We start from the raw sequence: 93,690 nt of genomic DNA, 5'->3' as shown, positions 1-93,690 counted from the left end.
GTTTGATTAGCCATTAAAATCACCTTTCTTTATTTACAATAGACTTGAACAATCTTATTGTATATCGATTGGTGATTTTTTTGTATAACTTTTTATGCACACCCGCATAGCGGGTGGTTGTTTGTTCAACGCACGGCGTTGAACTGGGTAAACCCATTAATTAAAAAATCGGATAAGCAATCAATGGAAAATTGACTGCCTATCCGATTACTTTTTGCAAATTTTACTCAATACAAATTATATTCAATGCTTCCTCCTTGGAAGTTTTATCCTCAAGATAATTATCTCTCACAGTTCTCGCTTTTTCAAGCCAATCATAATATTCTTCAAAACTCAAAGGCTTTTCCACAGTATCGGGTGTGTTCAGTGTTCTTTCATAACGCTTATACATTTTGCCTCGCTGTGTGTCAAAAGCTTTCAGCACCTCATTTCTGTTTGCCAGTATGCGGTGCTTTAATCTCGGCGCAAATTCCTTACAAGTTTTACCGTTTTTCAGAACTCTGTCACAGTACAGAGTTTTCTTTTTTGTCTTTGGCACAAAGTATCTGCCGCAGAGCTGACAGCGGCATAGGCGGTATTCGTTCTCAACAAATAAATGCAACAGCAGAAAATAATACTCTGTAAGGTTACGGACATGGTACATCTGTCTGGATTTGTTGTCCTCGAAATAAAATACAGTGGAAATCTGTACGCTGTTGTAATTGAAATCTTCATTAATATCTATTTCTTTTTGACTTGATAAATCGCTGAAAAAGCGCAAAACAAAAAACTGAATGGTTTTTATCTGGTCAAGATAGCTTGCGTATTCTCGCAGATAGTTTTCAGTTACGTCGTCCTCTCCTAAAAAATCCTCAATCATAAGTCTGTTCAACAGACCGTAAAACGATCTGTATGTCGCTAATGCCTTTTCTGCTTTTGCTGTTAAATTTTTAATCAGAGCAAGTCTTTCTTCGCTTTCGTCAGGATAGGTTCTGTAAACTTTTCTTATTTCATTTTGCAGTTCAGAATAATCCTCAAAATCTTCTTCTGAAAAACTAATCAACTCATCTTTGATAGTCGTATTTTCAATTGGAATCTTATTGTCGTTTTCCTGCATATATCCGGAAATATTTCCTTTGGAATCAATTTTTAATAATAAACCTTCGTGCTTTGCCATATATACCTCTGTCCTGAAGTGAAAATTATAAAAATCACTTCAATTCACTTTGTCATATATTTTTCTTGAAAAATATGAGATTATTGTATCACACCGGTGAAAAAATTCCAATAGCTTTTGGATTACAACTGTATAACCATACCGGAGCTAAAATATTTATAAATCATATAAGGTATGAGTAACAGGGAAAGGAGAAAAATGATTCAGAATTTAAATTTGGAGTTGAGCAGTAAGGCAAGATTCGATTCAATTGACGGTGCAAGTCTTATGGAAAAAGATTTGCCGAGAAAGAAGTTTATAATCAATTCACTTCTCGCAAGCGGTCTTTCGATTATAGCTGGCTCGCCAAAGGTAGGTAAGTCGTGGCTTGTTCTTGACTGGTGCGTTCGGATTGCAAAAAGCGAAGATGTATGGAATCTGCATACCGACGGCGGTACAACTCTGTATCTGTCGCTTGAAGATGATGAAAGCAGATTGCAGGACAGGCTGACAGCGATAACCGATGAAGCGCCGAGTAATGTTCATTTTGTTACAGATTGTTCAAAACTTGATGAAAAGTTGGAAGAACAGATTCGAACATTTATTGATGAGCACAAGGATACCGTCTTGATTATCATTGATACATTTCAGCTTATCCGTTCTGCAAATTGGGATTCGAGCTATTCAAATGATTATCAGGAAGTGCAGCAGCTTAAGAAACTTGCTGATGAATTAAAAATTGCAATTCTCCTCGTTCATCATTTAAGAAAGCAAGGCGACTCTGACCCAATCAATGAGATTTCAGGCACAAACGGTATAGCAGGCTGTGCAGACGCGCTTTTTGTTTTGAAGAAAAGCAAGCGGACACAAGGCAATGCAACTTTATTTTGTACGGGAAGAGATATTGAGGACAGAGAAATTGAACTTTTATTTTCAAGGGATGACTGTACATGGCAAATGGTCTCGGACAGCACTGAAAATCCTAATATGCTTTTGCCTGATGAAATGAATTTGCTTATTGAGATGATGAAAGCAGAAAAACATTTCAACGGCAGTAACGCAGAATTTCTTGAACGCTACAATGCTTTTTCAGGCAAAAGTCTTTCGGCTCGTATTCTGAAAAGGATGATGAACAAGTGGAAGTATAATCTGAATGACAACCATGTTTATTTCAAATCGTATAAGGAAAATAACATCAGAAAGGTTGAAATCAAATATGATTTTGAGATTGATGATTCGGACAGTGAGTACGTCAGGTACGATAAGTACGATGAAAACATAGCCGTCTGATTTATCGTTTTTATCGTCCTTATTGTCCGCAAAGCAGATATTGGGCAGAATTTGCGAGTTTGTCCGACTTTCAAGAGAAAACGGATAAAGTACCCGAATGCAAGTAAAAATCGAAATTTGGGCGGGTTGTGGCCGAAAGTAATTTAAAATACCAGATTATAAATTTAGCATAAAGTTAGATTTCACATTTTCACAGCTTTTAAGCTGTGGCAAGCAACGCATTCGGCTGGTCGTTGACCTGCCCATGCAAGATACGGGCAGAAGCCCGAACCCACTTAATTGGCAAAGGAGGAAACCTAAATGAAAGACAGAAAAATGAGCATAAGAATATCTGAATCCGATTTACAGAAGATTCACAATAAAGCAAACAATGCAAAATTAACTTTAACCGAATATGTAACCAAAACTTGCCTTGGAAAACAAATCTTTGTTATTGACGGACTCAATGAAGTTATCCGTCAGCAAAAGTCTATCGGAAGAAACATAAATCAAATTGCAACACTTTGTAATATGGGCAAAGTCAATTGTTTTAATCTTGCTGAGATCACAAATCAGTATGCAAAGATAAATAAGCTACTTACTGATTTGCTTGACAGAAAGAGGTGGTCACAATAGCAACAGTAAAATTCATCGCAAGCAAACGAATGCAGTCACGGCAAGGGCTGGCCTCAATTCTTGCCTACTGCAAGCAGGATAAGAAAACCTTATACAATGGCAGGAAACTTGTCAGCGGAATTAATTGTGTTCCACAATCGGCATTCAACGAAATGATGAATACAAAGATTCAGTATGGAAAAACAGACGGCAGAATGTACTATCATCTGTTTCAGTCTTTCCATCCCGATGAACCTGTAACACCTGAAACAGCTCACGAAATAGCAATAAAGTTTGCACAAGAACAATTCAAAGGCTATGAAGTTTTAGTTGCTACTCATATTGACAGAGAGCATATACATTCACACTTCATTGTAAATTCAGTCAGTGCTAAAACAGGATTGAAATATCATCCCGACAAAAATGAAATACAAAGACTGAGAGATTACTCGGACAAGTTGTGCAGAGAGTACGGTTTATCCGTAGTAATCCCAAAACCGCAAAAAGTAAAACAGATGTCAGCAAGAGAATATCGTTCAGCAGACAAAGGTCAAAGTTGGAAGTTACAGCTCACAATAGCTATTGATGAAGCTATGAAATATGCAACCTCAAAGGAACACTTTATAAGCCTTATGGAAAATGAGGGTTATGAAGTTAAGTGGACGGCAGAAAGAAAAAGCATCACCTACACTACACCGTATGGGATGAAGTGCAGGGATAATAAATTACACGAAGAAAAATATTTTAAGGAGAATATGGAAAATGAATTCAGAATACGGGAAGAAATCACCTCAGGAATTAAAGGAGCAAGCCAGGAAGCAAATGCAAATCGCCTCAAAAGCAGAACCTTGCGTAGCGGTTACGGAGCAGAACTGGAAAGCATTAATTTCAACTCAGACTGCACAGATAGATATGCTGAAATCAATACTGGACGAAGTTTCAGACCTGACTACGAAAGAGGAAATACAAATATATCTCAACCGCCAGATGAATACTTTGCAGAAATCTATCGACAATTCCAACTCAATGGCGCAAACCTTCAAGACGGAGCTTCAGAATATGACGAACGATTATGTCAGTCAGATAAACGATGCGGCGAAGAATGCCTCACAACAGGTTGGGAGTACGAGCGAGAAATATTCATACAGTATCAGTCAGGCGGAGGAGAAACTGAATCATCATGCGAGGATACTGTTTTTCCTGGCTTTGATACCGACAGCTATTACGGCAATAACGGAAATGATATTGCATATCTGGTCGCAGATCTCACAAATATTTTAGACAACGACCACCCTGTAGAGGACTGCACAACAATGAAAAAGCCTCTTAAGGAAAGAAAAAATACACAGAAATCAAACCCACAGGGCGGCTTTAAAATGAATATGTAAAGGAGGACGAGCCAAATAAATTAAACGCTGTGATGACATATGTCGGCACACAAAAGCAACATTCCAAAGGAAGAGCTTGAAACCATCGCCAGATGTTTCCTGCCTGACATAATTGCTTTCTTTGAAAGCGAAGAAGGCAAAAGAGAATTTGAGGAATGGAAACAGCAAAAAGAAAAAGAGGAACAATCTAATCATAAAATGACAGCATAACAAGCACGCAAGGCATGGAGTTGGGTAAGCAATATGCCTTGCGGTAGCTTTATTGTTTTGTTGAGTGTTATCTAACAGATAAACAAATAGGTAAATTAAAATCAACAATTTTGTTAATAATTTTAATTTTTTTATTGACAATCGTAATCTTGTGTGTTAATATAATAGCGGGCAAGATACTCAAAAAATATTTTTTTGATCGGAGAGGATAGTTATGCTAACTGCATTAGGTAAAGAATTAAGGATTTTAAGGATAGAATATAACGAAATTCTTAAAGATATGGCTTCTAAGTTAGGCATTACTTCTGCGTACTTATCCGCTATCGAGAACGGAAAAAGAGAACCAACTCAAAAATTTATGCAAGCTTTATTTATCACATATGATTTAACAGATGCGGATAGAGAACGAATTGAGGATGCCTACTATACAACTATTGACAATATAAGTATCAATCTATCAAACCAAACACCTGCACAAAGAGATTTGAGTTTCGTATTTGCCAGAAAATTTGATACACTGTCAGACGAAGAAGTAGAAAAAATAATCAAACTTTTGAATAAGGGGGAATAAAATGTCTACAGCAATAGCACCAGCGTTGAGCAGAAGAAAAATAGAACTATTAACTAACAATATAAGACAGCGTTTCAATTGCAGCGACTGCTACTTTGATATAGTTTCATTTGTCGAAATAGTTATTCCTGCTATTGATGAAACATTTAATTACGAATACGCTTCATCCAATGAACTATCACCTGGAATGTATGCTTATTATGATCCGACCAACAACACGATGAAAATCTTATCATCTGTATACGACAGAGCTTGCGAGGATATTGGTAGAGATAGATTCACTATAGCACACGAGGTCGGACACTATTTTTTGCATCAAGACGGATATTCTTTTGCAAGGACAAATCAGCTAATTCCAAAATACTGTGATCCAGAATGGCAAGCAAACACTTTTGCAAGTGCACTCCTAATTCCACGAGCTCAAACAAAATTTATGAGCATTGAGGAAATAAAGGACAAATGCAAAGTATCATACCAAGCTGCTGAAATTGCGTATAATCGCAATTGGCAATAAAAAAAGCAGTAGCGGCAACTACTGCTTGAGGGTTAATACAACGGCAGAAACCCGACATACTAACCTGTACACTTGTATGTTATCATAATTTTTTGAATTCGTCAAGAATTTTTATGGCGCCGTTGGGAAAGGCAAAGGTAATTGACATGGCAGATAAAAAACATATTCAATATGTTTTCAGGTCAAGCATAACCATCAACGGTGTTACATACTACGCTAAAAACTATGGTAAAAAAGCATTTAAAATTCCTGTAAACAAATTAAAGTAAAATGAATACAACAAAATTTCTGGGAGGTGTATATATGGCTGTGCATCATGGTGGAAAAGTGGGAAAAGCAGGCAAAACTCTCGCTTCCAAATCATCCACACAAAAAGCAAAATCTAAAGCTGGCAGCACATTATCAAAGCATAAAGCTGATAAGCATTAATTTTTTGAGCTCTGATTCGTTCAGAGCTCTTTTTTTAATCGTGTCTTATAAAAACCAAAAATCCGAACGTTTCACCTATTAGTAAAATGTTCGGATTATTTGAGTTTGGTGGGAGATGGTGGATTCGAACCACCGAAGCAAATTGCAACAGATTTACAGTCTGCCCCCTTTGGCCGCTCGGGAAATCTCCCATATTTAAAGGCTACTGCCATACGGCAAATAGCCTTTCTTTGGAGCTGGTGGACGGACTTGAACCCCCGACCTGCTGATTACAAATCAGCTGCTCTACCAACTGAGCTACACCAGCACATTCAAGTTTCTCACTTGACGCTCATATATAATAACACCTGCGGGCACTTTTGTCAACACTTTTATCAATTTTTTATCAAAAAAATTTGCTTTTTGTTTTTATGGCTTTCTCAGCCGTAATAAGTACGGCTCCCTTAAATTAAGGAAGCCGATTTTTCCGACATTGTGCTAACAGATAAAACGGACAAGACCGTTTCCAACAGACTACACTTTACGGCACTGCCTTTGCGCAAAGCTGTTACTGCTTACACTCTATTTATCCTATTAAACGCTCACCTTCATTATTGAGGCTATTGCTTCATCTATTGCTTTCTGATTGTAATAGTATTTAATTATGTCACTTCTGGTTATAATACCCATAAACACTCCTCTGTCATCTATAACCGGAACAAAGTTCTGATCCATTACTCTGAGCAGCAGCGTTTCTATTGGGGTAGTTATCGTCACCGGCGGATTGAAGCCCTTTCTTAATATATCTTTAACAGTGTAGCTCTCCTGCTTTTTCAGCGAGCAATCGTTACTGTCAAGAATATGCCACAGAAAATCTCCTTCATTTACCGTTCCAACGTATTCTCCGTTCTTGGCGATTACCGGAATAGCTGTGTAGCCGTGGTAACGCATTTTCTCAAGACCCTGCCGGATACTGTTGTTTTCATATATATAGGCAACGTCGCATTTTGGCTTTAACAGCATAATAATGTTCATTTTGTAAAACTTCACCTCTTTTCTTCGTTTACAATTATAGCAAATTGTATAAGTAATATAAAGACAATTCGTGAACAATTCATTAATTTTACATCATCGAAAAATAATGGCAATTATCACAAATTTTTGTCCTCTACACCCCGTTTTATTCTGCACTGCTTGAGCCTCACTTTACACAGATTTTACAAAACGTATACCCTACTTTTACTTTCTGCGGTTATTATAAATTTGTTGTAAAGATATTGTAATAACTACACTTTAGAAAGGACAAGCTTTATGGATTTATTTTCTGTTCTCTCCTTTATAGGAGGTCTTGCGCTGTTCCTGTACGGTATGAACGTAATGGGCGACGGCCTTGAAAAAACATCTGACGGCCGCCTTGAAAAGACCCTTGAAAAAATGTCAAACACCACAATTAAGGGACTCCTCTTAGGCGCAGGCGTTACCGCCGTTATCCAATCCTCATCAGCCACAACGGTTATGGTTGTCGGCTTTGTAAACTCAGGCATAATGAAGTTGTATCAGGCTATTGGCATCATTATGGGTGCAAATATCGGTACAACAATCACCGGCTGGATTTTAAGCCTCACCGGAGTTGAGGGCGACAGCCTTGTTATGCAGCTCGTTCAGCCTAAAAACTTCTCGCCTATCGTTGCAATCATCGGTATTTTCCTTATTATGTTCTGCAAGGACGGCAAGAAAAAGAATATAGGCAGTATTATGGTAGGCTTTGCTGTATTGATGTTTGGTATGACAACAATGAGCAGTGCCATGACCCCTCTCGCCGACAATCCTGACTTTGCAAACTTCCTGATTATCTTCCAGAATCCTATATTCGGAATTCTTGCCGGCGCTCTTTTAACGGCTGTTATTCAGTCCTCCTCGGCTTCTGTCGGCATTTTGCAGGCACTCTCCTCAACCGGAATTATCTCAATTTCAACCGCCATTCCTATTGTTATGGGACAAAACATAGGCACCTGCGTTACAGCGCTTCTGTCTTGTATTGGTGCAAAGAAAAACGCAAAGCGTGCCGCATTTGTGCACCTGTACTTTAATATAATAGGAACAATCATCGTTGGTACAGCGTTCTACACTTTAAACGCTTTTTTGAACTTCAGCTTTGTAAACGAGGTAGCAACACCTGCCTCAATAGCTGTAATTCACACCTGCTTTAATGTTATTGTAACCGTAATTCTTTTCCCGTTCTCTAAGCTGCTTGAAAAGCTCGCCTGCCTTACAATCAAGGATAAAGTTGAAGACGAGGACGCACCGTTCCTTGACCAGCGTTTCTTGAACACTCCGGGTCTTGCAACAGAACAGTGCCACAAGATGGCTGTAAAGATGGCTACGCTGTCTAAGAAAACAATCCTCGACGCACTTCTGCTCATTGAGAACGGCTATGACGAAAAGCTTGCTCAGAACATTATTGAGCGTGAGGACGCTATTGACAACTACGAGGATGTTCTCGGCTCCTACCTTGTAAAGCTGAGCAGCAAAACGCTTTCCGTCAGCGACAGCAAGGAGGTTTCAAAGCTTCTGCACTGCATAGGCGACTTTGAGCGAATTGGTGACCATGCACTGAACATTCACGATGTATCAAAGGAAATGCAGCAGAAGAAGATTTCCTTCTCACCGCAGGCTATGGAGGAAATCAAGGTTATGACAAACGCCCTGCGTGAAATTCTCGACATTGCCATTGAAGCATTCAACAACAACGATTATTCCCTTGCAGACAAGGTTGAGCCGCTTGAGCAGGTTATTGACAATCTGCGTGACAAGCTCAAGAAACGCCATATTGCCCGTCTTAGAGAAGGCGGCTGTACAATAGAGCTGGGCTTTATCTTCTCAGATTTGCTTACAAACTACGAAAGGGTTTCCGACCACTGCTCCAACATTGCGGTTTGTATGATACAGGTTAACAAGGAGAGCTTTGAAACTCACGAATATCTGCACGAAATCAGGGGCTATGAATTTGGTCAGTACAAAACCGAGTACGAAAGCTTTAAAAAGAAGTACGCTCTGCCTGAGAACACATCCCCAAAAACCGCCGAGCCGGTATTAACTCATTCATAAAAACACAGCAAAGCAAACGATACTGCCGCACAAAAGTGCGGCAGCTTTGTTTTACCATTTTAGCGCCGAACAGTTTCTATTATATAATATGCCGCCGCCCGAATTTGTCGAAGAATCGGGCGGCGGCATTATATTTTTATTTATCCTTCATTGCGCAAATCGAGAATTCTCTTTGCCTTACCCTGAAATCGCTCAAGCGACTTCGGCTCGGCAAGCGTTACCTTTGTTTCAAGTCCCAGCACACTCTTTAGCTTATCGTGAATTGACTTCTGCAACGCCTGTAAGTCAGCAAAGTTTTCAAGCAAATCGCCGTTTTCAAGCTCAACCTTGACCTCCAGGTTATCCTTAAAGTTAGCCCTGCGAACAATAAGCTGATAGTGCGGGCTGACGTGCTGCATGCTAACAAGCACGCTTTCAATTTGGGTTGGGAACACATTAACGCCCTTGATTATCAGCATATCGTCCGTTCTGCCCATAGTCTTGGCCATTCTTGCGTGTGTTCTGCCGCACTCACACTTTTCGTATGTAATCTTGGTTATATCCTTTGTTCTGTATCTGAGCACAGGCATACCCTGTCTTGTAAGCGTTGTAACAACAAGCTCACCTACCTCGTTTTCACCAAGCCGCTGACCTGTCTTTGCGTCAATAATCTCAGGCAGGAAGTGGTCCTCGGCAAAGTGCATACCGTTTCTCATCTCGCAGTCACCGCTGACGCCCGGACCGCCAATCTCGGTAAGTCCGTAGTTGTCTGATACTCTTACCCTCATATTCTGCTCAATCTGCGCTCTCATTTCCTCGGTACAAGGCTCGCTGCCCAAAATACCAAGACGAAGCTTGTAGTCGCTCATCGGATAGCCTGCTTCTTTCATAGCCTCGCTCAAATAGAGTGCATAGCTCGGCGTAGCAACAAGACCTGTAACACCGAAGTCACGGAACATCATAAGCTGCTTTGCGGTGTTTCCCGATGAAGCAGGAATAACGGTTGCGCCGATTTTTTCAAGGCCGTAGTGAAGTCCCAAAGCACCTGTAAAAAGTCCGTAGCCAAAGCTTATCTGTATAATATCGTCAGCAGTTGCACCGCCTGCAACAGCAACACGAGCAACACAATCGCTCCACATATCAAGGTCAGCCTTTGTGTAAACGCCGACGGTCGGCTTGCCGGTTGTACCTGATGACGCATGAATTCTGACAATATCCTTCATCGGAACGGCTAGCATATTAAACGGGTAGTTATCCCTGATATCGTCCTTCGTTGTAAATGGTATGTACTGAATATCCGAAAGAGCCTTAATTTTTGAACCGTCAAAAACTCCTGCCTCAGTGAGCTTTTTGTTGTAAAAACCGATGTTGTCGTAGCAGTATTTTACTATTTTTTTGAGCCGTTCAAGCTGTATAGCCTCTATATCGGTACGAGGCATTGTTTCAATATCCTTTTGGAAAAACATTGTAATTCTCCTTTTTATTAGTCTTTATTCTGCACAGCAAGGCTGCGAAAAGCTTTACCGCTCCGCAGCCTCTCTTATATTACATTATTTTACACTGTTTGTTTGAATTCGTCAAATAATTTATCTATTTCCTTTTGATTTTTGTTTCTTGTAACAAGACTTGCTATCGGAACCTCTATAAGTCCGAGTATCATTGCGATTGCACCCCAGGTTATTGGTGAAGCAAGATTAAGCGGAAGCGAAGCCGCCCACTTTGTAAGCTCCGGGAAGAGTCCGACATTGAACAGTACCATTGAAACAACGGTTAAAAGCACGCCTGTTGCAAAGCTGAGCCAGACCGAAGCCTTTGTAATTTTCTTTGAGAAAAGGCCGTACAAAAACGGAGCAAGGAACGCACCCGCAAGAGCACCCCAAGAGATTGACATAAGTGCGCTGATATTGATGCCCATAGCGTTGAGGTCGTTCTTGAAAATTGCTATGATAACCGAGATTATAAGGAACACAGCGATGAAGATTCTCATTGTAAGAACCTGCTTTTTCTCACTCATACCCTTTTTGCAAAACGGCTTAATCATATCAATAGTGAGAGTTGAGCTTGACGTCAGCACAAGGCTTGCAAGCGTTGACATTGAAGCCGAAAGCACCAGAACAACAACTATACCGAACAGAACATCAGGCACTGCGCTTTGCAGAATAGCCGGAACAATTGAGTCAAAGTCCGGCTTTCCGTTAGCAAGTACGGAAATAGCTGTCTTTCCCTCTTCGCCTGTAACTGTTGCGAAAAGTCTGCCGAATCCGCCAAGGAAATATGAGCCGCCTGCAACAACAACCGCAAACAGTGTTGAAATAATTGTGCCTCTCTTGATAGCCTTTTTATCCTTAATAGCGTAGAACTTCTGAACCATCTGCGGCAAACCCCACGTGCCGAGAGATGTTAAAATAACAACTGCAATAAGGTTAATCGGGTCCGGTCCGAAGATTGAGGCATATGCGCCTGTGTCGCCGTTTGCCGTCGGAATAAGCGACATATTCTCAAGAGCCTGCGAAAGTCCGCCCTGATTGTTAATAGCACAGAAGATAACAGCCGTAATACCAAACAGCATTATAATTCCCTGAATAAAATCATTTACCGCAGTTGCCATATATCCGCCGAGGATAACATATACTGCTGTGAGAAGTGCCATAACAATTATCCACACATTATAGTCAATGCCTGAAAAAGCAGATGCAAACAGGGTTGAAAGTCCGTTGTAAACAGACGCTGTGTACGGAATCAAAAAGACAAACACTATAAGCGCCGCCGCAATCTTAAGCGACTTTGACATATATCTCTTTTCAAAGAATTCCGGCATTGTAGATACATTAAGCTGTTTTGTCATTCTGCGAGTGCGGTCACCTAAAATCGCCCAAGCAAGCAGACTGCCTATCACCGCATTGCCAATACCTATCCACGTTGAAGCTACACCGTAGCTCCAGCCGAATTGTCCGGCATAACCAATGAATATAACAGCGGAAAAGTATGATGTACCGTATGCAAAGGCTGTCATCCAGCCGCCGACATTTCGTCCGCCAAGTACAAATTCGCTTACGTTGGTTGTTCTTCTACGGCAGTAAACGCCGATAGCAACCATTGCAAGCAAATAAAGAATTAGTGTAAGCCACATAACCATAGGGTTCTACCTCCTGTTTCTTGTCGCAAACGGCAACAAATGAATAATTGAATAATGCATAATGAATAATCAGAATTAGAAATTCAGTATTATCACCGTCACTATACTTTATCGCTTTAAAGCGCCTAAGCTTTAAAGCTTGAAACGATTAAATTATACAACAATTTATAATTATTGCAATAACTTAAGTACATTTTTGTAGATAGTTACAATAACAAGAGGCTGTTGTAGTGCAATATGCAAATTTTTTCGATTTTTATTGTTATTATACATAAATATGCCGCCGCAAAATTGACTAAAAATACACCTATTATTATGTTAAACTTTCATAATATGAAATTTTTCTACAAAATTTATCAAATTAATCATAGACATTTTTGGGCTGTTGTAGTATGATTATTTCATATGGGTGCTATATATACTTGTATATAGCGCTATATAGCAACTGAATTAACCGCAAGGAGGAGCTAAGATGCAAAAAAAGATAAGCACAATTCCTTTCAACGGCACGCCTGAGCAGGAGGCGGAGCTTAAGAAAATTATTGAAAAGCATAAAGACGACCCCGGCGCTATTATGCCTGTTTTGCAGGAGGCGCAGGAGGTTTACGGCTATCTGCCCCGTGAGGTTCAGATTATTATTGCAGAGGGTTTGGGCGTTCCTGTTGAAGAGGTTTACGGCGTTTCAACCTTCTATTCGCAGTTCTCCCTCACTCCTAAGGGCAAGTACAACATCTCTGTATGTCTTGGTACTGCGTGCTATGTTAAAGGCTCAGGAAAGCTGATTGACGAGATAACAAAGAAGCTTGGCATAGGACCTGAGGAATGTACAGAGGACGGCAAGTTCTCTCTTACAGCCTGCCGCTGTATCGGTGCCTGCGGTCTTGCACCTGTTCTGACCGTTAATGACGAGGTTTACGGCAGACTTGTACCGGAGGATATTTCTGAAATTCTCGATAAGTACAATTAATGAACGAGCTTTCACTTTTTGTTCTTGACCTTGCCGAAAACTCTGTTGATTCGGGCGCACATAACATTGAAATCACAGTTTATGAACACCCCGACCGCTATGACATATCCGTTGCTGATGATGGGTGCGGTATGAGCGAAAAAGAGATAAGCCTTGCATTGAATACACAGTATTCAACCAAGGGTGATAACAGAGGAAACGGACTGCCGATGCTGAAGGCGTCAGCCGAAAAATCGGGCGGCGAAGTAATAATTCATTCGCAAAAGGACAAAGGAACAAGGGTTGAAGCGAAATTTTACAAAAACGGCTCTCCCGTATTGGGGGATATTAACAAAACGGTAAGACTTCTTACATTTTGCCACCCGTCTGTCGATTTTATCTTCAGGCGAATAAGCGGCGACAGGGAGCTTGTGCTTGATACCGAGCAGATAAAGGCGGCGGTAAATGATGCGCCAAACTGCCCGCAGGCGGCAAAATGGACAAGAGAATATTTAGATACTCAAACACAGATTATTTTTGGAGGTGCAGTTAATGAAATCAATGGCTGATTTGCAGGCTATAAGAGAAAACACAAGGCTTCAGCTCAATTTAAGACACGAAAGCCCCGATAATATTTCAATAAAGGTCGGTCTTGCAACCTGCGGCATTAACGCCGGAGCAAGAGAGGTTCTGAACACAATTGTTGAGGAAGCTGAGAAGAGAAAGCTTGAAAATGTTACGATAACCGCAATGGGCTGTATCGGTCTTTGCCAAAACGAACCGATAGTTGAGGTTCAGTTCCCCGGACAGGACAAGGTGACATATGTTGATATGACGCCGGAAAAAGCAGTGCGTGTTATTGAGGAGCATATAGTAAACAACAAAGCCGTCGATGAGTATACAATCGGCGCTAACTGATGAAGGAGGAAGATAAATGTATCGTTCCAATGTGCTTGTATGCGGCGGTACCGGTTGTACCTCCTCAAACAGCGGAGAGATTATTAAGGCTCTTGAAAGAGAAATTAAGGCAAAAGGTCTTGAAAAAGAGGTAGAGGTTATTAAAACAGGCTGCTTCGGACTTTGCGCTTTAGGCCCAATTATGATAGTTTACCCTGAGGGCAGCTTTTACAGCATGGTTAAGGTTGAGGATATTCCTGAAATTGTTGAAGAGCATTTGCTCAAGGGCAGAATTGTAACAAGACTTCTGTATCAGGAGACAGTTGACGGTGACAACATTAAATCGCTCAACGATACTCCGTTCTATGCAAAGCAGCAGAGAACAGCGCTGAGAAACTGCGGCGTTATCAATCCGGAATGTATAGACGAATATATTGCAATGGACGGCTACAAGGCACTTGAAAAGGTGCTTACAAGCATGACTCCGGAGCAGGTTATTGACGAGATAAAGGCATCAGGTCTTCGTGGCAGAGGCGGCGGCGGCTTCCCGACAGGACTTAAGTGGAGCTTTGCAGCAGCTCAGCAGGCTGACCAGAAGTATGTTTGCTGTAACGCCGACGAGGGTGACCCGGGCGCATTTATGGACCGCTCTATTCTTGAGGGCGACCCGCACACAGTTCTTGAGGCTATGGCTATTGCAGGTTATGCAATCGGCTCTACACAGGGCTATATTTATGTTCGTGCAGAATACCCGATAGCTGTTGAAAGACTCCGCATCGCTATTAATCAGGCTCACGAATACGGACTTTTGGGCAACAACATTTTCGGCACAGATTTCAGCTTTGACGTTCAGCTAAGACTTGGCGCAGGCGCATTTGTATGCGGCGAGGAAACAGCACTTATGACTTCAATTGAGGGCAACAGAGGCGAGCCGAGACCTCGTCCGCCGTTCCCTGCTGTTAAGGGTCTGTTCCAAAAGCCTACAATTCTTAACAACGTAGAAACATACGCAAATATCTGTCAGATTATATTAAAGGGTGCCGATTGGTTTAACAGCGTTGGCACAGAGAAGTCTAAGGGCACAAAGGTATTCGCTCTCGGCGGCAAGATTGCACACACAGGCCTTGTTGAGGTTCCTATGGGTACAACCCTGCGTGAGATCGTTGACGAAATCGGCGGCGGCGTTCCGAACGGCAAGAAGTTCAAGGCTGCTCAGACCGGTGGTCCGTCGGGCGGCTGTATTCCTGCCGAGCACTTCGACGTTCCGATTGATTACGACAACCTTATTTCCATTGGCTCAATGATGGGCAGCGGCGGACTTATTGTAATGGACGAAACAACCTGTATGGTTGATATTGCAAAGTTCTTCCTTGAGTTCACTGTTGACGAGAGCTGCGGCAAATGTACGCCTTGCAGAATCGGCACAAAAAGACTTCTTGAAATGCTTGAAAAGATTACATCGGGCAACGGCACGATGGAGGACCTCGACAAGATGGAGAAGCTGTGCTACTACATAAAGGAAAACGCACTTTGCGGACTTGGCCAGACTGCTCCTAACCCTGTTCTGTCAACACTTCACTTCTTCCGTGACGAGTATGTTGCACACGTTAAGGACAAGAAATGCCCTGCCGGCGTATGTAAGAAGCTGTTACAGTACAGTGTTGTTGAGGACAAGTGTCGTGGCTGCACAGCCTGCGCAAGAGTTTGTCCTGTTGGCGCTATCAGCGGCAAGGTTAAGGAGCCGCACAAGATTGACGCAACTAAGTGCATTAAGTGTGGCGCTTGTATGGAAAAATGTAAGTTTGGCGCAATTGTAAAGGGTTAAGAGAGGAGTGTGGCAAAATGGAAATGATAAACATTAAAATTAACAATATCCCCTTAAGCGTTGAAAAGGGAACAACTATTTTAGAGGCAGCCGCTCAGGTTGGCATCAATATCCCCACACTCTGCTTTTTAAAGGATATAAATGAAATCGGCGCCTGCCGTATGTGCGTTGCCGAGGTTAAGGGCGCAAGAAGCCTTGTTGCTTCGTGCGTTTACCCGATAGAGCGTGAGGGCACAGAGATTTTCACTAATACAAAGAAGGTTCAGGATTCAAGAAGAACTACTCTTGAGCTTATTCTCTCAAACCACGAAAGAAAGTGCCTGTCCTGTCCTCGCAGCGGCTCTTGTGAGCTTCAGAAAATGTGCTATGAGTTCGGCGTTGAGGACGAATGCCGCTTTGACGGCGACAACCCGAAGGTGAAGTATGATGATTCTACACCTCACCTTATCAGAAACAACAGCAAGTGCGTTCTTTGCCGCCGCTGTGTTGCAGCCTGCAATGATCAGTTTGTAGGCGTAATCGGCGCAAACAACCGTGGCTTTGACACTGAAATTGGCTGTTATTTCAACACAGATTTGAACAGTACCTCCTGTGTATCCTGCGGTCAGTGTACTGCTGTTTGCCCGACAGGTGCGCTTGTTGAAAAGGATCAGACTCAGCTTGTGTTCGACGCATTGGACGACCCCGAAAAGTATGTTGTCGTTCAGACAGCTCCGGCTATCAGAGCAACACTTGGCGAGTGCTTCGATATGCCTATTGGCACAAACGTAAAGGGCAAGATGGTTACTGCGCTTAAGATGCTCGGCTTTGATAAGGTGTTTGACACCGACTTCGGCGCTGACCTCACAATTATGGAAGAGGCTAACGAGTTTATTGAAAGAGTTCAAAACGGCGGCACTCTGCCGATGATTACCTCCTGCTCGCCAGGCTGGGTTAAGTTCTGCGAATATTATTATCCTGAGCTTTTGCCAAACCTTTCAAGCTGCAAGTCACCTCAGCAGATGACAGGCGCTATGATAAAGACCTACTACGCTCAGAAAGAGGGCATTGACCCTGCAAATATTGTGGTAGTTTCAATTATGCCCTGCACAGCTAAGAAATTCGAGGTTAACCGTGACGACCAGAACGCCGCAGGTGTTCCTGACGTTGACATTGCTCTTACAACAAGAGAGCTTGCAAAGATGATTAAGGCACAGCAGATTCAGTTCACAAAGCTTCCTGACAGTGACTTCGACCCTGCTCTTGGCATAACAACAGGTGCTGCGGCTATTTTCGGCGCAACAGGCGGCGTTATGGAGGCTGCTCTGCGTACAGCTGCCGACACTCTCACAGGTCAGTCACTTGATGAGGTTGATTATAAAGAGGTCAGAGGCACAGACGGCATCAAGGAGGCTTCTTACAATGTTGCAGGTCTTGAGGTTAAGGTTGCGGTAGCAAGCGGACTTAAGAATGCAGCTAAAATTCTTGACAAGGTTAAATCAGGCGAGGCTGACTATCAGTTTATTGAGATTATGTGCTGTCCCGGCGGCTGTGTAAACGGCGGCGGTCAGCCAATTCAGCCGGCAAGCGTTCGCAACTTTACAGACCTTAAGGCAGAGCGTGCAAAGGCTCTTTATGATGAGGACGCTAATCTTCCGCTTAGAAAGTCACACGACAGCCCGATTATTAAGCAGGTTTACGAGGAATTCCTCGAAAAGCCGGGCAGTCACAAGGCGCACGAGATTCTGCACACAACATATGTTGCAAGAAAGAAATTCTAATTCAAGTTTGATAGAATAAAAAAACAACAGGGGCTGTACGCAAGTACGGTCCTTGTTGTTTTCAAAGCAAAATAACCGCCCTGTACTCATGATACAGAACGGTTATTTATTGATTTCAGGATTGTCTGTTCTCTCAAGAATATAGTCAACGCTCACATCATAAACGTCAGCTAAAGCCGAGAGAATATGCGGCGGTATAATATGCTCGCCGGATTCATAATACGCATAATTTCTTTGTGTTATATTAATCATTTTCCCTATTTGCGACTGGGTATAATCGTGGTCTTCACGCAAATCACGAATTCTTTTATATTTCAAGGCAATCACCAAAATTAGTATATCAAGAACAGCTTATTCTATTGACATTTAGATTATATTGTTCTAAGATATACTTGGTGATTATATGAAAGTTGCAGTAATAGGTTCAAGAACTCTAACAGTAAACAATTTACAGGATTATCTTCCGCATAATACAGATGAAATTGTGTCCGGAGGTGCTATTGGCATTGATAGCTGTGCCAAAAAATACGCTACTAAAAATAAGATAAAATATACAGAATTTTTACCCGACTATAAATCATACGGAAGAAGCGCACCGCTAAAGAGGAATATACAGATAATTGACTATTCTGATATGATTCTTGCTTTTTGGGACGGTAAATCAAGAGGAACACAACACGTTATAAAATGTTGTATGGAAACAGGCAAAAAAATTAAAATATTTAAAAAAAGATAACCGCCCTGTACTCATCATACAGAACGGTTAAATAAAACCGGTAAAAATGAAGTGCGTGCGGCTTTTACCCCTCCCTATAAACAAGAGGGTTTTTATATAATCGTCAGCTGCTGTGCCTCGTCCTCTGCGGCAGGAAATGCGCCGAGGGCCGGCAGAGTTTTGCTGCGGTAGCGAGTTGGCTTTTCAAATCTGCCGTCGACATACGGCTCAATGCTCATAACACGCTGACCCTTTTTAAGACGCATTACGGAAACGCCCTGTGTGCTTCGTGTTGATTTTTGCGCTAAAAGAGCCGAGTTGAACAACAACATTCTTCCGGAGGACGCAGTCAACACAAACTCGCCCTCGTCCTGAGTCAGAGCAATTGCAGCTATCGGCGACTTATCGCTGTATGCGCCCGTCAGCTTTTTGCGGTTGGTTTTTGTTGCGTACAAATCAAGGCTAAGCTTTGCCACCTTGCCATTATCAAAAACAAACAGTAAAATGCCCTTATAGTCCTTTGTGACTATCATCTCAATAGCCTGCTCACCCTCATCCATACCGAGCTTAGCAGGAATATAATCACCCATAACGCTCGCCTTTGTGTCGGCAAAATCATTCGCCCTCGCCTTATAAACCTGACATTTATTCGTAAAGAACAAAAGCTCAGCCGAGTTTGTTGTTTCAAAAGACAGCCGTATTTTGTCGCCGTCCTTTAGCTTTTGTTCACCGCTCATTCTAAGCGACAAAGGAGTAATTTTTTTGAAATAGCCCTCTTTTGTGAAGAACAAGTTCACCGGATAGTCGGGTATCTCCTCTGCCTCCTCAATCTGCTCAATATCGCTTGCATAAACAAGTATGCTTCGGCGTGGCTGGCCGTATTTTTCAGCGACAGCTTGAAGCTCCTTGATAATAATGTTCTTAACCTTTGTCTTGCTCGCAAGTATTGCTTCAAGCTCAGCAATACTCTTTTCAAGCTCGTCAACTTCAGTTGTACGCTTTAAAATGTACTCTCTGTTCAAGTGGCGAAGCTTGATTTCGGCAACAAACTCAGCCTGAATCTCGTCAATGCCAAAGCCTATCATAAGATTAGGAACAACCTCGGATTCCTCGGCAGTTTCCCTTACAATTCTGACAGCCTTGTCTATATCAAGCAAGATAAGCTTCAAGCCCTGTAAAAGGTGAAGCTTGTCTTTCTTTTTGTGCAAGTCAAAGTAAACCCTGCGGCGAACACATTCAATGCGGAATGCAGTCCACTCCTGCAAAAGCTCACGCACGCCAAGAACTCTTGGGGTTCCGGCGATAAGCACGTTGAAGTTACAGCTGAAGCTGTCCTCAAGCGTAGTCAGCTTGTAAAGCCTCTGCATCAGCTTGTCGGGGTCTGTTCCTCTTTTGAGGTCGATTGTAATCTTAAGACCGTCAAGACCCGTTTCGTCACGCACATCTGAAATTTCCTTGACCTTGCCCGCCTTAACAAGGTCGATTATCTTCTCAATTATCGCCTCGCTCGTTGTTGTAGGGGGAATACCCACAACGTCAATGCAGTTTGCACTCTTATCGTATGAATAGCGTGAGCGAACCTTAAAGCTGCCTCTGCCCGTTTTGTAAATGTTGTCGAACACACTTTTATCATATATTATCTGTGCGCCGCCGATAAAATCAGGCGCGGGCATAGTGTCCGATATATTGTGCTCCGAATCCTTTATTAATGCAATAGTGGTTTCACAGACCTCTTTCAAATTGAACGAGCAAATAGAGCTTGCCATACCAACTGCAATACCTGTATTTGCGTTAACAAGCACTGACGGATAAGTTGCAGGCAGCAGAGAAGGCTCTTTCATAGTATTGTCATAGTTATCAACAAAATCAACAGTGTCCTTGTCAATGTCACGGAAAAGCTCGTTGCAAATTGGGTCGAGCTTTGCTTCGGTATAACGTGAAGCCGCCCAAGCCATATCTCTGCTGTAAAACTTACCAAAGTTACCCTTTGAGTCAACATACGGGTGCAACAGCGCTTCATATCCTCGGCTGAGTCGAACCATAGTGTCATAAATTGCCGCATCACCGTGCGGGTTTAGCTTCATTGTCTGTCCAACAATATTCGCAGACTTCGTTCTTGCGCCTGTGAGCAGTCCCATTTTATACATAGTGAACAGCAGCTTTCTGTGGCTCGGCTTGAAGCCGTCTATCTCAGGAATGGCACGAGATAAAATTACACTCATGGCATAGGGCATATAGTTTTCCTCAAGTGTTGTCGGAATCTCCTGCTCTACAACCGTTCCTGCTCCGTTTATAACACCGTGAACCTTAGCTTCTGCTCGTGGCGCTTCCTTCTTCTTTCTTGCCATAACCTCTCCCCCTTTCTCAGCTCAAATCAAGATTATCAATGTATCTCTCGCCGTTTTCTATAATAAATTCCTTACGACCGTTCAAGTTATCGCCAAGCAGAATGTCAAACATTCTTGCACTTTGCTCAACATCGCCGGGAAGTACCTTGATGAGTCGGCGTGTGTTCGGATTCATTGTTGTCATATTCATCATTTCAGGCTCGTTTTCACCGAGTCCCTTTGAACGCTGAATTGTGAACTTACCGTCTATCTGCTTCAGGAACTGCTCCTTCTCACTCTCATTGTAAGCAAAATACACATCATTTTTCGACGTAATTTCATAAAGCGGCGACTCCGCAATAAACACCTTTCCCTCATCTATAAGGGTCGGGGTCAAACGGTAAATCATAGTAAGTACAAGTGTACGAATCTGGAATCCGTCAACATCGGCATCGGTGCATATGATAACCTTGTTCCAGCGCAGGTTGTTAATGTCAAAGGTTGAAAGCTCCTTGTTGGCCTTTGTCTTAACCTCAACGCCACAGCCGAGAACCTTAAGCAAATCTGTGATGATTTCGCTCTTGAAAATCTTGTCATAGTCAGCCTTAAGACAGTTGAGTATTTTACCTCTGATTGGCATAATTGCCTGAAAATCAGGGTTTCGTGCCTGCTTACAAGCGCCGAGAGCCGAATCACCCTCAACAATAAACAGCTCACGCTCCGCCTTGTCACGACTTCTGCAATCAACAAACTTGGCAACCCTTGATGTCATGTCCATTTTACTGGACAGGTTCTTCTGTATATTAAGCCTTGTTTTTTCTGCGCTTTCACGGCTTCTCTTGTTGATAAGCACCTGTGCGGCAATCTTATCCGCTTCAAGCGGATTCTCTATAAAATACACCTCAAGCTTATGTCGCAAAAACTCCGTCATAGCCTGCTGTATACCCTTATTTGTTATCGCCTTTTTCGTCTGGTTAGCGTATGAGGTTATGCTTGAAAATGACGAGCCGATAAGCACAAGGCAGTCCTCAACGTCGGCAAATTTAATCTTGCTTTCGTTTTTATTGTACTTTCCGTTCTGTTTTAAGTACGAGTCAATCTGATATACAAAGGCGTTCTTAACCGCCAAGTCCGGCGAGCCGCCATGCTCAAGCCAGCTTGAGTTGTGGTAATACTCGGTAAGGCTCACCTTGTTTGAAAAGGTCAGCGCAAAACTCATTTTCACCCTGTATTCCGGCTTGTCGTCACGGTCTTTGCACATACTCTCACCCTGCCAAGTCTGCACAGAGGTAAGCGCCAAGTCTTTTGTAATTTCCTCAACATAATCCGTTATGCCGTTTTTATAGTTGTACTCATAAGTTTCAAATGTTTTGCCCTTTTGAATTTTCAACGTAAAGTTCACGCCTGCGTTTACAATAGCCTGACGCTTCAGCGTATCTTCAAAGTACTCGGCAGGCACGTTAATGTCTGTAAAAACCTCAATGTCGGGCTTCCATTTTATTCTTGTACCCGTGTCCTTTTTATCGTACTTTTCTTTTTTAAGTCCGCCAATATTTTCGCCTTTTTCAAAGTGCAGAGTATAGCGGTATCCGTCACGGCGGATATCAACGTCCATATATTCCGATGAATACTGGGTTGAACACAAACCAAGCCCGTTTAAGCCGAGTGAAAACTCATAACTTTCACTGTCCGTATTATTGTACTTGCCGCCTGCGTAAAGTTCGCAAAAAACAAGCTCCCAATTATATTTCTGCTCGTTGTTGTTATAGTCAACAGGAATACCTCGCCCAAAGTCCTCAACCTCTATTGAGCCGTCCTCAAACTTAGTTATATTAATCTGTTTGCCAAAGCCCTCTCTTGCCTCGTCAATTGAGTTTGACAAAATCTCAAAGACGCTGTGGCAACAGCCGTCAAGACCGTCAGAGCCAAAAATAACCGCCGGACGTTTTCTTACTCTGTCGGCTCCTTTTAATGAAACTATGCTGTCGTTGCCGTATTCCTGCGTTTGTTTTTTCCTTGCCATTATTCTGACCACAAACTCCTTTTGTATTCGATATTTTATTTCTCTGTTTTACTGCAACTGGGTTTTAGTTAGCCTCCCTTGTTAAAGGAAGATAAATCTTAAGGCTTACTTCTCTCCTCGCAGCTTCTTTATCTTATCCCTCAAATACGCTGCGTGCTCAAATTCAAGCAGCTTTGCCGCTGCCTTCATTTCCTTTGTAAGCGAAACAATAAGCTCCTGCTTTTCCGCTTTTGTAAGCTGCTTTGTGTTCTTCGTTTTTTCGTGCTTGTCCTTGCTTGAAATTTCAAGCACATCGCTTACCTTTTTAACTATTGTTTTCGGCGTTATGCCGTGCTTCTTATTATATTCGTCCTGAATTTCACGGCGGCGGAGTGTTTCCTTAATAGCGCTTTCCATTGACGGCGTTACCGTATCGGCATACATTATAACCTCGCCGTTTGCGTTTCTGGCAGCTCTGCCGATTGTCTGAATAAGTGAACGCTCGCTCCTCAAAAACCCTTCCTTATCTGCGTCGAGAATAGCAACAAGCGAAACCTCCGGAATGTCAAGACCCTCACGCAGAAGGTTAATTCCCACAAGCACGTCAAACTCGCCAAGGCGCAAATCACGGATAATCTCCATTCTCTCCACAGTATCAATATCGTGGTGCATATAGCGCACTCTGATTCCGAAGTCTGAAAAATATGCGGTCAAATCCTCCGCCATCTTCTTTGTCAGCGTAGTAACAAGCACACGCTCGCCCTTAGCCGCCCTTTGGTTAATTTCGGACACAAGGTCGTCTATCTGACCGTCTGTCGGCCGAACAGAAATATTCGGGTCTAAAAGACCTGTCGGGCGAATCACCTGCTCGACAATCTGCGTTGAGTGTTCCTTCTCAAACTCGCCCGGAGTTGCGCTTACATAGACCGCCTGGTTAATTCTCTCATAAAACTCGTCAAAATTCAAGGGACGATTGTCGAACGCAGACGGCAGACGGAAGCCGTAATTCACAAGGTTTTCCTTTCTTGCTCTGTCACCGGCGTACATTCCTCTGACCTGTGGCAGAGTAACGTGCGACTCGTCAACAAACAGCAGAAAATCCTTTGGGAAGTAATCAAGCAGAGTATAAGGCGAGCTTCCGGGCGCTCTGCCGGAAATTATCCTTGAGTAGTTCTCTATTCCGGAGCAAAAGCCTATCTCCCTGAGCATTTCCATATCATAGCGTGTGCGCTGTTCAATTCGCTGTGCTTCAAGCAGCTTTCCGTGTGAGCGGAAGTATTCAAGACGGCTTTCAAGCTCCTCTTCAATGTCCATCAGCGCCTTGCTCATTCTCTCCTGAGGCACAATATAATGTGAGGCAGGATAAACTGCGGCGTGGCGCAAAGAACCAAGCACCTCGCCCGTAAGGGGGTTAAGCTCAGTTATTCTGTCGATTTCGTCGCCGAAGAACTCAACCCTCAAAATTCTGTCGCCGCTGCCTGCCGGAAAAATCTCAACAACATCTCCCCTGACCCTGAACTTGTTTCGGGTAAAGCTTATGTCATTTCTCTCATATTGCAGCTCCACAAGCTTTTGAAGCAGCTCGTCACGGTTTTTCTCCATACCGGGACGCAGGCTGATAACCATATTTCGGTAGTCAATTGGGTTACCAAGGGAGTATATGCACGAAACGCTTGACACTATTATAACATCACGCCGTTCCGAAAGCGCAAGCGTTGCGCTGTGGCGGAGCTTATCTATCTCGTCATTAATTGAGCTGTCCTTTTCAATATATGTGTCGGTCTGGGCAACATAAGCCTCAGGCTGATAATAGTCATAGTAAGACACAAAGTATTCCACCGCATTTTCGGGGAAGAACTCCTTGAACTCACTGCAAAGCTGAGCCGCCAAGGTTTTGTTGTGCGCCAGCACAAGGGTAGGGCGGTTTACACGCTCAATTACGTTTGCCATAGTAAAGGTTTTACCTGAGCCTGTAACGCCCAAAAGCGACTGCTCTCTGTCACCGTTTTGAATAGCTTTTACTATTGAATCAATAGCCTGCGGCTGGTCGCCTGTCGGGATAAATTTTGAATGAAGCTTAAAATCCGGCATTTCGCACTCCTCCTGACTTTTATATAATACGGTGTTTTATTTTCACCCACAGTTAAGTTTTATTATACCACAAGTCAGGAAATTTTTCAATTACTCACCCTTTACTCATTAACAAATCACACAATATATTGTGTATCTAAATACTGAAGCTGTCTAATGCTGATTTTTTAAAATTTTATATAAAAATCATTGGCTTTTTTGTTGACAAACAGAATTGCAAAGCGTATAATTAAGCTGATACAAAAATATAAGGAATACTGTAACCTTAACAATAATCTTTTTTTAGAAAGGAAGATTTAAATTATGAAAAAAATTGCAAAGGTTCTTTCATCTGCACTTCTTGCCGGCGTTATCGCTGTTTCTGCAACAGTCGCCGCTTCTGCTGCCGGAATTAACGCAGCCGAGCAGAAAATTCTTGACGAACTTCACACAACCGTTACAATGGACGGCGTTGAAAAGTCAATTCCTGCAAGCTATATCAATCAGGCAGAAAACTACTTTAACACAGTAGATTATACAGAAGAGCAAGCAGACGCAGTAATTGCCGGTATTGAGGACGCTAAGGCATACATTGAAAGCATTGGCATTGCTCATATGACAGATCTCACAGTAGATCAGGCAAACACTCTCGTTGCTAAGATTAACACAGCACTTTCTCCGGTTGGTCTTACCCTTTCTTACACAAAAGCAACCGGTGCTGTAAGCATTGTTGACACAAACGGTAAGGTGGTATTCAGTGCTAACTTTGGCAGCGGCGCAGGCAACGACCCAATTAAAACAACAGGCGCAGACTTTAACGTTCCGGGCGTTATTTCTGTTGCAGGTGTTGGCGTTCTTCTTGTTTCAGCCGCAGGTGTTTATCTCTTCAAGGCTAAGAAGAATGAAGCATAATCATAACCATTCAAAACGCCACTCTTTTAATGGGAAGAATTTTATAATTCTTCCCATTATCTTTTGTGCAGCAATATACCTTATCTGTTTCTTTGCCCTTTCCCCATCATTGTCAGGGCTTGTTTCTATGGGCAGTCTGTTTTTCTCAAACACGGAGAAAAATTTCTCCGAGAAATACAACAACATCTTTGTTCCCGTTAATGAGGAAACAAAACCTGTTGAAAACAAGGAAACAATAAAGCTTTCCGAAATTGAGTTTCCAAGCTACGGCGACCAGTTTGGCGAGCTTATTATCGAGGATTGTCAAATAAACACCAAACTGTTTTTCGGTGACAACGATATTGCTCTTAACAACGGCGTAGGACTTTATAACGGCAGCGCAATTCCCGGATATGGCAAAACAATTCTTATAGGCGGCCACAACAACACCTACTTCAACGGTCTTAAGTACGCTCAAACAGGCCAGCAGATTTTGATAAGAACAAGCTACGGCAACTACAAATATGAAATAACAGACGTTCAAATCAAGAATTATAACGACAAGTCGGCTTATGACCTCGCAGCCGACAAGGAAAATCTGATTTTATACACCTGCTACCCGTTTGACGAGCTTGGGCTTACTCCTAAAAGATGCTTTGTATACGCAAAGCCGCTTTCGAGCAATATTCAGATAGATAAAACAAAATGAAGGCGAGGTCAGAAAAATGTCTTATAATTCACACAGCAGGCAAAAATCCAAGGTTAAGCCCATAATATACGGCTTGCTTTCATTTATGCTTGCGTTTGTACTTTTTCTGCTCAGCGTGTTTATGGTTTTGGAAACCACAGTTTTCTCACAGGATTATATGCTGAGCAAAATGGCGGAAACAGGCTATTACTCAATGCTTGAAGACGAGCTGAAAACCGAGCTTAAAAGCCTTGGCAATGCAAGCGGACTTGACGAAAGCTTCGCCGAGGACTTCGTAAACAGCCTTGATATTACGGAAATTGAGAAACAATATATTTCTGCATTCTACTGCGGCGATAAAACGCTTGTTAACACAACGGAGTTTAAGCAGCAGCTTTATGCTGCTCTTGATAAGTATATGGACGATAACGGAATTGACAAGAGCAAAACCTCACAGGAGAACCTTGACTACTTTGTTGAGCAGGCATGCGAAAGATACGTTACACAGGTTTCAATTCCGTTTTTCTCTTTCGTTGCAAACTATATTTACAACGCTTCAAAACCCGTTGTGATAATAACAATATCTCTTGCTGCGGCTGCGCTTATTATCAGCGCAATAATAGCGTTTACCAACAAATTTAAGCACAGACGCTACCGCTACCTTTGCTACGGCTGTGCCGGAGCTTTTATTTCGGTTACTCTTGTCCCTACCGTGGTGTTGCTTTCGGGCAAAATATCGCAAATTAACATAAATACCCGTTCGCTTTACAATCTCTTTGTAGGCTACGCAAACGGTATATTTATGTACTTCTTCATCTACTCGGCTATTCTGCTTGTATTATCCTTCGTGACATTTGTGCTTTACAGAAGGCACTACTACAAGGCAATAAACCACAGCTAATCAATATAACAACGAAAATGGCTGCATCACTCGGAACTAAATCCGTTTGATACAGCCTTTTTATTGCCAATCTCTTTTAGTTTGCGTTTGGTATTAATGTTCTGAAATGCTCAATCATTTCGCTTGTCAGGCTTATGCTTAAATCAGTAGGCGGCAGCTCGCTGCGGTGAAACCACTTTGCCTTTGACAGCTCCGCCTCATCAATATTCAGCTTATCGCTGCCGTCCAGACGGGCAAAGTATCCGAGCAAAAGCGTTCCCGTAAAGCCCCAGGGTTGGCTTTTGTAGTAAGTTATGTCCTTTACCTTAAGCCCTACCTCCTCCATCACCTCACGGCGAACCGTTTCCTCTGCGCTCTCCCCTGTTTCACAGTAGCCTGCGACGAGTGCATATTTTTTGTAGGAGCTGTGAGCACTGTTGTATTTCGTCAGCAGTAACCTGTCGCCGTCCGTAACGGCTACAATAACGCTCGGCGCAATTTGCGGATAGTAGGTTTTGCCGCAGCCATCACAGCACATTGCTCTTTCACTCTCACTGTGTTTTAATTGCGTACCGCAGCAGCCGCAAAATGTGTTGCAGCGGTAGAATCCGCTTATATGCTTGGCTGTAACAACGGCAAATGCCTTGTACTGCGGCTGAGCCGTTCTGAAACGCTGCATACCCTCAAGGCTGTATCCATCAGGCACGCTGAGAGAATCGAGATTCAACAGGAAAAACCTCTCATCGTTCATTCTGAAAAGATAGCGCATCTCATTCTTATGCTCCTTAAAATCTCCGACAGACGGAAAGAAAAATTCTCCTCCTTCAAAGCGTACAAGAGCACATTCGCCAACAAAGACAATCAGCGCACAGTCGTCCAGCGGCTGTGCGTTTTCGTATTCTATTTTAAGCTGAGCCGGAAAAATATCCTGAAGCATCAAATCTCACTCCTATTACCTTCCTCTAACCTTTGACAAAACGGTGAACACAAGGAACATTATCATATTCATAATAACAATCGTTGCACCTGTCGGCGTTTCAAGAAAGTACGAGCCGACAATGCCTGCAATAAAGCACACAACCGAAACAATTGATGAGCAGATTATTACCCTCTTATATGTTTTGCAAAGTCGCATTGATGTAAGCGCAGGGAAAATAATAAGGCTTGAAATTAAAAGTGTGCCCATTATGCGCATACCAATAACTATTGTAAGCGCAGTAAGAAGTGCGATAATCATATTATATGCACCGCTGTTCACACCGGTAGCCTTTGAAAAGCTCTCGTCAAAAGTGACAGCGAAAATTTTGCCGTAGAAAAAAATAAACATTATCAGCACAACAACCGACAGGCAGACGCTTAAAATTGCATCGCCCTCGCTTGTTGCAAGAATACTTCCGAATAAATAGTTGCTCAAATCAGTATTCATACCGTTGCCCGCCGTAGCAACAACAACACCTATTGCAAGCGCACCGCTTGAGATAATCGCAATAGCCGAGTCGCCCTTTATCTTACTGCTCTCACTCAGGCGCAAAAGCAGAAATGCGGAAATTACAACAACCGGAACAGACACCCATAACGGAGCAAGGTTGAACGCAGAGGCTATTGCAAGCGCACCAAAGCCAACATGCGACAGTCCGTCGCCTATCATGGCGTAACGCTTAAGTACAAGGCTAACGCCGAGTAAAGCCGCACACAGCGCAACAGGAACACCAACTATGAATGCCCTCTGCATAAATGAAAAGGACAGCATTTCTAAAAGCTCATTCATAATTTTATATAAACTCCTTCCGTAGATAAAGGTGAGGTTCAACGAGCATTTTTCAATTCTGCTCTCCGGTATAGTGCTTAATATGCGATACATCGTGATGATGCTTAGAATGTCTTTCGCAGCCCTCGCAGTGGCAGTTATGATACAAAAAGCGGCTGCCAATTTCGCTGTGGGTGTAGTCGGCGGTTGAGCCGAAAAACAGCTCCTTGTTACTCAAATGCAGAATATAGTCTGCCTTGTCAACCGCTGCAACAATATCGTGCGACACCATTATAACCGTTATTCCGTTTTCTTTGTTCAATTTCTTTATAATATCATACATCTCAGACGCCGCCAACGGGTCAAGTCCCGTAACAGGCTCGTCCAGGATAAGCAGCTTGCTTGTGGCGCAAAGTGCCCTTGCAAGCAGTACTCTCTGCTGCTGACCGCCCGACAGCTCTCTGTAACAGCGGTTTTTCAGCTTCATAATGCCCAGCCTCTCCATATTGTCGAGAGCCGCCTTCTTATCAGCTCTTGAATAAAACGGTGCAAAGCCTCTCTTGTTGAGCCTGCCCGACAGCACTACCTCATACACAGAGGCGGGAAAATCTTTTTGTGCGCCTGTCTGCTGCGGCAGGTAGCCTATTTCGTTTCTTTTGAGTCCGTCTGAGTAGATTATTTCTCCGCTTTTAAGCGGCTTTAATCCCAAAAGTCCCTTCATAAGCGTGCTCTTGCCCGACCCGTTTTCTCCGACAATGCACAGGTAGTCGCCGCTCTCAACACTGAAGCTCAGGCTGTCGAAAACGGTTACACCGTCATAGCTCATTGATATGTTTTTACACTCTATTATTGGCATTTTCTTTCCTCTTTTTCAGTTTATAAATTCCCAAATGGCAAGTCTGTGTTCTGTCAAGCTTTCAGCGATTTTTCATAATTCTTTCTGCGCAGCGGCACACACCGTTCCCTAAACCTGCTGATAATCACACTCAGAGCTAACACAAAAGGGCGTGTTGCCACGCCCTTTAAGTATAACATTATTTATTGTAATGTCAAATCTTATGCAGATTTCTTTCCCTTGCTCTTTTTGCGTTTTTCCCACATAACCCAAAGCGGTGTGGCAATAGCAATTGAAGAGTAGCAGCCTGAAATAAGACCAACCATAGTCGGCATAGCGAACTTTGTTACAGAGTCGAGATTGAAGATAATTCCGACTGTCAAAACGCAGCCAACTGCAAGCAAGGTTGAAATTGAGGTAAGAAGTGTTCTTCTGATAACCTGTGTGAGGCTTATGTTCGTAAGCACCGCAAGGTCAGTTCTGCCGCCGAGAATTTTGCGGTTCTCTCTGATTCTGTCATAAATAACGATTGTATCGTTAAGCGAGTAACCGAGAATCATAAGAACAACGGCTATAAAGTTACCGTCAAGCGGCATTCTCATAATTACATAGAAGAAGTAAATTACCAGAACATCGTGGAAGAGCGCTACAAGCGCCATCATACCTGCGGCAAGACCGCCGATTTTTTTGAATCTGAAGGTAACGTAAAGCACCATCAGCGCACAAGCTATTGCAACGGCTACAATACACTTTAAGAAGAACTTCCAGCCCATTGTAGATTCAACTGAGCTTGACTCGCTGTATTCAAAGTTGTTGTCCGGGAATGTCTTAGTAAGTGTTTCTGTAATAGCCTTCTGCTGCTCAAACTCAAGTGAATCTGTGCCTGTGAACTGGAGTGATACTATGTAATTATCGTCGCTGTTATCCTCGCCGGCAATCATATTCTTTGAAATAGAGAATGAGATTTCCTGCTCAGTTGCATTCTGAAGAACGTCCTTAAGCTGTTCCTCGTCTATTGCGCCGGTGTAGCTGTATTTTACTATTGCGCCGCCTGTAAACTGAATGTCAAGCTGAGTACCGAAAATAATGTTGCAGATAATACCAAGGGCAAATATTGCAAGCGAAATACCAAAGAAGATTTTCCTCTTGCCGAAAAAGTCAATCACCTTTTTTGGAGCTGTTTCTATAGTCTTGTTCATTTGCCAACACCTCCATACAAGAACTTTTTGCGGAAGATTTTGAAGCCTGAAATTGACTTAAGCATCAATCTTGACGCAAACACACCCATTACAAAGTTTGCTACAACGCCCATAAGCAGGGTGTAACCAAAGGCATATATTGTACCTGTTGTTGACTGTCCGAAGATAACGGAGAGAATGTTTGACGGGCCGAACACCAAAAGCAGGATAAGCGCAACTATAATAACCGTTACGTTACCGTCAAAGATAGCCGAGAAGCTGCTCTTTGAACCCTTGGCTATTGCTGTGTCAATAGTCTTTCCTGAGCGAAGCTCTTCTCTGATTCTCTCGGCTGTGATAATGTTAGCGTCAACGCCCATACCAATTGAAAGAATAAGACCCGCAATACCCGGAAGAGTCATTGTAAAGCTTGAGAATACCGGGAAGAAGCCGGATATTGTTGCAACCATCAAGCCAACCTGTCCGATAAGCGCAATTGACGCAACAAAACCTGGCAGACGGTATACAATAATCATAAGAAGCGCAAGAATTATAACTGCTGCAATTGCGGCGTAAGCCATAGCAGTAAGCGATGATGCGCCAAGAGTCGGGCTGATTGTTCCGAAGCTTGCGGTTTCAAGCTCAAACGGAAGCGCACCGGCGTTAATCTTGTTTGCAAGGTCGGTTGCCTCCTGCGCTGTAAAGTCACCCGTAATAGTAGCCTCGCCGTTTGAGATTACATCATTTACGGTCGGAGCAGACAACATAATGTCATCCATCCATATAGACACTGTCTTTTTTAAGTACTTTTCTGTGATGTCTTTAAAAATTGACGCATCTTTAAGAGTAAGCGATACCATATATTCCGCTGTACCCTTTGATGTATCCATAACAGGCTCAGCCTTTGCAACATTACTGCCGTCCATCAAAACCTCCTCGGTTTCGCCCGTAGGAGTTTTGCAAACCAAATTTCCATTTGCGTCACGCTCGGTTGACGCATAGGAATTACCCGGACGGAACGTAAGCAATGCAGTTGCCGAGATTTCCTCAATAGCCTTCTCGGGGTCAAAGTTTTCCTCGTCCTCTTTCCAAGGGAAACGAACAATAATGCGGTCTGATGAGCTGTCAGCGTAAAGCTCATAGTCTGTGATGTTGCTTGAAACAAGTCTTGTTTCAATAACCGCCTTAGCGGCTTCCATTTCCTCATCAGTAGCGTCAACATCGCCTGCCGGCTTAAAGGTAGCCTCAACGCCGCCCTTAATATCAATGCCCCAGCGAATGTCGTTTACGCCCTTGATAACAGTTGTCTTGATATCGCCGTACTGGGTTGTAAAGCCGAATATAGCGAAATAGCTCAAGGCAAGCACAAGGATTGCCACGATGAAGAATACCGGTTTTGACACTCTTTTCATGTGTGTGTATCCTCCAATACTGAATATAGCTCCGTGCAGAGCAAAACAAAACTCTGTTAGTTCGCTTTTACACGGACATAACAGAGTTATTATACGTTTTTTCCGACAAAAAGTCAATGGAACAGTAATTATTATATACTATATTTTACTAAATTTGTGCAAATGCTATATATTCTGACATTAATTATTGTGCAAGCAACTTCTCAACAGCGGCAAGCTTTGCACTCAGGCAGAACAAATCCATTGCAACTTCAAGCTCTGCAACCGGTGGGAATGACGGAGCAATTCTGATGTTGCTGTCGTGCGGATCCTCGCCGTATGGGTAGGTAGCACCCGCTCCTGTTAAAACAACGCCGGCATCCTTGCACAAAGCGACAACTCTTTTTGCACAGCCGTCCATAACGTCAACGCTAACAAAGTAGCCGCCGTTAGGCTCAAGCCATGTTGCAACGCCAAGACCGCCGAGCTGACTTCTGAGCTTTGAGATAACAACATTAAATCTCGGAGCAAGCACAGCCTTGTGCTTTTTCATATGCTCTCTCACGCCGTCAGCGTTCTTGAAGAACAGCACATGGCGGAGCATATTGAGCTTGTCATAGCCGATAGTCTGGAAGTGGTATCTCTTCTTGAACAGAGCCATATTTCTCGGTGATGTTGCCATAGCTGCAACACCCGAACCGGGGAATGTAATCTTTGAGGTTGATGCAAAGATAAGCGGCAAATCCTCGTTGCCGTACTTCTTGCACTCAGAAACAATGCTCAAGAGCTTTTCCGGCTTATCAGTAACATCGTGTATGCAGTAAGCGTTATCCCACATAATGCGGAAATCCTTTGCGGCAGGCTTAAGCTTTGCAAAGCGTGTTACAGTTTCGTCAGAATATGTAATACCCTGTGGGTTAGAATATTTCGGCACGCACCATATGCCCTTTACCTTTTCGTCATTCTCAACCAGGCTTTCAACAATGTCCATATCAGGACCTGTCGGAGTCATCGGCACCGGAACCATTTTAATTCCGAAATACTGAGTTACTCCAAAGTGACGGTCATATCCCGGTGACGGACAAAGAAACTTAATCTCGCCCTGCTTTTCCCAAGGCTCACAACCCTCAAAGCCTGCGTGCATCATACAGGCAATAGCGTCGAACATCATATTAAGGCTTGAGTTTCCGCCAACCATTATGTCGTCCTCGCCGCACTCAAGCAAGTCGGCAAAAATCTGCTTCATTGAGCTTATACCGTCAAGTATGCCGTAGTTGCGGCAGTCTGTGCCGTTTACAATGCATTGCTCCTTGCTGTTAAGCACTGTGAGCATATCAAGCGACAAGTCAAGCTGTTCACTGCCCGGCTTTCCTCTTGACATATCAAGCTGTAAATTTCTGCTCTTAAACTCGTCATATTCCTTTTGCAGGCTTAGCTTTTCCTGCAAAAGCTCTTCCCTGCTCATTTCACTGTACATAGCCATAATAAACTATCCTCTCACAAAAATTTCATTATTGTGTTTTAGCCATCCTATATTTTAATACTTTTAGCGCCAAAATGCAAGCTGTTTTGCTAAATCCTGCAAATTTATCATTATGCCTGTTTTATCGCAGTGTGCTATACTTATATTGTGCATTTTTAAGCTTTGCAAAATGTAAATACTGCCACTGACACGCAATGCCGCAAGCAGCACAAAGTTTCCCTGCAACGGTTAATCATATATTCATTGTGTCGGTGCAAAACGTTTTAACCCCATTTCAACTAAATTTTCAAAAAATTTCAAAATTTTCATTGACATTTTTCATCAGCGAACATATAATAAAACCAATATAACAAACCGAAGAACAAGAGTGAGTAAAGGTCATAAATTGTGTTCAGAGAGTCTGCGTTTGGTGCGAGCAGGCGGCAATATGGCTTTGAATGGACTTGCGAGGGCGGCGTCAAAGGGTTTCCGAGTATGCGCCGACGGGTTAACCTTTACCGTTACAAAAAGGCTCGTGTGTTTGCACGGATGAGTGGGCGGCTTTGCCGTCAATTTGGGTGGTACCGCAGAAGTATTCAAGACTTTTGTCCCTTTCTTTTAGGGGCAAAGGTCTTTTTTATTTATGTTAAACTTTTATTTAACCGAAAGGATGTGTTTTTGTGATAAAACCAAGCTTTGAACAAGTAAAGGCTCTTGCAGGCGATTATGACATTATTCCGATATGCAAGGAGATTTACGCCGATTTGACAACTCCGATTAATCTTATACGCCGTATTCAGATGTATAAGCAGGACTTTTTCCTGCTTGAAAGCATAGAGGGCGGCGAAAAATGGGGACGCTACTCATTTATCGGCTTTAACCCGAAGGCAAGAATTTACTGCAAAAACGGCGTTGTTACGGTTGAGGGCGAGGGAAGCGCAAGCTGTAACAGCGACAAGCCGCTTGAGATTTTAAGAGAGTATATGAAAAACTATAAAACCCCGAAAATCGAGGGTATTCCGCCGTTTACGGGCGGTCTTGTGGGATACTTCGGCTATAATATGATAGGCTATGCCGAGCCTGTTTTAAAGCTTAAGGACGGCGAATTCAATGATTTTGATTTGCTCCTTGCCGACAAGGTTATCGCCTATGACCACCTGAGCCAGAAAATTACGATTATAGTAAATATGAAAACCAACGACATCTACGCTCAGTACGAAAAGGCGCTCAATGATATTCAGAAGATTATAGATTTAATCACTGACCATTCCCCTATTGAACACAGCCACACTCCGAGGGACGTAAATTTTGACTGCAACTTCTCGAAAGAGGACTTCTGCAAAATGGTTGAAAAGACAAAGAAATATATTTATGACGGCGATATTTTCCAGTGTGTTGTATCAAGGCGGTTTGAAGCGACCTACGAAGGCAGTTTGCTTGATGCTTACCGTGTGCTACGCACAACAAACCCGTCGCCGTATATGGTGTTTATGAAACTCGGCGGTAAGGAGATAATGTGTTCCTCCCCGGAAACACTTGTAAGGCTGAAAAACGGCAGGCTGTCAACCTACCCGATAGCAGGCTCCAGACCGAGAGGCAGAAACGCAAAAGAGGATGACGAGCTTGAAGCTGAGCTTTTATCAGATGAAAAGGAGCTTGCCGAACACAATATGCTTGTTGATTTAGGCAGAAATGATATTGGCAAAATAGCAAAAATTGGCAGCGTCGAGGTTACAGAGTATAAGCAGGTTCACCGCTACTCCAGAATAATGCACATATGTTCCGAGGTTGAGGGTGATATAAAGGAAGGCTGTGACGCCTTTGACGCTATCGAGTCGCTCCTGCCGGCAGGAACTCTGTCGGGCGCTCCGAAAATAAGAGCCTGTGAAATTATTGAGGAGCTTGAGCCGGAGCCGAGAAATATTTACGGCGGTGCGATAGGCTATATAGATTTCAGCGGCAACACAGATGTATGCATTGCAATAAGAATGGGAGTTAAAAGCTGCGGCAAGGTTTATGTTCAGGCAGGAGCAGGAATTGTTGCAGACAGCGTACCCGAAAGCGAATATCTTGAAACAGCAAACAAGGCAAAGGCGGTTATCAACGCAATAGAAACCGCCGCAGAAATTGAAATGTACTGAGGAGGAGCAGAAATGATACTTTTAATTGATAATTACGACAGCTTTTCCTACAACCTGTATCAGCTTGCAGGCGGTATAAACAGCGATATAAAGGTAATAAGAAACGACGAGCTGACAATAAGTGAGATTAAGGCTTTAGCCCCTACTCATATTATTCTCTCCCCCGGTCCGGGGCATCCTTCAAAGGCAGGCGTTTGCGAGCAGGTGGTGCAGCAGCTTGGGCAGAGTATTCCAATCCTCGGCGTTTGCCTTGGCCACCAGGCTATATGCGAGGCTCTCGGCGGCAAAATCTCACACGCATATGAGCTTATGCACGGCAAGCCGAGCATTGTTGACATTGACACCTCGTGCAGAATTTTCAAGGGTCTTAGCGATAAGGAAAGAGTCGCTCGCTATCACTCGCTGATTGCCGACAAGGACAGCTTACCGGACTGCATATCTGTAACAGCCACCGATGAAAAAGGCGAAATAATGGCTTTTGCACACAAAAATCTTAATATTTACGGGCTGCAATTCCACCCCGAATCAATCCTCACCGATAACGGCAGAGTAATGATGGAGAATTTTCTTAAAATATAAACCAAATAAACCAAAACAATGAAAGGTCTGAATATAATGATTAAAAACGCAATAGAAAAGCTTATAAACGGAGAAAACCTCGGCTTTGACGAAACAAAGGCAGTTATGAACCAGATTATGTCGGGTGAAGCTACTAATGCACAGATAGCAAGCTTCCTGACTGCACTAAGAATAAAAGGCGAAACCCCAACCGAAATTTCAGCCTGCGCCACAGTTATGCGTGACAAGGGCATAAAGCTCAAGCGTGACTTCACCGTTGCCGAGATTGTCGGAACAGGCGGAGACTGCGCAAATACCTTCAACATTTCAACCATAAGCGGCATTGTAATATCAGCCGCAGGCGTACCCGTTGCAAAGCACGGCAACCGCAGTGTGTCAAGCAAATGCGGTGCGGCTGACATTTTAGAGGCTCTCGGAGTTAATATCAACCTCACTCCGGAACAGAACAAGCAGGTGCTTAAAGAATGTGGAATTTGCTTTATGTTCGCTCAACTGTACCATTCGTCAATGAAGTATGCCGCACCCGTAAGACGGGAGCTTGGCACAAGAACGGTTTTCAACATTTTAGGCCCTCTTGCAAACCCGACAGGCGCAGAAATTAACCTTATCGGCGTTTATTCTTCAGAGCTTGTTCGCCCAATTGCAGAGGTACTGCAAAAGCTCGGCGTTAAGAGAAGTATGGTTATCCACGGACTTGACGGACTTGACGAAATCACGCTGACAGACAAAACACTCGCCTGTGAAATAAACGGAGATACCTTAACCGAATTTGAAATTGACCCCGAACAGTACGGCTTTACACTGTGTGAAAGCTCAGAGCTTGTCGGCGGCGACGCACAGGAAAACGCACAGATTGCCGTAGATATTCTCGACGGAGAAAAGGGTGCAAAGCGTAACATAGTGCTTTTAAACTCCGCCGTTGTGCTGTATCTTGCAGGAAAAGCACAGTCAATAGAGGACGGCATTAAGCTTGCCGCAGAAACAATCGACTCCGGCAAGGCAAAGCAGCAGCTTGAAAAATTTATAAAGGCAACAAACAGCTTTAAAATCGGGTGATGATATGATACTTGACGAAATAGCATCAAAAACTAAAATAAGAATTGAACAGGAAAAGCAGCTTTTCCCAACCGATGCAGCTAAAAAAGCAGCTCTTGCACTTGATGCGCAAACAGGCTTTCCGTTTTTCAAAGCTCTGAAGAAAAACGGTCTTTCCTATATCTGCGAGGTTAAAAAGGCTTCACCCTCAAAGGGAATTATTGCCGAGAACTTCCCGTATCTTCAGATAGCCGCAGATTACGAAAAAGCAGGTGCGTCTGCTATCTCCGTTCTTACCGAGCCATACTACTTCAAGGGCAGTGACAGCTACCTCACTGAAATATCAAAATCGGTTTCAATTCCGATTATCCGCAAGGACTTCACAATTGACGAGCATCAGATTTATACCGCAAAGCTTATCGGCGCATCAGCAGTACTGCTTATATGCGCTCTGCTTGACATTGACACGATTAAGCAGTATATTGAGATTTGCCGCACGCTCGGTTTGTCGGCTCTTGTTGAGGCTCACGATGAATATGAGGTTGAAACAGCATTGAATGCAGGTGCTGACATTATAGGCGTAAACAACAGGAATTTAAAAGACTTCACCGTTGATATAAACAACTGCTTAAGGCTAAGAAAACTTGTTCCCGAAAGCTGTGTATTTGTTGCTGAAAGCGGAATAAAAACCGCCGATGACATTTCAGCGCTCAAGGAAAACGGAGTTGACGCTGTTCTTATCGGCGAAACACTGATGAGGGCGCCTGACAAAACAGCGGCGCTTAGGGAATTAAACGGCGGTGAGATATGATAAGGATAAAAATTTGCGGTCTTAAGCGAGAGTGCGACGTTGACTTTGTAAACGAGTTTTTACCGGATTACATCGGCTTTATCTTTGCAAACACAAAAAGGTATATATCACCGGAGCTTGCAAAAAAGCTTAAATCAAGACTTGATCGCCGGATTAAGGCTGTCGGAGTGTTCGTAAACGAGGATATAAACACTGTATGCGGTATAGCAGACAGCGGAATTATAGATTTAATTCAGCTTCACGGCGACGAGGACGAGGCATATATAAACGCCGTCAAGGAAAGAACCGGCAGGGAAATTATCAAGGCTGTTCGTGTTCAGTCAACACAGCAGGTGCTTAAAGCAGAAAAGCTTCCGTGCGATTACCTCCTTCTTGACGTCTACCGCAAAGGTCAATACGGCGGCATAGGCGAGAGCTTTAACTGGGGGCTTATTCCAAAGCTTTCAAAGCCTTTCTTCCTTGCAGGAGGACTCAACAGCGGCAATATTTTATCTGCGCAAAATCAGGTGCAGCCTTATTGCCTTGACCTTAGCACTGGTGTTGAAGAAAACGGCTTTAAAAGTCGGGATAAAATAGAGGAAATAATAAAACTAATCAGGAGTGAAAAATAATGTCAAAGGGCAGATTTGGTATTCATGGCGGACAGTTCATACCCGAAACGCTGATGAACGCCGTAAACGAGCTTGAAGAGGCTTACAACAAGTACAAGGACGACCCCGAATTTATCGCAGAATTTGAAGCACTGCTCAAGAATTACGCAGGACGTCCGTCATTGCTTTATTATGCAGAGAAAATGACTAAGGATTTGGGCGGCGCAAAAATCTACTTGAAGCGTGAGGACTTAAACCACACAGGCTCACATAAGCTCAACAATGTTATCGGTCAGATTCTGCTTGCAAAGAGAATGGGCAAGACAAGAGTAATAGCCGAAACAGGGGCAGGCCAGCACGGGGTTGCTACGGCTACGGTAGCCGCACTGATGGGTATGGAATGTGAGATTTATATGGGTAAAGAGGACACCGACAGACAGGCTCTTAACGTGTACAGAATGGAGCTTCTGGGGGCTAAGGTTCACGCCGTTACAAGCGGCACCCAGACCCTTAAGGACGCAGTAAACGAAACGCTCAGAGAATGGACAAGACGAGTAAACGACACCCATTATGTGTTAGGCTCGGTTATGGGGCCTCACCCGTTCCCGACAATTGTGCGTGACTTTCAGAGCGTTATCAGCAAGGAAATAAAGGCTCAGATTATGGAAAAGGAAGGCAGACTTCCCGATGCTGTTTTAGCCTGTGTAGGCGGCGGCAGTAATGCTATGGGCGCATTTTACGAGTTCATTCCCGATGAGTCGGTTGCACTTATCGGCTGTGAGGCGGCGGGTCTTGGCGTTGACAACCCAAAAAATGCCGCAACAATGGCAAACGGCACTCTCGGCGTTTTCCACGGAATGAAGTCATACTTCTGTCAGGACGAGTACGGACAGATTGCTCCTGTATATTCAATTTCGGCAGGTCTTGACTACCCCGGCGTAGGGCCTGAGCACGCAAACCTCAAGGACATAGGCAGAGCACAGTATGTGCCTATTACAGATGATGAAGCGGTTGACGCATTTGAATATTTGTCAAGAACAGAGGGAATCATTCCTGCCATCGAAAGCGCTCATGCTGTTGCATACGCAATCAAGCTTGCGCCGACAATGGACAAGGACAAGATTATTGTAGTAAATCTTTCGGGCAGGGGCGACAAGGACGTTGCCGCCATAGCAAGATACAGAGGAGTTGATATTTATGAGTAAGACAACACAGGCTTTCAAAAACGGCAAGGCGTTTATCCCCTTTGTAACGGCAGGCGACCCCGACCTTGACACAACAAAGAAGCTTATAATAGGTATGGCTGAAAGCGGAGCTGATTTGATAGAGATTGGAATCCCGTTTTCGGACCCTGTTGCAGAGGGCGTTGTAATACAGCAGGCAGACGAGCGTGCATTGAGCGCAGGAGCTACTACCGACAAAATCTTTGATATGGTTGCCGAGGTAAGAAAGGCTATCCCAAGCTTTCCTCTTGCGTTTATGACATACATAAACCCTATATATGTTTACGGTTGTGAAAAATTCCTCTCAAAATGTGAGGAACTTCAGATTGACGCCTTAATCGTTCCCGATATTCCCTACGAGGAAAAAGAGGAGCTTGCGCCATACTGCGAAAAGCACGGAGTTGATTTTATTTCTATGATTGCTCCGTCAAGCGAAAACAGGATAAAGATGATTGCAAAAGACGCTCAGGGGTTTTTATACTGCGTATCTTCAATGGGCGTTACGGGCGTCAGAAGCGAAATAAAGACAGACATTGGCGCTATGATTGACAGCGTAAGGCAAGTAAGCGACGTGCCCACCGCCATTGGCTTCGGCATTTCAACACCTGAGCAGGCAAAGCATATGGCTCAGTACGCCGACGCAGTTATAGTCGGAAGCGCAATAGTTAAGCTTTGCGCAAAGTACGGCAAGGACTGCATTGAACCTGTAAAGGCTTATGTCAAGGAAATGAAGGATGCAATAAAATAATAGTATTCTGCCAAAGGCGAAATCAAAGCAAAAGCAAAACTCACACTATGACAATTAATTGCCAAGGTGTGAGTTTTTTGTTTTTTATTCTGTTTATTATCCTTACTTCTTCTCTGAACGCATCTTCGCCTTGAAAACGAAGATAGAAAGAATAAATATAACAGCCGCCCAAGCGCATAAAATCAATATGCTTGCAGCTACGCCCTCACTTGAGCCGGCAAGGACTGTTCTTGAAGCTTTTACTGCGTGATAAAATGGAAAGATTTTCGCAATAGTCAGAATCACGCCGCCCATTGCGTCAATCGGCATCCAGACTCCGCCAAGCATCGGCGCAAGCGACACGATTATGGATGAAATTCCCGGCGAGGACTTCTCGTTGAACAGTGTGCCGAATATTATGCCTAATCCGATAAACAAAAATATTGTCGGAATATGAACGGCAAGGCTCATAAGCAAATTCAAAAAATTAAAGCTCTCGCCCACAGCAGCACCAATGATGACTGATGAAATAACATTAACCGCAAGCTGTGCAGCAGCAATTATAATAAGCGGCAGTGTGTAGCCCAGAATGAAATCAACCGACCTCATCGGCGAAGCGAAAAGACGGCACAGCAGTGCGCTTGCTCTGTCCTTTGAAATCAGCAGAGCCGCAAACAGCATTACAAACGCAAGACCAAACACCGCCGTTCCGGCACTCTGGTTCTGCACATTAAAAATAGCAGTTCCTTCGTTTTCCGGTATGCTCTGCCCGATTACAGACATAACAAGAAGCATAATAAGCGGAAAACCAAGGCAGAATATGTAGCTTAGCGGATCTCTTATAAGCTCCTTGATATTTCTTGATGCAAACGCCTTAATTCTCATTTAATCCACCTCCGGCAATTTTCACAAACGCTTCCTCTACACTGTGCGTTTCCGTTTTCTTCATAAGCTCATCGGGAGTGCCGACTGTTATTAAGTTTGAGTTTATCATAACGCCTATTCTGTCGGACAGGCTCTCAGCCTCCTCCATATAGTGGGTTGTAAGTATTATTGTCATTTTGCCCTTTAGCTTTCTAACAAGCTCCCAAAGCTCTCTTCTTGCAAGAACATCAAGACCAAGGGTCGGCTCGTCAAGAAAAAGCACCTTCGGTTCGGTTATCAGCGCCATTGCTATGCTCAGCTTTCTCTGCCAGCCGCCCGAAAGCGTTTTTGCACGCTGATTTTCATAATCACCGAACGAAAGCTTATTTATCATTTCATCTGTTTTAGCTTTTGCGCTTTCCTTGTCCATACCGTAAATACCAGCTATCATCATCAGGTTTTCACGCACGGTAAGATTCGGCGCAACCGCTGTTTCCTGCGTTGACAGGTTAATCAGCTTTTTCACCTCGTCGGCTTGCGTAGTCACGCTTTTACCAAGTATGTAAGCCTCACCGTCGTTTGGTTTTAAAAGGCAGGTGAGCGTTTTAATAAGTGTTGTCTTGCCTGCTCCGTTTACGCCGAGAAGCGCAAAAAGCTCGCCCTCATTAATCTCAAGGCTTAAGTTATTTACCGCCGTTTTTGTGCCGAAGCGTTTTGTGATTTTATCAATTTTTATTGCGCTCATTCTTCCTCGTCCTCCTTTGCGGAAAAAATATTCTTTCCAAAGCTTGAAAACCACTTTAATTTCACAAGCGCTATACCCTGATCCTCATCACCAAGAATAAGAATCTTATCGCCTGCCTTTATGTCAAAAACCTCTCTCGCCTTTATGGGAATAACTATCTGCCCTCTCTCGCCTACTGTTACAGCGCCAAAGACGTGCTTGCCGTCCTTTTCGTTTTTCCTCAGCTCATCAACGCAAATTTCGCAGTTTATAAGCTCGTCAATAGAAATCCGGTAAAGCTCCGACAACTTTTGGCAGTTCATAATATCAGGCAGAGCGTCGCCGTTTTCCCACTTTGCAACAGCTTGCCTTGATACGCCAAGCTTTTCCGCAAGCTTTTCCTGACTCAGGTTATGCTTTTTTCTCAGGTTCTTTAAATTCATATCAATCATATTAATATGCCTCCTGAAATTTATTTTATCATCTGTTTATCGCTATTACCAGCAATATTAGCTGACATTTGATGTTAATTTTAGTTGCGTATAATTCTATGAATCTTACTCAAATCCTTACCATAAAATGGTGACAAGCAATATTCAAGCAACTCAACGAAAAAGAGTTGTAAAATTCTTGTATAATTTGACGTATTACACAAAAACTCTTTTAAAATTTTTGTGATTTTTTTACTACACATTATGTAATAAATGTAGTATAATAAGTGCAGGTTTAAAATATGCATATCTCTATCTGCATTTTTAATCGAATTTTTGTATTTTATCACCGAAAGGAGTTAATTATTATGGCTATTGATAAGATTTTAGCTGAAAGACCCGACAAATGCATATACAAGGACGGAGCTTACACAATAAAGGTGTTCGGTCCTACATATCCAAAGGCTGACGTTCTTAACGAAGCTTTAAATCAGGCAAGAGTTGAGGAAACAGGTCTTAACATTCCAAAAATCAACGCAGTATCTGTTGTTGACGGCAAGTGGGCTATCACCCTTGACTATATTGAGGGCAAAACATTGCAGCAGCTTATTGACGAAAACCCCGACAAAGTTGACGAGTACCTTGAAAAGTTCGTTGACCTTCAGCTTGAGGTTCAAAGCAAGAGAGCACCTATGCTCAACAAGCTTAAGGATAAGATGAACAGAAAAATTTCAAGCCTTGAGGGAATCAGCGCAACCATTAAATACGAGCTTCACACAAGGCTTGACAGTATGCCAAAGCACAACAAGGTTTGCCACGGCGACTTTAACCCGTCCAACATTATTGTTCAGGACGATGGCACAATGTATATTCTTGACTGGTCACACGCAACTCAGGGCAATGCGTCAGCAGACGCCGCAAGAACATATCTTTTGTTCTCACTTCGTCAGCCTGAGCTTGCTGACAAGTACCTAAATCTTTTCTGCGACAAGAGCGACACAGCAAAGCAGTATGTTCAGCAGTGGCTGCCAATTGTTGCGGCTTCACAGATGGTTAAGGGCTTTGAAGATGAGAAGGAGTTCCTCTCAAAGTGGATAGACGTTGTTGACTACGAATAATCAGCAAATATAGAATAATAATTTATGGGTCGGCATAACGCCGACCCATTTTTAGTTATCGTGTTTATTACTCTATTGACTCAAAGTCAGCCACACCGTGCTTGCACAGCGGGCAGATATAATCGTCCGGCAAAACATCGCCCTCATAAATATATCCGCAAATCTTGCACACAAAGCCTTTTTTGCCCTGTGTTTCCGGCTTTGGCTTAACATTGTTCTGGTAATATGTGTAGGTCATAGTTTCCTTGTCGCTCATAACTCTTGCCTCGGTAACCGTGCAGATAAACATTCCGTGGGTGTCAAGGTCAACATACTGCTCAACCTTAAGCGACATAAATGCGTTAATATATCTCGGCAGGAACACCAATCCGTTGTCTGAACGCAAAACCTCACAGCTCTTGAACTTATCCGTATTTCTTCCGCTTTGGAAGCCAAAGGTTTCAAACACCTTGAACGGTGCGTCAACCGACAGACAGTTAACATTCATTTTGCCTGTTTGCTTAATTGTATGGTACGAATAGTTCGCCTTGTTAATATTTACAGCCACACGGTTTGGTGAATCTGTAAGCTGTGTTACCGTATTTACAATAAGACCGTTATCCCTGTTTCCGTCGTTTGATGTAACAACATAAAGTCCATAGCCTATCTTGAACAGTGCGCTCATATCGTGCTTGTCGCTGGCGTCGTCAGACTGAGCAACATACTCCTTGCACAGCTCGTCTGCAAGCTTCTCAAGCTGCTGTGTGCTGTCGGCATTAAGAGCAGACTTAATTGTAACGGTTGTATCGGCAATGGTAAGGTTTTTGCTCTTTTCAAACATTCCCTTCATTGTCTTTGCGGCAAGCGGTGCCCATGTGCCGTTTTCGATAAAGGCAACTGTTCTGTTCTGATAATTTCTCTCGGTAAGGTGGTTTATGTATTCACGCATAAACGGGAAAATATCTGCGTTGTAGGTTGTTGTAGCAAGAACAAGCTTGCTGTAACGGAACGCATCCTCAACAGCCTCTGCCATATCGTCCCTTGCAAGGTCAAACAGAGATACCTTCGGAGCACCCTTCCTCTTGAGCATCTCGGCAAACTTAAGCACAGCTGCCTTTGTATGTCCGTAAACAGATGTATATGCAATAACAATGCCGTCGTCCTCAGCCCTGTAAGACGACCAGATGTCATAGAGGTTTATGTAGTAGCCAAGGTTTTCTGTAAGCACAGGACCGTGCAAAGGGCAGATAATCTGAATGTCAAGCCCTGCCGCCTTTTTCAGAACATTCTGAACCTGTGCGCCATACTTGCCGACAATGCCGATATAATAACGGCGAGCCTCACAAGCCCAGTCCTCGTCAACGTCCAAAGCGCCAAACTTGCCGAAGCCGTCAGCCGAGAAGAGAATTTTGTCGGTTGAATCGTAGGTCATCATAACCTCCGGCCAGTGAACCATCGGAGCGAACACAAAGGTAAGCTCGTGTCTGCCAAGCGAAAGGCTCTCGCCGTTTGCAACAACAACCTTTCTATCCTCAATATCAAAATCAAAAAATTGATTCATCATTGTAAAGGTTTTTGCGTTTGCTACAATTTTTGTATCGGGGTAAATATTTACAAAGTTCTGAATGTTTGCCGAGTGGTCCGGCTCCATATGCTGAACAATAAGGTAATCCGGAGCTTTTCCGTCAAGAGCAGCGGCAATATTATCAAGCCACTCGTGAGTAAAGTTAATGTCAACCGTATCAAAAACAGCCGTTTTCTCGTCCTTAATCACATAGGAGTTGTAAGCCATTCCGTTTGGAACAACATACTGACCCTCGAATAAATCTATCTTATGGTCATTCACACCTACATAGATAACATCATTTGTAATCTGCATTGCCTGTTCCTCCTGTTTATTGAAAAATTAGTTATATCTGCGATATTTGTTGTTTTTTTGATTATATCACTTTTCACGCTGTTGCACAATGTTCAAATAGAATTTTTGCTGATTTTTTCTTAAAAACAAAAGCACAGTACAGAATTACCCGTACTGTGCTTTATTCAGAAAGGATGATATAGGACATAAAAATGTCCACCGTAAAAAACTTAGTTTAGCTTCAGCAAATGCTCATATATTTCAGCACCCGCCAATGAGTAAATACAACACCAAACATACGGCACGCCGTTTTCACCGTAATACACCTCAGCCTCGTCCACATTGTCCTCGGATAAGGTTTTGTTAAGCTGAAGATCATACAGGCTGTCGCCGGCCATTGAAGAGTATTCATTTTTAAAGAAATCTGTCATTGCAGTTTTTATTCTTTTATCAAGCTCGTTCTCGCTGATTCCCATATCTACGGCAAATTCGTCATTATCAAGTTCCTCGCCTGTTCGCACGTCAAAGGAATATACCAAATAATGTGTGTAGCTTCCATCGTATTTCTCAGAAATGGTAAGCGACAGAATGTTGCCGTTAAGCCACGCCTCATATTCAATGCCCAAGCAAATAAGGCTTGATTTATTCTTCTCAGCGTTCTCACTATCCCTTATTTTCTTTTCACATTCTCTTTGTATCTCGCTGTTAACCTCTGATGCGTCCTCGCTGTTAAGCAAAATTTCGGGAACAGTGTAGGTTGATGAGTAGCTGTTGCCAACTTCGTCCGTATAGTCAACACTTGCGCTTTTATATACGTCTATATAGTTGTAAAGCTTGTCGGACGAGGTTTGCACATCCGGATTTGTTTTAGCCTCAGCCTTTGGCTCCTCAGCTTTTGGCTGCTCAGATTTCGGCTGAGTATTTATTTCTGTCTGCTTCTCTGACGATAAATCGCTGCTTGAAGATTTGCCGTTAAAATTCACATCTATACTGCAACAGCCTGCCGCACCAATTAAAACTGCAGCGGCAGCAACCAAAGCAATAATCCTTTTTTTCATATTTACACATCCAAGCACAAATATTTATTATATATATTATATCTCACAAATTGTCGAATTTCAATATAATTTTATAAATTATTTGCAAATTATGTGAATAAAGCAAAAGTGACGCTTTACAAAATATGTCCTCATAATTCATCACAAATCAGCCCGCACTCATAACATTTTAAGCAAAAGCAAGAAAAAAATCCCGAAAACAGCTTATCTAAGCCATTTTCGAGATTGCATTTTTGAAATCAGCGACCTAATTTTATAAAAGTACACATTTTCCAATCTTTCGCTAACAGGTTTGGAAATTACAAAGGAGCAAGTATGCTGCTTTTTCTTAACAAACAGGACTCTATCAATCAATCTTTTCAAAAATAACTGTTTGTTCTTTCATAGATATTTTTCCTACTTGATATCCGTATTCTGTAAGTTCCTTTTTGTATTTTAGAAAGGAATGATCTATTGGTATCCCTGCAATATGTTGTATTTCTTCAAACGTCAGCTTAAAAGATTGACTTTTTTTACCCTGCACATATTCCCATAAAGAGTTATATTTACTCATTGTGTTTTACCCCTTTCAAATACCGATTTATCGCTCTACCTTACAAATTATAACATCTCCCCTAAAAAAGTAAACACGCATTTTAAAATAAAAAAGGACACCAATCATGATACCCATTGTATCAAAATTGGTGTCCTGTTATGGTGCGAGTGATGGGACTTGAACCCATACGTCGTGAAACACACGCCCCTCAAACGTGCCTGTCTGCCTATTCCAGCACACTCGCATTTCTCAGTCAACGATAGATATTATAGCAAACAGACAACGTAAAGTCAAGACTTTTTTCAAGTTTTTTTAATATTTATTTCTGCCGCTGTATAAGAAGACTTCAACCCTCATAAAATACCCTATATAAAACTTTTTGGGGGATAAAAATGAAGAGGTCATTTTTTCTGTTCTTAACGCTGCTCATTATCACTATGCTGTTTTGCTCCTGCACTCAGAGTGCTGTAACAGACAAGGCAGACGAGCTGCGAATAAACTCCTGGAGCGGAAACGGAGAATACAGCACAAAGGTATTCTTAAGCTTTGACGGCTCAAAGGCAAGCTTTAACGTGCAGTCAATGGGCGGCGCAAAAACCAACTTTTACGGCGACTGCTTCATTAACGACAACAAAATCCGCCTTACCGACAACCGCCTAAAAAAAAGCTTTGAATTCGACTATGACATTGAGGGCGACAAAATGACCCTAACATACAGCGGCGGTACAATTAACCTGCACAAGGACTAACGCTATTTTTTATTTTCAATGCTCCACCATCTCATCTCCTCAACGCTGTCATCCGACGGATGCGAAACGTGATTTGAAATATCCATAATATACTGCTCTGCGCCCGACATTGTTTCGGTAAGCGGCGGCATATGCTCTCCCCTCTTGCTTTCACTTTTATTAACAGCCGGCTTGCTCATCGGTTACCACCCTTTCACTCTTACGTTTCTCTTGTGTTATATCCGCCCCTTATAGTATTCTCCCTCTCAAAACGGCTTTAACACAAGGAAAATACTGATATTACTTTACATTTTCTCTCGGATAATTTATAATAAGAAGAAGTGAATAGTAAAGGATGATATTTTTGATACAGTTTGAAGAGCTTCGCTTAGATTTGGAAAGACTTAAGCCCGACATTGACGACCTTGCGGACGCACTTGGTCTTAAGGCGATGGAATCCGAAATTCAGCAGCTTGAGCATAGGGCGGCTGAACCGGGGTTCTGGGACGATATGGAAAATTCACAGAAAATTTTGCAGCGCACAAGTATGCTCAAGGGCAAGGTTGACGGCTACAACAATCTTGCGGCCGGCTTTGAAGACGCATTGGCTTTGATTGAGCTTGCCAATGAAGAGGAGGATTTATCGCTCCTTGAGGAGGCTCAGCAGGAGGTTGAAAAAATAAAAAGCTCACTTGAAGAGCAAAGGCTTTCTACCCTGCTCACAGGCGAATACGACTCCAAAAACGCCATCGTAACTTTCCATGCCGGTTCCGGCGGCACAGAGGCACAGGACTGGGCAGAAATGCTGTACCGTATGTATAACCGCTGGGCAGAGCGGCACAATTTTAAGGTTAAAACTCTCGACTACCTCGACGGCGAGGAGGCAGGTCTTAAAAGCGCTACAATCCTTGTTGAAGGCATAAACGCTTACGGCTACTTAAAGAGCGAATCAGGCGTTCACCGCCTTGTAAGAGTATCGCCGTTTGACTCCTCAGGCAGACGTCACACATCGTTTGCATCTCTTGAGGTTATGCCCGAAATTGATGACAATATTGAAATCGACATCAAGCCGGAGGACATAAAGATGGACGTTTACCGTGCAAGTGGTGCAGGCGGACAGAAGGTTAACAAGACCTCATCTGCCGTCCGTCTTACACATATTCCGACTGGTATTGTTGTTGCCTGTCAGGTTGAGAGAAGTCAGTATCAAAACCGTGATGTTGCAATGAAAATGCTTGCCTCAAAGCTTATGGAAATCAAGGAGAGGGAGCATCTTGACAAAATTGAGGACATCAAGGGCGTTCAAAAGGAAATCACATGGGGCTCACAGATTCGCTCATATGTATTTATGCCGTACACACTTGTAAAGGACAACCGAACAGCCTTTGAATCGAGCAACATAAACGCCGTTATGGACGGCGACATTGACGGATTCATCAACGCTTACCTTAAGGCGCAAAGCCAAGGAACACTTGAGGGTTAAATGAAAATACAACTTAATAAGCTTAAAGCCTGCTGAAAATTCAGCAGGCTTTTTTACGCAAAAAAGGATGCAAGGGAAACCCCCTGCATCCTTGTTATTTGCTTAAATTTAATTCTCAATCAAAAAAATCTTGCAATTACGTTCAGCGTAATAACAACGACTACAAAAACCAACGCAAACAGCTTTGTCCAGCGTGAGAGGAATGCGTCAATTGAACGAGCCTTATTCTTTGAGAAGAATGTATCCGCACCGCCTGTAACAACACCTAAGCCCTGCTGATGACCTTCCTGAAGAATAATTACTATGATTATTGCAATTGAGAACAGCAGAAGAATGCTGCCGAGAACATACTCTATAACTCCCATAATTTACTTCCTTTCGCAAAATATATCAAAATATTGATTTTATAGATACAACTCAGTCATTTTAACACATTCACAGCATTTTTTCAAGTGATAATTTAAGTTTTTTAAGCCAATCGGCAAAATTTATAGAGAATGTATAATAATGACATTGCGGATTTGTTACACATTTCGGAAAGTGTTTATTCAAGGAGCGGCAAAGCTGCGGCAGTAACAATTATTCTATATTCATTATCCGTTATGCTTTTCAGCCTACGGCACTCACTCCTGAACCAAAGACGGCTTTACAAAAAGGGTTTTCTGGTTTTTGTAAATCACCATTCCCGGCTTTGCTCCGACCGGCTTGCTGACATACTTTATAAACGTGTAATCCACCGGCACCTTACTGCTTTCCTTTGCCCTGCTGTGATATGCGGCAAGCTGTGCGGCATATAGTATGGTAGCATCGTCCGGCGTTTCACCCTGCGACACTATAACAGCGTGCGATCCGGGTATGTCTTTGGTGTGCAGCCACAAATCGTAATTTCTTGCCGTTTTAAGCGTCAGTTTATCATTCTGAACATTGTTCCTGCCCACCAATATTTTAAGACCGCTTTTTGACGTAAATTCAATCGGCGGCAATGTTCCCTTTAGTTTTTGCTTTGAACGAATTCTCTTGATATATCCGCCGTCAACAAGCTCCTGCTTTATTTCAGCAAGCTCACGCTCTGTTTCGGCTCTTGAAAGGCTGTCAAACACCGTATCAATATACTCAAGCTCCTGCTGTGCCTTCTCGATTTCAACAGTTAAATACTGCTGTGCATTCTTCGCCTTGCGGTAGTCCTTGTAGTATTTCTGAGCGTTCTGTCCCGCCGTAAGAGCAGGATTCAGCTTGATTTTTATTGTTTTAAGGCTTTCGTCATAAAAGTTTTCAACCTCTATTTCAGTCATTCCTTTTTCTATTCGGTACAAATTCGCCTGTATCAAATCGCCCTTTACCCTAAGCGGCTCTCTGTCCTCACTGTTTGCAAGCTCTACTTTCTGCGTGTTTATCTTTCTTGTCAGGCGGTCCGTGATGTTTGTAAGGTATTTTAAAAGTCCCTGACCCTTTACCCTCATACGCTCCGCCTTGTCACGCTCAAGGTAGAAGCTGTCTAAAAGCTCGCTGAAGCTTTCAAAACGGACGGTCTTTGCCGCTGTACCGTATTGCAGAATATTCACAAATGAAAAGTCAAGCGGCTTACCGTTTAAATCCTGCACCATACAAGGCACGCCCTTGTTCTCCCCAATTTCACTCACCGTTCTCTTAACAAAAAATTCAAGGCGGCTGTATTGCTCTGAACTCATACTGATATTGTCAAGCTCTGCTCCTCTGCCTGTAAGATGTTCAAGCTCACGGCACACAATTGGCGAAAAGCCCTGAACTGTGCCGAGTATCGCCTTGTTTAGCTTCTGCGCTTTTCCGCTGTTTTTTATTCTGTCAATTATAGCGTCAGCTGATGTATCAAGCGGATTGAGCTTATCCTGCGGAGGAGGTAACTGATATTCAATTCCGGGCAGAACAAGCCTTTGAGACGACATTGTCATATCAACCCGCTTAAGTGCGTCTATCACCTTGCCGCTGCCGTCAACAAAAATCACGTTGCTGTATTTTCCCATTATCTCAGCTATAAGCGAAAGCTCAACCTTATCGCCAAGCTCGTCCGTTGCGTCAAATGTAAAGCGAATCACCCTTTCAAGCTGATGCTGAGTAATCTCCTTAAGCCTTGCGCCCGTAAGCCTTTTTCTCAAAAGCATACATAGCATAGGCGGAGTCTGCGGATTTTCCGGCGGGTACTGCGTTATATTCACCCTCGGCGAATTTGCCCTTGCCGACATAAGAAGCTTGTATGCGCCGCTGATTCCTCTTAATGCGACAATAATCTCGTCACGGTTCGGTTGAAACACCTTTTCAACACGCAAGCCAACAAGCTTTTCCTCAAGCTCACATTTTACAAAGTGTAAAAAAGCACCGTCCAGCGACATACTCCCACCTCCTTATTTACATAAGTATTATTATACTATGTTAGTACATTTTGCATTTTGAGTCAAGAATTTGCGGATAAAAACGGCGCAGACTAAGCTGCGCCGCATAGTACCGGTATTAATTCACGCCGATTACTTATGAATATCGTCCTGCTCAATTACGGTTATATTATTCTCCTTAAGCACCTCAACAGCCTTTTCATTGTCGTCAACACGAAGAATCACAAACGCTGTGCCGTCCTTCTGGCTGATAAAAGCATATGCATACTCAACACTTATGCCACTGTCCCAAAGCGCATTTGTCGCCTTTGCAAGTCCGCCCGGAGTATCCTCAACGCCGATAGCGAGAACCTCTGTAAGAGAAACAGCCATTCCCTCATTTTTAATCGCTTCAATAGCCTTTTCCGGGTCATCTACGATAAGTCGCAGAATTCCGAAATCGCTTGTGTCGGCAACCGACATTGCCCTAATATCCGCACCGGCTTGTGCAAGTACCTTTGTTATGAATGCGAGTCTGCCCTTTTTATTTTCAAGAAAAACAGAAATTTGCTGAATCATTATAAAAACCCTCCGTTTATTTTAAATCTTTCGGTTATCAATTACTCTGATAGCCTTGCCCTCCGAACGTGGAAGGCTCTTCGGCTCAACAAGCCGAACCTTTGCGCTTATGTTCAGTGTTGACTGCAAAGCAGCAGCAATGGTATGCTCCAGTGCCTCGATGTTCTTAACGGTATCAGAAACCATTTCCGGAGCCATCTCAACCTGAACCTCCATTGTGTCGAGGTTGCCTGCTCTGTCAACAACAATGAGGTAGTTCGGGTCCATCTTGAGCGACAAAAGAACATGCTCAACCTGTGACGGGAATACGTTGATACCTCTAATAATAAGCATATCGTCTGTTCTACCCTTAGGCTTAGCCATTTTAACAAGCGTTCTTCCGCAGGAGCATGGCTTTCTTGAAAGACAGCTTATATCCCTTGTTCTGTATCTTACAAGCGGCAAAGCTTCCTTGCCTATACAGGTGAACACAAGCTCGCCGTACTGACCGTCCGGCAAGACCTCGCCTGTGTCCGGGTTGATGATTTCGGGGTAGAACCAATCCTCGTTTACGTGCATACCTGTCTGTTCTGTACACTCAAACGAAACGCCCGGTCCTGCAATCTCTGAAAGGCCGTAAATGTCGTAAGCCTTAATATCAAGAATTTTCTCAATCTCACGGCGCATATTTTCCGTCCATGCCTCTGCGCCGAAGTAACCAGCCCTAAGCTTTAAGGTTTTAGGGTCAATGCCCATTTCACGCACGGTTTCACCAATAAACATAGCATATGACGGAGTACAGCAAATTATGTCAGAGCCGTAGTCCTTCAAAATTTGAACCTGTCTTTTAGTATTACCGGAAGAAACAGGTATAGCCGTAGCACCAAGCTTTTCTGCGCCGTAGTGCAGTCCTAAGCCGCCTGTGAAAAGGCCGTAGCCGTAGGAAACGTGAACATAGTCTGACTTTGTTCCGCCTATTGATGTAAGCGCTCTTGCACAAGACTGCGCCCATACATCTATATCATGCGCTGTATAACCAACAACGGTCTGCTTGCCTGTTGTACCCGACGAAGCGTGAATTCTGATAAGCTCCTCCTTCGGTACAGCAAACATTCCGAACGGATATGTATCTCTTAAATCGTTTTTAGTGGTAAAGGGCAGCTTTTTAACATCCTCAATCGACTTTATGTCGCCGGGAAGAATTCCTACTTCATCAAAGCGCTTTTTGTAAAGCGGAACATTGTTGTAGCAGCGCTCCACCATGCTGACAAGCCTTTCAGACTGAACAGCCGCCATTTCGTCACGGGACATGGTTTCAAATTTTTCGTCATAATAATTTGCCATTTGTCTCACCTCATATTTATAACAGCCTATTCAATCAGGCTTTAGATTATTATACAACACTTTAATCAGCAGCACAATATTTTTTCGATAATTTGTATATTTTATTATAAAATGTTATATTTGTTTTGTTGCTATTCACTTAAAGGATTGACCACCAAGCCTTACGGCTGTATAATTAAATAGGTGATAAATTTGAAGTATAACAAAATTATATTAAAGCTAAGCTCCCTCCTTCTTGCGCTTTCCGCCGTTTTCCTCTGCTCCTGCTCAATAAATATTGAGCAGCCATCTAAGCCGACAAACGGTGAAATACGTGTGACCGTGCTTGACGTTGGGCAGGGAGATTCAATTTTCATAGAGCTTACCGATAACCGTTGTATGCTGATTGACGCAGGCGAGTATGAGTACGGTGATGATATTGCCGAATACATACGCTCAAGCGGATACAACAAAATTGACTATCTTGTTGCAACTCACCCTCACGCCGACCACATAGGCGGTATGAGCGAAATAATAGGCTCCTTTGACATAGGCGAAATTTATATGCCCAGAGCAAGCACCGACACAAGAACGTTTGAGCAGCTCTTGACGGCGATTGATGACAAGGGTATGTCAATAAACACAGCAAGGGCAGGCGTGAGCATACTAAGCGAGGACAATCTCAGCATTGATATTCTCGCACCCGTCAGCGACAGCTACACCGACCTTAACAACTATTCATCTGTAATTAAGCTTACCTACGGCGAAGTAAAGTTCCTGTTTATGGGGGATGCAGAAAAGGAAAGCGAAAGTGAAATAACAGCTGATGTAAGCGCAGATTTTGTCAAGGTAGGGCATCACGGAAGCAAAACCTCGTCAAGCGCAGATTTTGTTGAGCGTGTCGGCGCAAGCTATGCGGCTGTTTCGGTCGCCGAAGAAAACGAATACAACCTGCCTGTTAAGAAGATAATAAACCGTTGGAAAAACAGCGGAGCTGACGTGCTGATGACTAAGGATGTTGGCGACATTACGGCTGTAAGCGACGGTAAAACACTTTGGATTGAATAAGGAGATGTGAAAATGGACGTTATAATTGACAGATTTGAAGAAGGCTGCGCCGTAGTTGAAATTGATGAAAACACCTTTGTTAATCTCCCCTTGCCGCTTGTACCAAAAGGAGCAAAGGAAGGCAGTGTTATTTCAATCAAGCTTGACAGCAAATCAACCGAAACCCGCCACAAGGAAATAAACAGCCTGATGAACAAGCTTTTTAAAGATTAAAATTACCGCAGCGGCTCGACGTAACCGCTGTTGCAGGACTTAAATAATGCACAGCTATAAAGGCAACCGTTTAACAGCTAAGCGGTTGCCTTTTTGCGGTTAGAGCAACTATTTAAAAATAATTTTAAATAGTTCTTGACAGTCACCGTATTACACAGTATAATCTATTTAAAGAGATTTTTAAATAGATTATAAACAGATTGGAGGGTGTTGCTTGGCTATACAGGAAATTCTTGCCGCTATTTCAGATGAAAACAGGCGGAAAATTTTGCAGACCCTTAAAAATGGAAAAATCTCATCGGGTGATTTGGCGCAGGAGGTTGGAATGACCCCACAGGCTTTGTCATATCACCTTGCTAAGCTAAAAAAGGCAGACCTGATTTATGAGAGCAAATACAAAAACTTTATTTACTACGAGCTGAACCTGACCGTTCTTGACGAGGCAATATTATGGCTCGGCAATCTGAGAGGAGAATAAAAATGACAACCAAAAGAATTACTTACATTATCTTTATGCTTTTGCCGCTTGCAGTTTGCGGTATATCGCTTTTCTTCCTGCCGGATAATATTCCGGCTCACTACGGCTCTGAAATGACGGCAGACAGGTGGGGAAGCAAGTATGAATCTCTGATTTTCCCGGCGTGTATAATCGGCTTCGGTTTATTTATGCTTTTAGTGTCAAAGCTTGCCGGAAAGTTTGATGAGAACAACAAGCAAAACGAGAAAATTGTGCTGACCGTCGGACTTGTTGTGCTTATCATCTTTAATGCTATGAATCTATTCTTTGAATATCTCTTTGTTAATCAAATTACGGATATGTCTGACCTGCCGATTGACTTATTAAGCCTTATTATTACTTTGTTCGGCGTTGGGTTTATTATAATCGGAAATATTTTGCCGAAAGCAAGAATGAATTCGCTACTTGGCTTCAGAACGGCTTGGACTATGAAAAACGAAGTCACATGGAAAAAGTGCCAGCTTTTCGGCGGTATAATGCTTATGCTCAACGGAATAATTATTGCGGTCGGATGTCTGCTGTTTTTCAAGGGAAATTCTGCGGTTTTCTTTATGCTTGCAATGATTGCTGTAATGACAATTATTGACGCCGTATATTCGTATTTCATAATGAAAAAGTACGGAAATCTCAGCGATAATCCTGACAACGAACCACAATAATATTTTAAATTTTATTTCGCACAACAAAAAGCGCAGCAGTCGATAAACTACTACGCTTTCATATTAAGTCCAGCTTTCGGGGGTCACATCAAATCGATGCGGTCCCTTTATATTTTGGGCTTTTTATTTCATATTTCTTTCGTATGACTCAATCATCTTTTTAACCATCTGTCCGCCGACTGAACCGGCCTGACGTGATGTTAAGTCGCCGTTGTAGCCCTGCTTGAGGTTTACGCCTACTTCGCTTGCGCACTCCATCTTGAATCTTTCCATAGCTTCCTTTGCTTCCGGAATATTAATCTGATTATTGTTGTTTGACATTGTTTTTTCCTCCTCTGTTTAGAATTTAATTTCATTTTATTATTATACTATATTATGCGGAAAAGCCGTTAAGCCAAATGCTTTGATGAGTTTTATTTTTTCATTCAAAGCATTTATTAACCATTTGACTTATGCTTTTGAAAAACCTCTGTTTTTCTTCCGCAACATTATTTTGTGAATCAAGCAGATAAATATTATATGTAATTTTTGGCGAATTTTTTGTTATAAAACTTAAAGGGCGACAGCCATCTCTGACTGCCGCCCTTTGAAAAAAGAGGTCTATGAAAGAATATTATTTATAGGTTTTTACCTGACCGATTTTAGATGTAACTGTCATCTTTGCAACATACTTCTGGATAAGAAGCGCATCCTTCAGATTGACATTGCCGTCGCCGTCTGCATCTGCTGCTGCAAGTGAAATACCTGTAAGTGTTTCAAGTTTTACACTATGTCTTGCAACCATAAGTGCGTCCATAAGCTTAATGCTGCCGTCGCCGTTAACGTCGCCTACAATGTACTGATCACCTACAATAATAGGACCGCCTGCAACAGTTGTAGATGTTACCTCAGACGCAACGCCGTTCTTTGTTGCTGTTACCTTAACAGCGTCAGAGTTTTTGAGTGTTGCTACCTTTACAGAATATGCACCTGTAATATCGTCAGCCTTTGTCTTATATACTGTTGAGCCAACTGTTACAACTACGTCTGCCTCTGTTGCTGTTTTACCTGCAATAACTGTTCCGCCTGCTGCCATTGTTGTGATAGCAGGAGCTACAAGCTTCAAGCCTGCCTTAGCTGTGCTTAAGTTTTTGCGAGCATTTGCTATTTCAGCCTCTGTTGCGTTTTCACCCTTAGCTATAACATTCTCTGCTGCGCTCAATGCGCTTGAAACTGTGCTCCAGCTTGCTGCTGTGTACTCGCTTGGTGCAAGAACCTTAACAGCCGTAGCCTCTGTCTTGAGTGCGTCTAAGCCGGACTCTTCCTGCTCCTTGATTTTGTACTCAGTTGGAGCTGTTACATCAACCCAGATTTCGCCTGAGTTGCCTGTAATGTCAGCGGTCTGCTGTCCGCCCGAACCTGTGTTTATAATGAAGTTGAAGTTCTCGGTTGTTTTGAGGTTTAAGGTGTAATAGCCGTTAGCGTCGGGTGTGCCGCTTGACTTAACATTTGTTCCCGGCCACTCGCCAAGAGGCTTTGTTTCAGCGCCGTCAGAACCATACCAAGCGTAAATTGTTGTTTTGGCATCATACGGCTTAACGTGAATAATTGCGTTCTTAGAAGGCACAATAGGACCTGAACCGTCTGCGTTTAATTTGTAGAAGGTTGAAACCTTTGTTGATGTGCCCTTTTCGTTTGTAGCCTGAGCTGTAACCTTAACGTAAGAACCGCCATAAGCCTTATCGCCGATTGTAAATGTGCCGCCGTTGTTTACAACAAACTTGTTGCCGCCGTCAACTGAAACCTTTGCAGACTCAGCACCGTCGATTGTAAGAGTAATTGTCTGTGTGCCCTTGAACTGAGCGTCTCCTTCAAGTTTAATAAGAGGCTTGCCGTCCGGCTCCTGAATGAGGATTGTGCCGTTAGCACCGCTGTTGAAGGTTACCTTGCCGCCTGTAACGGTTGCTGATGAATCGTTATAGGTGTTTATAAGCTCCTGACCGTCTTCCCAAATTGAAGAAACGTTGATTGTAACGTCCTTGTTTGAACCTGCGTCAATTACGCATGCTACCTTGTCAAGAATGTTGTTCTTGTTGTAAACTCTTGCAAATGCAGTACCTGCTGTTGATGTAAGAGCTGTGTTCGAGCCGCCGCCGACTGCAATGTGGTTGTTTCTGAATGTACCAACCTTCTGCCAGTGAGCAAGGGTAGCCTCGTTCATACTGTTCCAGTTCATGTCGCTTCTGAGTGCGTGGCCCGCACCGCCGTTACCGTCAAACGGAATGCCTGAAACAAGACCTCTGCCCGATTCGTCACCGTAGTAAATCTGAACAGCACCCGGAAGGAGATTGAAAGCAGAGCCTAAGCGAATCATATCGCCCGAAGCCATAACACTGTCGTGAGATGAAAGATAAGAAAGTACATTGAAATCAGGGTCTGTATTAATCTTGTTTGCATAACTCTGATAAATTCCGCCGATATCCTTCTGATTAAGCAAGCCGCCGCCCTGAGTTGAGAAGTTGATGAGCGAGTCAAACTTACCCTGTGTATAGTATGCGTCCTTGTCAACACCGTGATCCCAAACCTCACCGGTCATCCAGAAATCGAGGTTGTCAAGAGCCTTATCCGGGTTTTTAGTTTTCCAAGTTTTCAAAGCCTTAACGCAAGCGTCCTTAAGCTTTGCCCATGAAGCATATTCAACGTGCTTTGCAGTGTCGCAGCGGAAGCCGTCAACGCCGTAGGTTTCAACCCACTCTGAAAGCCATTTTACAATATAATCAGATACTGTGCCTGATGTGCCGTACTTGGCAGCCTTCTGACTGTAAGTTCCCTCTTTAGTCCACTTTGTTTTTAAAACAGCTGGAATACCAACAGAGCCTGTACTCTCCGTTTTGAAATCCGGCAGGCCTGTAAGCGACATTGTTAAGTTGTCGCCGCCGCCTGCTGTGTAACCGGGAAGACCTGATCTAATCCAGTTTGGTCCCCACCATTTAGCCCAGTCAGCCGTTGAAGTTTCATAATCAATATAGCTGTGGTAGTCACCGTTGTTTACGTTCTTGTGTGCATAATAGTAGTTCTCCCAGCCGCTCTTTACAGTACCGTAGCCGTACTCCTTCATATCGTAAAGAGAGTTGTAGCCGGAGTGGTTCATAACTATATCCATAACAACTCTGATACCGTGCTCGTGAGCAGTATCAACAAGAGTCTGGAATTCTTCCTTTGTACCAAAGTTCTTATCACTCTCGGTATAGTCGAGAACATAATAGCCGTGGTATGAGTAGTGCGGGAAGCTTGGGCTGGCGTTGTCGCCAACAACATAGCCGTGAACCTGCTCATACGGAGCGCTCAGCCAGATAGCGTTTACGCCGAGATCTTCAAAGTAGCCCTCTTCAATCTTCTTTGTAATACCGGCAAAGTCACCGCCGTGGAAGGTAGCTCTTGCCTCTGATGATGAAAGGTTAACAACGTTGCCGTTTTTATCAAGTCCTCTGTTATACGAATGGTCGTTTGATGTGTCCCCGTTGTAGAAACGGTCTGTTAACAGGAAATATACCGAAGCATTATCCCAAGAAAATGTGTCGCCGCCATGGCTTGCCTCATTTGAGGACACAGCATCCGTCTGAACAGCAGATGCCGCCGGAGCGATGCAGAAGCAGGAAGCAGCCATTGCAAGCGTCAAACCCACAGCCGCAATCTTGTTTCTGAGGTGAGAAGATTTCATAAAAACACTCCTTTTTGATATTTCATTCTCTCTTGTGTATGTCCTATACTCAATACACAATACCTATCATAAGGGTAACACAAATTTAATAAAATAGCTATTGATAAATACGATAAAATGCAACGGCAAATTTTGTATTTATCTCACATAAAGAATGTCTATAATACAAAAAGTAATGATTACAAAAAAACTTAGATATAAGTAAAAAGAAGCTACCAAAGCGGTAGCCTCTGCAAACTGTGATTATCCCTTTTCTATCGACATTGTGGCGTATGCGTTTAACGTCATATCCGCAGTATTTCCGATTAAATACTCATAATAACCCTGTGAGCCTACCATAGCGGCATTGTCGCCGCACAGGCTTTTGTCAGGCATATAGAGCTTTATTCCACGCTTGTCGCAGCCTTTTTTCATCTCATCACGCAGGAGTGAATTTGCCGACACACCGCCTGCCGTTACAATAGTTTTAACGCCCAAATCCTTAGCCGCCCTGAATATATTATCGGTAAGGCAATTAACAACCGCTCGTCTGAACGAAGCCGACAAATCGGCAACAGGCAGCTGCTCGCCCTTTTGAGATGCGTTGTGTATAAGGTTTATCACTGCTGTTTTAAGTCCGCTGAAGCTAAAGTCATACGGAGCACCCTGCACAACAGGGTGCGGCAGCTTAAAGGCTTTTTCATTGCCCTGCTGAGCAACCTTGTCAAGGTGAATACCGCCCGGATACGGCATTCCCATTGTTCTTGCCGCTTTGTCAAACGCCTCTCCTGCGGCATCGTCACGGGTTTTTCCGATTATTTTCATTTTCGTGTAGTCCTCTACCATAACAATATGGCTGTGACCGCCGCTGACAACAAGACACAAAAACGGCGGTTTTAAATCCTCATGACAAAGGTAGTTTGAAGCTATATGAGAGCGCAGATGATGCACCGGCACAACGGGCAGTCCCGTTGCAAGCGACAAACCCTTTGCATAATTTACACCAACAAGCAAGGCACCGATAAGACCAGGTGCATATGTAACGGCTATTGCCTGTAAATCTCCGTAGCCACAGCCGGCATTGAGCATGGCTTCATCAACCACGCCGACAATAGCCTCACAATGGCGGCGAGAGGCTATTTCGGGTACAACGCCTCCGTATAGCTTATGTTCCTCAACTTGTGAGGCTACCACCGAGGATATAATTTTTCTTCCGTCCTCAACAATCGCCGCTGCGGTTTCGTCGCAGGAACTTTCTATTGCAAGAATTTTCATTGTTATTTTTCCTTTCGCACGTTAGTAAGAGCGTACCTGTATGTGCGCCCATATGTTTTAATTCAAGCCCAACACAGCCAACACACAGATTGACACCTACGGACATAAATCAAACATTCATCAAACGAAAAAGCATTAAAGAATCCCGTTCTCCTTAAAATATAACGTCATAATAAGTCCGTCCTCTTTCGGCTCGGAGTAAAAGTTTTTCCTCAAACCTACCCTGTCAAAGCCGAAACGCTCGTATATTCTGACCGCCACTGTGTTTGACGGTCGAACCTCAAGCGAGATAAAGCTCATATTCATTTTCCTTGCCTTATTCGCTGCATATTTTACCAGAGCACTGCCAATACCCATACGTCTGTATTCCTTAAGAACACCCACGTTTGCGATATAACATTCGTCGGCAGCACAGTGCATACCGATATATCCGACAGCCTTACCGTTTATTTTTGCCACATAAAAATATGCACTCTCGTTTGAAAGCTCGGCGGCTATTGCATTTTCGCTCCAAGGCTTTGAAAAGCACTGCCGTTCAATCTCAGCTATCGCACTGATGTGGCTCTGATTCATTTTTTCAAATACTATGATGTTATCCATTGTTTTCCTTTATAAGCTCCACAAGCTTTTCTGCCTCTGCCTTTATTGCGCTGCAGCAGCTGTTGTAAACCTCCTGCGAGCCACCGTAAGGGTCGGGAATATTCATAACGTAAATCTTATTTTTCGCAGCGCCCAAATTCATCAGAACCTTGGCGTGCTCCATTGTCATTGCAACAAACAAATCTATTTCATCTGCATTTAAAGAACGAATACTTGTGCTTTTATGCTCCGACAAATCAAGTCCGAGCCTCAAAACAGCCTGCATAGCCTCAGCCGTTGCCGGTCTGCCCTCGCTGCCAACAGCAACGCCTGCGCTCAAAGCCTTGCAGTCAAGTCTTTCCTTATAAGCAAGGTTTTGGAATATAACCTGTGCCATAGGGCTGCGGCAGGTGTTACCTGTGCAGACAAACAACACGCTTTTTATTTTATCCATAGAATACGCTCCTCTCGCCGTTATCCCTTTGCGTCATACCAGCTTTTGCCCATAGACGCATCAGCCGTCAGCGGAACGCTGAGCTTCACTGCATTTTCCATTTCCTGCTGTAAAATCATAGCCGCTTTCATTGCTTCGTTATTCGGTGCTTCTACAATCAATTCATCGTGCACCTGCAAAATAAGGCGTGCGCTCATATTTTCTTCTCGCAGCCGCTTGTCAACCCTTATCATAGCTATTTTGATTACATCTGCGGCAGTTCCCTGTATCGGCATATTTCTTGCCACTCTCTCACCGAAAGAGCGTGTGTTGAAATTGCTCGACTTAAGCTCCGGCAGATAGCGGCGGCGGTTAAACACTGTCTGAACATACCCTTTCTCCTTTGCCTGAGCCACTACGTTGTCCATATAACGGGCAACTCCGCTGTAATGTGAAAGGTACGATTTAATATACCGGTCGGCTTCCTTTCTTGTAACGCCAATGTCCTTCGACAGCGAAAATGCACCGATACCGTAAACAATGCCGAAGTTTACAGCTTTCGCCCTGCTTCGCATCTGTGAATTTACCATTTCAAGCGGCATATTGAAAACCTGTGAGGCGGTGATTGCGTGTATATCCTCATTGTTGTTAAACGCCGCTATCATATTTTTATCCTTTGCTATGTCAGCAAGAACTCTAAGCTCAATTTGCGAATAGTCTGCGTCAACAAGCACACAGCCTTCCTTTGCAACAAAGAATTTTCTAAGCTCCCTGCCCTGCGGTGTTCTTACGGGTATATTCTGCAAATTTGGCTCGGTAGAGCTTATTCTGCCTGTTCTTGTTTCCGTCTGGTTAAAGCTGCTGTGAATTCTTCCGTCATCTGATATTACCTTTAAAAGTCCGTCACAGTAGGTTGACTTAAGCTTTGCAAGCGTGCGGTAGCTTAGTATTTTATCAATACACGGGTGATACGGACGCAAGCCCTCAAGCACATCTGCGCTTGTTGAGTAGCCCGTCTTTGTCTTTTTGCCCATCGGCAGCATCAGCTTTTCAAACAGAGCAGTTCCGAGCTGCTTTGGGGAGTTGATGTTGAAGATGTAGCCAACATCGTCATAGATTGAGTTTTGCAGCTCGTCAATTGTGCGTTCAAGCGTTTTGCCGTATTCCTCAATACCCTGCCTGTCAACAGCAAAGCCGAAATGCTCCATTCTTGCAAGCACAGCAGCAAGCGGAATTTCAATGTCATAAAGCAGGCTTTCCTGCCCGTTACTCTTAATTTTTTCAAGCAGAATATCGCTCAAAAGCAGAATTCCTGCCGCCTTACTTGCAAGCTCATTGTCACTTTCAAGCTGCGCCTGTGCACCGTATTCTCCGATAAGACGTTGGGCGTCATATGAGCCTGCCGAGGGATTTAAAAGATAAGCTGCAAGTGATGTATCCATCTCTGTTTTCTTAATATCAACCCCAAGCTCCGCCGCTTTTTTATACAGCGGCTTCACCGAGTCAGTAATTACTCCGCTGTCAAGAGAGAACAGGCTGCGATAAAAATCATCGTCAGCCGCAGTATCAAGCAAATAAACCGTGCTGTCGGCTGCAACGGCAGCTTCACCGTCGGAGTTATACGCCACTGCATATTTTTCCGTCTTAGACAGAATATTTATAATATTTTCGGCTGTGTCGCAGACCACCTTAAAACTGCACTGTTGCACGTTGTTATCAGTGGAGTTTTCCAAAACAGCCTTGTCGAGTCCAAGCTTTTTAATAAGCGAGAAGAACTCAAGTCTTGCCATAAGAGCCGCTGCCGCCTGTTTATCTCCGTTTGTCGGAACATAGTGTGAAAGCTCGGTATCAATCGGTGCATTTTTTGCAATCTCGCCAAGCATAAGGCTCAGGTATGCGTTGTCCCTGTCCTGCTCAAGCTTTTTGCGCATTGCAGGCTTTATATCTGCACTGTCAATATTTTCATAAACGCCGTCAAGACTGCCGAATTTTCTTATCAGCTCACCGGCTCCCTTTTCGCCTATTCCCTTTACGCCCGGAATATTGTCGGATGTGTCGCCCTGTATTGCCTTTATGTCGATAAGCTGCTTTGGAGATACGCCGTAATCCTCGGCTATTTTCGCCTCATCATAAATACGCACATCGGGTCTGCCCATTTTGGTGGCGGCAAGCCTTACCGTTACGCTTTCAGACACAAGCTGAAGGCTGTCACGATCCCCCGTTGCAAGCACACATTCACAGCCGTTGTCCTCGCACGCCTTTGCAAGCGTGCCGAGAATATCGTCCGCTTCAAAGCCTTCACACTCTACTGTTTTATAACCGAGCTTAATTAAAAGCTCCTTAATTATCGGCATCTGTGAGGCAAGCTCTGCCGGCATTGGCTTGCGGTTCGCCTTGTAGCCGTCATATTTTTTGTGACGAAAGGTCGGAGCCTTCAAATCAAAGGCAACCGCCACCGCATCAGGCTGAACATCTTCCTTTATCTTTATAAGCATTGTCATAAAGCCGTAAACAGCGTTGGTGAATGTTCCGTCCTTTGTTGTCAAAAGCTTTATTCCGTAAAACGCCCTGTTGAGTATGCTGTTTCCGTCAAGCACCAAAAGCTTCATTTTTGTCCTCACATTTCTCTGTCAAGCAGTGTATGCGTGCTAACAACCTCGTTATCCTTAAGGTAAACACGTGCAACTCTTTTTCCCACTATACAGGTTACTTCATAATTTATTGTACCTATCCAATTTGCAATATCGTCTGCGCTCGGAGCATTTTCTTCCCTGCCGAACAATGTGGCAACATCGCCGATTTTAACATTTTCTATATCCGAAATATCAACCATTGTCTGATCCATACATATTCTTCCTCTTATCTTCGCCCTCTTTCCGTGCAGCAAAACATAACCGTCCTTTGCAATAGAGCGAACATAGCCGTCAGCATAGCCGACAGGTATTGTGGCAAGGCGTTCATTTTTGCCGGCTGTGTAGGTTCTGCCGTAGCTTACCGTCATACCCGGAAAAATTTGCTTCGTGTGCGACACCGCCGACTTTAACTCCATAACCGACTGTAAATCAAGCGGATTTTTAACCTTGCCGGACGGTGAAAGACCATACAGCACAATTCCGGCTCTGACCATATCAAGGTGCATATCCGGATAATCCTCAATAGCTCCGCTGTTGGCACAGTGCCTTATCTTGAACTTAACGCCCATCTGCTCAAGTCTGCCAACTGTATACATAAAATTATCAAACTGATTAATTGTAAATTCCTCGCCGTCCTCACCTTCATCTGCAACAGCAAAATGTGTGAACACGCCCTCGCTTTCCAAGTTCGGAAGCGAGCAAATTTTAAACCCGTCTGCAACAGCTATGTCATCCTCGTCCCTTGACTGGCATAAAAGACCTATACGGCTCATACCTGTGTCGAGCTTCAGGTGAATTTTTATTTTCACTCCTGCTTTTTCTGCACATTCGTTAAGAGCTTGCGCATATTCAAGCGAATGAACAGCCTGCGAGATATTGTTTGAGCTGAGCGTCCCGGCGCACTCAACAGGAGTATAGCCCAGAATAAGAACAGGCTTTGTTATTCCTGATGAACGCAGCTGCATTGCCTCCTCTATATTTGAAACGGCAAACCAATCAGCTCCCAGCTTTTCATACAGCGATGCAAGCATCACCGCTCCGTGACCGTAACCGTCCGCCTTAATAACGCAGCACAGCATTGCGCTTTTGCTTGCTCTGTTTCTTATCTCATTATAATTATGGATTACTGCGTCAAGATTTATTTCCGCCCATGTTCTTTTTATAAAATCAGTCATTATTATATTTCCCCCATATATCAATGTCGTCAAATTAACAACATTGCAATGAAATTTTGCCTGCGGCAAAGTGAAATCTGCATTACCGCAGGTGAAATATTTGCCCTTTTTGTAAGTTAACGGTGTACTTTGCCCTCACACGAATTTAACTGTATTTCTTAAACTGACAGCATTACCGCATATATTCGTTTTTGGGGTTCAAAGCCAAATTTGTATTCTTTCTTAACTATGTATTATATTACTATCAGGGTTTATCGTCAAGCAAATCAAGGCGATAAGAATATTGCCGTATATGTTTTCATAATACAAAATATGTAAACCCACTCTCTTTTCTGCTCAAAAGTATTGATTAAATATTTATTTTATTGTATAATATTGATGATAGCTTTGTGCGTCAACAAAAAATAAAATGAGGTGTTTATATTGAAAATGAAGAAAATAATTGCTGTGGCTGTTGCAGCGGCAGCTCTTGGCTGTTCCTGCATTTTTCCTGCATCAGCGACTGACTCTACAACATGCTCAAAGTCATTCAGTGCAAAGGATGGACAGGTTGTAACTACAAAAATATATGTTGCTCTCGACTCGTCCTCACCAACCTCGGAAATTTGCGGCGTTCAGGCTCATTTGCAGTTTGACCCCGATACTCTGAAATACACTGATGCTGTTGATGGAGTTAAAGAGGAAGGCAACATTAGTACAGAATTCACAACCGGAAGCTGGTTCCCAAGCCTTTACCCAATTTATATGCCTGCAGGAAACTTCCTTACAAGTACAATGGACGCCGGCAGTGGCTATGACCTTTCAACAAAGAAAATGCTTTCATCCGTTGACTTCGACGTAACAAAAGCAGGTGTAACGTCTGTCTCAGCTGATATACAAGAGCTTTATGCCAATAATGATGAACTGTCAGATTTGCTCGCTTACGGCAAAATTTCCCTTGAAATAGCAATAAACGGTTACAGCCTTGGCGATGTCACAACTGACAATAATACAAGTATTTCTGATGCGATTGCTCTGCAGAAAAGGATTGCAGGTATCTCAAAATTTTCCGAGCTTCAGGAATGTCTTGGTGATGTAAACGGCGACGGCACAGTGTCAATTTCAGACGCAATTTGTGTTCAGAAGAAAATTGCAGGTATTATCGAAACACTTTAAACCATACATAAATCATAAGCGGCGGCTTCAAATGAAGCCGCCGTTTGTTATGCAATAATATTTTATAACTCTTTCGGCAAAATCACTTTGTTCTGCCGATATCCTTTCTGTAATGAGCACCGTCAAAGCTGATTTTTCCAACAGCCTCATACGCCTTTTCAAGTGCTTCGTCAAGCGTTTTGCCCGTTGCGGTAACACCCAGCACTCTGCCGCCGTTTGTGTAGAATTTTCCGTCGCTGTATTTTGTGCCGGCGTGATAAACCGTTGCGCCCTCAACCTGACCGTTTGCATCCATACCGAACATCTCTATGCCCTTTTTGTAAGATTCAGGATAGCCGCCGCTTGCCATTACAACACAGGCTGAACATTCATCGCTCCACTCAATGTCAATTTCATCGAGCCTTTCGTCAATAACAGCGTCAATAATATCAAGAATATCGGTCTTGAGCCTCGGCAGTACAACCTGTGCCTCAGGGTCGCCGAAACGAGCGTTATACTCGATAACCTTCGGTCCCTTAGGAGTCATCATAAGCCCGAAATACAGGCAGCCCTTGAAGGCTCTGCCCTCCTTCTCCATAGCTGCAATTGTCGGCTTGAAGATTGTTTCCATACATTTTTGAGCAAGCTCATCTGTATAGTACGGGTTCGGACTTATTGTGCCCATACCGCCTGTATTCAAACCCTTATCACCGTCAAGCGCTCTTTTGTGGTCCTTTGAAGAAACCATCGGCTTGACTGTCTTTCCGTCTGTAAATGACAGCACGGAAACCTCAGGTCCTGTTAAAAATTCCTCGATAACAACCTTGTTGCCCGACTCACCGAACTTTTTGTCCTCCATAATTGTGAGTATAGCCTTTTCAGCCTCTTCAACCGTCTGAGCAATTATTACGCCCTTGCCAAGAGCAAGACCGTCTGCCTTGACTACAACAGGCGCAATATTGTTATCCTTAACATATGCAAGTGCATCCTTTGAATTGTCAAACACCTCATATTCGGCAGTTGGGATGCCGTACTTTTTCATAAGGTTCTTTGAGAAAACCTTGCTTGCCTCAATAACAGCTGCCCTTGCGTTAGGACCAAAGGCACGTATGCCTGCCGCCTCAAAAGCGTCAACCATACCGTCTGCAAGCGGGTCATCAGGAGCTACAAAGGCTAAATCAATATTGTTCTCCTTTGCAAACTCAATCATTTTCACCTTGTCCATAACGGGAATATCAACACACAGGGCATCTCTTGAAATTCCGCCGTTTCCCGGAGCACAGTAAAGCTTTTCAAGTCTTGGGCTTTTAAGTATCGCCTTTATAAGAGCGTGTTCTCTGCCGCCCGAGCCAATCATTAAAACATTCATTTGTGCGCCTCCTATCAATGGTGGAACAGTCTGATTCCGGTAAAGCACATAGCCATGCCGTACTTGTTGCAGGTGTCAATTACATTATCATCTCTGATTGAGCCGCCCGGCTGCGCTATAAACTCAACACCGCTGCGCTTTGCTCTTTCAATGTTGTCACCGAACGGGAAGAATGCGTCACTGCCGACAGAAACGCCCTTGAAGCTCTTAAGCCATTCCTTCTTTTCCTCTCTTGTCAAAACCTCAGGCTTAACCTTAAAGAACTGCTGCCATACGCCGTCTGCAAGAACGTCATCGTGGTCGTCCGAGATATAAACGTCAATTGTGTTGTCACGGTCAGGTCTGCGGATATTATCAACAAACTGAAGTCCCAATACCTTCGGATGCTGACGAAGGAACCATATGTCTGCCTTGTTGCCTGCAAGACGTGTGCAGTGAATTCTCGACTGCTGACCTGCGCCAACGCCGATAGCCTGTCCGTCCTTAGCATAGCAAACAGAGTTTGACTGAGTATATTTCAGTGTGATAAGCGCAATTTTGAGGTCACGCTTTGCCTCCTCGGTAAATGTCTTGTTCTCAGTTACCATATTAGAAAGCATTTCATCGTCAATTTTAAGCTCGTTTCTGCCCTGCTCAAAGGTAATGCCGAACACATCCTTATACTCCTTCTCGGCAGGAACATAATTTGGGTCAATCTGAACAACAGGGTAATTGCCCTTCTTCTTGCTCTTAAGAATTTCAAGAGCCTCATCTGTGTAACCCGGAGCAATAATGCCGTCTGAAACCTCTCTTTTAAGAAGTGTAGCGGTTTCAACGTCGCAAACGTCTGAAAGAGCAACCCAGTCGCCGTAGGAGCTCATTCTGTCTGCGCCTCTTGCCTTAGCGTATGCGCTTGCAAGCGGAGAAAGCTTTAAATCGTCCACAAAATAGATTTTCTTGAGTGTGTCGGAAAGCTCTGTTGCAACTGCTGCGCCCGCCGGACTAACGTGCTTAAATGAAGCCGCTGCCGGAAGACCTGTTGCAGATTTAAGCTCTTTAACAAGCTGCCAGCTGTTGAAAGCGTCGAGGAAATTGATATATCCCGGCTTGCCGTTTAACACCTTAATCGGCAGTTCAGCGTCGTTTTTCATAAATATTTTTGACGGCTTCTGATTCGGGTTACAGCCGTATTTGAGTTCAAGTTCGTTCATAATGTAATCACATACTCCTTTATGAATACTGTTTTTTTTATGCTCAATCACTTATTTTTGTTTATAATTCTGCTTGTTGCTTCAAGGGTTTCAAGGTTAATGTATCTTACAAACAGAGAAACCTTGTTATCCTCATTAAGAGAATTCCACAGCTTGTCTGCAAAAGCGTCAATACTGTCCTCTCCAAGTTCAACAAGCTTTGGCTCACCCTCAAAGCTTGGCAAAGGATTGCCGTCGCACTTGTATGTATGGATAAATCTGCCCTCGCCGTTTATCGGATTTGTGTAAGAGAAGGTGTATCTCTGGCAGGAATCAGGGTTGCCGTTTGCGCTTTTAAGAATTGAAATTGCATAGTTAAAATCGCCCTCGCCCGTCTTTACAACACTGCTGATTCTCGGAGTGTAGTTCGGAGCGTCCGGCTCAAACTCTCTTGTTCTGAGCGACTGTTCAAAGGTGAGCTGGTTGTTCATAAGCTCATAGATTGTGTCTGTCTGGTCGCCGTTTGTAACAATAGTCTTGTTGCCGAGAACACGAACAGGAGCATAAATTATAAGCGATGGGTCGGAAAGCTTGCTCTCGTCAAAAGCCTGTGTGCGGATTCCGTTGCCGTCCTCAACAAATACACGGTTGCGGCTGTTCTCGCTTCTGCCCATTATAAAGTAAGCGATAACTGCGTTTTTGCCGTCTGCGCTTTTACCAACGAGAATACCTCTGCCGGGGTATGCATTTTGCTGAAGCTCTTTTTCAATATTAATCTTTTCCATTACTGCAAAATCTCCCTTCAATATTAATCAGATATTATTACCTTACCGTTTTCAACTCTTAGTTTATCCTGACAAAACAGCGCAACCGACCTCGGCAGAATTTTCCACTCCGCCTGCTCCATAACTCTTTTTTGCAGAATTTCGGGTGTGTCGCCATTTTGTATTTCAACCGCCTTTTGCATTATTATCGGGCCGCCGTCACATATTTCATTTACAAAATGTGCAGTAGCTCCCGTTAGCTTAATGCCCCTTTCAAGAGCCCTTTCATGAACGTGAAGTCCATAAAAGCCCTCGCCGCAAAACGCAGGAATCAAGGACGGGTGAATATTTATAATTCTGTTCTCAAAAGCCTTGATAACGCCGTCGCCAAGTATTGTCATAAAGCCTGCAAGCACAATTAAGTCGGCTTTTTCTTCGTTTAAAAGCGTAACAAGTGCATTATCGTATTCAGCCTGAGAGGTGTATTCCTTTCTCTTTATAACCCTTGTGCCAATGCCGTTTTGCCTTGCTCGCTCAAGAGCATAGGCTTTATCGTTGCTTGAAACAACACAGGTTATCTTGCCGTGCGCAATCTCTCCTCTTTTTTCGGCGTCAATTAAAGCCTGCAGATTTGTTCCGCCGCCCGACACCAATACGACTATATTCTTCAAGAGAGCACCTCCTTATAAAATGACAACTCCCTCGTCACCTGTTGCAACCTCGCCGAGGATTGTTGCCTTTTCACCTGATGCATTGAGGATTTCAACAGCTCTGTCAGCGTCCTCCTTTGCAACAGCGGCAATCATACCAACGCCCATATTGAAGGTGTTGAACATATCTCTCTCAGAAATGCCGCCAACACGCTGAATTACGTTAAATATAGGAAGAACAGGAACAGCCTGCTTCTCAATCTTTGCGCACATACCCGGCTTTAACATTCTCGGAATGTTTTCATAGAAACCGCCGCCTGTAATATGTGAAACAGCCTTTACGTCAACCTTGCTCATAAGCTCAAGCATAGGCTTAACATAGATTCTTGTAGGCGTTATGAGTGTTTCGCCAAGCGGCTTATCAAGCTCCTCATAGGTGTCAAGAATTGCCTTTGAATTAATGCCGAATACCTTTCTAACAAGCGAGAAGCCGTTTGAGTGAACACCGCTTGACGCAATACCGACCAAAACGTCGCCTGCGGCAAGTTTACTGCCGTCAACAATTTTTTCCTTATCAACAATACCAACCGAGAAACCGGCGAGGTCATACTCGTTTTCCGGATAGAACCCCGGCATCTCAGCTGTTTCACCGCCAATAAGCGCACTGCCGGACTGAACACAGCCCTCTGCTACGCCTGAAACAATCTCGGCAACCTTTTCGGGGTAGTTCTTGCCTACTGCAAGATAGTCAAGGAAGAAAAGCGGAGCCGCACCGCAGCAAACTACATCATTTACGCACATAGCAACACAGTCAATTCCGATAGTGTCGTGCTTGTTAAGCAGGAACGCAAGCTTGAGCTTTGTACCTACACCGTCTGTGCCTGATACCAAAACAGGCTCTTTCATTCCGGTTAGGTTTGGCGCAAACAAACCGCCAAAGCCGCCAATTCCTGAAACAACGCCGTCTGTTTTAGTTTTTGCAACGTGCTCCTTCATAAGCTCTACGGCTCTGTAACCTGCAGTTACGTCAACGCCTGCCGCCTTGTAGCTTTCGCTGAAACTCTTCATAGTAAATCTCCTTTTATGTTAATCTGATTTTGTGTTACATCTATTTATCTACTTTTGTCAATCTTATGCAAGAACTTATCCTCGTAAATCTCGCTTGGGACTGCCGCCGGATAATTGCCTGAGAAGCAGGCGTCGCACAAGCCGACCTTTGCTTCCTTTGCAATGCTGCGAACGCCCTCAACGCTCAGATAGCCAAGCGAATCTGCACCGATTTTTTCGCAAAGCTCTTGCTTTGACATATTGTTGGAAACAAGGTACTTTTTGTCGCTTATTGCAATACCGTAATAACACGGATTCAAAAACGGCGGTGAGGAAATTCTCAGATGAACCTCCTTTGCTCCTGCGCTTTTCAAAAGCTTTACAATATATTTGCAGGTTGTGCCGTGAACTATCGAGTCATCTATAATAATTATCCTCTTGCCCTCGACAGCAGCCTTAAGCACATTGAGCCTCATTTTAAGGACGTTTTCTCTCTCTGAAACCTTACGCTTTGCAAAGGTTCTGCCTATGTATTTATTCTTTATCAAAGCAATTCCATACGGAATACCTGACTCAATTGAATAACCAAGAGCCGCCGATAAGCCGCTGTCCGGCACGCCGCAAACCATATCAGCCTCAACAGGATGCTCCCTTGCAAGAATTCTGCCTGCCTCCTGCCTTGCCATATAAACTGACACGCCGTCTATAACGCTGTCTGGTCTTGCGATATAAACATACTCAAACAAACACATTGAGCCTTTGCCCATACAGTTGTCTTTACGGCTTCGTATGCCGTTTTGGTCTATCACAACAACCTCGCCCGGCTCTACATCACGTATAAACTCAGCACCAAGGCTGTCAAAGGCGCAGGACTCGGATGCAAGCATATAGCTGCTGCCCTTTTTGCCTATGCAAAGCGGTCTGAAGCCGTTGGGGTCACGCACGCCGATAAGAATACTCGGCGAGGTTAGAACAAGCGAATACGCACCCTCAAGCTCTTTCATCGCATTAACAACAGTTTCCTCAATAGTGCCGTAGTTAAGGCGCAGGCTTGCTATTACATATGCAATAAGCTCCGCATTTGAGCCTGCCTGGAATATTGCGCCGCCCTGCTCAAGCATTTTGCGAAGCTGAGCAACATTTGTCAGCGCACCGTTATGTGCCAAAGCAAGCGAGCCTTTAATATACCTCATAAGCAGAGGCTGGGTCGATTCGGGCGTTATTATCTGCTCAGGGCTGTAACAAACGTGGCCAACGGCGATATTGCCCTGCGGCAGCTCGTCAAGCTCCTCTGCTGAAAAGCCCTCCGCCACTGTACCAACGTGCTTTAAGCATTTCATTTCGCCGCCTTTGTTTATTACTATGCCGGCGCTCTCCTGTCCTCTGTGCTGAAGCGCAAAAAGTGCCTTGTACGTTTCAAGCACACAGTCAATATCATCATCTCTTGCATAAATTCCAAACACGCCACATTCATCCTGCGGAGAGTCGGTAATGCAAAAATGTTCTTGCTTTATCACAGTTCAGCCACCTTGCTTTGGATAGCCTCGTCTTTCTTCAAAACGCCCGCCACCATATCGGCTTTTTTATCATCAAGCTTTTTAGCAAGTTCTTCATTTGACAGAGCAAGCATCTGAATTGCAAGCAGTGCGGCGTTTGTTGCTCCGCCTACTGCAACAGTTGCAACGGGAATTCCGCTTGGCATCTGCACGGTTGCAAGAAGTGCGTCTAAACCGTCGAAGGTTGACTTAATCGGAATACCGATAACCGGCAGCGTTGTATGAGCCGCCAAAACGCCTGCAAGATGTGCCGCCATACCGGCCGCTGCAATAATCACACCAAAGCCGTTGTCCTTAGCGTTTTTTGCAAAATCAGCCGCAAGAAGCGGAGTTCTGTGTGCCGACATAATATGAACCTCAAACGGAACGCCAAAATCCTTAAGGGTTTTTATTCCGGCTGAAACAACCGGAAAGTCGCTGTCGCTGCCCATAATTACGGCAACCTTTTTTACATCTGCCACATTAATCAATCCTTTCAAATTAAAACGCAAAAAAGACTGCGGTTGTACGCAGTCTTAATTTTGCAAAGAGTTTTTTGATTTTATGATTTTACGCAATGTGCCCGTAAACGCAAAGCATAAGTCGAAGCAAGACGAATAAAGCGCCACGGCACACACCCCCAAAAACAATTTCTCTCTATATTGTATTTCATTTGGGGGATAAATTCAAGACCCTGCAGGAATTTTGAGACAATTTTTATAATAATAGCACTTATTATTGCTTAACCTTTGGCTCGTCGTTCTTGATAATCTCTTTAAATGAGGTTGCAAGACCTGCAAGCGACTGAATTTCTGACGGAATAATAATCTTTGTTGCTCTGCCGTCTGCCGCCTTCTGGAACGATTCAAGTCCCTTAAGAGCGATTACAGCGTCGCTCGGATTAGCCTCGTTTAACATTTTGAGTGAATCAGCGTATGCCTTCTGAACAGACAAAATAGCCTCTGCCTCACCCTGAGCCTCACGGATTTTAGCCTCCTTGATAGCGTCAGCCTCAAGAATTGCACTCTCCTTACGTCCCTCGGCAATGAGGATTGCGCTTTTCTTTTCACCCTCGGCGTCAAGAATCTTCGCACGTCTTTCACGCTCAGCCTTCATCTGCTTCTCCATTGCTTCCTGAATCTCTCTTGGCGGAAGAATGTTCTTAAGCTCCACTCTCTTAACCTTGATTCCCCAGGCGTCAGTAGCCTCGTCAAGGATAATTCTTATCCTCTCGTTGATATCATCACGAGAAGTAAGAGTGTGGTCAAGCTCCAAGTCGCCTATGATGTTACGCAGAGTTGTTGCTGTGAGATTCTCAATAGCGAAAATCGGGTCAACAACACCGTATGCATAAAGCTTCGGGTCGGTTATCTGGAAATACACAACAGTATCAATCTGCATAGTTACGTTATCCTTAGTGATAACCGGCTGAGGCGGAAAGTCCACAACCTGCTCCTTAAGAGAAACCTTTTTTGCAATTTTGTCGATAATTGGAATTTTAACGTGAAGACCCTGACCCCACGTTGACGAATACGCACCGAGTCTTTCTATAACAAACGCATTTGACTGTGATACAACCTTGATGTTTGACACAATCACCAAAAGAATAATAATAGCAATTACTGCTATGATAATAAGTGCAGAAATCGGCATAAATAAACCCTACCTCTCTAATTTTTGTAATTTTTATTTTGCAAGCGAATAAACTTCTTCAACAACAAGCTTTGTGCTTTTTATTTCAAGCACTCTGACTTTTGTGCCACTTTTAATTTCACTGCCATCACTGCTTACAGCCATCCAATAGTCACCAAGCACCTTGATCTCGCCGGGGCTCTCCTTAGTAATGGGCTTTGTAAGCATTGCTTCACAACCGATAACTCTGTCGATATTAGTCTTGACCTCGCTGTTTTTCAGCTTGAACTTTTTCACTATCGGTCGTGTAAGCACAAGAGAAAGCGTTGTAACGATAATAAAAACAAAAACCTGTATAACTATGTTGTCTGTAAAAATACAGCATATTGCTCCCCCAAGCGCACCGAGTGAAAACCAGATAGAAATCATCTGTGATGTACCGGCTTCAACAAGCAATGCAAGCAGTGCAAGACCAATCCACACAAACGGCATATAAGCCTCCATTGTCATACCTCCCTTCGCTTGAGATAAGAATACAACAAAACATATTTTTTTGCAACAGTTTTAAAACAACTGAAATAATTATTACAATAGTTTAACAATGGTTTTAGCCTTGCCGCCAATCTATAAATATATCTTAAGAGCCTTCCGCATTGCCATATATCTGCCGCTGTGATATAATAATCATACAGTAAACAGAGGCTTATTATAACCATAACCAATTGGAAGTGATATTATGCAGAATGACGCACTTGACGCAGGAATCCGCCCGGGCGGACTAAGAAGCAAACAGGATATTAAAATTCTCGTATGCTATGTGCTTGACAAAACAGGCGTCAAGCTTACACGTACAAGCCTTGAGCAGGCTCTTATAAGCTCTCAGCTTGTAAATTATTTTGAGGTTTCAGACTGCTTGAGCGACCTTATCGCAAAGGGAAACGTAAAAGCAGAGGACAATTTCTGTGTACTGACAAGCACCGGCAAGCGAATTGCGGCAGAATTAAAAGAAAGCCTTCCGCCGTCTGTTCGTGACAGAGCCGTTGAAACAGCTCTTAATCTGTTTGAAAGAGAAAAACGTGAGCGTGAAAATGCCGTAAACGTAACTCCGAGCGAAAACGGACTAAAGGTTGAGTGTAAAATTCTCGGCGGTGAGGACGGCGATTTGCTATCAATTGCCTTAAGTGTTGCAGACCGTGAGCAAGCAAAGGTTATAAAAGAGCATTTTCTTGAAAAACCCGATATAATTTACAGTGCCGTTATAGCACTGCTTACAGGCAACAATGATTTTATTAAAGACACACTGAACAGAATTTCAGAAGAGAAATCAGAGAAAAGATAAACCGACAAAAGACTATATAAACACTTGCGTCCGTCAGCCTCCTTGGGTTAAGGTTTTATCCTCATATATAACAAAAGCAGTCGCTTTTCAGCGACTGCTAATTTTTTTGTTATCATTTGCGGTAACGATTAATCTGACCTTTCTTTGTTCCCTGAGTTGTGAACACTGCAAGTGAAAGAATCGAGATGAAGAACAGGATTGCTGAAATCCAAATGAAGGTTGTAGCTGAACCTGTTTTAGCTGTACCCTTGCCCTGTGTTTGGGTATTTGAAGAAACGTTTGTTGTCTTTGAAGAGTTGCCTGAGCTTGTCGGAGCAGTTACTGTTGTATCGCCTTCCTTAGAACCTGTCGGCTCCTGAGTAGACTCTTGTGTAGGCTCCTGTGTCGCATCCTCAGTCTGAGTTTCTGTTTCCGGCTCTGTCTCCTTAACAGAGTCAATCTGAGCCTCTAAAGCTGAGATAAACTCATTATCAGCAATACCGTCAACCTCAAGTGCAAAGTTTGCCTGAGCAAGCTTTACTGCATCCTGTGTTTTTTCGTCAAATATGCCTGAAGCCTCGCCGTTCATATAACCGGCTTCAATAAGAAGCTTCTGAAGTGCTGTTACGTCTGTGCCTGTGTAGCCAAGCTGAAGGTTCATATACTCCGGTGACTTAACTGCTGCGTCAGAAAGAAGAACAGCAAACTGTTCATCTGTCATTTCTTCAACAGGCTTAAGCTCTGAAGCTGCGAAGTATGCCTGCATTGCATTGTAGGTTTCGTCATCAAATACACCGTCGATGTCGCCAAAGTAATATCTTAACTCAGCAAGTCTTGACTGAAGCTGAGAAACCTTTGTGCCTTCGCCGCCCATTGCAAGCTTGTCAACCTTCGGCGGTTCTGTCGGAGCAGGTGTCGGAGCCTCTGTTGGCTTTTCTGTCGAAGCTGCTGTTTCATTCTCTGTATGAGCGTCTGTTGCTTTCTCTGTTTCAGGCTCAGCCTCTGCCGATGCGTCAAAGTCTGTTACTTCTTCAGTAACCTGCTCGTATGTAGAAGCCGCTGTTGGCGGCTCTGTTTTCTTTTCTGTCGGGGCTTCTGTCTTCTTCTCTGTCGGAGCTTCGTAACTTTCGAGAGCTGCCCATGTGTAAGGACCAACCTCACCGTCAACAAGAAGACCCATATCCTTCTGGAACTGCTTTACGCATGATTCTGTATACTGACCGAAGTAGCCTGTTACATCTTCATTGTAGTATCCTGCTGATATAAGAGCGTTCTGAAGCTTCTTAACCTCAGCGCCTTCGGAGCCGACTCTCAATATTCCGTCATTCTTTGACGGCTTGCTTGTGTTGCTGCCGGAAGAACCATTTGAAGAGGTGCTGTAATCAGTCTGGCTGTAAGCGCTTGACGGAGGAGCAATATTTGAAACACCGTCTGAACCAAAGGTGTACTTAACACCGTCAAGAGTTCTTGATGTGTTTACAACGTACTGACCGTTCTCATAATAGTAGCTGTCGCCATTGTAAAGTACCCAGCCTGTTGTCGGGTAGCTTACGCCGTAAATCTTAAACCACTCAACCCAGCGAAGCTGGCTTACTGAGCCGTAGCACATATCGTAGTAAGAGCTTCTTGCGTCAACAGCAAGTCCGTTGCCAACATAAACGCCAACGTGACCCGGCATATGAAGACCAAGACCGTGAATTCTCGGAATACCGCTTGAAACATAACCCCATTCACTTGAAGAAGCGAGCATGTCTGTTCTTATGCCGCCTACTCCGTTATAGGAGTAAATGAGTCCCGAACAGTCAACTGCACCCGGAGTTGTTCCGCCCCAAACATAATCCCACTGCTCATAATAAGCGTTAAGGCAGTAAGCGCTGAGCCCTACACCTGTGCTTGTAGCTGCAAAAGCTGAAATAGTACCAACCGCAAAGACTGAAAAAATAATTGCCACCGCCAAAAGCAGTGAAATCACAGCCTTGCCTGTTTTCTGAAGTGAATTCTGCATCGCTTTATAACCTCCTGAAATCCGTATTACAAATAAAGCATCTTAATTCTCAACTTATTTTTTCTTTCAATACAACGACTTAGGAACATACAAAAATGTCCAAAAAGCGAACAAAAAAGAAAAACTGTAACAATTTGGTTACAGTGTAACACATTTCTTTATTGAATTCAAGTAAAATCGAAAAATAAAGCATTTTGCATAAAATTTTTTCTAATATTTGTTGCTTTTTAAACTGTAAGTTTAATCTTATAAGATAGTTTTGCACCCCGTTTCTTCAGTTTTTCCGCATAAAATCGACTTTTTTTTAATTTTAACCTTTTAGTTACAAAAACGTAATTTTTTCCGTGCTTTATACATTCAGTATTTTGTTTTTTAATTTAGTACAGCTACATATTGTTATTTCGTTGCAAAATCCTGCCGGATTCACCCTTTATATAGTAAAAACGGTTTTCAATTTGTTACCTTTGTAACGGATATTTTCTTTTCTGTTACGACTCATTAATGTGTATCCAGCCGCATAAAATTTCCTCAAGCACCTGATAAAAATGTTCGGGGGCCACCTCGTTTTCATTTAGAAAAGCTATAATTTGCAAAGCAAACTCCAGACTTTCGGACACGCCGTCAACAACAACAGGCTGTCCGCTGTCATCGTAAAAGCTTATACCAAAGTCTGTGGTATCACTGTATTTAGTTTCCGTACTGTCCGAGTAAACAAGCGAATAGCAGTCTTTTTCGCTTATTCGGCTGCTGGTTGCCATAATTCCTCCAGATTAAATCCCCACAATGTAAATTACATAAGCCTGTACATTTAAAATTCCTTACATATTAATATATATACCTACCACCAGCCTTATTATACTATTTTTACATATTTTTCACAATTCAACCATAGTTGATTTTTCTATATATTGTGTTTGTGAAAACTAAAACAACATCACCTTGTTTATTTATACTTTTTGTGTAATAGTTTTAGCAAAAATAAAATTTATGTAAAATCCTGTAATATAGCGCCGCTTAAAATAATAATTTCGCATTATCGCCGATTTCAGCGCAAATTTACTTGATAAAAACAACAGCGTAAGGTAGAATATAAATAACAACATACCTCTTAAATAAAGGTGGAACAGGCTTGACAACACTATATCTTGCAATACCCTGCTACAACGAGCAGGAAATTTTAGAGGATACAACCCATAAGCTGTTAAATAAAATGCAAACGCTTATTGACAGTGGAAAAATATCCGAAGACAGCAGAATAATGTATATCGACGACGGCTCAAAGGACAAAACGTGGGCGATTATAGAGAAGCTTCACAGCGAACACAGCCTTGTTATCGGACTTAAGATGTCACGCAACAGAGGTCACCAGAACGCTCTTTATGGCGGACTGATGGTTGCTAAGGAGTACGCCGACGCCGTAATCTCGATAGACGCCGATTTGCAGGACGATATTGACGCTTTTGACGAGATGCTCGAAAAATACGAAAACGGCTGTGACATTGTTTACGGCGTCAGAAGCAAGCGTACAACCGACTCTTTTTTCAAGCGCTTTACAGCTGAAGGCTTTTACAAAATACTCAAGCTATTAGGCGCAGAGGTTGTATTCAACCACGCAGATTACAGGCTTATGAGCAAGCGTGCGCTCAACGAATTTGAGGGCTTCGGCGAGGTTAACCTCTTTTTAAGAGGCGTTGTGCCAATGATAGGCTTTAAATCAGACACAGTTGAATACGAACGCAAGGAACGTCTTGCAGGCGAGAGCAAATATCCGCTAAAGAAGATGCTTGCTCTTGCGTGGGAGGGAGTTACCTCGCTTAGCATAAAGCCAATTCGCTTTATAACGGTGCTTGGCGCAACTGTGTTCATAATAAGTATAATAATGCTTATCTACTCTCTGATTTCACACTTCACAGGGAATACCACACTCGGTTGGACAAGCCTTATTGTTTCGATATGGGCACTCGGAGGGTTACAGCTGCTTGCGATAGGCATAATCGGCGAGTACCTTGGAAAAATCTATCTTGAAACAAAACAACGGCCGAGATTTATAGTCGAAAAATTCATCAAATAATTCTATTGAAAGGCAAACGGAATGAAAAAATTTATAATATTGACTGCGGCTGTTATAGCTGCGCTAACACTTTTTGGATGCAGCAACAGCTACACTGACGATTTGAACAATTCAAAAATCACCCCAAGTCAGACCGTATCACAAAAATACCCCGGTCTTAACGGTGAATACTACGCCGACGGAAAAACACAAGACGAGGCTACAGAAAAGCTAATCAAAAACGTTATTCCCGACATACTCAAAAAAGAGATAACAAAGGAAGGCAACGAGCAGGTAAACACCCTTGAGGTTATTTCCTACGATATTTCAAGCTATGACGAGGGTGATGCCGCAACACTTAAGATAAACGCTGTGCTTAATAACGGCGAGCCGATGGAGCGCACTGTGCTTGCGTTTATAACAAGTGAAAAAACCGACAGCGGCTACCGCAGCTACTTCCTAAGCTACAACAATATGGATCAATCCGACAACCCGGACGATGAAACAAAGCAGCAGATGCTAAAGCAAAGCCTTGAGCAGGCAGAACTTGGCGGAGCATCAAAAGAAGGAACAACGGCGGATACAGACGAAGCAAAGTCAGATAGCAAAGAGTAATAAAATATACAACTGAATCCAAGGTCTGCTCGATTGGGCGGACCTTATTTTTACAAATTACACGTTTTGTATTATTATACAACTTGTACAATATTAACCAACTCATTTTTCCTTAAACGGCTTTAAACATAGGGCGATTTAATGTAAAATATAAGCTACGATTAAATTTCAATTTTCGAGGTGTAAAAATGACATTTTCAAAGGAAGAGCTTTTACGATACAGACAGCAAATAATGGAAAACGAAGTTTCCAATATGAACGATATGCAGAAAAAGGCGATATTCAAGGCTAAGGGTCCTGTGCTTATCCTTGCAGGCGCAGGAAGCGGAAAAACAACCGTACTTGTAAACCGCATTGCAAGCCTTATAAAATACGGCACAGCCTACAACAGCGACTTTATACCCTATGACCTCACAGAGGACGAAATAGCGGAAATAAAGCAATGCGCCGATACAAAGCAGGCTCCAAGCGACGCTCTTGCACGCCGTTTAGCAGTAAGTGCGCCTCAGCCGTGGCAGATTCTTGCAATCACCTTCACAAACAAGGCGGCAGGCGAACTTAAGGATAGAATTTGCGCAAAAATTCCTGAGGGAGGAAACGACATATGGGCGGCAACCTTCCATTCAACCTGTGCCCGTATGCTCAGAGTTTATGGCGACAAAATAGGTTACTCACGCAATTTTACTGTGTATGACACAGACGACCAGCGCAGGATTGTAAAGGAATGTTTGAAATCACTGAATATTGACGAAAAAATCTTGCCGCATCGAACTGCTCTAAATAAAATATCAAGAGCAAAGGACAAAATGATAACCCCCGATGAATATATAAAGCGTGCAGGCAACGACAACCTTGAAATGACGGTTGCAAAAATTTACGAGCTTTATGAAAAGAAACTCAAATCTGCCGACGCTATGGACTTTGATGATTTGCTTTTCAACACAGTAAAGCTGTTTGTGGAAGCTCCCGACGTGCTTGCCTACTATCAAAACAGGTTCAAATACATAATGGTTGACGAATATCAGGATACAAGCACCGTTCAATACAAATTTGTAAGTATGCTTGCAGACGCACACAAAAACATCTGCGTTGTAGGCGATGATGACCAAAGTATTTACAAGTTCAGGGGTGCTACCATTGAGAATATTCTTAGCTTTGAGGACTCCTATCCCGACGCCGAGGTTATTCGCCTTGAACAGAACTACCGCTCAACGCAGGTTATTCTTGATGCGGCTAACAACGTAATCAAGAACAACAAAGAGAGAAAGGGCAAGACCCTGTGGACAGCAAACAAAGGCGGCGAGAAAATTATACAGCACAAGGCGCAAAATGAGCGTGATGAGGGCAACTATATTGCGCAGACAATTTCTGAGCTTGTCGGAAAGGGTAGAAAATTCTCCGACTTTGCGATACTCTACCGTATGAAAGCACAGTCAAACTCAGTTGAGCAGAGCCTCAGCCGCAACGCCATTCCATATCGCTTAATCGGTGGTCACCGCTTCTATGACAGAGAGGAAATAAAGGACATCACCTCTTACTTAAGCTTTATCAACAACCCCTCCGACGATGTAAGGCTGAGGAGAATCATAAACAAGCCTAAGCGAGGAATCGGCGACACCACAATCAATCATGCCGCTGAAATTGCAGGAGTTATCGGTTCAAGCATTTACGAGGTTATAAAGAACTGCGATGAATACGCACCGCTAAAGAGAGCAAGTGCAAAGCTTAAGGAATTCTGCGCCCTTATGGAGCCGCTTATAGAAACAGCCCACGACGAAAACAGCGATTTGGAGGAAATCTACCATTCTGTTCTGGAAAAAACTAACTACATAAGCTGGCTAAAAACAGAGAAAGAGGACCACGCAGAACGAATAGAAAACATAGACGAGCTTTTGTCCAGCATTGTAAAATACGAGGAGGACAACCCGGAGGATGCAACCCTCAGCGGATTTTTAGAGGAAATATCACTGTTTACAGATGTTGACAATTATGACCAGAATGCAGACTGCGTTGTACTTATGACAATGCACGCCGCAAAGGGTCTTGAATTCCCTGTTGTATTTATCCCGGGAATGGAGGACGGCATCTTCCCCGGTATGCAATCAATTATGAGCGAGGAGGAAATGCAGGAGGAACGCCGCCTTGCCTATGTTGGAATAACAAGGGCAAAACAGGCGCTTTATCTTGTGAACGCAAAAGAGAGAATGTTGTTCGGCTCAACTCAGCGCAACCGCCCGTCACGTTTTCTTGATGAAATCCCGAACGAGCTTTTAGAGTACACCACAAGCGTTCCAAGCTTTCCGTCCTCATTTGGCGGCGCAGGAGGAAGCGTTGGAATTGGGCAGGGCACATTCACAGGCGGCTTTGTCGGCTTTGGCAACAAGAAGCCTTACGCATTTCCAAAGCCGAATATTCCGAAAAAGGCAGCGCCAAGCGGAGCAGGACAAAGCTTTAAACCCGGCGACAGGCTTAAGCACCCTGCCTTTGGCGAGGGTACGGTTTTAACCTCCACCCCAATGGGCAACGACAGCCTGCTTGAGATAGCCTTCGATTCAGTAGGCACAAAGAAGATTATGCAGAATTACACTAAGATTACCAAGCTGTGATTTAAACCACAAAATATTGAACCATAAAAACATCAAAAGACGGTTGAGCGCAAAAAAACTCAACCGCCTTTTTTTCAAAAAAAGAAAGCCCTTGAAACCAAGGACTTTCCTGATAAGCAATATATGATTATCTCTTTGAGAACTGTGGTGCACGACGAGCTGCCTTAAGACCGTATTTCTTACGTTCTTTCATTCTCGGGTCACGGGTTAAGAAGCCTGCTTTCTTAAGAGCCGGGCGAAGAGCCTCGCTGTCATACTGAAGCAATGCTCTTGAAATGCCGTGACGAATTGCGCCAGCCTGACCTGTAACGCCGCCGCCTGCAACTCTGCAAACAATATCGAACTGCTCTGTTGTCTTTGTTAAGGCAAGAGGCTGACGAACGATAAGCTTAAGTGTTTCAAGGCCGAAATAATCGTCAATATCTCTGTCGTTAATTGTAATTTTGCCTGTGCCCTTGTAAAGTCTTACTCTGGCTACTGAGCTTTTTCTTCTTCCTGTTCCGTAAAAGAACGGTGCTGATTCGTACATTTAAAATGCCTCCTTCCTTATTTTGTCCACTCTTCCGGCTTCTGAGCCTCATGCTTGTGCTGTGCGCCTGCATAAAGCTTAAGTCTGAGCATTGCTGCTCTGCCGATTGTGTTAGACGGAACCATGCCCTTAACGGCAAGCTCCATTGCCTTTGTCGGGTTAGCTGCCATCAATGTGTCATATCTTGTAGCCTTGAGGTGACCGATATAACCTGTGTGACGGTAGTAATACTTCTGGCTGAGCTTTTTGCCTGTCAATACTGCGTCTGCGCAGTTGATGATGATAACGTGATCGCCGCAGTCAACGTGCGGTGTGAATGTTGGCTTGTGCTTGCCTCTGAGCAATACAGCTGCCTGAGCTGCAACACGGCCAAGCGGCTTGCCGGCGGCATCAATAACATACCACTTGCGCTCAACATTCTGCTTTTTTTCCATAAATGTAGACATGCTTTTTCCTCCTGACTTAATTCTTCTTCGGGAAAGCCCGATATAGCGTAGTTTTCATTTAGTCGCAAGATAGATAATAGCACAACAAAAAGTTCAAGTCAACACTTTTTTAAAAAAAAATTAACGCTCGCAGTAGCTATCTCCTTATTTCTCCGTTATACTCTCTTATACTCTTTTATTCTCGTTTGCCATTTTTCATTTCTGCATTTTTTTACGATATACTACGCTTTGACAAAATCCGCTGAATTAATGTGGTATAATCGGGAGGAATTTGAAAACGGAGGAAGAAAAATGAAAATTCAAAGGACAGCCACAGCAGGCGATTTTATCAGAGCAAAGACAAAAAGCAAGAATGTTCGTGCCGTAATAACACAGATAGCGTACTTCATATCCGGTTTTATCGTTTCGGCGGGCGCAGTGTTCGGCAGTTATGCGCCCTTTGGCGGTTCTTTGGTTGCGGCTGTTCCGTCCGGATATTTAATATCCGTTACAAGCGGAACGATATTCGGCTACATAATTATGACCCCAAGCGGAAGCTTCCGCTATGTTGCAACGGTGCTTGCAATCGGTGCAATCCGTTGGACGTTCAGCGACCTTACAAGGGTGAACTCTATGCGGCTGTATGCTCCTGCTGTCGCTTTTGTGCCTATGCTTGCAACAGGGCTTGTGCTTGCCGCAGTCGGCGATTTTCAGCTTAAGCTTGTATTTATGTGTATAATTGAGGCCGCTCTTGCCGCTGTTGCCGCCTATTTTTTCAGCAGAACCATAAAGCTTTCCTTTGGCACTCGTGGACTTGCAAACCTAAACCAACAGGAGATAGCCTGCATAGTTATGACCTTGTGCATACTGCTTTTATCCTGTTCCTCGCTTCAGCTTGCGGGCATTTCAATCGGTCGGATTATCGCCGTCAGCGCTGTGCTGATTTGCGCCAAATACGGAGCAGTTGCAGGCGGCTGTATTTCCGGCGTGTCAACCGGCGTTGTATTCAGCTTGTCCGATAGCTCGCTGAGCTTTTTAGGCGGAGCATATGCCTTTGGAGGACTGTTAGCCGGATTGTTTGCTCCTACGGGGAAAATCGGATGTCTGCTTGCATTCTTTGTGTGCAGTACGGTTATGGCTTTCCAGTCGGGCGATATGACGGTTGTACTCGGCACAATTTACGAAACCGCAATAGCAGGTGCGATTTTCCTTCTTCTTCCGAGAGATTTGGGCAACACCCTTTCCGCAGTGTTCGCACCTCCGACAGATAAAACCCACAGTGAGGGACTTCGCCGCAGTGTAATAATGCGGCTCGATTTTGCAGCACAGGCTCTGTGTGACGTTTCCTCCGCAGTTGACACCGTTGCCGAGAAGATGAAAAAGCTCTTCTCCGCCGACCCGTCACGTGTTTACTCGAACTCTGCCGAGGAAATATGCAGCAACTGCGGACTGCGTGTATTCTGCTGGGAGAAGCAAAAGCAGACCACTCTAAGCGATTTTCAAAGTCTTACTCCTGCCCTTAAGAAAAACGGCAAAATAAGCGAAAAGGATTTCTCTGTTCGCTTTGCAAAAAAGTGCTGCAAGTCACGTGAGATGGCACAGAGCATAAACAAGAATTACGAGGCTTACCTTGCATATCTGTCGGCAGAGCGCAGAGTCGGCGAGGTTCGTGCAGTTGTAGCAGGACAATTTTCCGGACTTTCTGAGATACTTGGCGAGATGGCGGAGGAGTTTAAAAGCTTTGAACGCTTCGATTCAGCCTGCAGTGAGCGTGTGAGCTGTGCGCTAAAGGAGGAGGGCATAGCTCCCATAGACGTAAGCTGCCGTATAGACCGATTCGGCAGAATGGCGGTTGAGATTGAAACGGTAGATTTTCACAGCAGCAACGTAAAAAACGCTGTACTCTCAAAGGCTGTTTCAAGGGCGTGCGGCAGACATTTTGACGCTCCCTGCATAAGCCTTGCTCCAAACCGCTGCAAAATACAGATGAGCGAAAGAGCAAGCTATGACGTTGAAATCGGCAGCTGCCAGCACATAAGCAACGACGGCACACTATGTGGCGACAGCTTCAACTATTTCAGCGACGGGTTAGGGCGGCTTGTAGCAGTAATAAGCGACGGTATGGGCACAGGAGGACGAGCCGCCGTTGACGGAAGCATGGCGGAAAGCATTATGAGCAAGCTTATTAAGGCAGGACTTGGCTATGACTGCGCCTTAAGCGTTGTGAATTCGGCTTTAATGGTTAAGTCAGGCGATGAGTCGCTTGCAACTCTCGACATAGCGTCAATCGACCTTTTCACAGGTGACTGCGAGCTTTTAAAGGCAGGCGCACCGCTGACCTTTGTAAAAAAGAACGGCAAGGCGCTGAGGTACAACTCCACCTCACTGCCTGCCGGAATTCTGACGGATATTAAATTTTCGCATGAACGTCTTAACCTCAATCCCGACGACCGTGTGGTAATGCTCTCGGACGGAGCAGTCGCAACAGGTGATACCTGGCTTGAGGGTATGATTGAGAACTGGGACAAGGAATCTGCTCAGGACTTCGCAAAGAGCGTTGTAGCCGAAGCTCGCTTACGCAGAACTGACGGCTATGATGACGATATAACCGTAATTGCAATGCGACTTATTGAAAACGAAGAGGATAGTTAATGTATACAAAAGCCGCCGCAGAGCTTAGTTTTCTGCGGCGGCTGTGTTTTATATATTTTTATTAAGCTTACAGCGCAAGCTTCTGAATTGACAGTGCGTCAAAAACAGTTATATTTCCGTCACCGTTCATATCGGCATTAGCTGTGCCCTGCTCGTCAACCTCGAATATTTGCAGCGCTACCTTTTGAGCATACACTGCATCAAGCAGGTTTACCTTGCCGTCACAGTTTATATCGCCGGAAAGATAATCATATTCACATATGTAGCAAGAATTGCAGACACTATATATGGAATCAGCATTATTATTTATATTAACATCATTCCATTTTCCTAAAGTATCTTTCAACCCCAAGTTAAACGAATACATTTGAACATACTTTTCAAGACTTCCATTTTCAGAGCTCGGTTCATCGTATGACCAATTTGTATAATCAAAGTTTTCTCCGTTTACCCATTCCCATTCAGAGGTGTTTTCATTATAACTGGCACCTATCCAAACATTGCAATTTCTATCGCTAATCATATTACAAACCAGATCATTTTCGTGCTGATTGTTTATAGTAACAAGGTGACCACCTTTTTCCTCACAGAGTTCTTTTGCTTTTTCCCAGGTTACCGAATCATCATAAAGTTCATACTTCTTGTTATCATCATAAACAGTTTTTAAAATATTATTGTTTATATTCTTTTCCCAGTGGGCGTATACATTTCTATTGAAGTCATCGACCTTTGTAGAAGTCGTAATCTTTGTACCACCCTCATTTTGAGTATACCATCCTAGGAAAGTATATCCATCTCTTGTTGGAATAGGAAGCTTGCTATATGTTTCTCCGTGTTTATAGGTTTGATTTGTTATATTATATCCGTCTTCATACCTGAAATTGTTTGTTCCGTTAGAACCGTCACAAAGTGTAAGGTTATTAATCCAGAAGGTTCCTGCCGTATCTATATATGGGTGAATGGAAATTCCTGAATATATATTCTTAGTCATATCAACAGTATATTTTTTCCATTCATTAGTTAGCACAACATATTTATAGGTAGGAGTATAACCCCATCTGAAATACATCTTAGCACCATTGACAGTCCCCTTTGCCCAAAATGTTAAAGTGAATTTTCTGTTATCGCCAACAGCTGTATATGCTCCGTTACTGCCTTCGGAACGTCCTGCATTAGTGCTGGTACGAATTTGCATATCGTGTCCGCTGGAACCTGCCGACTTAGCTACAATTTTTAGGCTCCTTAGATTATTTAATTTTTGAGAATTGTCAACCGAAATATTATAAATACTCGTATCTCGACTGTAAATATATTTTGAATAGTTGCTATCCAGACTACCGCCCATAATATAGTTGCACCCGCTGTAATTGGGGTAGAAATACAATATAGAGTTATTTGGTTTCCAAACAGGATAAAAGGTAAATGTATCTCCTGCTTTACCTCCATTAGTCCACCCTGAATTAAAAACATAATTCTTGCCATTATTGTATACCGCTTTTGTATATCCGTTAACAGTTATGTTTTGCTGTGTTTGCCAGCCTATTCCGCTAACATACCATTTACTGTCTGATTTTCTGCAAACATTGTATCCTGAAAAATAATATCCATTCTTCGTAAAAGTATTTTTAGATGGAGTAAAGGTTGCGCCATAGGCAATTGTCTTTGACGCCATACTTCCTGTTCCTCCGTTGGCATTATATGCCAAATTATACAATACAACAAAATCAGGTCTTATAAAACAAGTAGCATTTGAAGTTAGTCTTCCGGAACACGCCTTACATGGTGAACCGGAAATATTTTGTTCTATAGTGTTAAATTTTGAGGAATTACCCGATGTAACTATTCCAATATGCCCATATATACCTGTTGATGAGTATTGATCAGGTTTTGCATATGAGTCCCATACTACAATATCGCCGGGTTGAGGTTTAAATCCACTGTAATTTTTTATCCTCTTCCAGCCTGAAGGTAATTTATTTTTAGTGTAATCACATGCATTGCCGCCGGGGGTAGTAGTTCCCAAATAATTATAATAGTATGCTATCAAATCTACGCACTGCGCTCCATACTCTTTATCATAATCTAAATACTTACCTATTTTTGATTTTGCCCAAGCGACAGCTTCGCTTTGCGTATGTTTGGTTACTGCACTTGCAGAAAAAGGAACAAATACAAACACTCCAAGAATCATTACAAACACCAAGATGACAGAAGTAAGCTTTTTTACCATAATTTTCATAAAATTTCCCTCCTCATATTTTTATAATATAAGTATAAAAATCAGCAAAAATAAAACCTATAAAAAACAATTCCGTCTCAAAACAGTTTTGCTAATATTGTAAAATTAGTCCCAATAATAATCCTTCTATTTAGATTATAGTCATAATATTGACTATTGTCAAGCATAAAAAGTTAGATTAAGTTTATATTGGTGGTAAAATGATAAAGTACACGCCCTTTTGGGAAACGCTTAAGAAAAGCAACGAAAGCACATATACCTTAATCCATAAATACAATATAAGCAGTGCAACCATTGATCGCTTACGAAAAAATCAGGGTATCAGCACAATGAAACTTGACGATTTGTGCAGAATCTTGAAATGTCGTGTGGAGGATATTATTGTATACGAGGACGAGGGAAAATAGCGCTTCTTACTATATTTAAATTTTAATATCTTTATAATCTCTCTCCCTTTGCAGGGAGATTTTTTTATGCCTAAACACAACAAAATAACGGCTCACATTTGGGACACCTTCCGTAAGGAAGGCGCCCCAAGGTGGCTCTTGTATATAAACTGAATAATTGATTTCGTTATAAGGTGTAGTCTTTGGCTATGTCGTTTTTTGTTGTTACACGCCTTTTCAAAGTGTGTAACCCACTATGACACTTTCACGGATACTCCGTGCAAAGAAGTCAGTGGGTTTTACGAATGACTTTATATTCGTTCAAGCAATTTTCTAACGAAAACACGCTTGCTTGCATTCTTTAGTAATTCTATAATACAGATTGGGATATCTAAACAAGACAAAACCCGTCGCAAAAAACGACGGGTTTTGAAAATTTTTCAAATTTAAGGGAAAACTATCTGGTTGAGCAAAATATAAACGCAATAAAATTTCGCCGATTTTATGATGCCAACCACATATCAACACACGCTTGTATACCACAACGCCAATTATTCTCGTCAACTGCTTTCTCACATAATTTCAAAGCACAATCAAGAAAATGATGAATATCAGTTGGAGTAGGTTGGGTTTTATAACTGTAGGAATTCTCAACAAGTTTCATAAACTGGTCTAATTCGAGTGGTATTATCTTTGATTTTCCACCATAAAGAGCAATGGACAAATGGTTCAATCCGTAGAAGTGAGCTAATGTTGCTGCGTTAATTGTCGGCGCAATAAATAGGCAGTAAGTATCTTTCCCTGATTTTTTCTTCAACTGACCATAATGACGTGCGACGGGTTCTCCTTCGGCTTCATACTGTCGCTGTCCGGACTGCAATGTAACTTCTACAGCCAAAGAGAAATCCTCATAATCGCACTCTATATCAGGCATATTTCCAGAAGCGGTAGATAGAGGTTGACCGACATCATCGAATTTGAAGTTTCCTTTGATATTACCACCATCAAGCATAGTCATTGCTCGCCAAGTATTATATTCAAACATAAGCGGAGCATCATAGTATTCATCCGAAACAATTTCATTAAATGTATCGATGATTTCTGAATATAGCGCATATGACTTAATTTCAGCAACTTGTTCGTGAATAACATTCTCTTTGTGCTGAGCAACAATGTTATCTCGCAAATCTTTTAATGCTTCAATATCGTAGTTTGCCAAATCACGTCTTGTGAGTTCGCTCATACGAAGAATAACATCTATAATGTTTTCAACATTATCAGTATATAATTCAGGAGTGTTAGCATCAAATAAATGTGCTTTGTAACTATTCTCATCATCCACAAAAACAGGATTGCGATTAACATTAGCAAGGATAAATTCAATATCTCGCTTTTTGTCATCGAAAATAGAAATTGTCCTGCTCTTGTGTGCAATGGAAACAAGTCCGGTAAATCTCAAATATCTAAAACAAGCATCAGCATAATCACGCATATTACCTTTTTGAGTTTTCACAAAGGTATTTATGCTGGCATCTCTTGTTTCTCTTGTCCGTGTTCTACCTTCGGCAATTCTGTCATTATGAATTTCTAAGACAGCGTTTGCCCATACATCATTTACAAACTGTTTGTACTGTCCACGATGTAATTCTTTATCTTTTCTGAAACTCAAGATTTTATCTTTAACTTCTTCGTACTTGTGATAGTCTGTGATTTGAACAGCAAAAATTTTTAACTCGTCAAAGGTCAAGTATTCAAGATCATATATTAATCGCAATACTTCCAAATATGGACGCACAAAAAATGTGCCGCTAATTCTTGCGTTCTCAGTGTGATAAGGTGAAGGCAACTGAAATTTAAGCAGTTGACGCAGAAAAATCTCTTGTGGTCTTTTCCCTGATATTAAAGCACGACCAGCATCGGTTAGTGCAATATTCGGTTTCAAGTCAACAAAACCTAATGCTTTCGGAGCACGATTTATTCTGTCACGTGCACTAAATGCTTTATCAGAGGGAGAACCTGTCCCTTCGAAAAAACTGCTTTCCGCAAGTTCATCAATAAATTGTTCTTGTGTAATTCTATTCCACGGTTTTCCTTCAAACTTGTCACAAAGCAATCCAATTTCAGGAATCATCTTTGCTGGAGTTCGTGGTGAAGTTGTAAAAAACAAAACTTTATTGTCCAGTCTTGCCATACCTGCCACCTCAATAATTTTTTACGACGATATGCATTTTATCGTTCTTGAAACGATTTCTAATGTTTACCGCATAGCTTTTATAGTACTCATCAAATATGAAATCACCATACAATTCTTCAGTAAGAGGGGTTTTACCGATAATCATCAACGCTCTGCAAGGAAGATTCCTAAAATCAGCCGCTAATCGTCTATGCTCGGCTTCATCAAACCCATTCATCATATCAATGTTTCCATAGTCATTGAAAACGCAATCATATGGAGGATCCAAAAATATAAAATCATCTTCTTGTGCTATATCAAATATACGACTATAATCAAGGTTGAATAGTTCTGCTCCTTGTAATAGCTCACTATGCTGTTGTGTTACAAGTCGAGTATTAAGGTTCGGATATCTGCCGAAAGGAACATTATAATCACCATTATTGTTGTATCTGATCATTCCTGAATAGGCTGTTTTATTGATAAAGAAATACAAAACACCATCTAAATATGTATCATCAGGATGATTAAACAATTCTCTCATACGATAATAAAGCTCCTCATTTGCATTAGGAACCCTCTCATCGGGTGTTAATGATTTTAATCTTTTATACTCTGCCTGATTAAGTTCATATATGCGCTGAATATCATCCAACTGCTGACGCATAATAGGATACTGATCTCGCAACTGAGTATAAAAAGTCATCAATCGCTCGTTTGCATCGTTGATAATAGCATTTTCGGGTTCTAGATGAAAATAAACTGCACCGCCGCCAAAAAAAGGCTCAATATATCTATTAAAGTCATCCGGTATGTATTGAAGAAAACGGGGGATTTCACGAGATTTTCCGCCACGATATTTTAAAACTGGATTCATTGGTTCAACCTCGCTTTCACCCAAACATAATTATACAAATGTATTATACCATAGAACTTGTGGTTTTTCAACGGATCTTCTGTGAAATTTGATTTAGAATTCTGCGTTGTAAATAGATGTGACCCAATTTGGTAAAAAAATAAACTAACGATATGGTATAGTGTTTTTGCTTGCCTTTGGAGTGGAGCGTAGCGTAACGGAAAAGGCAAGCAAAAACACAGCGGTTC

General features: G+C 43.1%; 87 protein-coding genes, 3 tRNA genes and 1 other annotated feature. Of the genes, 39 read left to right on the top strand and 51 right to left on the bottom strand.

Translation table 11 applies throughout. The features are described 5' to 3' along the window. Positions 1 to 223: 223 nt before the first annotated feature. Positions 224 to 1,156, bottom strand: coding sequence for a DUF6076 domain-containing protein (locus GMA13_RS07185; protein ID WP_255883426.1), 933 nt, complete (start codon positions 1,154 to 1,156; stop codon positions 224 to 226). A 198-nt stretch (positions 1,157 to 1,354) separates the two neighbouring features. Between GMA13_RS07185 and GMA13_RS07180 the strand changes: the two genes are divergently transcribed. The 8 genes from GMA13_RS07180 to GMA13_RS07145 all read left to right on the top strand — a co-directional run bounded on the left by GMA13_RS07180 (position 1,355) and on the right by GMA13_RS07145 (position 6,131). Then, positions 1,355 to 2,425, top strand: coding sequence for an AAA family ATPase (locus tag GMA13_RS07180; RefSeq protein WP_255883425.1), 1,071 nt, complete (start codon positions 1,355 to 1,357; stop codon positions 2,423 to 2,425). Between the two features lie 300 nt (positions 2,426 to 2,725). Then, positions 2,726 to 3,040, top strand: a complete 315-nt coding sequence (gene mobC / locus GMA13_RS07175) for a plasmid mobilization relaxosome protein MobC (RefSeq protein ID WP_255883424.1) — start codon at positions 2,726 to 2,728, stop codon at positions 3,038 to 3,040. 29 nt (positions 3,041 to 3,069) lie between these two features. Further along, positions 3,070 to 4,407: a relaxase/mobilization nuclease domain-containing protein gene (locus GMA13_RS07170; RefSeq protein WP_255883423.1), complete on the top strand. Its 1,338-nt coding sequence runs from the start codon at positions 3,070 to 3,072 to the stop codon at positions 4,405 to 4,407. 39 nt (positions 4,408 to 4,446) lie between these two features. Continuing rightward, entirely contained in the window at positions 4,447 to 4,617 is a 171-nt protein-coding gene (locus tag GMA13_RS07165; protein ID WP_255883422.1) for a hypothetical protein, read from the top strand. 214 nt (positions 4,618 to 4,831) lie between these two features. Further along, on the top strand, positions 4,832 to 5,188 hold the full coding sequence (locus GMA13_RS07160; protein WP_255883421.1) for a helix-turn-helix domain-containing protein: 357 nt from the start codon (positions 4,832 to 4,834) through the stop codon (positions 5,186 to 5,188). A gap of 1 nt (position 5,189) precedes the next feature. Next, positions 5,190 to 5,702 (top strand): ImmA/IrrE family metallo-endopeptidase, encoded by a 513-nt coding sequence (locus GMA13_RS07155; protein WP_255883420.1) that lies wholly within the window; start codon positions 5,190 to 5,192, stop codon positions 5,700 to 5,702. Positions 5,703 to 5,815: 113 nt separating this feature from the next. Beyond that, positions 5,816 to 5,971, top strand: a complete 156-nt coding sequence (locus GMA13_RS07150) for a hypothetical protein (RefSeq protein WP_255883419.1) — start codon at positions 5,816 to 5,818, stop codon at positions 5,969 to 5,971. 34 nt (positions 5,972 to 6,005) lie between these two features. Continuing rightward, positions 6,006 to 6,131, top strand: a complete 126-nt coding sequence (locus GMA13_RS07145) for a hypothetical protein (protein ID WP_255883418.1) — start codon at positions 6,006 to 6,008, stop codon at positions 6,129 to 6,131. Between the two features lie 106 nt (positions 6,132 to 6,237). Here GMA13_RS07145 and GMA13_RS07140 read toward each other — a convergent pair. The 3 genes from GMA13_RS07140 to GMA13_RS07130 all read right to left on the bottom strand — a co-directional run bounded on the left by GMA13_RS07140 (position 6,238) and on the right by GMA13_RS07130 (position 7,145). After that, positions 6,238 to 6,322 (bottom strand) — tRNA-Tyr (locus tag GMA13_RS07140). A 40-nt stretch (positions 6,323 to 6,362) separates the two neighbouring features. Then, positions 6,363 to 6,438, bottom strand: a tRNA-Thr gene (locus tag GMA13_RS07135). Positions 6,439 to 6,704: 266 nt separating this feature from the next. Continuing rightward, complete coding sequence (locus GMA13_RS07130) at positions 6,705 to 7,145, bottom strand: CBS domain-containing protein (RefSeq protein ID WP_255883417.1); 441 nt, start codon at positions 7,143 to 7,145, stop codon at positions 6,705 to 6,707. Between the two features lie 276 nt (positions 7,146 to 7,421). Between GMA13_RS07130 and GMA13_RS07125 the strand changes: the two genes are divergently transcribed. Beyond that, a complete protein-coding gene (locus tag GMA13_RS07125; protein WP_255883416.1) occupies positions 7,422 to 9,218 on the top strand; it encodes a Na/Pi cotransporter family protein in 1,797 nt (598 codons plus the stop codon). A 140-nt stretch (positions 9,219 to 9,358) separates the two neighbouring features. On the opposite strand, the gene GMA13_RS07120 is transcribed toward GMA13_RS07125, so the two are convergent. Together GMA13_RS07120 and GMA13_RS07115 are read right to left on the bottom strand one after the other, a co-directional pair. Further along, the gene (locus tag GMA13_RS07120; RefSeq protein ID WP_255883415.1) at positions 9,359 to 10,663 is read right to left on the bottom strand and encodes a phenylacetate--CoA ligase family protein; all 1,305 of its coding nucleotides are present in this window, start codon (positions 10,661 to 10,663) and stop codon (positions 9,359 to 9,361) included. Positions 10,664 to 10,752: 89 nt separating this feature from the next. Continuing rightward, the gene (locus tag GMA13_RS07115) at positions 10,753 to 12,333 is read right to left on the bottom strand and encodes a sodium:solute symporter (protein ID WP_255883414.1); all 1,581 of its coding nucleotides are present in this window, start codon (positions 12,331 to 12,333) and stop codon (positions 10,753 to 10,755) included. Between the two features lie 472 nt (positions 12,334 to 12,805). Between GMA13_RS07115 and nuoE the strand changes: the two genes are divergently transcribed. Genes nuoE through GMA13_RS07090 form a run of 5 tightly spaced genes read left to right on the top strand, consistent with a single transcriptional unit; the run spans position 12,806 to position 17,761 of the window. Next, entirely contained in the window at positions 12,806 to 13,300 is a 495-nt protein-coding gene (nuoE, locus tag GMA13_RS07110) for an NAD(P)H-dependent oxidoreductase subunit E (protein ID WP_255883413.1), read from the top strand. Next, positions 13,300 to 13,848 carry an ATP-binding protein gene (locus tag GMA13_RS07105; RefSeq protein WP_255883412.1) on the top strand — a complete coding sequence of 183 codons (549 nt, stop codon included), beginning with the start codon at positions 13,300 to 13,302 and terminating at the stop codon, positions 13,846 to 13,848. Before nuoE ends, GMA13_RS07105 begins: the two co-directional genes overlap by 1 nt. Then, positions 13,832 to 14,197, top strand: coding sequence for a ferredoxin (locus GMA13_RS07100; protein WP_255883411.1), 366 nt, complete (start codon positions 13,832 to 13,834; stop codon positions 14,195 to 14,197). Before GMA13_RS07105 ends, GMA13_RS07100 begins: the two co-directional genes overlap by 17 nt. Positions 14,198 to 14,213: 16 nt before the next feature. After that, on the top strand, positions 14,214 to 16,001 hold the full coding sequence (locus GMA13_RS07095; protein WP_255883410.1) for an NADH-quinone oxidoreductase subunit NuoF: 1,788 nt from the start codon (positions 14,214 to 14,216) through the stop codon (positions 15,999 to 16,001). A gap of 17 nt (positions 16,002 to 16,018) precedes the next feature. Further along, on the top strand, positions 16,019 to 17,761 hold the full coding sequence (locus tag GMA13_RS07090; protein WP_255883409.1) for an NADH-dependent [FeFe] hydrogenase, group A6: 1,743 nt from the start codon (positions 16,019 to 16,021) through the stop codon (positions 17,759 to 17,761). A gap of 102 nt (positions 17,762 to 17,863) precedes the next feature. On the opposite strand, the gene GMA13_RS07085 is transcribed toward GMA13_RS07090, so the two are convergent. Further along, positions 17,864 to 18,079 (bottom strand): helix-turn-helix domain-containing protein, encoded by a 216-nt coding sequence (locus GMA13_RS07085; RefSeq protein ID WP_255910667.1) that lies wholly within the window; start codon positions 18,077 to 18,079, stop codon positions 17,864 to 17,866. An 85-nt stretch (positions 18,080 to 18,164) separates the two neighbouring features. On the opposite strand from GMA13_RS07085, the gene GMA13_RS07080 reads away from it, so the two are divergent. After that, a complete protein-coding gene (locus GMA13_RS07080; RefSeq protein WP_255883407.1) occupies positions 18,165 to 18,497 on the top strand; it encodes a DUF2493 domain-containing protein in 333 nt (110 codons plus the stop codon). A 92-nt stretch (positions 18,498 to 18,589) separates the two neighbouring features. Here the strand turns inward: GMA13_RS07080 and GMA13_RS07075 are convergent, their stop codons facing one another. The 3 genes from GMA13_RS07075 to uvrB all read right to left on the bottom strand — a co-directional run bounded on the left by GMA13_RS07075 (position 18,590) and on the right by uvrB (position 24,896). After that, complete coding sequence (locus tag GMA13_RS07075) at positions 18,590 to 20,824, bottom strand: DNA gyrase subunit A (RefSeq protein ID WP_255883406.1); 2,235 nt, start codon at positions 20,822 to 20,824, stop codon at positions 18,590 to 18,592. Between the two features lie 16 nt (positions 20,825 to 20,840). Beyond that, positions 20,841 to 22,826 carry a type IIA DNA topoisomerase subunit B gene (locus tag GMA13_RS07070; RefSeq protein ID WP_255883405.1) on the bottom strand — a complete coding sequence of 662 codons (1,986 nt, stop codon included), beginning with the start codon at positions 22,824 to 22,826 and terminating at the stop codon, positions 20,841 to 20,843. A gap of 105 nt (positions 22,827 to 22,931) precedes the next feature. Beyond that, a complete protein-coding gene (gene uvrB, locus GMA13_RS07065; RefSeq protein ID WP_255883404.1) occupies positions 22,932 to 24,896 on the bottom strand; it encodes an excinuclease ABC subunit UvrB in 1,965 nt (654 codons plus the stop codon). 303 nt (positions 24,897 to 25,199) lie between these two features. On the opposite strand from uvrB, the gene GMA13_RS07060 reads away from it, so the two are divergent. The 3 genes from GMA13_RS07060 (at position 25,200) to GMA13_RS07050 (ending at position 27,355) form a co-directional block, all read left to right on the top strand. Beyond that, on the top strand, positions 25,200 to 25,787 hold the full coding sequence (locus GMA13_RS07060; RefSeq protein ID WP_255883403.1) for a hypothetical protein: 588 nt from the start codon (positions 25,200 to 25,202) through the stop codon (positions 25,785 to 25,787). Between the two features lie 127 nt (positions 25,788 to 25,914). Continuing rightward, positions 25,915 to 26,475 carry a class D sortase gene (locus GMA13_RS07055; RefSeq protein WP_255883402.1) on the top strand — a complete coding sequence of 187 codons (561 nt, stop codon included), beginning with the start codon at positions 25,915 to 25,917 and terminating at the stop codon, positions 26,473 to 26,475. 16 nt (positions 26,476 to 26,491) lie between these two features. Then, the gene (locus GMA13_RS07050; protein WP_255883401.1) at positions 26,492 to 27,355 is read left to right on the top strand and encodes a hypothetical protein; all 864 of its coding nucleotides are present in this window, start codon (positions 26,492 to 26,494) and stop codon (positions 27,353 to 27,355) included. A 76-nt stretch (positions 27,356 to 27,431) separates the two neighbouring features. On the opposite strand, the gene nudC is transcribed toward GMA13_RS07050, so the two are convergent. From nudC to GMA13_RS07020, 6 genes are all read right to left on the bottom strand, one after another. After that, complete coding sequence (gene nudC / locus GMA13_RS07045; protein WP_255883400.1) at positions 27,432 to 28,271, bottom strand: NAD(+) diphosphatase; 840 nt, start codon at positions 28,269 to 28,271, stop codon at positions 27,432 to 27,434. 15 nt (positions 28,272 to 28,286) lie between these two features. Continuing rightward, a complete protein-coding gene (locus GMA13_RS07040; RefSeq protein ID WP_255883428.1) occupies positions 28,287 to 29,105 on the bottom strand; it encodes a metal ABC transporter permease in 819 nt (272 codons plus the stop codon). A 49-nt stretch (positions 29,106 to 29,154) separates the two neighbouring features. Beyond that, positions 29,155 to 29,937 carry a metal ABC transporter ATP-binding protein gene (locus GMA13_RS07035; protein WP_255883399.1) on the bottom strand — a complete coding sequence of 261 codons (783 nt, stop codon included), beginning with the start codon at positions 29,935 to 29,937 and terminating at the stop codon, positions 29,155 to 29,157. Positions 29,938 to 30,137: 200 nt separating this feature from the next. Continuing rightward, the gene (gene secF, locus GMA13_RS07030; protein WP_255883398.1) at positions 30,138 to 31,115 is read right to left on the bottom strand and encodes a protein translocase subunit SecF; all 978 of its coding nucleotides are present in this window, start codon (positions 31,113 to 31,115) and stop codon (positions 30,138 to 30,140) included. Next, positions 31,112 to 32,506 carry a protein translocase subunit SecD gene (gene secD / locus GMA13_RS07025; RefSeq protein WP_255883397.1) on the bottom strand — a complete coding sequence of 465 codons (1,395 nt, stop codon included), beginning with the start codon at positions 32,504 to 32,506 and terminating at the stop codon, positions 31,112 to 31,114. Before secD ends, secF begins: the two co-directional genes overlap by 4 nt. A gap of 184 nt (positions 32,507 to 32,690) precedes the next feature. Further along, a complete protein-coding gene (locus GMA13_RS07020) occupies positions 32,691 to 33,968 on the bottom strand; it encodes an aminotransferase class I/II-fold pyridoxal phosphate-dependent enzyme (RefSeq protein ID WP_255883396.1) in 1,278 nt (425 codons plus the stop codon). 348 nt (positions 33,969 to 34,316) lie between these two features. Next, positions 34,317 to 34,563: a binding site (T-box leader), on the top strand. A 64-nt stretch (positions 34,564 to 34,627) separates the two neighbouring features. Here GMA13_RS07020 and trpE point away from each other — a divergent pair. Genes trpE through trpA form a run of 7 tightly spaced genes read left to right on the top strand, consistent with a single transcriptional unit; the run spans position 34,628 to position 41,074 of the window. Continuing rightward, positions 34,628 to 36,088: an anthranilate synthase component I gene (gene trpE, locus GMA13_RS07015; RefSeq protein WP_255883395.1), complete on the top strand. Its 1,461-nt coding sequence runs from the start codon at positions 34,628 to 34,630 to the stop codon at positions 36,086 to 36,088. A 12-nt stretch (positions 36,089 to 36,100) separates the two neighbouring features. Further along, positions 36,101 to 36,667: an aminodeoxychorismate/anthranilate synthase component II gene (locus GMA13_RS07010; protein WP_255883394.1), complete on the top strand. Its 567-nt coding sequence runs from the start codon at positions 36,101 to 36,103 to the stop codon at positions 36,665 to 36,667. Between the two features lie 36 nt (positions 36,668 to 36,703). Further along, on the top strand, positions 36,704 to 37,723 hold the full coding sequence (trpD, locus tag GMA13_RS07005) for an anthranilate phosphoribosyltransferase (RefSeq protein WP_255883393.1): 1,020 nt from the start codon (positions 36,704 to 36,706) through the stop codon (positions 37,721 to 37,723). A gap of 4 nt (positions 37,724 to 37,727) precedes the next feature. After that, on the top strand, positions 37,728 to 38,513 hold the full coding sequence (gene trpC / locus GMA13_RS07000) for an indole-3-glycerol phosphate synthase TrpC (protein ID WP_255883392.1): 786 nt from the start codon (positions 37,728 to 37,730) through the stop codon (positions 38,511 to 38,513). Continuing rightward, positions 38,510 to 39,124: a phosphoribosylanthranilate isomerase gene (locus tag GMA13_RS06995; RefSeq protein ID WP_255883391.1), complete on the top strand. Its 615-nt coding sequence runs from the start codon at positions 38,510 to 38,512 to the stop codon at positions 39,122 to 39,124. The genes trpC and GMA13_RS06995 overlap by 4 nt, the downstream gene beginning before the upstream one ends. Next, positions 39,124 to 40,308: a tryptophan synthase subunit beta gene (trpB, locus tag GMA13_RS06990; protein ID WP_255883390.1), complete on the top strand. Its 1,185-nt coding sequence runs from the start codon at positions 39,124 to 39,126 to the stop codon at positions 40,306 to 40,308. Before GMA13_RS06995 ends, trpB begins: the two co-directional genes overlap by 1 nt. Next, positions 40,301 to 41,074 (top strand): tryptophan synthase subunit alpha, encoded by a 774-nt coding sequence (gene trpA, locus GMA13_RS06985; protein WP_255883389.1) that lies wholly within the window; start codon positions 40,301 to 40,303, stop codon positions 41,072 to 41,074. The genes trpB and trpA overlap by 8 nt, the downstream gene beginning before the upstream one ends. Positions 41,075 to 41,176: 102 nt before the next feature. Here the strand turns inward: trpA and GMA13_RS06980 are convergent, their stop codons facing one another. Genes GMA13_RS06980 through GMA13_RS06970 form a run of 3 tightly spaced genes read right to left on the bottom strand, consistent with a single transcriptional unit; the run spans position 41,177 to position 43,093 of the window. After that, complete coding sequence (locus tag GMA13_RS06980) at positions 41,177 to 41,938, bottom strand: ABC transporter permease (RefSeq protein ID WP_255883388.1); 762 nt, start codon at positions 41,936 to 41,938, stop codon at positions 41,177 to 41,179. Next, on the bottom strand, positions 41,928 to 42,662 hold the full coding sequence (locus tag GMA13_RS06975; RefSeq protein ID WP_255883387.1) for an ABC transporter ATP-binding protein: 735 nt from the start codon (positions 42,660 to 42,662) through the stop codon (positions 41,928 to 41,930). The genes GMA13_RS06980 and GMA13_RS06975 overlap by 11 nt, the downstream gene beginning before the upstream one ends. Then, positions 42,659 to 43,093, bottom strand: a complete 435-nt coding sequence (locus GMA13_RS06970; RefSeq protein WP_255883386.1) for a helix-turn-helix domain-containing protein — start codon at positions 43,091 to 43,093, stop codon at positions 42,659 to 42,661. The genes GMA13_RS06975 and GMA13_RS06970 overlap by 4 nt, the downstream gene beginning before the upstream one ends. Before the next feature lie 347 nt (positions 43,094 to 43,440). Here GMA13_RS06970 and GMA13_RS06965 point away from each other — a divergent pair, with 347 nt between their 5' ends. Further along, a complete protein-coding gene (locus GMA13_RS06965; protein WP_255883385.1) occupies positions 43,441 to 44,190 on the top strand; it encodes a phosphotransferase in 750 nt (249 codons plus the stop codon). Positions 44,191 to 44,257: 67 nt separating this feature from the next. Here the strand turns inward: GMA13_RS06965 and GMA13_RS06960 are convergent, their stop codons facing one another. The 4 genes from GMA13_RS06960 to GMA13_RS06945 all read right to left on the bottom strand — a co-directional run bounded on the left by GMA13_RS06960 (position 44,258) and on the right by GMA13_RS06945 (position 47,864). Beyond that, the gene (locus GMA13_RS06960) at positions 44,258 to 46,048 is read right to left on the bottom strand and encodes a flavin reductase (protein ID WP_255883384.1); all 1,791 of its coding nucleotides are present in this window, start codon (positions 46,046 to 46,048) and stop codon (positions 44,258 to 44,260) included. A gap of 209 nt (positions 46,049 to 46,257) precedes the next feature. Then, positions 46,258 to 47,085 carry a hypothetical protein gene (locus GMA13_RS06955; RefSeq protein WP_255883383.1) on the bottom strand — a complete coding sequence of 276 codons (828 nt, stop codon included), beginning with the start codon at positions 47,083 to 47,085 and terminating at the stop codon, positions 46,258 to 46,260. A 346-nt stretch (positions 47,086 to 47,431) separates the two neighbouring features. Next, positions 47,432 to 47,638, bottom strand: a complete 207-nt coding sequence (locus GMA13_RS06950) for a hypothetical protein (RefSeq protein WP_255883382.1) — start codon at positions 47,636 to 47,638, stop codon at positions 47,432 to 47,434. Positions 47,639 to 47,779: 141 nt separating this feature from the next. Next, a tRNA-Leu gene (locus GMA13_RS06945) sits at positions 47,780 to 47,864 on the bottom strand. Between the two features lie 148 nt (positions 47,865 to 48,012). Between GMA13_RS06945 and GMA13_RS06940 the strand changes: the two genes are divergently transcribed. Further along, positions 48,013 to 48,369, top strand: coding sequence for a hypothetical protein (locus tag GMA13_RS06940; RefSeq protein ID WP_255910658.1), 357 nt, complete (start codon positions 48,013 to 48,015; stop codon positions 48,367 to 48,369). Positions 48,370 to 48,371: 2 nt separating this feature from the next. Here the strand turns inward: GMA13_RS06940 and GMA13_RS06935 are convergent, their stop codons facing one another. Then, positions 48,372 to 48,548 (bottom strand): hypothetical protein, encoded by a 177-nt coding sequence (locus GMA13_RS06935; RefSeq protein WP_255883380.1) that lies wholly within the window; start codon positions 48,546 to 48,548, stop codon positions 48,372 to 48,374. Positions 48,549 to 48,712: 164 nt separating this feature from the next. Between GMA13_RS06935 and prfB the strand changes: the two genes are divergently transcribed. Next, positions 48,713 to 49,831 (top strand): peptide chain release factor 2, encoded by a 1,119-nt coding sequence (prfB, locus tag GMA13_RS06930; protein WP_255910654.1) that lies wholly within the window; start codon positions 48,713 to 48,715, stop codon positions 49,829 to 49,831. Positions 49,832 to 49,950: 119 nt separating this feature from the next. On the opposite strand, the gene secG is transcribed toward prfB, so the two are convergent. The 4 genes from secG to GMA13_RS06910 form a co-directional block, all read right to left on the bottom strand. After that, positions 49,951 to 50,196, bottom strand: a complete 246-nt coding sequence (gene secG, locus GMA13_RS06925; RefSeq protein WP_255883377.1) for a preprotein translocase subunit SecG — start codon at positions 50,194 to 50,196, stop codon at positions 49,951 to 49,953. A gap of 258 nt (positions 50,197 to 50,454) precedes the next feature. Beyond that, complete coding sequence (locus tag GMA13_RS06920) at positions 50,455 to 52,197, bottom strand: NFACT family protein (RefSeq protein ID WP_255883376.1); 1,743 nt, start codon at positions 52,195 to 52,197, stop codon at positions 50,455 to 50,457. Positions 52,198 to 52,329: 132 nt separating this feature from the next. Continuing rightward, a complete protein-coding gene (locus GMA13_RS06915; RefSeq protein ID WP_305119713.1) occupies positions 52,330 to 52,755 on the bottom strand; it encodes an ACT domain-containing protein in 426 nt (141 codons plus the stop codon). Between the two features lie 21 nt (positions 52,756 to 52,776). Further along, on the bottom strand, positions 52,777 to 54,078 hold the full coding sequence (locus GMA13_RS06910; RefSeq protein WP_255883375.1) for a phenylacetate--CoA ligase family protein: 1,302 nt from the start codon (positions 54,076 to 54,078) through the stop codon (positions 52,777 to 52,779). 192 nt (positions 54,079 to 54,270) lie between these two features. On the opposite strand from GMA13_RS06910, the gene GMA13_RS06905 reads away from it, so the two are divergent. The 4 genes from GMA13_RS06905 to GMA13_RS06890 all read left to right on the top strand — a co-directional run bounded on the left by GMA13_RS06905 (position 54,271) and on the right by GMA13_RS06890 (position 56,514). Continuing rightward, on the top strand, positions 54,271 to 55,125 hold the full coding sequence (locus tag GMA13_RS06905; RefSeq protein ID WP_255883374.1) for a ComEC/Rec2 family competence protein: 855 nt from the start codon (positions 54,271 to 54,273) through the stop codon (positions 55,123 to 55,125). 12 nt (positions 55,126 to 55,137) lie between these two features. Continuing rightward, positions 55,138 to 55,338, top strand: a complete 201-nt coding sequence (locus GMA13_RS06900) for a DUF3006 domain-containing protein (RefSeq protein WP_255883373.1) — start codon at positions 55,138 to 55,140, stop codon at positions 55,336 to 55,338. Between the two features lie 214 nt (positions 55,339 to 55,552). Continuing rightward, the gene (locus GMA13_RS06895) at positions 55,553 to 55,816 is read left to right on the top strand and encodes a metalloregulator ArsR/SmtB family transcription factor (RefSeq protein ID WP_255883372.1); all 264 of its coding nucleotides are present in this window, start codon (positions 55,553 to 55,555) and stop codon (positions 55,814 to 55,816) included. A gap of 2 nt (positions 55,817 to 55,818) precedes the next feature. Next, positions 55,819 to 56,514, top strand: a complete 696-nt coding sequence (locus GMA13_RS06890) for an SdpI family protein (protein WP_255883371.1) — start codon at positions 55,819 to 55,821, stop codon at positions 56,512 to 56,514. Positions 56,515 to 56,637: 123 nt separating this feature from the next. Here GMA13_RS06890 and GMA13_RS06885 read toward each other — a convergent pair whose 3' ends face one another. The 7 genes from GMA13_RS06885 to alr all read right to left on the bottom strand — a co-directional run bounded on the left by GMA13_RS06885 (position 56,638) and on the right by alr (position 66,288). Next, a complete protein-coding gene (locus GMA13_RS06885; protein ID WP_255883370.1) occupies positions 56,638 to 56,835 on the bottom strand; it encodes an alpha/beta-type small acid-soluble spore protein in 198 nt (65 codons plus the stop codon). Between the two features lie 292 nt (positions 56,836 to 57,127). After that, positions 57,128 to 60,214: an alpha-amylase family glycosyl hydrolase gene (locus tag GMA13_RS06880; protein ID WP_255883369.1), complete on the bottom strand. Its 3,087-nt coding sequence runs from the start codon at positions 60,212 to 60,214 to the stop codon at positions 57,128 to 57,130. A gap of 243 nt (positions 60,215 to 60,457) precedes the next feature. Then, positions 60,458 to 61,468, bottom strand: a complete 1,011-nt coding sequence (gene tsaD, locus GMA13_RS06875; RefSeq protein ID WP_255883368.1) for a tRNA (adenosine(37)-N6)-threonylcarbamoyltransferase complex transferase subunit TsaD — start codon at positions 61,466 to 61,468, stop codon at positions 60,458 to 60,460. Positions 61,469 to 61,603: 135 nt separating this feature from the next. Then, positions 61,604 to 62,068: a ribosomal protein S18-alanine N-acetyltransferase gene (gene rimI, locus GMA13_RS06870; RefSeq protein WP_255883367.1), complete on the bottom strand. Its 465-nt coding sequence runs from the start codon at positions 62,066 to 62,068 to the stop codon at positions 61,604 to 61,606. Beyond that, positions 62,061 to 62,501, bottom strand: coding sequence for a hypothetical protein (locus GMA13_RS06865; RefSeq protein WP_255883366.1), 441 nt, complete (start codon positions 62,499 to 62,501; stop codon positions 62,061 to 62,063). Before GMA13_RS06865 ends, rimI begins: the two co-directional genes overlap by 8 nt. Before the next feature lie 20 nt (positions 62,502 to 62,521). Next, on the bottom strand, positions 62,522 to 65,089 hold the full coding sequence (gene polA / locus GMA13_RS06860; protein WP_255883365.1) for a DNA polymerase I: 2,568 nt from the start codon (positions 65,087 to 65,089) through the stop codon (positions 62,522 to 62,524). 8 nt (positions 65,090 to 65,097) lie between these two features. Then, a complete protein-coding gene (gene alr / locus GMA13_RS06855) occupies positions 65,098 to 66,288 on the bottom strand; it encodes an alanine racemase (protein ID WP_255883364.1) in 1,191 nt (396 codons plus the stop codon). Between the two features lie 429 nt (positions 66,289 to 66,717). Between alr and GMA13_RS06850 the strand changes: the two genes are divergently transcribed. After that, positions 66,718 to 67,443, top strand: a complete 726-nt coding sequence (locus tag GMA13_RS06850) for a dockerin type I domain-containing protein (RefSeq protein ID WP_255883363.1) — start codon at positions 66,718 to 66,720, stop codon at positions 67,441 to 67,443. Between the two features lie 82 nt (positions 67,444 to 67,525). Here GMA13_RS06850 and purD read toward each other — a convergent pair whose 3' ends face one another. The 9 genes from purD to GMA13_RS06805 form a co-directional block, all read right to left on the bottom strand. Beyond that, positions 67,526 to 68,791, bottom strand: a complete 1,266-nt coding sequence (gene purD / locus GMA13_RS06845; protein WP_255883362.1) for a phosphoribosylamine--glycine ligase — start codon at positions 68,789 to 68,791, stop codon at positions 67,526 to 67,528. A 14-nt stretch (positions 68,792 to 68,805) separates the two neighbouring features. Beyond that, a complete protein-coding gene (locus GMA13_RS06840; protein ID WP_255883361.1) occupies positions 68,806 to 69,981 on the bottom strand; it encodes a phosphoribosylaminoimidazolecarboxamide formyltransferase in 1,176 nt (391 codons plus the stop codon). A 47-nt stretch (positions 69,982 to 70,028) separates the two neighbouring features. Then, entirely contained in the window at positions 70,029 to 70,745 is a 717-nt protein-coding gene (locus tag GMA13_RS06835; RefSeq protein ID WP_255883360.1) for an IMP cyclohydrolase, read from the bottom strand. Between the two features lie 23 nt (positions 70,746 to 70,768). Next, entirely contained in the window at positions 70,769 to 71,395 is a 627-nt protein-coding gene (gene purN, locus GMA13_RS06830) for a phosphoribosylglycinamide formyltransferase (RefSeq protein WP_255883359.1), read from the bottom strand. A 12-nt stretch (positions 71,396 to 71,407) separates the two neighbouring features. Beyond that, positions 71,408 to 72,442, bottom strand: a complete 1,035-nt coding sequence (purM, locus tag GMA13_RS06825; RefSeq protein WP_255883358.1) for a phosphoribosylformylglycinamidine cyclo-ligase — start codon at positions 72,440 to 72,442, stop codon at positions 71,408 to 71,410. 44 nt (positions 72,443 to 72,486) lie between these two features. Further along, positions 72,487 to 73,938 carry an amidophosphoribosyltransferase gene (purF, locus tag GMA13_RS06820; RefSeq protein ID WP_255883357.1) on the bottom strand — a complete coding sequence of 484 codons (1,452 nt, stop codon included), beginning with the start codon at positions 73,936 to 73,938 and terminating at the stop codon, positions 72,487 to 72,489. Further along, entirely contained in the window at positions 73,935 to 74,438 is a 504-nt protein-coding gene (gene purE / locus GMA13_RS06815) for a 5-(carboxyamino)imidazole ribonucleotide mutase (RefSeq protein ID WP_255883356.1), read from the bottom strand. Before purE ends, purF begins: the two co-directional genes overlap by 4 nt. Before the next feature lie 253 nt (positions 74,439 to 74,691). Then, complete coding sequence (locus GMA13_RS06810) at positions 74,692 to 75,609, bottom strand: SPFH domain-containing protein (protein ID WP_255883354.1); 918 nt, start codon at positions 75,607 to 75,609, stop codon at positions 74,692 to 74,694. Between the two features lie 33 nt (positions 75,610 to 75,642). Further along, complete coding sequence (locus GMA13_RS06805; protein WP_255883353.1) at positions 75,643 to 76,092, bottom strand: NfeD family protein; 450 nt, start codon at positions 76,090 to 76,092, stop codon at positions 75,643 to 75,645. Between the two features lie 232 nt (positions 76,093 to 76,324). Between GMA13_RS06805 and GMA13_RS06800 the strand changes: the two genes are divergently transcribed. Beyond that, the gene (locus GMA13_RS06800; protein WP_255883352.1) at positions 76,325 to 76,927 is read left to right on the top strand and encodes a DUF4364 family protein; all 603 of its coding nucleotides are present in this window, start codon (positions 76,325 to 76,327) and stop codon (positions 76,925 to 76,927) included. A gap of 112 nt (positions 76,928 to 77,039) precedes the next feature. Here the strand turns inward: GMA13_RS06800 and GMA13_RS06795 are convergent, their stop codons facing one another. Both GMA13_RS06795 and GMA13_RS06790 read right to left on the bottom strand, forming a co-directional pair. Further along, complete coding sequence (locus tag GMA13_RS06795; protein WP_255883351.1) at positions 77,040 to 78,911, bottom strand: peptidoglycan-binding protein; 1,872 nt, start codon at positions 78,909 to 78,911, stop codon at positions 77,040 to 77,042. A gap of 488 nt (positions 78,912 to 79,399) precedes the next feature. Further along, positions 79,400 to 79,669, bottom strand: coding sequence for a DUF6514 family protein (locus tag GMA13_RS06790; RefSeq protein ID WP_255883350.1), 270 nt, complete (start codon positions 79,667 to 79,669; stop codon positions 79,400 to 79,402). A gap of 371 nt (positions 79,670 to 80,040) precedes the next feature. On the opposite strand from GMA13_RS06790, the gene GMA13_RS06785 reads away from it, so the two are divergent. From GMA13_RS06785 to GMA13_RS06775, 3 genes are all read left to right on the top strand, one after another. Then, entirely contained in the window at positions 80,041 to 80,982 is a 942-nt protein-coding gene (locus tag GMA13_RS06785) for a glycosyltransferase family 2 protein (protein ID WP_255883349.1), read from the top strand. A gap of 21 nt (positions 80,983 to 81,003) precedes the next feature. Further along, positions 81,004 to 81,576 carry a hypothetical protein gene (locus GMA13_RS06780; protein ID WP_255883348.1) on the top strand — a complete coding sequence of 191 codons (573 nt, stop codon included), beginning with the start codon at positions 81,004 to 81,006 and terminating at the stop codon, positions 81,574 to 81,576. Between the two features lie 188 nt (positions 81,577 to 81,764). Then, complete coding sequence (locus GMA13_RS06775; RefSeq protein ID WP_255883346.1) at positions 81,765 to 84,182, top strand: ATP-dependent helicase; 2,418 nt, start codon at positions 81,765 to 81,767, stop codon at positions 84,180 to 84,182. A gap of 127 nt (positions 84,183 to 84,309) precedes the next feature. On the opposite strand, the gene rpsI is transcribed toward GMA13_RS06775, so the two are convergent. Next, the gene (gene rpsI / locus GMA13_RS06770; RefSeq protein ID WP_255883345.1) at positions 84,310 to 84,711 is read right to left on the bottom strand and encodes a 30S ribosomal protein S9; all 402 of its coding nucleotides are present in this window, start codon (positions 84,709 to 84,711) and stop codon (positions 84,310 to 84,312) included. A gap of 17 nt (positions 84,712 to 84,728) precedes the next feature. Beyond that, entirely contained in the window at positions 84,729 to 85,157 is a 429-nt protein-coding gene (rplM, locus tag GMA13_RS06765) for a 50S ribosomal protein L13 (protein WP_255883344.1), read from the bottom strand. A 291-nt stretch (positions 85,158 to 85,448) separates the two neighbouring features. On the opposite strand from rplM, the gene GMA13_RS06760 reads away from it, so the two are divergent. Continuing rightward, positions 85,449 to 87,788 carry a SpoIIE family protein phosphatase gene (locus GMA13_RS06760; RefSeq protein WP_255883343.1) on the top strand — a complete coding sequence of 780 codons (2,340 nt, stop codon included), beginning with the start codon at positions 85,449 to 85,451 and terminating at the stop codon, positions 87,786 to 87,788. 67 nt (positions 87,789 to 87,855) lie between these two features. Here the strand turns inward: GMA13_RS06760 and GMA13_RS06755 are convergent, their stop codons facing one another. Further along, positions 87,856 to 90,027: a lectin-like protein gene (locus tag GMA13_RS06755; protein ID WP_255883342.1), complete on the bottom strand. Its 2,172-nt coding sequence runs from the start codon at positions 90,025 to 90,027 to the stop codon at positions 87,856 to 87,858. A gap of 200 nt (positions 90,028 to 90,227) precedes the next feature. Between GMA13_RS06755 and GMA13_RS06750 the strand changes: the two genes are divergently transcribed. Then, positions 90,228 to 90,434 carry a helix-turn-helix transcriptional regulator gene (locus GMA13_RS06750; RefSeq protein ID WP_255883341.1) on the top strand — a complete coding sequence of 69 codons (207 nt, stop codon included), beginning with the start codon at positions 90,228 to 90,230 and terminating at the stop codon, positions 90,432 to 90,434. Positions 90,435 to 90,915: 481 nt separating this feature from the next. Here GMA13_RS06750 and GMA13_RS06745 read toward each other — a convergent pair whose 3' ends face one another. Further along, positions 90,916 to 92,604: an AlwI family type II restriction endonuclease gene (locus GMA13_RS06745; RefSeq protein ID WP_255883340.1), complete on the bottom strand. Its 1,689-nt coding sequence runs from the start codon at positions 92,602 to 92,604 to the stop codon at positions 90,916 to 90,918. Between the two features lie 10 nt (positions 92,605 to 92,614). Continuing rightward, positions 92,615 to 93,463 (bottom strand): Dam family site-specific DNA-(adenine-N6)-methyltransferase, encoded by an 849-nt coding sequence (locus GMA13_RS06740; protein ID WP_255883339.1) that lies wholly within the window; start codon positions 93,461 to 93,463, stop codon positions 92,615 to 92,617. Positions 93,464 to 93,690: the final 227 nt, after the last annotated feature.

This window comes from Ruminococcus sp. zg-924 (genome assembly GCF_024433635.1).
GTDB lineage: Bacteria > Bacillota > Clostridia > Oscillospirales > Acutalibacteraceae > UBA7067.
Note: the sequence above shows the minus strand (reverse complement) of the source record. Positions and strands in the feature narration are given on the sequence as shown.

Bases quoted from the DNA above. Each gene is read 5' to 3' on its own strand.
- GMA13_RS07125 (WP_255883416.1), top strand. From the start codon at position 7,422: ATGGATTTATTTTCTGTTCTCTCCTTTATAGGAGGTCTTGCGCTGTTC.
- GMA13_RS07130 (WP_255883417.1), bottom strand. From the start codon at position 7,145: ATGAACATTATTATGCTGTTAAAGCCAAAATGCGACGTTGCCTATATA.
- GMA13_RS06950 (WP_255883382.1), bottom strand. From the start codon at position 47,638: ATGAGTAAATATAACTCTTTATGGGAATATGTGCAGGGTAAAAAAAGT.
- GMA13_RS07115 (WP_255883414.1), bottom strand. From the start codon at position 12,333: ATGGTTATGTGGCTTACACTAATTCTTTATTTGCTTGCAATGGTTGCT.
- GMA13_RS07170 (WP_255883423.1), top strand. From the start codon at position 3,070: ATGCAGTCACGGCAAGGGCTGGCCTCAATTCTTGCCTACTGCAAGCAG.
- rimI (WP_255883367.1), bottom strand. From the start codon at position 62,068: ATGGATAACATCATAGTATTTGAAAAAATGAATCAGAGCCACATCAGT.
- GMA13_RS07090 (WP_255883409.1), top strand. From the start codon at position 16,019: ATGGAAATGATAAACATTAAAATTAACAATATCCCCTTAAGCGTTGAA.
- rpsI (WP_255883345.1), bottom strand. From the start codon at position 84,711: ATGTACGAATCAGCACCGTTCTTTTACGGAACAGGAAGAAGAAAAAGC.
- GMA13_RS06800 (WP_255883352.1), top strand. From the start codon at position 76,325: ATGCAGAATGACGCACTTGACGCAGGAATCCGCCCGGGCGGACTAAGA.
- trpB (WP_255883390.1), top strand. From the start codon at position 39,124: ATGTCAAAGGGCAGATTTGGTATTCATGGCGGACAGTTCATACCCGAA.
- trpA (WP_255883389.1), top strand. From the start codon at position 40,301: ATGAGTAAGACAACACAGGCTTTCAAAAACGGCAAGGCGTTTATCCCC.
- GMA13_RS07050 (WP_255883401.1), top strand. From the start codon at position 26,492: ATGTCTTATAATTCACACAGCAGGCAAAAATCCAAGGTTAAGCCCATA.
- GMA13_RS06775 (WP_255883346.1), top strand. From the start codon at position 81,765: ATGACATTTTCAAAGGAAGAGCTTTTACGATACAGACAGCAAATAATG.
- GMA13_RS07155 (WP_255883420.1), top strand. From the start codon at position 5,190: ATGTCTACAGCAATAGCACCAGCGTTGAGCAGAAGAAAAATAGAACTA.
- GMA13_RS06890 (WP_255883371.1), top strand. From the start codon at position 55,819: ATGACAACCAAAAGAATTACTTACATTATCTTTATGCTTTTGCCGCTT.
- secG (WP_255883377.1), bottom strand. From the start codon at position 50,196: ATGGGAGTTATAGAGTATGTTCTCGGCAGCATTCTTCTGCTGTTCTCA.
- GMA13_RS07145 (WP_255883418.1), top strand. From the start codon at position 6,006: ATGGCTGTGCATCATGGTGGAAAAGTGGGAAAAGCAGGCAAAACTCTC.
- secD (WP_255883397.1), bottom strand. From the start codon at position 32,506: ATGAAAAGAGTGTCAAAACCGGTATTCTTCATCGTGGCAATCCTTGTG.
- GMA13_RS06910 (WP_255883375.1), bottom strand. From the start codon at position 54,078: ATGGCAAATTATTATGACGAAAAATTTGAAACCATGTCCCGTGACGAA.
- GMA13_RS06740 (WP_255883339.1), bottom strand. From the start codon at position 93,463: ATGAATCCAGTTTTAAAATATCGTGGCGGAAAATCTCGTGAAATCCCC.
- trpD (WP_255883393.1), top strand. From the start codon at position 36,704: ATGATTAAAAACGCAATAGAAAAGCTTATAAACGGAGAAAACCTCGGC.
- GMA13_RS06790 (WP_255883350.1), bottom strand. From the start codon at position 79,669: ATGGCAACCAGCAGCCGAATAAGCGAAAAAGACTGCTATTCGCTTGTT.
- tsaD (WP_255883368.1), bottom strand. From the start codon at position 61,468: ATGAAAATTCTTGCAATAGAAAGTTCCTGCGACGAAACCGCAGCGGCG.
- GMA13_RS06885 (WP_255883370.1), bottom strand. From the start codon at position 56,835: ATGTCAAACAACAATAATCAGATTAATATTCCGGAAGCAAAGGAAGCT.
- GMA13_RS07180 (WP_255883425.1), top strand. From the start codon at position 1,355: ATGATTCAGAATTTAAATTTGGAGTTGAGCAGTAAGGCAAGATTCGAT.
- GMA13_RS06920 (WP_255883376.1), bottom strand. From the start codon at position 52,197: ATGTCGCTGGACGGTGCTTTTTTACACTTTGTAAAATGTGAGCTTGAG.
- GMA13_RS06965 (WP_255883385.1), top strand. From the start codon at position 43,441: ATGGCTATTGATAAGATTTTAGCTGAAAGACCCGACAAATGCATATAC.
- GMA13_RS07100 (WP_255883411.1), top strand. From the start codon at position 13,832: ATGAAATCAATGGCTGATTTGCAGGCTATAAGAGAAAACACAAGGCTT.
- uvrB (WP_255883404.1), bottom strand. From the start codon at position 24,896: ATGCCGGATTTTAAGCTTCATTCAAAATTTATCCCGACAGGCGACCAG.
- GMA13_RS07165 (WP_255883422.1), top strand. From the start codon at position 4,447: ATGTCGGCACACAAAAGCAACATTCCAAAGGAAGAGCTTGAAACCATC.
- GMA13_RS07060 (WP_255883403.1), top strand. From the start codon at position 25,200: ATGAAAAAAATTGCAAAGGTTCTTTCATCTGCACTTCTTGCCGGCGTT.
- GMA13_RS06995 (WP_255883391.1), top strand. From the start codon at position 38,510: ATGATAAGGATAAAAATTTGCGGTCTTAAGCGAGAGTGCGACGTTGAC.
- GMA13_RS07105 (WP_255883412.1), top strand. From the start codon at position 13,300: ATGAACGAGCTTTCACTTTTTGTTCTTGACCTTGCCGAAAACTCTGTT.
- GMA13_RS07010 (WP_255883394.1), top strand. From the start codon at position 36,101: ATGATACTTTTAATTGATAATTACGACAGCTTTTCCTACAACCTGTAT.
- GMA13_RS07080 (WP_255883407.1), top strand. From the start codon at position 18,165: ATGAAAGTTGCAGTAATAGGTTCAAGAACTCTAACAGTAAACAATTTA.
- GMA13_RS06805 (WP_255883353.1), bottom strand. From the start codon at position 76,092: ATGGAGGCTTATATGCCGTTTGTGTGGATTGGTCTTGCACTGCTTGCA.
- GMA13_RS06780 (WP_255883348.1), top strand. From the start codon at position 81,004: ATGAAAAAATTTATAATATTGACTGCGGCTGTTATAGCTGCGCTAACA.
- GMA13_RS06900 (WP_255883373.1), top strand. From the start codon at position 55,138: ATGGACGTTATAATTGACAGATTTGAAGAAGGCTGCGCCGTAGTTGAA.
- GMA13_RS06915 (WP_305119713.1), bottom strand. From the start codon at position 52,755: ATGATTCAGCAAATTTCTGTTTTTCTTGAAAATAAAAAGGGCAGACTC.
- GMA13_RS07185 (WP_255883426.1), bottom strand. From the start codon at position 1,156: ATGGCAAAGCACGAAGGTTTATTATTAAAAATTGATTCCAAAGGAAAT.
- GMA13_RS07035 (WP_255883399.1), bottom strand. From the start codon at position 29,937: ATGCCAATAATAGAGTGTAAAAACATATCAATGAGCTATGACGGTGTA.
- mobC (WP_255883424.1), top strand. From the start codon at position 2,726: ATGAAAGACAGAAAAATGAGCATAAGAATATCTGAATCCGATTTACAG.
- GMA13_RS06745 (WP_255883340.1), bottom strand. From the start codon at position 92,604: ATGGCAAGACTGGACAATAAAGTTTTGTTTTTTACAACTTCACCACGA.
- GMA13_RS07160 (WP_255883421.1), top strand. From the start codon at position 4,832: ATGCTAACTGCATTAGGTAAAGAATTAAGGATTTTAAGGATAGAATAT.
- GMA13_RS06940 (WP_255910658.1), top strand. From the start codon at position 48,013: ATGAAGAGGTCATTTTTTCTGTTCTTAACGCTGCTCATTATCACTATG.
- GMA13_RS06840 (WP_255883361.1), bottom strand. From the start codon at position 69,981: ATGAACGAACTTGAACTCAAATACGGCTGTAACCCGAATCAGAAGCCG.
- GMA13_RS06970 (WP_255883386.1), bottom strand. From the start codon at position 43,093: ATGATTGATATGAATTTAAAGAACCTGAGAAAAAAGCATAACCTGAGT.
- GMA13_RS06850 (WP_255883363.1), top strand. From the start codon at position 66,718: ATGAAGAAAATAATTGCTGTGGCTGTTGCAGCGGCAGCTCTTGGCTGT.
- polA (WP_255883365.1), bottom strand. From the start codon at position 65,089: ATGAAGCTTTTGGTGCTTGACGGAAACAGCATACTCAACAGGGCGTTT.
- GMA13_RS06865 (WP_255883366.1), bottom strand. From the start codon at position 62,501: ATGGATAAAATAAAAAGCGTGTTGTTTGTCTGCACAGGTAACACCTGC.
- GMA13_RS06835 (WP_255883360.1), bottom strand. From the start codon at position 70,745: ATGGAAAAGATTAATATTGAAAAAGAGCTTCAGCAAAATGCATACCCC.
- GMA13_RS07150 (WP_255883419.1), top strand. From the start codon at position 5,816: ATGGCGCCGTTGGGAAAGGCAAAGGTAATTGACATGGCAGATAAAAAA.
- GMA13_RS07120 (WP_255883415.1), bottom strand. From the start codon at position 10,663: ATGTTTTTCCAAAAGGATATTGAAACAATGCCTCGTACCGATATAGAG.
- GMA13_RS07075 (WP_255883406.1), bottom strand. From the start codon at position 20,824: ATGGCAAGAAAGAAGAAGGAAGCGCCACGAGCAGAAGCTAAGGTTCAC.
- GMA13_RS06960 (WP_255883384.1), bottom strand. From the start codon at position 46,048: ATGCAGATTACAAATGATGTTATCTATGTAGGTGTGAATGACCATAAG.
- GMA13_RS06975 (WP_255883387.1), bottom strand. From the start codon at position 42,662: ATGAGCGCAATAAAAATTGATAAAATCACAAAACGCTTCGGCACAAAA.
- purM (WP_255883358.1), bottom strand. From the start codon at position 72,442: ATGAAGAGTTTCAGCGAAAGCTACAAGGCGGCAGGCGTTGACGTAACT.
- nuoE (WP_255883413.1), top strand. From the start codon at position 12,806: ATGCAAAAAAAGATAAGCACAATTCCTTTCAACGGCACGCCTGAGCAG.
- GMA13_RS06750 (WP_255883341.1), top strand. From the start codon at position 90,228: ATGATAAAGTACACGCCCTTTTGGGAAACGCTTAAGAAAAGCAACGAA.
- GMA13_RS07070 (WP_255883405.1), bottom strand. From the start codon at position 22,826: ATGGCAAGGAAAAAACAAACGCAGGAATACGGCAACGACAGCATAGTT.
- GMA13_RS06980 (WP_255883388.1), bottom strand. From the start codon at position 41,938: ATGAGAATTAAGGCGTTTGCATCAAGAAATATCAAGGAGCTTATAAGA.
- secF (WP_255883398.1), bottom strand. From the start codon at position 31,115: ATGAACAAGACTATAGAAACAGCTCCAAAAAAGGTGATTGACTTTTTC.
- GMA13_RS07055 (WP_255883402.1), top strand. From the start codon at position 25,915: ATGGGCAGTCTGTTTTTCTCAAACACGGAGAAAAATTTCTCCGAGAAA.
- GMA13_RS06760 (WP_255883343.1), top strand. From the start codon at position 85,449: ATGAAAATTCAAAGGACAGCCACAGCAGGCGATTTTATCAGAGCAAAG.
- purD (WP_255883362.1), bottom strand. From the start codon at position 68,791: ATGAATGTTTTAATGATTGGCTCGGGCGGCAGAGAACACGCTCTTATA.
- GMA13_RS07095 (WP_255883410.1), top strand. From the start codon at position 14,214: ATGTATCGTTCCAATGTGCTTGTATGCGGCGGTACCGGTTGTACCTCC.
- GMA13_RS06935 (WP_255883380.1), bottom strand. From the start codon at position 48,548: ATGAGCAAGCCGGCTGTTAATAAAAGTGAAAGCAAGAGGGGAGAGCAT.
- GMA13_RS06795 (WP_255883351.1), bottom strand. From the start codon at position 78,911: ATGCAGAATTCACTTCAGAAAACAGGCAAGGCTGTGATTTCACTGCTT.
- trpC (WP_255883392.1), top strand. From the start codon at position 37,728: ATGATACTTGACGAAATAGCATCAAAAACTAAAATAAGAATTGAACAG.
- GMA13_RS06880 (WP_255883369.1), bottom strand. From the start codon at position 60,214: ATGAAATCTTCTCACCTCAGAAACAAGATTGCGGCTGTGGGTTTGACG.
- GMA13_RS07020 (WP_255883396.1), bottom strand. From the start codon at position 33,968: ATGGCTATGTACAGTGAAATGAGCAGGGAAGAGCTTTTGCAGGAAAAG.
- rplM (WP_255883344.1), bottom strand. From the start codon at position 85,157: ATGTCTACATTTATGGAAAAAAAGCAGAATGTTGAGCGCAAGTGGTAT.
- nudC (WP_255883400.1), bottom strand. From the start codon at position 28,271: ATGCTTCAGGATATTTTTCCGGCTCAGCTTAAAATAGAATACGAAAAC.
- GMA13_RS06810 (WP_255883354.1), bottom strand. From the start codon at position 75,609: ATGCCGATTTCTGCACTTATTATCATAGCAGTAATTGCTATTATTATT.
- alr (WP_255883364.1), bottom strand. From the start codon at position 66,288: ATGACTGATTTTATAAAAAGAACATGGGCGGAAATAAATCTTGACGCA.
- GMA13_RS06955 (WP_255883383.1), bottom strand. From the start codon at position 47,085: ATGAAAAAAAGGATTATTGCTTTGGTTGCTGCCGCTGCAGTTTTAATT.
- GMA13_RS06755 (WP_255883342.1), bottom strand. From the start codon at position 90,027: ATGAAAATTATGGTAAAAAAGCTTACTTCTGTCATCTTGGTGTTTGTA.